This window comes from Kocuria sp. CPCC 205297, from assembly GCF_040981035.1.
In the GTDB taxonomy this organism is placed as follows: Bacteria; Actinomycetota; Actinomycetes; order Actinomycetales; family Micrococcaceae; genus Kocuria; species Kocuria marina.
Map to the genome: position 1 here is coordinate 57,672 of NZ_JAVKPY010000005.1, position 112,868 is coordinate 170,539.

Consider the following 112,868-nt stretch of genomic DNA (forward strand, 5'->3'; position numbering starts at 1 on the left):
CGAGGAGATGTCGATGGGCGCGGTGTCCACGGGGGCGACGAGCACGTTGCCGCGGAACGGGATGATGGTTTTTCCGGCATCGAGTGCCATGAGATACCTCCAGGGGTGTGGCCCACCACGGGCCGAGAAGAATGTGTTGGGGCCCCGTGCTACGGGGTGAGGAGGACGCGGAAGGACCCGTTGTACTGGGCCACGTCCTTGGCGACCGTGGCGGTCACAGGCGCTCTGTCGGGCAGGCTGACCACGTCGGCGTACGCCACGGAGCACAGCTGCTGGGCGCCGTCACGGATCACCGGGTAGTGGTCCTGCAGGTCGGCCATGAAGTACGCCACCGAGGCGGCGATCTCCTCGGCGGCGCGGTTAGTCTTGGCGCAGACCGACACGGCCACGGCCCAGGACTCCCCCAGCGCGAGATCCGCGTTGGCGATCCGCCCGTCCGAGGTGGCCGCGAAGATCACCATGGGCAGGTGCTCGTACGCGTCCACGTCGGGCTCCGCGGTGACCGTGACCCGCGGGTCGTTGACGATCTGGGTGAGCACCGTGTGCAAGGCCCGGTGCACGGGCAGTGTTCTCGGCATGCTCACCCCCGCTGCGCTTTCCTGAACGCGAACTTCCCAGGCACCCAAGACGGCTTCTCGCCGTCCGTGAAGTGCCCGTACTCGATGGACATCGCGTTCGGGTCGTCGGAGTACACGAGACGGTCCGTGACCCCTGACGGGCCCGAGACACGCTCGACCTTGATCGACGCGAGGAACCGGCCAGTCCGCTTGGAACCGGCCGCATTCGCCCGCACCTGCGCAGCCACCTCGTCGGCGGCCGCGTCGAACACCGCATCCACAGACGCGATGCGTGCCGCGATCAGCGACGCCCTGGGATCAACCCACGCCATGCGGTCACCGCGCTTTCGCCGCGAGCGCGGTCATGACGATGCGCTGATGGCTGGTGCGGCGGGACATGGTGTGGACCATCGGTTCGCCCTCCTGCTGGAAGGTGCGGCCCTCCCAGGTGATGCGGGTGTGGTTCCCGCCGGGCCAGGGGCCGGCGCCCGGGTTGATCTGCTGCTCGTGGTCGAACACCTGGTAGGTGGTCACGGCCTGAAAACCGAGTTCGTAGCGCTCCGTGGCGGAAAGCGGGTACACGTTGCAGTGCCGGGTCACCGGTGGTTGTTCGACGTCCTCGTAGCCGCCCATGCCGTCCGGGACGCGCTGGACGGTGGTGACGGTGACGGTGTGGCGAGGTGCGGAGCGCAGGCTCATGGGAGAGCCCACCCGCGGCGCATGCCAACCCGAGCTGTCCTCGGTCCAGCCTCCTCGCCCTTGGTGCAGCCCAGGCGGGCAAGCCACCTGTCCGTGTACCAGATGTCCGGGGACGCGGCGAGCGCGCGCTTGCTGTAGCTGTAGCCGCCCTCGGACTCGGACTGGATGGTGGGGTCGTCGTCGCGCAGCACGCGCAGGACGGCATCGACGACGGCGTCCTGCGCGAGCTCTGGGTCGGTGGCCCCGGACTTCACTCTGGCGAGGAGCCCGGGGCAGTCCGCGAGGAGGACGCGCACGCCCTTGTCCACCAGGGCCTGGACGTAGTCCTCCTCGGTGTCCGGGATGACCCCGTCGTACTCGAGCTTGACCTGGTCCAGACCGATTTCGAGCGCGTTGGCCATGACGTCCTCCTCTGGTGCTGCAGGTCAGCCGAGCAGACGGTCGATGAGCTCGGCCTTCTTACCGCCGGTGGGCAGGCCCTGTTCGTGGGCGAGGTCGCGGAGCTGGTCCACGGTCTTGTCCTCGAGCGCGGTGCGCAGCTCAGCGTCCTCGTCGGGCGCAGGGGCCGACGCCTGATCGGTCTTCGGCGGGGCGGGCTCGCCGTCCTGCTCGACCGTGGCGGTCTGGGGCAGGACGGCGGGGTTGGTGATGACGCCCTGGGCCCACTCAGGGGCCTCGGTCCCGGCCGCCAGGAAGACCTTCTCGCCGGTGGGCGAGGTCGCGAAGGTGCTGGCGAGGAGTCGCATCACAGGACCTTCGCGGCCAGGGACAAGTTGGCGTTGGCCAGCACGGGCAGCGCGATCGCGTCCGCGATGACCTCAGCGATCATCGGGGGCTTCGGGTTGCGCCACACGCCGGTGACCAGGCCGGGCTGCTCCACGTCCTCGATGGCCCACTCGGGGGCCGTGGCGGTGAGCGTCTGGCCCCAGATCGTGGAGCCCAGCGGGGAGCCGGACTCGTTGGTCGTGGGCCCGGCCGCGGGGAGCATCAGCACCGTGTTCTCGGGGAGCACGCGCTTGGTGACCCCGTCCACGGACACGCGGCGGTCGTAGGTAACGATCTGTGCCATGCCCTCGGAGTCCAGCAGCGCCTGGATCTCCGCGCGGGTGCCGAGGCGAGCGCCGCCACCGTTGAGCACGGTGCGGAACTCGTTGCCGCCGGCCATCGCGCGGAACGCCTTCTGCGACATGACGATCGCGCCGGGCTCCTCGCCAGTGGCGTCCACGTAGGTGTCGTGCCAGGCCTGCAGGTCGGCCATGCGGGACACCTCGGGGGTGTTCCACAGGGCCTCAGCGGTGACGGTGTTCTCCGGGCGGCGCCCGAAGTCGTCGTCGGTACGGAAGTTGTCCTGGTCGATGGTGGCCTTGCCGGTGGCCAGGACGATGCCGCGCATCCGCTCGATGCTGTCGGCGACCGCGCGCACCACCGTGTCGGTGGTGACCTGGATCGCGTTGAGCACAGCGGCGTCGGAGGAGTTCCGGGTGCGCAGCTGCTGGTACTCGCTGACCGGAATGTTCTGGCCCAGGGCGGGCAGCTCCAGGGTCACGCGACGGCCAGCGCGGCGGCGGCCGATCTCGGGCTCCGCGTCGTAGGCGCGGAACTTCGCCACGTCCACGAGACCGGCGTCGCCCTGCATGAGGCGCACGACGGTGTCGGTGACGGTGCGGTTGGGAAGCCACTGGGCGAGGGTGCCCTTCTTGGCCTCGTACTCGGCCAGGGAGGCGCGGGCGTAGCCGGTCAGAGTGGCCGGGTCGATGACGTCAGTCCAGATTGCCATGGTGTCGTCCCCCTTCCTTAGATGTAGACGATCGTGGTGTGCGGTTGGGCGGTGGGCGCGGTGAAGTCGCCCGGCACACGGGCGGTCTTCACAGTGCCGTGGTAGAACACGGGCACCGGCAGGTCCGCGGCACCGGCCACGGTCTGGTCCGTGTACACGTGGCCCGCGAAGTCGCCGGCGTTGTCACCGGTCAGCGGCACGAGCACGCCGCCGGTCTTGCACACCGGGGTGCCGGAAGGGATGTACCCGTCCGGGTAGTGGGTGGCCTTGGTGAAGGCCGAGATGTCGAGCGTTTCCGTCCGGCAGTTCGCGATGCTGTGGCTGGAGCCCAGCCACGACTGATCGCCACCGCCAAACGCCTCCGAGGTGAGTCGGGGCATGATCCCTCCTTAGGGCTTGGGTTCTGCGCCGTGGCGGGCCTCAAACATGGCCCGCCCGGCTTCAACAGATGAGCTCCCCTGGAACCGCCGGAAGCCCTGGGCGTTCGGCGGTGCGGGGATGGTGTGGCCCGCCTTGGGTAGGCCGTTGACGCGGTCGGTGATCCTGGCGGTGTCGACCGACATGTCCTCCCCGATGTACCGGGAGAAGTTCAGGTCCTCAAGGAATCCCTCGAGCACCTTCGGGTCCACGTCGCGTGCCGCGGCGCGAAACTCTGCTGCCACCAATCTCTCGGCGGACTCCTGACGAGCCTCACGCAGCGCCTCGTCGCGCGCCTGGGCCCGGGCTTCTTCCAGCGCACGCTCGGTGTCGCTCATGCCGGCGCGCTGGGCTTCCTCCCACTTCGAGGCCTTCTCCGCAAGCTGCTCGTAGTCGGCGCGCTCGTTCGCGCGGCGCTCATGCTTGCGGGACTGGTGCTTCCAGTACGCGACCTGCTGCTCCGTGGTCATCTCCGCCAGCGGCGTGTTCTCCGGGTACCCCCGGTCACGCTGCTGCTCCTGAGACCCCGGAACACCCTGCTGCTGGGGATCTTCGCCGCCGGACTCGCCCGTGCTCTGGTCGAGCTCGTGGGCGTTCTGGCCCTGGACTTCCTTGGGCGTGGGGTAGGTGGGCTGGGACATGGTGTGAGCCTCCTTGTCAGGTGTTCCGTCTCGATCCGGGTGGATCGTGGTCTCCCCGTCCCGGGGCTGGTAGGTCTTCCACCAGTCCTCGATGGGGGCGTGTGCCTCGTCCGTGCCGTCACGGGCGGACACACGGTCCTTGGCGAGCGCGGCTGGGGTGGCCAGTACCTGCACGTCCTCGGCGCCCAGACGGGCCGCAGCGTCGGCGCGTTGGGCGGGGTCCGCGAGGGTGCGGATCACCCACACGTCCGAGTCCTTGTGCTCGGCGGCGGCGCGCTCGGCGGCCATGCGCCACATTGACGCCTGGCCCTCCCCGACCGTGCGGCGAATGTCGTCCAGGTCGATGACGACGTCGTCGGGGCCGGCGTGCCGGGCCACGTGGGTGGTCTTGCCGGCGCCGGGCGGGCCGCATACCAGGTGCACCGTCACTTTCCGTGCCTCATCTGCGCGATCTCCTGCTTGAGTCGGGCGATCCGCTCGGTCTGCCAGCTGATCGCCTCGGCCAGGTCTTCCTTGCCCTTGCGCTGCCTAATCTTCAGGTTCTCCAGGGAGTCCGTCAGGGCCTCGGCCTGGGCTTCCCGCTTGGCGATCTGCTTCTCCCGGTCAGCGGCGGAGCCGCCGGACTTGGGCGCCTCGCGCCGGGTCTTGGACGCTTGCTTGCGCGGGGGCTTCTTGCGGTCGGGGCGCGCGGATCCCGCGGGGATGGCCAGACCCGCGTCCGTGAGGACGGGACCGAGTTCGCCGTGCTCGCCCGTGCTGATCCTGACCCGCTTGAGGTCCTGCGCCAGCGTGGAGCCCGCGGCCTCGTACAACCGGTTGAGGTCCGCACGGTTGATCGCCCCGCCCGGGTCCGCGTCCTCGGTGATCGGCATCGTCTGGCACTTGCACCGGTCGTGGATCGGCATGAGCTCGTCGAGCTTGTACCGCTGGTGCGAGGCCACCGCACACAGCCCGCACGTGCCCGTCTTAGACAGCTCCGGGCGAATCACGCGCCGGTATCCAGTCACCACCGGCGTGGCCCGGTAAATCTTCTGCGCCCGCGAGCGCGAGGCGTCAGCGATGTCCGTCTGGGCGATCACCGAAGCCCGGTCCACGGCCGCGGCGAGTGCTTCCTCGTCCGACTTGCCAATGGAGGTCTGGTAGCGGCGCTGCTCGGCGGGACGTTCTGCAACCTCGTCCAGGAGCATGTCCGCGCGTTCCTCGCGTTCGTACTCCCACGTGTCGATCTCGGGGACGTCGGGCCACTCGATGTCGAGGTCCTTGAGGACCTCTTCGATGTAGGCGTCAGCCTCGGTGCGGGACTCGTGGATCGCGGTCTGCATGATCGTGGCCGCCTGTGCGCCGGCGGCGCGCACGAGATCCCCGTCGTACCAGGCGCCGCCCTCGGGCTTCATCCGGTCGAAGGTGATCCACAGCGCGGCCAGCTGGCGCACGGCCATCTCCGCCAGGGAGATCGTGGCCTTGGTGTGCGCGGTGAGCAGCACGTCCAGGTACCGGAGGTCACTCATCGGTGCCCCCGGCGCTGGATGCGGCCGCGGTCATGGTGGGTGCGAGCACGGCCTGCTCGAGCAGCTCGGTCTTGCGCTGCCGCTTGGCCTCGGCCACCTCGGCCGGGGTGAGCTCCGCGAACTTCTCCATGCGCAGCTCGAACGGCACACCGGCTTCCTTCGCACCGCGGGCGGACTCGGCTCGCTCGGTGAGCGAGGACCGGCGGGGGTTCGCCCACACGATCTTCAGCTTCTCCACTCCAGCACGCTCGGCGTGACCGCTCAGGCGCAGGGCCGCGGAGGTCGCCCGGCGGATCGCTGTGTCCGCGCGCCGAGAGGTTGACTCGATCTTGAAGATCACGGCCTCACGCTGGGTGGCCGCGCCCTCCGCGGAGCCCTCGGACGCCGCCGGGTGGATCATGTGCAGCGGCGTCATGGATGCCGCCGCGAGCGCGATCATGTCGTCCTTGATGGAGGACAGCACCGGGGTGAAGTCAGCTTGGCCGGACTCCCACATCTCCACGGCCGCAGGCAGCACCCACATGGACCCGGGGTCAGCCTCGAAGATCTCGTCGTAGTCGATCTCCTGCCCGTCCTTGTCGTGGCGTGGGGCGCCCTTGAGCGCGCGCTGGCGGAAGGCCTGCATGGCGATGAGCACCATGCGCTGGAGCACCGTGTGGTTGATGCGCTCCAGCGTGGGCAGGTGCCGCTCGAACTCCCCCAGCCCGCGGCGGTTCTCCATCTCGTAGACCGGCACCTCGCCCAGCGTGTTCTCGTAGGCCTCGTCCTCGAGCTCCCAGACGGTGGGGAGGATGCGCCAGGCAGGGGCATTGCGCTTCGGGAGCATCGTGGGGCCCTGGTGGTACGCGACCCTGATGCGGTCCGGGCGGTACAGCACGGCCACGTCACGATCGTTGGGGTCGTCGCGGTAGATCTTGAGAGCAGCGAGCGCGAGGCCCGGGTTCGCGGGGTCCGGCTCCCATGCGTACTGGGACGGGTGCTCAGCGGTAATACGCACCGGCGAGTTGGGATCGGACGGGTCCGCACGTCCGACCATGAGCGCGCCGCGGCGGGCCACGAGCATCCACTCCATGGCCTGGGCGAACGCGTCCTGGGCGGAGGAGTTCTCCCACACGTCGCGCACGACGTCGTCGCCGTCCGAGTCCTGGTCCACAGAGGTGCGGCAGGCCAGGGGCTGCATGCGGTGGAGCATGGCCGCCACGATCAGCTCGGCGAGGTTGAGACGCGCGAGCTGCTGCAGGCGGTGGAAAGCGGGGGTGAGCTTGTCCGGGTAGGGCAGCGGCGGCTTGCCGTCCATCCAGTCGTCCAGGAGGGACACCGTGCGCAGGTCGTCGCCGATCTTCTTGGACAGGCGCGCCATCCACCACTCGTCAGAGCCGGGGATCTTCGCTGCCGCAGACTCGAACCGCATCCGGCCCCCCTCTCTCCTGGTTACTGCATGGACGCCAGCCGCTGCCGCAGAGCAGCACGGCGGGCAAGTCGGCCACGTTCTCCGGCCGCCGGCGGCGACGGGCGCGCCCCCACCTTGAACGGCACGAAGTCGTCCTCGGGGGCTTCCCCGCCCGCGAGCACGCGAGCGCGGGCCTCGAACGCCAGAGTGGCCGCCATCGCGGCGTCCATCTTCCTGACGCTGTTCTTGCCCTCTTTGCCGATCACCACGCCTCCACGGCGCGGCCAGCGGCGGGCGTTGGTCATGTGCCGCACGAACACCGGGTTCGCGGACATGCGCACCACTGGCGCCCCGTTCTCGGTGGCCGTGAGGTTCAGGTGGAACCGCTCGAGCGCGAGCGCCATCGGGGCGTCGCGCTTGGTCCACCAGCGGATCGCGTCGTGGCCGGCCTTCACAGCCAGCCGCTCTCCGTACTCAAGCTCCCAGGCGTCGATGCGGTCCTGCCAGTGCGGCGGGTCCGCGAAGAACGCTTCGACCTTGTACTCGGAGAACGCGTGGGCCACGGCTGCGTCGACCGCAACCTCGTCCACGCGCCAGTCCTCTGCCTCGGGTCCGTCCGGTTTCTCGATGATCAACAGCGGGTCCACCGTGCCGTCCTCGATGCGGCAGGCCACGAGCGCGGTCGCGTCGTTGGTCTGGGCGCCGTCGAATCCGAGCGCGATGCGGTCACCCTTGCGGAGGCAGCCGCCCATCTTGACCGGCATGCCGTCACTCACGCGCGCGATCTCCGCGGGAGTGAGCCAGGCGTTCGATGCCTCCGTGAGGGCGTTGAGGTAGTAGCGACGGGACTCAGACGGGGTCGTGCGCGGGTCGAAGATCTTGTCCACGACGCCCTCGAGCGAGTTCCAGTCCATGGCCTCGCCGTAGGCTTCCTCGACGGCCTCCGCAAGCTTCTGCTCGTCGGAGAGGTCCACGAGGTCCGACCACCTGTGGTCGAACAGCATGCGGATGCGGCCGCGCAGCTTCGGCTTCTTGCCGTTGGCCACGGCCTGCATGGACTCCTCGACCAGCTGCATGTACTTGTACGTGGCCTCGGCCACCGACTCCTCGCCGGGCAGGTACATCGTTGTGGTCTCGAGGTACCACGTGCCCGCGGACTTCTTGCGCTTCACCAGGTTGCGGGTGACCGTGGAGTGCATCTCCCGCAGCGCCTTGGTGTTGTACAGGTGCGACTCGTCTGCGACGACGAAGGTCTCCTTGCCACCGTCCTTGGACGACGCTCCGGCCGTGGACGGGGTGATCTCCCCGCCGTAGGGCAGAGCCACGCGGGTCAGCCCGCAGTCCAGCCCGTAGGCCTTCAGCTCGGCCAGGGGCCCGTCCGTGAGGTTGAAGTAGATCGTGTCGTAGACGTTGCCGGTCTGGCCTTCTTCGGTGGCGAGGATCCGCACGTACGGGGTACTCACGGGCTTGCCCATGGGCTCGCCCTTCTCGTACGTGTACGTCTGCCCGAGGAACTTGTACGTTTCCCCGCCCTGCGCCCAGCCAGCGAACCGGCACGGGCCCAGCGCCTCGAACAGCACCAGACGCGACCCGAGTCCGGACTTGTCGCAGCCCTTGGGCCGGGAGAAGAACGCCGAGTCGACCAGGCGGCCACCGTCCGCGTCGAGCGCGTAGCAGTCCACCACGAAGGTGGAGTACTCGTCCCCGTGCCGCACCGGCTCTCCCTGCACGTCACCGGGGCCGTGCACCACGAACGTCTCGATCCACCACAGCGCCAACCACCCGAGGGTGCGCGAACGCGTCGAACCAGGAGGGCGCACGATCTTGTGCGGCACCGCGGCTCAGTCCTTGATCCGCGAGCGCCGCGAGTCGAGGGAGGTGACGGACGCTCCGGGGGCATCCCCAGCTGACATGGCGTCGGGTACGACGATGTCCTGCCGCAGACGCATCCGGTCTTCCGGGGTCGCACCGAACTTGGCGACGCGGATTCGGACCTCGGAGGCGAACTCCCACCGGCCCTTGGTCCACATGACGTGGTGTAGGAGCGCGGTGTCCATGAGGAAGTCCCAGTCTGGCTGGGAGAGCATGCGGCAGGCCTGCGGCGAACGCCGCCAGTGGTCCCACCACTGCTGGGTCATGGGGTGCCAGTCCTGGGCTTCCGGGAGTACCCAGGAGCCCTTGGGCAGTTCCGGGCCGAGGGCCTCGTCGCCGATGACCAGATCGGTGGCGACGTTCGGTGCCTGCAGCGAGGTCTTCTCGGGGCCCTTGTTGCGGCGAGCCGCGTTGTCTTTCGGGGCCGGTCCGACTCCTGCCATGCGTGCACCTCCCATGCCGGAGCATCGCCCCTTGTCAGGGGGTTAGCGCGGTTCGTGGCCGGTCAGGCGACGAGCGCGCCGAGCCGGTCGGTTGCCTCCTCGATCTGCCGATTGAGCATCTCCAGGCGTCCCTCGTCCCACGGGGACTGGCGGGCGCGGACTTCGGCGGCCATGGATTCGAGGCCTTCCAGGCGCCGCTGCAGGCGCCTGACCTCGTACTCCGTGAGCCGCTTGCAGCGGGACGAGCAGTAGGCCCGCGGGCGACCGGGGGCCATGCGTTGGTCCAGGTCAGCGCCGCACTGGCGGCAGTAAGCCCGAGGCATTCGCCACCGCCTTTCGCCACTCGGTTACGCCACCCCCACGCCATGCCCCAGACCCGTACAGACCGCGAGAAGCAGGACGCTGCGGCCAGCCGGGGAGGGCCGGGGAGGGCCCCCTCCCCCCTGGGTCAGCGGCGCGGGCCGCGGCGGGAACTGCCGGCGGCGCGGGCGACCTTGCGGGGGACGCTCGAGGGTGGGGAGAGGGTCGTCTGTCGCCCGGGGCCGGTCAGTCGACCAGCCCCGGGTGTAGTTCTTGCGGACGGGCTGCGCGGGCCCTGCGTGGCGATGTCGCGCCTTGACGGCCCGTGCGCTTTGCGTGATGCCACGAGCACAATGATCGAAGGTTCTCGTGGTCCTCAGCAGCCTCGGCGTGATCCACATCGGTCGCGGGTGCGGTGCAGCGTTGCCCGGTGTCGGGCGAGACGTACCGGCAGCGGTACCCGTCGGCCTCGAGCTGCGCCTTGCGCAGTCGCTGCCAGTCGGGCGGCAGCGGCGCGGTGCGTCCGCTCTGCGATCCCCACGGCATCAGCCCGGGCCCATCGGGTTGTCCCCGCCGTGATGGCCAGGCCACAAGCCAGTGGACTCATGATGCCACTGGGCACAGATGCGCTTGGCGCGGGCAAGTCCCACGTGCTTGGCGAGATGGCGGGTACAGCGAGTGAAGTCGCCGGAGGTCCCCCACCGTATCTTCGCGGCACCTACGCCGTGCTTCCAGTACCTCTCGAGCTCATTCATCCAGGTCGTCACCCCAATCGATGAACGTCATGTGCCCGGGGTCCGCCTGCGCCTGGCAGGCGATGCAGAACGCGCCGTAGATCGCCTCCGCCTCGCAGGTCTCACTCGCGCACTTCCGCCAGGACCGCGCCATCGCCGGGCCTCCCTAAGTCGTGCGGGCTGTTGTTCGACCGGTAGCCCGCGAGCCGGTGCACCCCACGGCGGTGGTAATTGGGCCGGTAGCGCGGGCCCGTGGTGCCGGGGGAATCTAGTGGCTCACACGCAGGACCGTTCATCGGCGGTGAGAAGTACCCGCCTCGCGAACCTTCGATCCGGGATCCGCGGGTCATGAACACGTGACACCCCGCGGCGGTGACGTTGACGCCTGAGCCAGGTATGACGAAGGCCCCGACGTGATTGCCGGGGCCTTCTAAGTCCGTCAGCCCCTTTCGAGACTGATTCCATTTGAGTACACAGTAGCGTGACAGGGCCGCAGAAGTCCATACCACGGCCTCGCGACACGCTAGGCCGGTGCGTCGGCCACGGGCCGCTCCTGATCCGTCTCGCGCCCGTGCAGCCGCCCCCAGGTCTGCACCGCATCCGTGGCACGGAACATCATGGGCTCTACGCTCACCGGCAGCAGCTGCCTGCGTTCCACCCACTTCCGCACGGTGGCCGTGGTGATCCGCCTCTTGAGCACCGTGCGGAACAGCACCACGAGGTCCGCGGTGCAGACCGTGAGTCCCAGCAGCATCTCGTTGCGTGCCTCCTCGCGCTCTGCCACGTCCCACAGCACGCCGCACGACGGGCACCGCACCTCCCCCGCGGTGCGGGCCGTGGCCAGCACTCCCCCGCAGTCGCAGGACCCGACCACCCGCCGCTCGGGTGCACGGTCCACCGACCTCCACCCCTGATCCAGGGCGGCGCGCAGATCGGCGTACGCGTCCGCGATCTCCGGGCGGCGCGCCGCGTGCACCAGATGCCGCGCCGCCCACGGCGCCAGTTCACGGGCGGCCACGGGGATCCGCTCCCCCTCGGCCGCACCGAGATGCGCGATCGTGCGCAGGGACACCCGCACCTCCTCCGCGGCCGCCGACGCCGCCAGGTTCAGCACCAGAGGACGTTCACTCGACGCCCCGCCGGCACCGGAGGACTGCCGTGCCTGCTTGGTGATCGTCACGTCCAGCTCGTGCAGCAGACGCGGGACCTCCAGCACCTTGGCGTGGAGGGTGGCCACGCACGCCGAGCACAGGTTCCCCATCGTGGCCGGCACCCCGTCCACCACGCACAGCGCGCTCATGGCCTACCCCCCATCGATCCGGTTCCGTACTCGGTGCCGGCGGACAGCTCACGGTGCACACGCTGGGACACGACGTCGCTCGGGCGCCACACCCCCGCGTCCACCCCGGCATCGTGGAGGTTCTCAAGCCACTGCTCTTGCTTCGGACGGAACCGGCCCTTCTCGGTCTTGAGCTCACGCATCAGGCAGATCCGCTTGCGCGGGTGCACGAGCACGAGGTCCGGGAAGCCACCCGGTGACCGCCGGCTGTCGTGGGTGTGGAAGTAGTCCCACCCCAGGGCCGTAGCCATCTGGATGATGTGGTTCTGCAGCTGGGCTTCTTTCCAGGACAGGATCATCTGGTCTTGATAGTCCGTAGCTTTCACTTCTTTCCCCTTCTTCCCCTGCGTCGTGATCTTGATCCGCGCTTCTTTGGTGGGTGGTCATGGTGGTCTGGCGTGTTCTGTCTCTGAGGTGGTCGTGCTGGGTCCCCGTTCCCTCCCGTGCCGGCCCGTCCCGACCCGTCCCGTCCCGGGCTGTCAGGATCCGTAGGAAGGCTCCCTGCGGATTCCTGCCGAGACCTGCCTGTCTCTGCAGAGGACCGTGGTGGTCGCTCCTCTGGGGTGCCTGGTCGCGCCTCGTCCACGGGTGTGGGGGCTGCGGTGTCAGGCTCCTGGGCGGGTGAGTCGCTGCTGCCCGTGGGCGCGCTGTTCTCTCCCGCGGCGGGAGTACCGGGCTCGGGTTTGGCGTGGCCCGCCGGCACGTGTCCGGGCTGGACCTTCGTCTTGGGCGCGGGTGGTGGCTCGATGCCGTTGCTCCTGGCCCAGTCGGAGTTCTTGATGAACTCGACCGTGTCCAGGGAGTAGTACGGCCGCTCCGGGACTGGGAGCAGCGGGTACTCGCGCTCCGCGTGCGGGTTGTTCTTGCGCCCCGAGTTGCACCGGGTGCAGGCCACCACGAGGTCGTCCGGGGTCTCGGCGCCGCGGCCGGGGCTGCGGTGATCGTAGGTCCCGGCCAGACGCCCAGTGCGGGCCCGGAACTTCACGACCTGCCCGCAGTACCGGCAGGCGTCGCCGTCACGCAGACGCACGGGGATCGTGAGGGCAGGGTTGGAGTTGTCGCGCTTGCGACGCCGCTCCCACTCCACCTCCTCCTGGGTGCGCATGTGGATGAACTCGGGGTCCTCCACGATCCGCCAGCGGGCCCGCTCCTGCCCGCGCACCAGCTCGGTGACGGGCTCCAGGTAGCCGGCGAACACGGCCTGCTCGAGCAGCAGGTCTGCGCGCTCCATCGAACCAGCGACGTCGGCCGCGGTGGCCCGCGAGATGACGTAATCGGTGAGGTGCTGCGCCCCGACCGTCGCGCACAGCGTGACGAAACCGAAGACCTCAATCTTCGAGCGGTCGTCCGCGTCTGGATGCTCACGCACCTCTGCAACGATCGGGTTAGTTGCTGCTGAGTCCCCTACTCGTAGCCACGGCATCAGACGCGCTCCTGCCCATGACCCGCGCTTCCAAGACGTCCTGCTGCGGTGTCCCAGCCCGTCGGCAAGGGTCGCGCGGGTCGTCCGGCGTGCTGCGGGAAGCCGTCGCGCTTCCAGCCCAGGGTGGCGCGGTGTCCCCGCAAGGCGGGGGTCGCGCGGATAGGGCGGTGTGCTGCGGTGCGGCCGGCAGTGTGCTGCGTACGTGGTGGCACAGGGAATCTCCCATCTGGTGGATCATGTGGTCGGGATACGCCGTCCTGCGGCGCTGAGGCTCACGATCGCGGCTCCTCGGGTGGCCTCGGGACGACCTCGAGTAGCTGCCCACGGAACCCGACCCGGGCGCGCACGGTGCTGCGGGGATCCACGTCGAGGTCTTGGAGGGTTCTGGTCCACAGGATGAGATCCGCGACGGTGAGGCCGGCCTTCTTGTCCCCGGCATGCACCGGCAGGCTGGTGTGTGCGGTCATGAGTTGCCCTTTCGCTGTGTCGTGCGGTGCACGAGCACCGGTGTGGTGCACTCCACCCGCACGGGGGCCTGTCGACCGTCACGTAGCTGCAGGTCCAGGCGCACCTGGTCACCGTCGGCGGCCACGGCGCAGAGGATGCCGCGTGAGCTGCGATCCGTGGTCCCCACAGACACCAGGTGACCCACGTGATCGGACGTGACCTGCCCGGCGAGATGGAATGTCTTGTGGTGGTCGCGGCGCTTCCCCGGCACGAACCGGCTCACAGCTCAGCCCTCCGGGTCAGCTCGGCACACTCGCGCGGGAACGCCTCGATGGTCGCCGGGTCCTGGCGGAGCCGATTGACCTCCATCCAGAACACCGTGTCAAGGGTGGGTCCGTCCTGACTGAACCCATGGCGGGCCATGAAGTCGTGGACGTCGCGGTCACGAATCCCGCGGTACTTGTACCGGGCGATCGCGAGCGTGAGTGCCCCGGCGGTGAACGCCTTGGGGGTGGCGGTGTTAGTGGTCATGGTGGTCCCCGTCGATCTCTGCCTGTAGTGCGGCGACGGCGGCCTCCATCGCATGAGTCTGCGAGGTGTGCGGGCCTATGGGGGCGTCACACTCCCCACAGTGACCCAGGGGACCATCGGGACCGTCACCATCCGCAGGTGCCACGAGCCGGTGCTCCTCGTACGTGTCGAGCACGATTTGGATCATGCGCGGGGTGATCGTGGGGGTGTTTCCCTTGAGGTCGGCTTGTATCTCGCGGGTGTGCTGGTTCTCAAGGGGGCGGCCAATACAGAACCACGCGGTGTTGAGCACTTGCCCTTGGAACCCGCGGTTGACTTGTAGCTCCCAGTACGCCTGGCACTCGGGGCATTTCCATGTGGCGCCCTCGAGCTCGTCGAAGGCCATGGCGGTGACCTCGGGGTCCTCGTCGGGCCTGCACTGGTGGCGGGTGTAGATGATCGACATGGGTCAGTCCTCCTCGGGTGGCACGGTGGTCGTGTAGATCCCCGACGTGGGGAGATCGTCGGGGTCCAGCCCGTAGGTCTGGCAGGGGCAGGTGTCGCCGTCCCACATCGGGCACAACTCGGCGTTGCATCTGGCCATGGGTCAGTCCTCCTTGAGTTCGCCGGTGTCTGGGTCGATGACACTGGAGAGCAAGTTCTTGAGCTCGTCCTCGACCTCGATGGGCAGCTCAACCATGCCGGTGCGGCGCTCGATCGCACGGCGCACGAGCTGGTCCGCGGTCGTGAGATCAGCGCCGGTGACGACCTCGATACGGTGAATCGCTGCGGTCGCCTCTGCCTCGCCCGTGTCCACATCGGTGGTGATCTTCGAGGGGCGGATAATGCCGACCACCAGGTACGTGCGCTGCGGGTCGGCGACCATCAGGCTGTTGATCTGGGTGAGGCCGTTCTCCTTGGGGAGCGAGCCGGATAGCTTCGTCATCGGATGGTTGCTCCTTGGGTGCGGGGCCGGGGCGAGCCAGTGGCCTTGATGGTGATGGTCCCGCCCGGGTCGGTCGGGTGCCCCGTTTCGGGGTCCTGGCAGATGCGGAGCTTGGCGTCCTCCGCGAGGGAACACTCCGCGGCCTGGACGAACTTCTTGAGCTCCCCGACGGGGATGGGGTTTCGGTAGGTGGCCTCCACGGTCACCTGGGGATCAGCGAGCATGACTACTTCCTTTCGAGGACGTCGAGCAGGGTCACTCGCTCGGCCGGCTCTACGGGCGGGAGCACGGCGAGCGCGGTGAGGGTGAGGAGCAGCACCACCGTGGTGGCGGCGAGGATCGGGGCTGCAGCAGCGGCCAGGAGGGCCCAGTTGAGGACGGTCACGACGACGCGTCTGGGTTCAGTGCGCCGGTGAGGGCGGCGGTCAGCGCGGCGACGGTGCGGTAGTGGGTGTCGAACAGGCGTCGGCGAGGTGTCCAGGAGTGCCAGGTGTATTGGTAGGCGGACAGGGCCCGGTCAACCATGTCCGGGGTCACGGTCCGTGCGGCCAGGAGTGCCTTGTTCAGCCGCTCGATCTCGTCCAGCATGTCCGGGATGTCGGTGCGGGCATGGACGATGAACGCGCGGTCCTCGGGTGTGTAGGTCTCAGCCACAGGATTGTTGACGTCCGGCCCCTCGACCCAGGTGTCCCCGCCAGGGATCACTCCGGCCGCGACGCCGACCATGAGACGACCCTGCATGTGTCGCTGACCGTCCTGGTCCAGCCAGGGTGCCCATGGTCCTTCGGTCGACCAGGTGACTCGTGCCCGCACCTGTGCGTGGCGTTCCGGTGTCCAGGTCATGAGGGGTCCTCCTGCTGTTCTTCTCGGATCGCGGCGAGCGCGGCTTGTGCTTCGTAGGGTGTGGCGCCGTAGCGGGTGCGGCAGAGGTCGAGCATGCCGGGGTCGTCGGTGGTTTCGAGGACGCGGCGGAGTGCTGCGAGGTAGTCGGCCCATTGGGAGGCGGGCATGAGGGGGACGGTCAGAATTTGCATCGGGTTACCTCGGTCCATTCGATGTGCCAGTGGTCGTGGCGGCGGGGCTCCCCGAGGAGGTCGCGCGCCCACTTGGTGGCCTGGTCGTGGTTGGGTGCGGTGACGCTGATTGAGTGCACCCGGGCCCACGGGTAGAAACCCGGGGTCTGGCCGGTCTTGTACTCGACGGCGCGGCCGGTGAACCTGAACCAGGGGTCGGGCTCCACGTACGGGTGGGCGGCCGGGTCCGCGAGGATCTGCGCGGTCGTCGGGGCGGGGGCGCTCATGACACAGCCCTGATACCGGGGGCCGGCTGACGCGTTGCAGGACGGCCGTCCTCCGGGACACCGCGAGCGCGGCGGCGTGCGATGTACGGGTCGACGTCGGCGAGGTCCTGTTCGGGCCAGCGGGCGTAAACGTCGTACGTGTTGGTCTTGCGGTGGCGGACGCTCCTGGCCTCGCAGCCGCGTTTGCGCATCGACGTGGCCGCCGAGGAGGACTTCTGGTCCTCGAGGATCAGCGCCCACTTGCCGGGATGCTCTTTGAGCTGCGCGACGAGCTGGTCGCGTTCGCGGGACGTCTGCCGTCCCCGGCCGGTGGCGGACTCTGGGGGGTCCTGCCACTTGATCTGCATGCTCATGGCTGCTCCTTGTTGGTGGTTGGTGTTGTGCTGGTCTGCTTCCAGGTGCCGCCGCCGTAGAACCCGTCGTTGATCCGCATGAACCCCGCGAACGGGTCCACACGTTCTTGGACGAGGGCGAGGTCCTGGCCACGCATGCCCGGAACCTCTTCGATCAGTCGGGCGCCTATGGCCTCGTGGAGGGCTGGCATGACGTCGTCCGGGTCACCGGCCGAGGGGTCGATCTTGATGACGACGTCGAACGCGACGTTGCGAGTGCGGCCGGCGCGTGGGAAGTGGACTGCGAACGTGGCTGTGAAGGGCTGCTGTGGTGTGCTCATCAGAACGGGGGCTCCTGCTCGATATCGGCGGGCGGCATGCCGTCGAACGCGTCCTGCGCGGACGGGGCGCCCGCGTCCCACGTGTCACGCCGCGGCGCGGGGCCCGGATCGTTGGTGCGGGGTGCGTAGCCGTGGCCGCCATTCGGGCCCGGGCCGAAGCCCTGCGAGGAGTTCCCGGTGCCGCGCTGGTTGCGCGTCACCTTGGCGGTCGCGTACTTCAGCGACGGGCCGATCTCGTCCACCTCGAGTTCCGTGGTGTACCGGCGGTCGCCTTCCTTCGTCTCGTATGACCGGGCCTTGAGCCGGCCCTGGACGATCACCCGTGTGCCCTTCGACAGGGACTCCGCGACTGACTCAGCCATGTCTCGCCAGACCGAGCAGCGCAAGAACAGGGTTTCCTGGTCCCGCCATTCGTTGGCCTGCTTGTCGAACGCGCGCGGGGTGGACGCAACGGTGAAGTTAGCCACGGCGGCTCCGGACGGGGTGAAGCGCAACTCCGGATCAGAAGTCAGATTCCCGATCACCGTGACAACGGTCTCGCCAGCCATCAGAGCACCGCCTCGAGCTGGTCGACGTCGGCCTCAACCTCGTCGGACACGAGGTGATGCCCACATACGGGCCACAACGCCCCGCACCACGAGCACAGCGGGCCCGCTCCGCCAGCACTGATCGGGAACACGCCCGCCGCGTGGGCGGCTCCGAATCCCTCGAGGTAGTTCGCGAACCAATCCGCGAACGCCTCCGGCGACTCGTGGTCACGCTGCGCGTCCTCGATGACGCGGATCAGCTTTCTCGTGGCCGTCACCCTCGGCGGACGGGAGAACGCGGGCTGCTCCTCCGCAGGGACCTGCAAGATCTCGGTGTAGTCGTACGGTGCGGGCATCACGATGCCTTTCTGTTCGGTTCGGTCTTGCCCTCGATCTGGTGGGCACGGCGACGGATCTCCCACATCTGGGGCAGCGCCGCGGTGAGCGTGGTGTGCGCCTGGTCCATGGCCACCTGCATTCCCATTGCCAGTGCCACCGCCTCGTCGCGCTCCTCGACCGCGTCATCACGGACCTGCTGGCTGTCCGCGAGGGCACCCTCGAGGTCGGTGATGCGGCGTTCGAGCGGGACGACGCTCGGGGCCGGCGGTGTGGTCGCCAGTTCGGCCCGGGCCTGGGTGAGCTCAGCGCGGGTGATCTGGTGGGCGCACTGCTCCTCGGCGAGCTCGGCGCGGACAGTGTCCGTGCGCTGCTCGGAGCGGGACAGGGCCGCCTCCGCATGGGTACGGCGGGACTGCTCCGCGGCAAGCCGCTGCGACGTCGTGTCAATTCGCTGTTCGCGCTCGGCACGCAGGGCGGCGAGGAGCGCGCGCACGCGGGCGGTGTTGGCCTTCGCTCGAATGCGGTGGCGACGGTTGTAGGCCTGAAGGAAGCCCTGCTTTTCGGCGGCTGATGTCACCGCCCGTTCGAGGAGCTTCACGCGCGCGGCCAGCTGGTCGCGCTGCTGCTCGACCTTGGCCAGACGCTGCGAGTCCGCCGTCGCGGCGGTCTGGGCGGCGCCGCGGGCGGGATCACGGTAGACGTACCCGCTCACGCGACCCACACCCTCGGGCCGGCCTCGTGCGCCTCACGCAGAGCGATCGCGCGCCCACACACCAGCGCGGCGGGCACTGACGCCGCCAGCCATGTGGCGACGGTGGTGACGATGCAGAGGGTCAGCAAGGGACCTCACCCCAGCTCACATAGTCAGCCGCGTCGTCGTCGACGGTGCTCAGCACATGTTTCCGCTCGGCGTATTGATGGGCGACGAGCATGGCCTCGTCCCAGGTATCGCAAACTCCGACGTATGTGCCCGTGAAGCTCCCGCACCATGGCTCCCGCTCAAGTGCCCAGACGTACCAGAAGTCCTGAGACAACCGGCTACCAGCAAGGAGCAGGTTTCGAGGATCGGCGTTGGGGAGCCTGCTGAACAGGCCGACCTCGCCCTTGTGAACGGACATGCGCGGGCGGTCCAGATCACGACGTCGCGCTCGGGACTGCGCCAGGCGCTGCTGCTCCTCGTGGGTTTCCAACAGCTCGCGGGCACCGATCATGGCCTTCGTGACCGCGGCGGCGAACGCGGCGAGGCGCTGGGAGATCAGCGGCTCAGCCACGACGATCACCCACCCCGCCATGGGCCAAGGTGTACAGGCCAAGGCCGATCAGGCCGGCCATGAGGACGGTCATGTTCCCACCGCCGGCCAACCAGGCCTCGAGCGGGTCCGGGATCAGCGCGCAGACCGCGTTGAGAATCGTGTTCATTGGTCTTGTCCTGTCGTGTCCTGGGCGGGTGCCCGATCGAAAGAGGCCGGGGAGAACTCGAGGTCCGCGGCACATGTGTCCCCCAAGAACACTTGTGCGGGGGCGGTCCCCGAGTTCCCCCACGAGATCTCGAACGGCGCAGAGTTCCGCACGGCCCGAGACAGGCAGTGGTGGACGAACCTCGCCACTGCGATCCGGCGGGAGCGGGCGTCCGTATGACGGACAATGCCCACGACCTCCCAGTCGGTGTCCGAACGCAGGTCCGTGAACGTGACCTGCTCGTAGGTGGTGGCCTCCCCCGCGCTCATGACGCCGCCCGCTCGTTGTGCGCAGCCCGCGAGCGCGCGGTGGTGCGGAACGGTGAGACCGTGGGCGGGGTGAGCTCCGCCGCCGGCTCCGGGCCCTGGTCTGATGCACGCCCGGGCTTTTTCCTGTCGGACGGGCGGACGGCGGTGTGGCGCAGGAGCGCGCGCACGTCCTCCGGGAAGAACAGGATCTTGCCGCGGCCACCGCGGTGGTGGGCGATCTCTCCGCGGGAGGCCATGCGCTTGAGCTCCGACTCGGAGTACAACAGCGTGGTCTGCGCGACCTCGGCCGGGGTCATGGGCGTGAAGTCCGTGGGGGTGCTCATCGGTCTGCCTCCGAGAGGAAGTCGCGGATGGAGTCGAGGCCTTTGGAGGTGATGCGCACCTGGGGGGCGGCGTGGACGCGCTCCCCCGTCTTCTGGTCCTCGTACGTGCGGGCGCGCTCTGCCAGGCGGCCCCGGTCGATCTGGACCTGGTAGGCCCGCGGGTTGCGCTTGGCGTCGCGGTAGATCCACCGCTTCGACTCGAGCAGCCGGCGCAGCTTGTGCTCACCGATCACCCGGCCGGAGTTCCGGGACAGCGCCTTGGCCGCCTCGTTGACCGAGACGTCACCGGTGGAGGCGAGGAACTGCGACCAGGCGTTGGCCTTCGGCTCGAGCTCAGCGATCTTCGCGGTGGACTCCTCCACACGGGCCGTGAGAATCTGCATCGCCTCGAGCACCAGTTGATCCGCGGACTTCGGAAGCGCGTGGGCCTCAGCCACCTCTGCCTCGCGGGTGCGGACCGCGAAGTACGACTGGGCCGCGGCGATCTCCGGTTTGCGCGGGTCACCGTTCATGGCCACGAGATACGCGGCGTAGCGGCTCAGCTGGTAGTCCTTCCGGGGACGACCACCAGAGTTTTCGGTGACGCCAACGAAAAGTGTCTCGACGCTCAGGCCCTGGTTCGCGGCCGCGACCATGCTGCGATCCACTGCCGCCACGAAGTTGCGCCAGTCAGCCCCGTACCCGAGCAGCGGCATGAGGTCCCGCGCCGACCACCACTCGCGAGCGCCGTCGGTCTGCTTGATGTCGTCGAACGGGGAGCCGCCGAGCTGGTCTCCGAACAGGTTCAGATCCTGGCTCATGCCGCACCACCCTCGGTACGCTCGGAACCCCGAGCAGAGGAGACACCACCATGGCCACCCAGATCTACCTGTCCAGGCCGACCGCCGTGATTCCCGTCGCGAACGTGTTCGTCGCTGGTCTTCTGCAGCGCGCGGTTCAGGCGCGCTTCGAGGGCGGCGCCGAGACGGTGGCCCTTGTCTACGACTACCGCGGCGAGCCGCAGTCCGTGGAAGTAACCCCGCAGACCGATTGGGAGATCACGACGACCGACGCCGCGTGCCTCCTCGACGACGAGGAGCTGGCGACGTTCAACAACCGCGGGTTTGTCGGCCAGGTTGAGCCGTTGACCGGCCCCATCGATGTGGCGGTCGCGGAAGAATTCATCAGGGAGACCACTCCGGAGGTTTGAGGTCGCGGCCCGCACCTGATTCTGGAACCACTCGAGCGTCTCGGGCCGATAGAACGGGCGAGCGGGCACGGGCCGCAGGCCCTGCACGGGCCGGTCAAGATCAGCCTTCGTCCGTGGCGCGTGCTGGCGCGAGCACTTCAAGCACGCCACCACCACCTCACCGCTGTAGATGAAGCCCCCGGCCTGCGGCCCACGCCGCTGCCGGAAGTCCACCAGCTGCCCGCACACACGGCACTGGTCACCGTCACGGCGGCGAGCGCGAACCTGGGCTTCCCGGCTCCTGGTGCGTTCGCGGTCCGCGCGCTCAACCTCCGCCGACGCGCGCATCTCCCGGCGTGCTTTCACGAAGAACGCCTCCTCCTCCGTGAACTCCAACTGCGTGCTCATGCTGCACCTCTCTGGTTTGCGACAACCTGGTCACTTGCCACTTTGGGCATGGGCTTCAAGGTCTCCTCCTCGAAGAGGTCCTCCCAAGGGACATCCAGGCGGGCCGCGATGGCTACCGCGAGATCCTCGGACAGGGTCGGCATCTTGCCGGACTCGATCAGATAGATCGTGTTCTGCGAGCGCCGGACAAGGAATGCCAGGTCACGTTGCGAGTAGAAGCGCTGCTTGCGCCACCGCCGGATCCTCGCCGGATCTTTGACACGCATCCACGTCTCCTTCCGTTTTCCGCGGTTGTACTTGAACCGCTCGATCGTGATGACTGACATCATGCCTCCTCGTGAATCGTTTTGACAAGTGAAACCTATGCCACCTGTCACTCACTTGTCAACATGACCTATTGCTCTTGCCGCTATTTATGCCACCGTGACTGCCATACTGGGGTTGTCACTTGTCACGAAACTTCCCCGCCCACTTCCTCAACATCTGCTCCGAAAGGCACAGTTCCCATCGTGAACCAGCCGCGATCCCTGCAAGACCTAGCCCAGATGGCCGCAGAGCGACACCAGCTCTCCGGACGACAGCTAGCGCTCAAGGCGCAGGGCGCCGGCTATCCGCTCACCCACACTGTGGTCAACCAGATCCTCGCCGGGCGCTACACCTCCCAGCTGCGATCCGATCGACTGCGCGGCCTAGCCTGGCTAGCCGGTGTGAGCGAGCGGACCGCGTTCGCAGCGGCAGGCCTCCCCGCACCCGGCCAGCCGCTTGCCGATGAACTGCCCGACGGCGTGGACAACCTCTCCCCCCGCGCACGCAAGGCAGTCCTCGAGCTGATTAGGGTGCTCGTCGAAGCAGAGAGAAGTGACCACCATGAATACGACACCGAGGACCACGAGCAGGAACCGCGGGCGGAAGCGGGCGGCGCGCAGCCGACGCAACCGTCCCCCATGAACCACGCCGGGGTGAGCCCGGCGCAAGACGGCCTCGCGGCCAGGCGTCGCACGCGGCCGGCTCCGGTAGATCGTGAGCTCGCGGTGGCGGCGGATGACTCGCCGAGCGTGGGCCGATCGATGCGTGAGGCGCAGGATGATGCCGCCGAGGCACCAGACGCTGGCGGTGAGTGGGACGACGGGGCCTGATCCCACGACACGTTGTGACGGATGGCAACGGCGGGCCCGTGTCCCGGTAGGTTTATGCGCACGCACTCGTTTGCTTTCGCATGAGAGATCCACCGCGCACGTCACACCAGGGAGAACCACATGAGCACCCCCGTCAACGGCCCGGGCCCCGAGGGTCAACCCGAGAACCACCGCCCGCAGGATGGTGGACAGCAGGGCTACCAGCAGGGCTACTACCAGGAGCCGCCGAAGAAGAAGCGGAAGAAATGGCCGTGGATCGTGGGCGCCATCGTCCTCCTGCTGATCCTGCTCTTCGCCGGTTGCGCCGCGCTGATCGGTGGGGCGGCGAAGTCAGTGAACGACTCCATCCAGTCCAGCGCGCCGAGCGAGTCAGCCGAGGGCGGGAGCAGCGACGGGGCCGCGAGCGGGAAGGACCAGCTGCAGGTCGACGCCACAGCATCGGAGTCGGCCACCGCCTCCTACGGTGCCGGCGGATCCATGAGCACCGCCGAGATGGGCACGACCTGGACCGAGACCGTGACCGCCAAGACCACGGACTTCTTCACCGTCACCGTGCAGGACAAGTCCGGCGCCTCCGACGCCAAGGTGACCTGCAAGCTCACGCGCGATGGCAAGACAGTCCAGGAGAAGTCCGCGACGGGTGCCTACTCCATCGCCACCTGCACGGACACGCCGTAACCAGAACGCACCACCAGCACTACACACGAGGCGGGGCCCGGGGTCACCCCGGGTTCCGCCTTATGTGTGTCCCCGCCCGCAACTACATTCGAACGCATGTTCGACCCTTGGGCAATCACACACGAGCGCGGTATCGAGGTCATCCGCCTCCCCCTGCGGCACCTCAGCGGCTACACGGATGGCCGGCGCATCTGGTTGGACCAGCACCTCACAGCCACAGAGGCCCGGTGCACCCTCACCCACGAGCTCATCCACCTCGCCCGTGGCCACGACCAGCACCAGCCGCCTGCCGTCGAGGACCGCGTACGCGCGGACACCGCGCGCCTGCTTGTCCCCTGGGCGGCCATCACCGCGCATGCCGGGTCCCAGCTGAGCCCCTGGCACCTCGCCCACGAGCTCGGCGTGACGGAGCGTGTGCTCGCCGACCGCCTGCAGCACGCGAGCGCCGCGGAGATCGCAGAGCTGCGACGCGTGGGTAGCTAGATCCCCACTACGGGTAGGACACGACGAGTGTAGCGGCCGCCGTATCGCACCGTTTCGGGCCGTTCTGCCGTGTACCGTAAGCCACATTGTGAGCGACACCCCCCCCGCAGTGAAGACGAGAGATCCCCGCAGACGATGAACACCCCCACCGAGGTTGAGAACGAGCCGATCAGGTCCGTCAAACTCCTGGCGCAACCGTCCCCCGTCTGCTCCGGGAGCGCTGAGCTCCAGTGACCGGGCCCCGGAAGTACACCAAGACGAAGACGGTCTCCTTCTACACCCTTACCTACATGGAGGGACGGAAACGGCACTACATTGATGAAGGGGCAATCGATTGGGCCGCGCTGTTCGAGTCGTGGAAAGACCGGCCCCGCTCCGACTTCACCCTCGAGGGCATCGAGTACGAACCCCGCGTCCAAGACGGGAACGCCGTACTCATCATGCACAAGCCGCTCTCCTCGGACTTCCTCACCAAGGGCGGTGAGACCGGCCCTCGAGTCGATGCAGAGCCCGCCGATGAGGAGGCCCTCCGCAGGTTCGCCAAAGCGACAGCCGTGGTCTTCATCGGAAACGGAGACATCATCGGTGTCGGCAAGGGTGGCGATGCTTCGAGCCCCGGCCTCACGTACCTGCGGCAATTCCTCGACGAGTACGTGCCCATGCACGGTTCGGCAAGCTGGAGGACCGACCCGTTCCTTGCAGAGTCCGACCTGCGCCGGCTTAAGACCGAGGCCGAGGCCGTTCGCCAGTTCTCCTTCAAGTACCACACGCAGAAGGACCTCTTCGATGCGGAAGCGGCCACGTCCACGAGCTTCAACTCTTCGATGCACCGACTCGCGGACTCCGTGGAAACGGACATCGTTGTCAGCATCGATGTGGCCCTGCCTCCCAGCGCCTCCAGGCAACAACGGCAGAACATGCGGAATTTCATTCGCGCGGAAGCCGCAGACCTGGTCCGACACTCTGCTGCGAAACCACCCGCCGTCACCGCGGAGATCGATGGGGTCGAGGAGGAGCTCTTCCTTACCAAACACCGCCTCACCCGCACCGCCGAGATCACCAAGGAGAGCGCGATTTCCGGGTCCTTCAACGCGCTCGTGAACGAGGTGATCAGGGTCTCAGTTGAGGTCGATGAAGACCTCTTCGAGTAGCCTGGGATGACTGGGCGCAAGGGGAGGTGACGAACGATGAAAACCTGGCTGATCCATCACCCATGGTTCGACTTCGTCATCGCAGGCAGCATGGCTCTGCTGGCCCTTCTCGTCGGCAAGGCGGTAGACATGGGCATTGCCACGACGACCCGGACTGCGGTGGCCGGCGCGGTGTCAGCCTTCGCAGGCATAGCTGTTGCGGCGGAGATCTTCGCGTTCAGCCACCTGTATGCCTCCACGAGCGAGCGGCTGCAGCGAATCTTAGCGGCTGGTGATAACGCCAAGGTCATGGCCAGCAACTGGATCAGCTCATTAGTGGGAACCGTGGGATCTGCGGTCGCCGCCATCCTGGTCCTCATCGTCAGCGATGCTCTTCCTACCCTGGCTCTCTCCACACTGCTCGGCGCGACAGGCCTCACGGCTCTTGGCTTGTGCCGAGCCATCTACTGGCTGGACTTCACTCTCCTCCAGCACCGCGTCGAGCAGCAGGTCTCCGTTGATCCCCGTCCCCCGGGGGTCCCGACGAAGTCGCGGAGAACCCCCAGACAACCAGAGAAGATCTGAGGCCCGCTCGCGTCACCGGCTACTTCGTTCCGCGGGTGGAGACCGAGCGGTTGCTCGTACCCTGGGCGGCGATCACCGCGCACACCGGCTCGCAGCTGGGCACCTGGCACCTTGCTCCGGAGCTCGACGTCACCGAGCGCCTGCAGTACGCGAGCTCGGAGGAACTGCAGGTGCTGCGCGGGGCGGGTAGCTAGTCGAGGGCTGCGGCGGCGGCGACGTCGGCGTCTGCTGCGAGGTGGCCGTAGGTGTCGGAGGTCGTCTTGATGGACTCGTGGCCCAGGCGGCGCTGGATGACTGTGAGCGGGACTCCTGCGGCGATCAGGCGCGAGGCGTGGGTGTGGCGCAGGTCGTGGACACGGGGGCGTGCACGGAGCTGGCCATCGAGCGCGCGCATGGCGGGTTCCCAGACGAGGCGGTGGAAGACGACGTTGTGCAGGGGGCCTTCACGGGAGGGGAACACGAGGTCGGCGGGGGTCTTGTCGGCGATGTGTTCGCGCAGCTGGGCGGTGAGGGCTTTGGGGAGAACGACGCTGCGGCGGCCTCTGGCGGTCTTGGGTGCCCCGGTGACCCATTCCCCGCCCGCGCGCTTCCAAGCCCGGGAGACGGCCACCACGCCATGCTCCTGGGCTAGATCCAGGTCTGCCACCTGCAGGGCGGTGGCCTCGGACCAGCGCAGGCCCGTGCCGGCGAGGAACTGCACGAGCAGCTTATGTCGGGCCTCGGGGATCGTGGCCACGATCAGGTCCAGCTCCTCGGCGGTGAGGAACACGGGCTCGCGGCGGGCTTCACCCGTGGGGAGTTTCACGCCCTTGGCGACGTTGGCGTCCACCAGCCCGCGGGCGGTGGCATCAGTGAGCGCGGCCGAGAGCAGGGAGTGGACGTTCTTCTTCGTCTTCGCGGCCACGGTCATTCCGTTGACCCACCTGTTGACGTCCGTGCGGGTGAGCGTGTCCACCGGGATGGCGCCGAGGGTGGGGGTGATGTGGCGGGCCGCGATCCTGCGGTACTTCTCCCGGGTGCCGGCCGAGACACCGGTGAGGCCCTCGATGTGCTCGGCGACGACGGTGGCCACGGACGGTGCGGTGGAGCGCATCTTGGAGGCCGCCTGGGCCGCGAGCGCGAAGGACTGGCCGTTGGCGTTGAGGAAGTCCGTGAGGGACTGGGCGTCGGCGCGGGTGGCCAGTGTGCGGGAGGTCTGCTTGCCGGTGTCGGCGTCGCGCCACAGGACCGCCCAGGAGGTGGTGCCGTCCTTGCGGGTGCGCTCTCGGATGCTGGCCATGCCCTGAATCGTAGGGTCTGTGTCAACGAGAAAGGCCCCGGTGTCAACACCGGGGCCTTTCTCCTGCCCCTGACTAGGGGCCTTACTGTGCGCGAGGGGGGACTTGAACCCCCACCCTCTAATACGAGGACTAGCACCTCAAGCTAGCGCGTCTGCCTATTCCGCCACCCGCGCAGGTGTCCGAACCGCGGCGTTTCCGATCTCCCGAAAACCTTCTCGGCCCGTGGCAACGACAAGAAACGTACCACAGTTGCGCGGTCCGTTCGAACTCGACCAGGGCCGGACCGTGCACTCCTCGGGAGCACGGCCCGGTGCGGGTGCTACCGACCTGCCTGCGCCAGGAAGTCCTCCGCGCCACCCACGAGTTCCACGTGACCGGTGGGAACGTCCGCAGTGACCATCGCGGCGATCTCCTGGGCGAACTCATGGACGGTGTAGAGCTTCCCGGCGGCCTCGCGGCGCTCATCCAGTGCTCCCGGGCGGGCCCGGTTGAGCAGCGTGGCCGTGACGGTGCCCTCGATCATGTCCGCGGAGACCACCACGAAGCCGATGCCCTTGTCCTGCAGCTCGGGCACGCGAGCCGTAAGGGTGTCTTCCCCGGCGCGCTTGGACTTGGCCACGGCCTCGTACTCGGGCATCGTCTCCACGTCGTTGATGAAGTGTGCCTGGTGGCTCGTGACGAACACCACGCGGCCACCCTGGGGAAGCGTCCGCAGGGCCTCGGTCAGGGTGTCGTTCTGGGCGTCACGGTTCAACCGCAGGGCGTAGTCCTCACCCATCTCGGTCTCCATGCCCCCGGAGGCGTTGAGGATCAACACGTCCACGCCACCGAACTCGTCCACGGCGGCACGGAACAGACCCGCGCGAGACTCGGCGTCTGTGATGTCCGCCTGCACGGCGATCGCGTGGCCGCCGGCCTCCGTGATCTCCTTGACCACCTTGTTGGCCCGGGGGGCCTTCTGGCGGTAGTTGACCACCACGTTGGCGCCCTCACCGGCGAGGATCTTGGCGGTGTCCGCGCCCACGCCTCGCGAGGATCCGGTGATGACCACGGTCTTGCCTGCCACTGAACTCATGCGGTTTCTCCTTCGAGGGGTGCGGGAATCGGCGGTGTCAGTGCCCCAGGCCCAACCCGCCGTCTACGGGGATGATAGCGCCGGAGACGTAGGCCGCGGCGTCGGAGGCAAGGTATTCCACCGCTCCGGCGACCTCTTCCACGTGCCCGAAACGCTGGGCCGGGATCATGGAGAGGTAGTTGTCTTTGACCTCGTCGGAGAGCTCATGGGTCATGGCGGTGTCGATGTAGCCGGGGGCCACCACGTTGGCGGTGATCCCGCGGGAACCGAGTTCGCGGGTGATGGCGCGGGCCATGCCGACCAGTCCGGCCTTGGAGGACGCGTAGTTCACCTGACCCGGCGCGCCCGTGTACCCCACCACGGACGAGATGAAGATGATCCGGCCGTGCTTCAGTCGCATGAACCCCTTGGTCGCGCGCTGCACCACCCGGAACGCGCCGGTGAGGTTGGTGTCGATCACGTCCTGGAAATCGGCGTCCTTCATGCGCACCAACAGGGTGTCCTTGGTGACCCCGGCGTTCGCCACGAGTACCTCCACGGGACCGAACTTCCCCTCGATCTCCCGGAAGGCCGCGTTCACGGAGGCGGTGTCGGTGACGTCCGCCTGCACGGTGTACGCGCCGTCGGGCCCGTCCCTACCGGAGCGCGAGGTGACCACCACGTTGTCCCCGGCGGCGATGAACCGTTCCGCGATCGCGAGGCCGATACCTCGATTGCCTCCGGTGACGAGCACGGTGCGAGCGGCGGAGGACTGGTCAGACATGATGGAACCTTCCGTGGAGGGGCGGGCGCGGCGGGCAAGCCCACCCTCGTATCAAGACCTCACAGCATCCTAACCGGCCTCTGACCGGCGGACATCCCCCGCTTGGGCGCCACACACAACGGTGAGATAATGCTCAGAACGCTCACAGTCAGCCGTGGCAGTGTCGCCCCGCGGGTACACCCCCAGATCGTTCGCCGAAGGACCGGTTCCCATCTCACCTTCCCAGCCGCAGTCGCATGGTTCCACCGAGGTTCATTCGATCACCTCGGCGGCGGATCCGCACACCACCGACATAGCACACCGCATGAAGGTCTATTCCTTCCAGATGGCGCTGCGCGTGGTGTGCATCATCGGAGTGGTGCTGATCGACAACCTGATCGCGCGGATCCTGCTCGTGCTGGGCGCTGCGATCCTGCCGTGGCTCGCGGTCATGATGGCCAACCGCGGCGCGGACCGCTCCGAACGCTCGGGTTCCGCGTACCGCCCACCCACGCGCACCGAGTTGCCCACGAGCGCCGAGTCGCAGGAGCGGGCACCGGATCCGGAGACCGTGGTCGTGGACGGGGAGTACACCGCCCCGCCCCCGCAGCGCGAACTGCCCCCGCCCCGCGCGGTCACGCGCCGCAACTGAAGCGGGCCCGCCCCCGCGCCCACCGCACCGCACGATTTCTGGGAGGATTTCTTCACCGTGGGATTCGATCTGCTCGGCTCTCTGGACCCGCAACGCCCCGCGCCCGACGACGCCGCACCCCGCCCCCGCGCGGCGGCACCCGAGGCCGTGTGCTCTCGCCGGGGCTGTTCGCGTCCCGCGCAGTGGACCCTGCTGTGGAACAACCCCCGCGTGCACACCCCCGAGCGCCGCAAGGCGTGGCTCGCGTGCGACGAGCACCGGGAGCACCTGGCCGACTTCCTGGGCCAGCGTGGCTTCCTCAAGACCATCACACCGTTCGAGGCCCCCGAGGACGCGACGCCCGACGCCGCTGCGAGCCAGGACATCCCGCACGAGCCCGGCGCGGGTGACGGCCGCGCCGAGGTCGGGGACGGCGGCGTCGTCCGACCCGAGGAATCGGGGCGCACGCCTTGATGCGCAAGTACAAGTTCCTGGGCACCCCCACGTGGCTCGGCTGGTTCGCGCTGTGCTGCGTAGCTGCGGCGCTGTGCCTCTACCTGGCCCACTGGCAGATGTCCCGCAACGACCACCTGGTCGCGGAGAACGCCAAGATCAGCAAGAACTACGACGCCCCGGCCTATGACTCCGCCCGCGGCATCCCCCTGTTCCAGGACTACGACGACTCGCAGACCTGGCACCCCGTGGAACTGCGCGGCACGTACGTGCCCGAGGAGACCGTGCTGATCCGCAACCGTCCGCACGACGGGCGCGTGGGGTACGACGTCCTGGTCCCGTTCCGCACCGTGGAGGGACCCGTGATCGCGATCGACCGCGGCTGGATCCCCACGGACGACTCCGCGAACGGGATGCCGTCCGCGGTGCCCCCTCCCCGGTCCGGGACCGTGACCGTGACCGCCCGGCTGCGCCCCACCGAGGGCACCCTGGACCGCGGGGCACCCGAGGGTCAGTCCGCCTCGATCGACCTGCCCGCGTTCGCCGAACGCTGGGGTGGCGCGCTGGCCACGGGCGGGTACGGAGAACTGGTCTCCGAGGACCCGCCCTCGAGCGTGACCCCGCAGGCCGGTGAACGACCGGCCATCGAGTACGGTCCGCACCTGTCCTACTCGCTGCAGTGGTACGCGTTCGCGGTGCTGGTGTTCGTGGCCTACGGGTACTCGGCCCGCCAGCACGTGAAGAACCTCGAGTGGGATCGCGCGTACGCCGCGGAGGTGGAACGCCGGTTGGCGCAGTACTACGACGCCGAGGGCAACTACATCGGGGAGATGGACGAGTCGCTGATCATCCGTCAGTTGCAGATGGCCGACGACATGCCCGCGCATCTGAAGTCGCTGTACCGACCCAAGCGCCGTCGGGCCTCCACCGGCGTGAGCAACGAAGACGAGGAGGACGCTCTACTGGACGCCCTTGAGGCCGACAGGCGACACTGAGACGCAGACCCGCGCCCGCTTACGGCAGCCGAGGGAGCCGTCCCGGCGGGCGGTCCGCCCGAGCGGACGTTGCCTTGTCGGACGGGTCACCCATGATGAAGGAGTCGCTGTGAAGATCACCGCCGCCGTGCTCGAGGAGATCGGGCTGCCGCGCCCGTACGCCGAGTCCCATCCGCTGCGCCTCCAGGAGGTGGAGCTCGCGGACCCCGGTCCGGGCGAGCTGTTGATCCAGGTCCGGGCGGCGGGACTGTGTCACTCGGACCTGTCCGTGGTGGACGGCAACCGGGTGCGTCCCACGCCCATGGTGCTGGGACACGAGGCCTCCGGGATCGTGGAGGCGGTGGGTGAGAGTGTCACGGACATCGCCGTGGGTGACCAGGTCACGACCGTGTTCCTGCCCCGTTGCGAGGAGTGCGACCAATGCGCCACGGACGGGAAGCTGCCGTGCGGTCCCGGTTCCCGCAGTAACGACGCCGGGCTGTTGCCCGGTGGTGAGCGCCGATTGCACCGCGGTGAGGAGGAGCTGTTCCACCACCTGGGGGTTTCGGGTTTCGCGACCCACGCGGTGGTCAACCGCCAATCGGTGGTGCCCGTGGACAAGGACGTGCCCCCGGAGATCGCCGCCGTGGTGGGCTGCGCGGTGCTCACGGGTGGCGGCGCCGTGATCAATGCGGGCCGTCCCAACGATGGTGACACGGTGCTCATCGTGGGTCTGGGCGGCGTGGGCATGGCTGCGCTGCTGACCGCGGTCTCGCTCGAGAAGGGCCCGGTGATCGGGGTGGACGCGAACCCGGAGAAGCTCGCGCGCGCCGTCGAACTCGGAGCAAGCGCGGTGTACTCCCCCGAGGAGCTCGCCGAGCAGGGGGTGACGGCGGCCGTGGTGATCGAGGCCGCGGGCCACCCCCGCGCGTTCGAGACGGCGGTCGCGGCGACCTCGCCCGGGGGCATCATGGTGACGGTGGGGTTGCCCTCGCCGGACGCCCGGTCCACGATCTCCCCGCTGGGGCTCACCGCGCAGGCGCGCACGATCGTGGGTTCCTACCTGGGTTCGGCGGTCCCCGCGCGGGATATCCCCGTGTACCTGGGACTGTGGCGGGAGGGGAAGCTACCCATCGAGGAGCTGATCTCCCAGCGGATCGGTTTCGAGCAGATCAACGAGGGTCTCGATGCCCTCGCGGAGGGCCGGGCAGTGCGCCAGGTCGTACTGTTCGAGAACTGAGCCCCGCCGCGCCGGGTGCGGGAGCGGCGTACGTCCCCGCACCGTACGCGCCGCGAAGAGTCCCGCGGCGCGCCAGGCCCGTTGGTCCTCCAGCGGCCGCGGCAGGACGCCCGTGCTACGCGAGGGTGATGAGGTCCTGGTAGTCCTGGCTCCAGAGGTCCTCCACGCCGTCCGGGAGCATGACCACGCGCTCGGGTTCGAGCGCCTCCACGGCGCCCTCGTCGTGGGAGACCAAGACCACGGCGCCCTCGTAACTGTGCAGCGCGTTGAGGATCTCCCGCCGGGACGCGGGGTCCAGGTTGTTGGTGGGCTCGTCCAGCAGCAGCACGTTCGCCGACGACGCTACGAGCGTCGCGAGTGCGAGTCGCGTCTTCTCGCCGCCGGAGAGCACCCCGGCGGGCTTGTCCACGTCGTCGCCCTGGAACAGGAACGAGCCGAGGATCGTGCGCACCTGGGTGTCCTGCAGGTCCGGTGCGGCGCTCTTCATGTTCTCGAGGACGGTGCGCTCGGTGTCCAGGGTGTCGTGTTCCTGCGCGAAGTAGCCGAGTTTCAGGCCGTGACCCGCGACCACCTCGCCGGTGTCCGGGTCCGCCTGGCCCGCGAGCATGCGCAGCAGCGTGGTCTTGCCCGCGCCGTTGAGCCCGAGCACGACCACGCGGGAACCGCGGTCGATCGCGAGGTCCACATCGGTGAAAATCTCGAGTGAGCCGTAGGACTTGGACAGGCCCTTGGCCATGAGCGGGGTCTTGCCGCAATCGGCGGGCTTGGGGAAGCGGATGGCCGCGACCTTGTCCTGCACGCGTTCACCCTCGATCCCGGCCATGAGCCGTTCGGCTCGGCGGATCATCTGCTGGGCGGCCACGGCCTTGGTGGCCTTGGCGCGCATCTTGTTGGCCTGGTCCATGAGCACCCCGGCCTTCTTCTCCGCGTTGGCGCGTTCACGCTTGCGGCGGGCCTGATCCTGGTCGCGCTGCTGGAGGTAGTTCTTCCACGTCATGTTGTACACATCCACCACGCAGCGGTTGGCGTCCAGGTACAACACCTTGTTCACGACCATTTCCATGAGGTCCACGTCGTGGGAGATCATGAGGACCCCGCCCTGGTAGGAACGCAGGAACTCGCGCAGCCACACGATCGAGTCGTGGTCCAGGTGGTTGGTGGGCTCGTCGAGGAGCATGGTGTCCGCGTCCGAGAACAGGATCCGGGCGAGCTCCACACGGCGACGCTGCCCACCGGAGAGCGTGTGCAGGGGCTGGTCAAGCACGCGCTGGGGCAGGTTGAGGTTGCTCGTGATGGTCGCGGCCTCGGACTCCGCGGCGTAGCCGCCGCCGGCCAGGAACTCCGACTCAAGGCGGTCGTAGCGGCGCATGGCCTTGGCCCGCACGGCGTCGTCCTCGGAGGCCATCTCCTCCTCCGCGCGGCGCAGCTTGGTGATCACACCGGCGAGGTTACGCGCGGACAGGATGCGGTCCCGGGCCAGCTGGTCCATGTCATCGACCTTGGGGTCCTGCGGCAGGTACCCGATCGATCCCGACCGCGTGACCTCACCCGCGGCGGGGAGCGTGAGCCCCGCGAGCACCTTGGTCATGGTGGTCTTGCCAGCCCCGTTGCGCCCGACCAGGCCCACCTTGTCGCCCTTGTCCACCCGGAAGTTCACCTCGTCCATGAGCAATCGCGCGCCGGCGCGCAGTTCGAGGTTCGTGACGGTGATCAACGGTGCAGGGCCTTTCGTGGGGCGGTCGAGCGAGTGCTCCCGGGACGACGCCGCACACCGTGCTCGGCGTGCGGCGCTTCGTGGATCGCGCTGGATGGAGGCGCCCGGGACAGACAGAAACCCCGTGGCTGCGGGGTCCTGCACCAGTCTACTCGCGGTCGCAAATCCACTCGACGAGCGGGCGCGGCCGGCGCGCGGGGCACCCGCGACCCATGCAGCGTCGTCCCGTGAGGTGCCGGCGCGGTGCACGGGCCGTGTGACCCGCCGGATGAGCAGGAGCGGTCGGGCGAGCGAGGGTGGGCGGGTGCCGAGGGCCCACACCACCGGGCTCCACTAGACTGCGGACCATGACAGCACCCGCGCGCGACACCCGCACCGTGACCTCATTCGACCTGGCCAACATCGCCGTGTTCGCCGCGCTGACGTGCGTGCTCGCGCTCGCTCCCGCCATCCCCGTGGGTGCGCTCGGGGTGCCCATCACACTGCAGACCCTCGGGGTGTACCTGACCGGCATGATCCTCGGGAGCCGCCGCGGTTTCGCCGCCCTGGCGCTGTACGTGATCGTGGGTCTGCTCGGCGTCCCGGTGTTCGCCGGCTTCGTGGGCGGACCGGCCGTCCTGGGCGGGCCCAGCGTGGGCTATCTGCTCTCCTTCCCGTTCGCCGCCGCCCTCGTGGGTGCACTCGCCCACCGCAGCGTGCGCGCCGAACGCGTACGACGCCGCGCGGGCTCCACCTCCGCGGCCCCCGAACGCCGTGGCGGGCTGGTGATCACACTCTTCGGTGCGGCGCTCGCTGGCCTCGTGCTCTCCCACGTCATGGGCATCGTGGGCATGATGCTCACCGCGGGACTGTCCCTTCGGGCGGCACTGCTCACCGATCTCGCGTTCGTCCCCGGTGACCTGGCTAAGGCACTCGTGGCGGCCCTGATCGCGGTGGCCGTGCACCGTGCCTTCCCCCGGATGGCCGGGGCGGTCCTCTGAGTGCAGCCTGCACTACGACCGGGCTCCTCCGAGCCCCTGTACTGCGCGGACGTCACCGTCACGGCGGAGGGACCCGCGGGTCCCGTGACCGTCCTGGACCGGGTCACGTGTGAGTTCACCGCGCCGCGCACCGCGGTGGTCGGGCTCAACGGCTCCGGCAAGTCCACGCTGCTGCGGCTGTTCAACGGGCTCGTGACACCAACCTCGGGTGTGGTGCGCACGGGCAGGGTGGACCCCGTGGCCTTCCCCCGGGAAGCTCGCTCGCTCGTGGGGTTCGTGTTCACCGATCCGGCCTCCCAGATCCTGATGCCCACACCGCTCGAGGACATCGAACTGTCCCTGCGGCGTCGCGTCCCGGACCGGGTGCAACGCGCTGAGCAGGCCCTGTCTTGGCTGCGCCGCATGGGGCTTGAGCACCGCGCACACCACAGCGTGTTCGACCTCTCCGGCGGGGAACGCCAGCTCGTGGCGCTGGCCGCCGTGCTCGCCGTGGAACCCCGGGTGCTCATCCTGGACGAACCCACCACGCTGCTGGACCTGCGCAATCGCCTCAAGCTGCGAGAGCTGCTGGACGGATTACCCCAGCAGCAACTTGTGAGCACTCACGACCTCGACCTCGCCGAGAGCGCCGAGCACGTGGTCGTGGTCCACGAGGCACGGATCCTCGATCAGGGTCCGCCCGAGCTCGTGCTCCCCCGGTACCGCGCGTGGTGCGCGCACGGTTTCCCCGGGGAGACTGCGTGAGGAGGTCGCGCGCCGACGACCTGCTGGGCACGTACGTCCCCGGGACCTCGATCCTGCATCGCAGTCCCCTGTGGCTCAAGACCGTGGTGCTGCTCGGCGCGTGCGTGGCGATCATGGCCGTGCGCGCGTGGCCGGTGTCCCTCGCGGCATTCGCGCTCAGCGCGGTGGTGTCCGCGGTCTGTGGTTTGGGGTTACGGCGGTGGGCCCGCTCCCTGCGCCCACTCCTGCTCCTCGTGGGCGTGCTGAGTCTCTACCACCTCGTGGCCAACGGTCCGGCCCGCGCGGCGGACGTCGTGCTCTCCCTGCTGGCCGTCGTGGGGATCACCCGGTTGCTCATCACCACCACACCGCTGCCCCGACTCATCGACGGCCTGGTCACCCTGTGCGCACCGCTGCGCCGGCTGGGTGTGGACCCCGAGCGGGTGGGGCTCGCGGTCTCACTCATGATCCGTTCGGTGCCCTGGTTGTTCGGCGTGCTCTCCGGGCTGCGCGACGCCGCCGCGGCACGCACCGTGCGCCCATCCCCCGTGCAGCTCGTGACACCGGCCGTGATCGCGACCGTGGACTACGCGCACCGCACCGGGGAGGCGCTCGCCGCGCGCGGACTCGAGTGAGCCCCCGCGCACGCGACGCGGAGGCCGTCCGACGCGCCACGACGCGGCGCCACGGCCCCGTACCATGCGGTTGCCCCGGTGGGGCCCTATGCTTCCCCCATGAGTTTCAATGACAACTCCCAGCTCAACGGCGGCCGCGTGGGTTCGGGCGGCGGTGGCCGCGGGATCGCCGTGGGAGGCGGGCTGGGCGGCGCCGTCCTGCTGCTGCTCGCGGGACTGTTCTTCGGCCAGGACGGCATCGATGCGCTCACTGGCGGAAATCAGGACGACACCCAGAGCACGCAACAGGTGGACTCCGGGCTCGCGGACCGCTGCCGAACGGGCGAGGACGCCAACCGGGACACCGAGTGCCGCATGGTGGCCACGGTCCAGTCCCTGGACCAGTTCTGGGGAGGGTACTTCCCCGAGGCCGCGGGCAAGAAGTACACGCTGCCGCAGGTGGAACTGTTCCGCGGGACCGATTCCACGTCCTGCGGCCAGGCGTCCTCCGCGACCGGCCCGTTCTACTGCCCGCCGGATTCCACGGTCTACCTGGACACCGGCTTCTTCGACCAGATGCGCAGCCAGTTCGGCGCGGACGCCGACGCCCTGGCCCAGGAGTACGTCATGGCGCACGAGGTGGGGCACCACGTGCAGAACCTGCAGGGCACCCTGGGCCGGGCGCAGCAGGACCCGCACGGCGCGACGTCGGCCGCCGTGCGCACCGAGCTGCAGGCCGACTGCTATGCGGGGATGTGGGCGCATCACGCGACCGAGCCCGGCGGGGCCGTCCAATTGGAACCGATCACGCGCACGCAGCTCGCCGACGCGATCGAGGCGGCCGGGGCGATCGGCGACGACCGGATCCAGGAGACCACCCAGGGTCGCGCGAACCCGGAGTCCTTCACCCACGGCACCTCGGCGCAGCGCCAGGCGTGGTTCCTCACCGGCTATCAGACCGGGGACATCCGCGCGTGCAACACGTTCACCGCCTCGGACCTGAACCGTCCTGCGGCCCTGAAGTAACCGTTCACACATCGTCATCCGGTGCGGCACGCCCCGGACGAGCCGCACCGGGGCAACACAGGTGACCGGCGCCCCGGTGTCGGGTCCGGGCGGCGCGTCCGGGCCCACTTCGTCGCGTACCTCGGCCAGCGCGGTCAGGGACACCGGGGCCCGTCCCAGTTGCCGGCCGCCGTGGTTCGAGACCCGGTGCTCAGGTCCGCGTGCTCGGTCCCGTGCAGGACGCGCGGGAGCAGTTCCACGGATTCGAAGGCCTCGCGGCTGCGCCGGTGGGTCAGTTCCTGCCCCGCGGCGCCGTCCACGTAGTCGAATGCGGGTTTCGGGGTACGACGCCGCGCGATCCGCCGCAGCGCCTCGATGTCCGAGGCCTGGGAGACCGCGCCGCCCGGCGATCCGGGTTGAAGGAGCCGAGGCGCATGAGGGGTTTCAGTTCGGACAGCTGGGGTAGTTGGCGTTGCAGGGAGTATCTCCCGATCCGGACGTGGGCCGCGGGCCCGACATGGGCATCGGATCCGAACGTAGCACCGCCCGCGCCATGGAACCCTCGGATGGGGCCGAGCACATGGCTGCCGGGGGCTCTGCGCATCCGAGTCATGCGGGAGGGGTCCGGGTACGCGTGAGGGCGCGGGGTGGTTCACCCCGCGCCCTCACGACACGCATCGACTCAGATGTTGAAGCCCAGGGCCCGCATCTGATCGCGTCCGTCCTCCGTGATCCGCTCGGGACCCCACGGGGGCATCCAGATCCAGTTCACGTGCCACTCGTCCACGGTGGGGGCCAGGTTCTGAGCGACCTGTTCCTCGATCACGTCCTGCAGCGGGCACGCGGCCGTGGTGAGCGTCATGTCCAGACGCAGGGAATCGTCATCCTGGTAGGCCAGCCCGTAGAGCAGCCCCAGGTCCACGATGTTGACACCCAGCTCGGGGTCGATCACGTTCTTCAACAGATCCGTGATCTCGGCAAGCGACGCCTGGCCATTGGGACCGGGGGTCTCCGCCGTGACGGTCTCGGTGGAATCGCTCATCGCGACCTCCTCTGAAGTGGTGTGCGGGGACTTACTTGGCGGGGGCCCGCACGTAGCGGTCGTAGCCCTCGTTCTCGAGCTGGTCGGCGAGCTCGGGACCACCCTGGTCCACCACGCGCCCGTCCGAGAACACGTGCACGAACTGCGGCTTGATGTAGCGCAGGATCCGCGTGTAGTGGGTGATGAGCATGATGCCCGTGTTGTCCTCCTGCAGGGCGCGGTTGACACCCTCGGAGACGATCTTCAGGGCGTCCACGTCCAGACCGGAGTCGGTCTCGTCCAGCAGCGCGATCTTGGGCTTGAGGATCTCGAGTTGCAGGATCTCGTGACGCTTCTTCTCGCCACCGGAGAAGCCCTCGTTCACGTTGCGCTGCAACATGTCGCTGTCGATCTTCAGCTTGTCCATGGCGGTGCGCACGTCCTTGGTCCACGTGCGCAGGGACGGGGCCTCGCCCTCGATCGCCGTCTTGGCCGAACGCAGGAAGTTGGAGGTGGTCACACCCGGGATCTCCACGGGGTACTGCATGGCCAGGAAGAGCCCGGCGCGGGCGCGCTCGTCCACGGACATCTCCAGCACGTCCTGACCGTCCAGGGTCACGGAACCGGAGTCCACCTGGTACTTGGGGTGACCGGCGATCGTGGAGGCGAGCGTGGACTTCCCGGAACCGTTGGGGCCCATGATCGCGTGCACCTCACCGGAATTGATGGTCAGGTTCACGCCCTTGAGGATGGGCTTGGTGGTCTCGTCGTCCAGGATGACGGACGCGTGGAGGTCCTTGATCTCCAGAGTTGACATGAAGCAATTCTCCTAGTGTTCGTGCGCACCCGATCGGTTCGCGAGCCGGATGCGGGAAGGTCGTGGATGGGAACTGCCGCGGCGCGTGGGCCGGGCGCTCAGTTCTCGGTGCGGGCCAGCTCGTCCTCGAGGGACGCGCGCAGCTGTTCCTCGAGGGACTCGACGCCCACCTGTTGGATGATCTCGAACAGGAACCCGCGCACCACGAGGCGCCGCGCGTCCTGCTCGGGGATCCCGCGGGACATCAGGTAGTACAGGTGCTCGTCGTCCAGCTGACCCGTGGTCGAGGCGTGACCGGCGCCGGCGATCAGGCCGGTCTCGATCTCGAGGTTCGGCACGGAGTCCATGCGGGGGCCGTCGTTGAGGATCAGGTTGCGGTTGAGCTCGTAGGTGTCCGTGCCCTCCGCTTCCGCGCGGATCAGCACGTCGCCGATCCACACGCCGTGGGCGTTCTCGCCCTGCAGCGCGGACTTGTAGGTCACGCGGGAACGGCACCGGGGCACGGAGTGGTCCACGAACAACCGGGATTCCAGGTGCTGGCCGTCGTCCACGAACGTGAGACCGTACATCTCCACGTCACCACCGGGAGCGGTGAAGCGCGTGGACGGGGTGACCCGCACGAGGTCCCCACCGAGGCTCACGAGCACGTGCTTGAAGGTCGCGTCGCGGCCCAGGCTCGCTTGCTGCGAAGAGGCGTGCACGGAGTCGTCGTCCCATTCCTGGAGCGAGACGACCGTGAGGTTGGCACCGTCCGCGACCGAGAACTCCACGTTCTGGGACAGCACGGCGGAGCCCACGTGTCGCAGCACCACGAGCGCGCGGGAGTTCGTCCCGGCCTCGATCACGATGTGCTGGGCTGCGGGCTCGGCCGACTCACCCGTGATCGTGACGATGACCGGCTCGGTGACCTGCGCGTCGCGCGGGACGCTGAGCACGGTGGCTTCGCGGAAGTTGGACCACGCGTTGGCGGAGACCCGGTCCTCGGGGATGCCCACCGAGCCGATGCGGGAGTCCTCGCGGGAGACCGTGGTGAGCTCCACACCATCGCCGCCGGAGACCGACACGGCCGGGGCGGGCCCGTCCAGGGCGGAGTCGTCGAGTCCGCGCAGGCGCTTGATCGGGGTGAATCGCCAGTCCTCGAGCTTAGTGCTCAGCGGCGGGAAGTCCGCGACGTCGTAGGAGGTGAAACGACCCGCGCGCGAGGAATCCGGGACACCGGAGATGTCACCGTGCTCCGTGTGCCTAATCTCGGGCTCACCGGCCTGGTTACGACCCTCCTGGAGGGTCTCGCCCTCCTGGCTCATCCCGGGAATCGCCACGCGGTCCTCACCGGTGGGGACCCCGTTCACCTGTTCGGTGGTGTCCTGGGCGGTCTGATCAGTGGTGGACATATCAGCCAACGGATCCTTCCATTTGCAGTTCGATGAGACGGTTCAGCTCGAGCGCGTACTCCATGGGCAGCTCGCGGGCGATCGGCTCCACGAAGCCGCGCACGATCATGGCCATGGCCTCGTCCTCGGGCAGACCGCGCTGCATGAGGTAGAACAGCTGCTCCTCGGAGACCCGGGAGACCGTGGCCTCGTGACCCATGGTGACGTCGTCCTCGCGGATGTCCACGTACGGGTAGGTGTCCGAGCGGGAGATCGTGTCCACGAGCAGGGCGTCGCACACCACGTTGGACTTGGAGTGCTTGGCGCCCTCGCGCACCTGCACCAGACCGCGATACGCGGAACGACCGCCGTTACGGGCCACGGACTTGGACACGATCGACGAGGACGTGTTCGGGGCGATGTGCACCATCTTGGAGCCGGTGTCCTGATGCTGGCCCTCACCCGCGAACGCGATCGACAGCGTCTCACCGCGGGCGTGCTCACCGGTCATGTAGACCGCGGGGTACTTCTGGGTGACCTTGGAGCCGATGTTGCCGTCCACCCATTCCATGGTGGCACCCTCGTGGGCGATCGCGCGCTTGGTCACCAGGTTGTACACGTTGTTCGACCAGTTCTGGATGGTCGTGTAGCGCACCCGGGCGTTCTTCTTGCAGATGATCTCCACCACGGCGGAGTGCAGCGAGTCCGTCTTGTAGATCGGCGCGGTGCAACCCTCGATGTAGTGGACGTAGGAGTCCTCGTCCGCGATGATCAGCGTGCGCTCGAACTGGCCCATGTTCTCCGTGTTGATGCGGAAGTAGGCCTGCAGCGGGATGTCCACGTGCACGCCCTTGGGCACGTACACGAACGACCCGCCGGACCACACGGCCGTGTTCAGTGCGGCGAACTTGTTGTCGCCCACCGGGATCACGGTGCCAAAGTACTCCTCGAAGAACTCGGGGTGCTCCTTCAGCGCGGTGTCCGTGTCCATGAAGATCACGCCCTGGCGCTCCAGGTCCTCGCGGATCTGGTGGTACACGACCTCGGACTCGTACTGCGCGGCCACACCGGCCACCAGCCGGTTGCGCTCCGCCTCGGGGATGCCGAGCCTTTCGTACGTGTTGCGGATGTCATCGGGCAGTTCCTCCCAGGAGCCGGCCTGCTGCTCGGTGGAGCGCACGAAGTACTTGATGTTGTCGAAGTCGATCCCGGACAGGTCCGCACCCCACGTGGGCATGGGCTTGCGGTCGAAGAACTTCAGACCCTTGAGCCGCAGCTGGGTCATCCAGTCCGGTTCGCTCTTCTTGGCCGAGATGTCCCGGACCACTTCTTCGTTGACGCCGCGGCGCGCGGAGGCACCGGCGTCGTTCTTGTCGGCCCAGCCGTACTGGTACTGACCGATCCCCTCGAGCTCCGGGTTCATCTCCAGGATCTCGGAAATCGTGGTGTCACCTGACGTGTTGCCCGCGGTCTCCGCGGGCACAATGCGCTCGGTCATGACAACCCTCCCTGTCGTGCGGTTGTGTGGTTGGTGGAATTCGAGTGACCCGCAGTGCGCAGTTGCAGCGGGACGTGTGTGGTGCAGACGTGGGCGCCGGCCGCCATGGTGGACAGCCTGCGGACGTCCACGTCCAACAGTTCGGAGATCAGTGCAGTTTCCTGTTCGCAGAACTCGGGGTACTCGCTCGCGATGTCCTGGATGGGGCAGTGGCCCTGGCACAGTTGCGCCGAGCGCAGCGTAACGCCCTTGGGTCCCCGCGGGATCACGGTGGTGTGCGAGGCCACGAAGCCGTCGCGGCTCATGGCCGCGGTCAGGGCGTTGAGGCGATCGTCGACGTCGGGCCCGGCCGCCTCGACCTGCGGGCGGTAGCGTTCGCGCATGCGCTCGATCTGCTCGGCGACAAATGCTTGCACGAGCTTCTCACCGCCCACGCGCTGCATGGTCTCCAGCGCATGGTGTGCGAGTCCGAGGTAGTCGTGGCCGAGCTGTTCGTGGCCCCCGGGGGCGACGACGTAGCGCCGGGCCGGGCGCCCCGCGCCCGATTGCGCGCTGCGCAGGGCGGAGACCTCGATGAACTGTTCGGCCTCGAGCGCGTCCAGATGGCGCCGGACGGCGGCGGGGGTCAACCCCAGGTCCTTGGCGATCTGGGCGGCGGAGATGGGACCGTGGGCGAGCACCAACGAGAGCACCCGGGAACGGGTGGTGTCATCCTGGTCCGTGCGGACCGCACCGCGGTCCGTGGCAGGTGAACTCATGCTCGGTGCAACATCCTTCGAGTGATGACGGTTGGCTCGGGGCGCGGCGTCCGCGTCGATCCCACCGGGTGAGCGCCATGCAGCGTAAAAACCCTCGTGGTGGGACACGCAATACATAACGAGGGTATGTCCTAATCCATTCCCGGCCAAACGGCTCCGATAGGAGAACCGGGGCCCAAGACCCTTCGGCGAACCCTCCAGCCAGTACCGGGACGGACGTTCTAGACTGTCCGGGTGCAGATCCACCCCGACCCCGCTCCCACGTCCCCGGCGACCGCGACCGACACCGGTCCCGCCCTGCACATCGAGAACCTCGTGAAGACCTTCGAGGGCCGGGGTGAGCCCGTCCGGGCCGTGTGCGGGCTGAGCCTGGCCGCGGAGCACGGGAAAATCACCGCCCTGCTCGGGGCCAACGGGGCCGGCAAGACCACCACACTGCAGTGCGCCCAGGGGCTGCAGCGCCCCACCTCCGGCAGCGTCCGGTTGCTCGGGGAGGACCCGTGGCACGCCTCCCCCGCATTGCGGGCGCGCGTGGGCGTGATGCTCCAGGACGGGGGTCTACCGCCGTCAGTGCGCCCCGGGGAACTGTTGCGCCACGTCAGCCGGCTCTACGCGGACCCCGTGCCCGTGGTCGAACTCGTGGAGCTGCTGGGCATCGAATCGTTCCTGACCACGGGGATCCGGCGCCTGTCCGGCGGGCAGAAGCAACGCGTGGCCCTGGCCGCGGCCCTCGTGGGCCGCCCGGACGTGCTGTTCCTGGACGAACCTTCGGCGGGGTTGGACCCCCGCTCGCGCCACATCGTCTTCGACCTGATCCGGCGCCTGCGGGACAGCGGGGTGTGCATCATCCTGACCACGCACCTCATGGACGACGCCGCTCGCCTGGCCGACTACGTCTACATCGTGGACCGGGGCACGATCGCCGCGCAGGGAACCGTTGCCGAACTGGTCAGCGCCGAACGCCACGCACCGCTCGTGATGAGCATCACGCTCGCCAAGGAGCACGCCGGCCTGCTGCGCGCGGACCCGCCGTGGCGCACCCCGCGGTTCGACGACGTCGAATGGAGCGTCCAGGACCGCACCGTGACGCTGACGGGCCCGCTGGACGCACCACGGATCCGCGAACTGACCGCGTGGGCCACACAGAACGACACCTTGCCGGAGGCGCTGAGCGTGCAACCCCGATCCCTTGAGGACGTCTTCCTGGAAGTCTCCGGGGGGAATGCCTCGTGAGCACCTCGACCCACGAGTCCTCGGTGACCGCAGCGCCGTCGTCCCCCGCCGGGGCCGCGTCCCTGCCCCGGCGCGTGCTCGCTCAGGCGCGCTTCGAGACCATGACCATGATCCGCAACGGCGAACAGTTGCTGCTCCTGCTGATCCTGCCCGTCATGGCACTCGTGGCCCTGACCGTGACCGACCTGTTGGACCGCTACCGCGTGGGGGACGCATCCCGCGTGGACGTGGCCGTGCCCGGGATCCTGGTGCTGTGCGTGATCTCGAGCGCGTTCTCCGGACAGGGGATCCAGACCGGTTTCGACCGTCGCTACGGGGTGCTGCGCTACCTCTCGACCACTCCCCTGGGTCGCGCCGGGCTGATCGCGGGCAAGCTACTGGCCATCCTGGCCGTGCTCGCGGTGCAGTACGCGGTGATTGCGGCCGTGGCCGTGCCCCTGGGCTGGCGGCCGTCCTGGGAGGCCGTGCTGGGGTCCGTTCCCCTCCTGATCCTCGTGGCACTCGCATTCACCGGGCTCGGCATGCTGATTGCGGGGACCCTGCGCGCCGAGGCGACCCTGGCCGTGCTCAACGTCGTATGGGTCGCGCTCGCGGCCGCCGGCGGCGTCCTCTTCCCGGTGAGCGTGCTGCCCGGGTGGCTCTCGTGGCTCGTGGCGTGGCTGCCGTCCTCCGCGGCCGGTGAGGCGCTGCGGGAATGCTTCCTGACGGGTAGTGTCTCCCCCGTGCCGCTGCTCGTGCTCGCCGCGTGGGCCGTGCTCAGCTGGGCGGCCACGGTCGCCTGGTTCAAGTGGGTGTGAGCTCACCCGCGTGAGCCCGCTGCGCCCAGGGGTTTCCCACGCTGTTCTCGCTACACTGGAGGGGTCCCATCCCCTCTGCCCTTGGATGCTCCGTCATGTCTGATGTCGCCCGCCGCACCGCCACCGATTCGTTCTGGTGGCCCGCCACCGTGACCCCGTGGGTGCGGGGACTCGCGGTCGCATCCCTGCTGACCAACTCGCTGTTAATCCTCACGGGCGGGCTCGTGCGCCTGACGGGTTCCGGGTTGGGCTGCCCCACGTGGCCGCGCTGCACCGCCGACTCGTGGACCAGCACCCAGGAGATGGGCGTGCACGGGCTGATCGAGTTCGGCAACCGCCTGCTGACGTTCGTGCTCACCGTGGTCGCGGTGCTCACGTTCCTCTCGGTGCTCAAACTGCGTCACAAGCACCCCAAGCTCTTCCGCCTGGCGCTGTTCCTGCTGATCGGCATTCCCCTGCAGGCCGCGATCGGCGGCATCACCGTCCACGCGGACCTGCACCCGCTCGTGGTGGGGGTGCACTACCTGATCTCGGCCATCATGATCAGCCTGGCCACTCTGCTCGTGCTCAACACCCGCCGGGACGGGCTGTCGGTGGTCGCATACGAGCAGCGACCGGGGCAGTTGCACGGCTCCCGCTCCGCCGCACGCGTGCTGGGGGCGCTGACCGGTGTGCTCACCGCCGTGATCCTCTATCTCGGGACGCTCGTCACGGGCACGGGCCCCCACGCCGGGGACGAGGACAGTGCGCGGCTCGCGTTCGACTCCGTGATGATCGCCCGGGCGCACGCCATCCCCGTCTACCTCCTGACGTTCACGGTGATCGCGGGCATCGCCCTCACCGTCGTGAAGTCCCTGCCGCGGATCCTGCGCAACGCGTACCTCATCATGGCGGTCGTCATCGTGGCCCAGGCGCTGCTGGGGTACTACCAGTACTTCAACGGGGTCCCGGTTCCCGCCGTGGCCCTGCACATGGTGCTCTCGGCCGTGCTGATCTGGGCGGCCACGCGGGTGGTCTCGTTCAGCGTCTACCTCGCGCAGGACACCCACGAGTACGCGGCACCCATCGACGAGCCCGCCGACGACGCCGCTCGCGCCACACCCGCGCACACCGTGCGCTGATCGCGAGGCACCGAGCTTATTCTGCGACGAAGGTCGCCGAGGGTGCGAACGAGCGCAGCCGCTCCACGGCGTCCGAGAGCAGCCGCTTGCTGTGGGACGGGATGGGCAGCAGGGGACGGCGGGGAGCGCTCGTTCGCACGCCGCACACCTCCGCCAACGCGTAGAGCACCGACAGGGGCCGTTCCTGACTCATGAGGTGCATGAGGGGATGCAGCGCGGCGCTCCAGGCGGCGGCGTCGTCCGCGCGGCCCTCCGCGACGGCGCGGTGGAAGGCCACGAACTCGGGCGCGAGCAACGCCGCCATGCCGCTGTGCCACGCCGCGCTCGGGTACTCGTCCACGATGAGTTGATCGCGGCTCACACCGTGTACGGTGCCCGGTTCGGCCTGCTGCGCGAAGAGCAGCTGGCGGGAGTGGAAGAGCCGACCGGACGCCGCGGTGTCCTTGAACGCGACCACGTTGTCCAGCCACGACAGCTCCGAGGCCAGTTCCACGGGGTACGTGAACCCGGTGGTGGTCGGGTTGTTGTACAGGCACAACGGCAGGGACATAGCGGAGGCGACCGTTTCCACCTGGTCCGCGATCTCCTGGGATACCAGCGGGATGTAACTCACGGGGCTCAACACCAGGCCGTCGGCACCGTTGTTCTCGGCGGAGTACGCGAACTGCATGACCTCCCGCGTGGTGATAGCGGAGATCCCCACGCCCACGGGCGTCCCCGAGCCCGACGCCGCGTCCACGGCCGTGCGGACCACCTGCGCCCGTTCCTGGGGGTCCAGGTAGGCGAACAGACCGGAGGTCCCGAGTACCACGATCCCGGACACCCCGCTGCGCGCGAGCTGCGCGACACTGCGTTCGAGGGAATCCAGGTCCAGCCCGCCACCGGGGAGCAAGGGGGTCACGGGGTAGGCGATCACACCGGAGAAGGTCATCGAGAACATGGACCCATTTTAGGTGACCCTAACCAGCTTTCCAGGACACCCAGCCCGTGCGTGACGTCGAGAACGAAGGGCGGACGGCGTCGTCGTCCGTGGTAACGCCCGGACGGGATCCCGCACGCTGGAGCGGGCCGGGCGAGACGCAAGCCCGAAGGGCTCCGACGGGAACGGCCCGGGTCAGAAAATGGGCCCGCCCAAGAACGGGTCCAGGGCCACGCCCACGAACACGAAGGTGATGTAGGCGATCGAGCCGTGGAACACGTACATGGCCTGCTTGAGCGTGGGCTTGCCGACGCGGGCCAGTCCGTAGAGCTTGTGGCAGTGGTACGTGAACCAGCCGCCGGAGATCAGGGCGATCACACCGTAGACCCACCCGGCGTCACCCACGGGGATCAACAGCAGCGAGCAGATCACGGTGGCCCACGCGTAGAGCACCACCTGGGCGCCCACGGTGCGCGCGGTGTCCACCGCACCGAGCATGGGCACGCCGGCGCGGGAGTAGTCCTCCGCGTACTTCATGGACAGCGGCCAGTAGTGCGGCGGGGTCCACAGGAAGATGAACGCGAAGAGCACGAATGCGGGCCACTCAAGGGTCCCGCGCACCGCGGCCCAGCCGATCAAGACGGGCATGCACCCGGCGATCCCGCCCCACACGATGTTCTGCGCGGTGCGGCGCTTGAGCACGATCGAGTAGAACACCGCGTACAGGGCGATGGCCACCACGCCGAGCACACCGCACAAGACGCTGACCCCCAGGGTCAGCCACGCGACGGACACGACCGAGAGCACCCACGCGAAGATCAGGGCCTCACGCTCCCCCACCTCACCGGTCACGAGTGGGCGCTTGGCGGTGCGCCGCATGAGCCGGTCCTCGTTGCGGTCGATGTAACAGTTGAACGCACCCGCCGCACCGGCCGCGAGCGCGCCGCCGATCAGGGTGTTGAGCACGAGCAAGAAATCGGGGACGCCCTGCTGCGCGAAGAACATGGTGGGCACGGTGGCCACGAGGAGCAGTTCGATGATCCGGGGCTTCGTGAGCGCCACGTACGCTTTGAGCTTACGACCCAAGGTCATCCGGCCCTGATACCCCACGGGCTCCACGGTCCCGATGCGGGACCCGGTCACTCCGTGTCCGTGCGGCGCGTGGGATCCGTGGGATTCCGGGTGCGTCGCGGTGTCAAGGTGATTCACGGAATCAATGCTCCAAAGAACGTGGGTGGCCCGGCCGTGCGCCGGGAGTGCCTGGGGCGGGCGCGCCGCACGCGCACCGATACCCGGTCATCAGTATAGCCGCCGGTCCCGGCCCACGCCGGGGTGATGTCCGGCACGCGCTTGTGCCCGTGGCGCGGGCCGCGGTCGTCCCTGCCACGTGGCGTCCCACCGGACTAAGGTTGATCCCGGAACATGCGTTCCGGGCCGATCGTCGCGGCCGAGTCCGCGGCGGAGTGTTCCGGATCGTGACCGCACAACCCGTCTAGGAAAGGGGCGCGTCACCGTGCCGAACCTCGATCAACCGTTGAGCTGGACCGAGAAGGACGCCCGTGCGGTGGACACCGCGCGTGTGCTCGCCGCGGACGCCGTGCAGAAGGTGGGCAACGGCCACCCCGGCACCGCCATGTCCCTGGCCCCGGTCGCGTACCTGTTGTTCCAGAAGATCATGCGGCACGACCCCTCCGACGACCGCTGGACCGGGCGTGACCGGTTCATCCTCTCCCCCGGTCACACGTCCCTGACCCTGTACCTGCAGCTGTACTTCTCCGGCTACGGCCTGGAGATGGAGGATCTCGAGTCCCTGCGCACGTGGGGTTCCAAGGTCCCGGGTCACCCCGAGTACCGCCACACCACGGGTGTCGAGATCACCACGGGTCCGCTGGGCCAGGGGCTCGCGTCCTCCGTGGGTTTCGCGTACGCGCAGCGTTACACGCGCGGTCTGTTCGACGCCGACGCCGCTCAGGGCACCTCCCCGTTCGACCACACCGTGTTCGTGATCGCCTCCGACGGTGACCTGCAGGAGGGCATCACCTCCGAGGCGTCGTCGCTGGCGGGCACCCAGGAGCTCGGCAACCTCGTGGTGATCTACGACGACAACAAGATCTCCATCGAGGACGACACCAACGTGGCGTTCAACGAGGACGTCCTCAAGCGCTACGAGGCCTACGGCTGGGACACCACGCGCGTGGACTGGCGCAACGGCGGCGAGTACCAGGAGGACGTGCAGGGGCTGTACGACGCGATCGTCGCGGCCACCAAGGTCACGGACAAGCCCTCGATCATCGCTCTGAACACCATCATCGGCTGGCCCGCCCCCACCAAGCAGAACACCGGTGGCGTGCACGGTTCCGCGCTGGGCGAGGACGAGGTCGCCGCGACCAAGAAGATCCTGGGCTTCGACCCGGAGAAGTCCTTCCAGATCGAGCCCGAGATCTTCGAGCACGTGCGCGCGGTCGGCGAACGTGGCAAGCAGGAGCGCGCACAGTGGGAGAAGTCCTTCGCCGAATGGCGTGAGGCCCACCCGGACAAGGCCGCGCTGTACGACCGGATCAAGAACGAGGAACTGCCCGAGAACTACGAGGATGCGTTCCCCACGTTCCCGGCGGGCAAGGCCGTGGCCTCCCGCAAGGCCTCCGGTCAGGTCATCAACGCCATCGCGGACACCTTCCCCGAGCTGTGGGGCGGTTCGGCGGACCTCGCGGGGTCGAACAACACCACGATCGACGACGCCAAGTCCTTCATCCCCGAGGCCCGCTCCACGGCCCAGTGGTCCGGTTCCCCGTACGGCCGGGTGCTGCACTTCGGCATCCGTGAGCACGCTGCCGCAGCGATCGTCAATGGCATCGTGATGAGCAGCCAGACGCGCGCCTACTCCGGCACGTTCCTGATCTTCTCGGACTACCAGCGTCCCGCCGTGCGCCTGGGTGCGCTCATGCGCGTGCCCTCGATTTACGTGTGGACGCACGACTCGATCGGCCTGGGTGAGGACGGTCCCACGCACCAGCCCGTGGAGCAGCTGTCCGCGCTGCGCGCGATCCCGGGGCTCGACGTCGTGCGCCCCGCGGACGCCAACGAGACCTCCGTGGCGTGGCGAACGATCCTCGAGCACCACGAGCACCCGGCCGGGATCGCCCTCACACGCCAGGACCTGCCCACGTTCGCGCGGGAGGACCTTCACCCGGAACACGACGGCGAGAAGTTCGCCTCCGCCGAAGGCGTGGCCCGCGGCGGGTACGTCCTCGCGGACACCGAGGGCGCCCCGGACGTAGTGCTCATCGGCACCGGTTCCGAGGTCCAGCTCGCCGTCGAGGCCCGTGAACAGCTCAAGGCCAAGGGCGTGGCCGCCCGCGTGGTGTCCATGCCGTGCCGCGAGTGGTTCGACGCCCAGGACGAGGACTACCGCAACTCCGTGATCCCGTCCGACGTCAAGGCCCGCGTGAGCGTGGAGGCCGGGATCCGAATGTCCTGGAACGACCTGCTGGGCGATGCCGGACGCGCCGTGTCCCTCGAGCACTTCGGCGAGTCCGCCGACTACCAGACCCTGTACCGCGAGTTCGGCATCACCGCCGAAGCCGTGGCCCAGGCCGCCGAGGAGTCCATCGCCGCCGCTCGCTGAACCCCGTCCCACGTCGCAGGCGGCCCGCTCGGGCCGCCTGCGACGCCCCAGAACCCTTCGACGTGAAGTGAGGACATCATGACGACTCCCACCCAGAAACTCTCCGACGCCGGCGTCTCCATCTGGCTCGACGACCTCTCCCGCCAGCGCCTGACGAGCGGGAACCTCCAGGAACTGATCGACACCAAGAACGTGGTGGGCGTGACCACCAACCCCACGATCTTCGCCGCGGCACTCGCGGACGGTGAGTCCTACCGCGAACAGGTCGCGGAGCTCGCCAAGGCCGGCGCCTCCGTGGACGACGCCGTGTTCCGGATCACCACCGACGACGTGCGCGATGCGTGCGACCTGTTCACCCCCATCGCCCAGGCCACCCAGGGCGTGGACGGCCGCGTGTCCATCGAGGTGGACCCTCGACTGGCCCAGGACGCCGACGCCACGTCCGCAATGGCCCAGAAGCTCTCGCAGACCATCGACCGGCCCAACGCGCTGATCAAGATCCCCGCCACCGAGAAGGGCCTGCCCTCGATCGCGGCCACGATCGCGGAGGGCATCTCAGTGAACGTGACCCTGATCTTTTCGCTGGACCGCTACCGCGGTGTCATCAACGCGTACATGCAGGGCCTCGAGGAAGCGCTCGAGAACGGCAAGGACCTCTCCACGATCCACTCCGTCGCGTCCTTCTTCGTCTCCCGCGTGGACACCGAGATCGACAAGCGTCTGGACGCCGTGGGCACGGACGAGGCCAAGGCCCTGAAGGGTAAGGCGGGTCTCGCCAACGCGCGCCTGGCCTACCAGGTCTACGAGGAGCAGCTCGAGACCGAGCGTTGGAAGCGCCTGGCCGCGGCCGGAGCCAACCCGCAGCGTCCCCTGTGGGCGTCCACGGGTGTCAAGGACCCGTCGCTGCCGGACACGCTGTACGTGAGCGAACTCGTGGCCCCGAATACCGTGAACACCATGCCGGAGAAGACCCTGGACGCGACCTACGACCACGCCGAGATCACCGGTGACACCGTGACGGGGACCTACCAACAGGCCACGGACGTGCTCAATGCCGTGGCCGAGCAGGGGATTTCCTACGAGGAGGTCGTGGACCAGCTCGAGACCGAGGGGCTGAAGAAGTTCGACAAGTCCTGGGACGAGCTGCTCGCCACGGTGCGCACTGCCCTCGACGAGGCCCGCTGAGCCGAACCCAGCCACTGCGTCGCGGCTGCGATCCCGCGCCGGGGACCCGCCCGGTGAGCATAGGGTCGAAGCCGCGCCGCGGCGTCGTTGTCCGAAAACCACGTTCCGAGGAGGCTCCCCGTGAGCTCATTGTCATTGCAGGCGGCCGGCGCCGCGCGTGAGGCGATCGACACGCACGTCCCGCGTCTGGTCGCCGAGAACTTCGCGTCCAAACTCTTCGACCAGGACCCCGCGCTGTGGGGCTCCGCCGCGCAGGAGGAAGCCGCGATACGGCTCGGGTGGACCGACGCCGTGCGCGTCTCGCGCCCCCTGGTGCCCGAGATCGAACAATTGCGCCACGACTTCGCCCGGGAGGGCGTGACCCGTTTCGTGCTCGCGGGCATGGGCGGCTCGTCGCTGGCCCCCGAGGTGATCACGCGCAGCGCGGGGGTGGACCTGTTCGTGCTGGACTCCACCGACCCGGAGATGGTCACCAAGGCACTCGAGGACCTCGAGCACACCGCGCTCGTGGTCTCCTCCAAGTCCGGGTCCACCGTCGAGACGGACTCCGCCCGGCGCGTGTTCGTGAACGCGTTCGAGCGCGCGGGCATCGATGCACCGTCGCGCGTGGTGGTCGTGACGGATCCGGGCTCCCCCATGGACTCCGCGTCCCGTGAGGCCGGCTACCGCAAGGTCTTCACCGCGGACCCGAACGTGGGCGGTCGCTTCTCGGCGCTCACCGCGTTCGGCCTCGTGCCGTCCGGGCTCGCCGGCGTGGACGTCGCGGCGCTGCTCGACGACGCCGAAGAGGCCACCGAGATGCTGCGCGAGGATGACGAGAACAACATCGGTCTGCAGCTCGGCGTCGCCCTGGGCGGGACGTCCCCGCTGCGCGACAAGATCGTGCTCGTGAACCAGGGCGCACCGTTCGTGGGCTTCGCGGACTGGGCCGAGCAGCTGATCGCCGAGTCCACGGGCAAGTCCGGAACCGGTGTGCTGCCCGTGGTCGTGAACGACGCCGCTCCCGAAGTGACGTCGGGCGCTCCCGACGTCATGGTGGTCTCGCTCGTGGACGACGAGGCCGTCACGGAGGAGCAGGGCGAGGGCGTGCGCGTGGCCGGTTCGCTGGCCGGGCTCATGATGGCGTTCGAGGTCGCGATCGCTGTGGTGGGACAGTTGCTGCGCATCGACCCGTTCAACCAGCCGGACGTGGAATCCGCCAAGGCGGCCACTCGCGAGCTGCTGGCCGGCAAGCCCGAGCCCTCCCCCGCCGCCGCCACGGACGGCGCGATCGAGATCCGTGGCAGTGAACAGCTGCTCGACGGCGCCACGACCGTGCCCGAGGCGCTCGCCGCACTGCTCGCCCAGCTGCCCGAGAACGGCTACGTGAGCGTGCAGGCGTACTTCGACCGTCTCGAGTGGGCGCAGCTCGAGTCGATCCGCGATCTGCTCGCACGGCACACGGGCCGTCCCGTGACCTTCGGCTGGGGACCCCGGTTCCTGCACTCCACGGGTCAGTACCACAAGGGCGGCCCCGAGCAGGGTGTCTACCTGCAGATCACTGCGGCCACGGGCACTGACGTGGACATCCCCGGGATCCCGTTCACGTTCGGTGAGCTCATCGGCGCGCAGGCCGACGGCGACGCTGGCGTGCTGAGCGATCACCACCGTCCCGTCGTGCGGCTGCGGCTCACGGACCGGGCCGAGGGTGTCGCGCAGCTGCTCAGGGTGGCATCGGAGCTGTGACCCGCCACCAACCGCTAACGAACAGGAACACGCGTGCCTGACAACAAGAACTGCAACCCGCTACGCGATCCCCGCGACCGGCGCCTGACCCGGGTCGCCGCGCCGTCGGCTCTGGTGTTGTTCGGCGTCACGGGTGACCTCGCCAAGAAGAAGCTGCTGCCAGCCATGTACGACCTGGCCAACCGTAGCCTGCTCCCGCCGGCCTTCTCCCTCGTGGGGTTCGGCCGGCGGGACTGGGACGACGCCCAGTTCGCCGAGTACGTCAAGGAACACGTCGCCGAGCACGCGCGCACGCCCTACAACGAGGACCTCTGGAACCAGTTCGCCTCGGGTCTGCGTTTCGTCCACGGCGAGTTCGACGACGACGACGCGTACCACCGGCTCGCGCAGACCCTCGACGAGCTCGACCGGGACCGGGGCACCCGCGGCAACCACGCGTTCTACCTCTCGATTCCGCCCAAGGCGTTCGAGGTGGTGTGCCAACAGCTCGCGGACCACGACCTCGCCGACAGCGAGGACAGCACGGGCTGGCGACGCGTGGTCATCGAGAAGCCCTTCGGGCACGACCTCGAATCCGCGCGGGAGCTCAACGCGATCGTGGAACGCGTGTTCCGCGCGGACAGCGTGTTCCGCATCGACCACTACCTGGGCAAGGAGACGGTGCAGAACATCCTGGCGCTGCGCTTCGCGAATCAGATGTTCGAGCCCTTGTGGGACGCCCGCTACGTGGACCACGTGCAGATCACCATGGCCGAGGAGATCGGGATCGGTTCGCGCGCCGGCTACTACGACGGCGTGGGCGCGGCCCGGGACGTGATCCAGAACCACTTGCTGCAGTTGCTCGCGTTCACCGCCATGGAGGAACCCGCGTCCTTCACGGCGCACAACCTGCGCCGCGAGAAGGCCAAGGTACTCGAATCCGTGGTGCTGCCCGAGGACCTCGGGAAGCATTCCGCGCTGGGCCAGTACACGTCAGGGCTGCAGGGCGGGGACTACGTCAAGGGCTTCCACGAGGAGAAGGACATCCCCGCGGATTCCCGCACGGAGACCTTCGCCGCACTGCGCGTGGACATCAACAACCGCCGCTGGGCGGGCGTGCCGTTCTACCTGCGCGCGGGGAAGCGACTGGGCCGGCGGGTCACCGAGATCGCGGTGGCGTTCAAGAAGTCGCCCAACCTGCTGTTCCGGGACATGGACAACGACGAGTTCGGTCAGAACGCGATCGTGATCCGGATCCAACCGGACGAGGGCGTGACCATCCGCTTCGGCTCCAAGGTCCCGGGCACCCAGTCCGAGATCCGGGACGTGACCATGGACTTCGGTTACGGCCACGCGTTCACAGAGTCGAGCCCCGAGGCCTACGAGCGGTTGATCTTCGACGTCCTGCTGGGTGAGCCCCCGCTGTTCCCGGACCACTCCGAGGTGGAGCTGTCCTGGAAGATCCTGGACCCGTTCGAGGAGCACTGGGCCGAGCAGCGCGTCATGCCCGAGCCGTACGCACCGGGTTCGTGGGGACCGGACTCGGCGCACGAGTTGATGGCCCGTGACGGGCGAGTTTGGAGGCGACCGTGATCGTTCAGATGGAGAACACCACCGCGACGAAGATTGAGAAGAAACTCAATCAGTTGCGGGACGAGAACGGCGTGGTGACGCTGGGCCGCGTGTTGACGCTCGTGGTCCTGGCGCAGGCCGGTCACTCGGAGGTCGCGGTCGAGGCCGCGAACTACGCGAGTCACGAGCACCCGTGCCGAATCATCGTGCACGTAGCGCACTCCCGCACCGACGAGACCCGCTTGGACGCGCAATTACGCGTGGGCGGGGACGCCGGCGCGTCCGAGGTGATCCTGCTGCACGGCTACGGCGAGCTCGCCGAACCCACTGAGACCCTGGTCTCCGCGCTGTTGCTGCCGGACGCACCCATCGTGGCGTGGTGGCCGCACGACTTCCCCGAGAATCCCAGCACGAGCTCGGTCGGGTGCATCGCCCACCGCAGGATCACCGACTCCTCGCGTGCGCCCGCACCCTTCGAGTCCCTGGCACAACTGTCCCAGCAGTACCGCCCCGGGGACACGGACCTGTCCTGGACGCGGATCACCAACTGGCGCATCCAGCTCGCTGCGGTCCTGGACCAGGTGGGGCCCGTGAAGGTGCGCGAGATCGTGCTCGAGGGCTCCACGGTGGCCTCGTCCATGGTGCTTTTGGGGGTGTGGCTGTCCAGCAAGCTCGATGCCCCGGCGACCATCATCACCGACGACACCCGGCGGGGTCTCGACCGCGTGTGCCTGGTCACCGACGACGGATCGGTGCAGCTGCACCGCCCCGGCCGCACCGTGGCCGTGCTCTCCCAGCCGGGTCAGCCGGATCAGCAGATCGCCATGCCCGTGCGAGATCTCAACGCGTGCCTCGCGGAGGAACTGCGACGGTTGGATGCGGACGAGGTCTACGGCGAGGTCATCACCTCGGGGCTCGCGAGTGCCCGGATCACGACCCGCGCCGTCGGTGAGGAGGCCGCGGAGCCTTCCGAGAACACCACGGTGCAGGGCCACGATGCCTCGGCTTCCGCATCGGCCGAGGGAGCCGGCGATGAGTGAGCCGTCCCGCCCGGAACCGCGACTCGTCCCGCACGAGGGTGACGAACGCCTTGCCTGGGACACCGCCGGGCGCGTCCTCCAGGTGCTCGAGCACGCCCAGGACGAACGCGGGGAGGCCACCCTCGTGCTGACCGGCGGGAGCATGGGGACCCGCGTGATCGGTGAGCTGGCCGGCCACCCGGACGCCGCCGTGATCGACTGGTCGCGCGTGAACGTGTGGTGGTCGGACGAGCGGTTCCTTCCCGGTGCGGACGGCGAACGCAACGGTGTCCAGGCCGCGGACGCGTGGGACGAGACCCACGAGCTGACGTGGGACCGCGTGCACCCCGTGGCGGGCTCGGACGAGATCGCGTCGGCCGATGCCGCGGCCGAGGACTACGCCGAGGAACTCGCCGCGGCGGCCGAGAACGAGGGATCCGACACGGGCCTGCCGGTCTTCGATCTGGCCCTGCTGAGCCTGGGCCCGGACACCCACGTGGCATCCCTGTTCCCGGGCCGCGAGGACGTCCTGCGCACGGACGCTCCGGTGTTCGCGGTCGAGGACTCCCCCAAACCGCCGCCCACCCGCATCACCATGTCCCTACCAGCGATCAATTCCGCGCAGCGGGTCTGGCTGCTGGTCGCCGGTGCCGCGAAGGCCGAGGCCCTCGCCACGATCCGACGGCCGGAGATCACCGCGACCGAGGCCCCGGCCAGCGCGGTACGCGGGACCCGGGAGACCCTGTGGCTCGTCACGGAGGACGCCCTCCCGGGCATGCCCGAGGACCCCGACCCGGCCCCGGGCGGGACCGCGGGCTGAGCCCATGATCCCGCCCCCGGGCCCGGCCCGTCACCCGGCACGTACGGGACGACACCGCGCCCCGGATACGACGAGGTCGGCCCGGACCTTCACGGTCCGGGCCGACGTCGTCTGCTCTACTGAGTTCTTCTGCTGTGCCGAGTTCTCGTGCTGTGCCGAGTCGTGGCGACCGGATCAGCCGGTGCGCGTGCGGCGGGTCTCAGACCCCCGGGCCGCTGAAGCGCATCAGCAGGCCGTAGCTCACGATGGCCAGGACCCACACGATCGCCAGAACGGTGGTGATCCGCACCACGTTCTTCTGCGCGGCGCCGGAGGTGTTCAGCGACTGGGTCATCCCGCCACCGAACATGTCCGACAGACCGCCGCCCTTGCCCTTGTTGAGCAGGACGAACATGATGCACAGGATGCCGGTGACCACGATGATCACCTGGAGGGCGATCTGGAGGATCTCCACGAATAGCCTCGATTCACGAATCTCGGGGGCGGGTCAACCGTCAGCGATCGGAGGGGATCACTGGTCGGTGACCAGGTGCTGCTCGAACCGGGTAATCTTAGCAAATTCCTCCGCGTCCAGACTGGCACCGCCCACCAAGGCGCCGTCCACGTCCGCTCCCCCGAGGATGTTCGCGACGTTCGAGGACTTCACCGAACCGCCGTAGAGCACCCGCGTGGCCTTCGCGAAGTCCTCGCCGTACAGCGACTCGAGTTCCGCGCGGATCGCGTGCGCCATCTCCTGGGCGTCCTCGGGTCCGGCCACCTCCCCCGTGCCGATGGCCCACACCGGTTCGTAGGCCACCACGAGGCCCTCGAGCTCGCCGGCGTTGAGCTCCGCGAGGCTCCCGCGCAACTGCTCGAGCGTGTACTGCACGTGCTCACCGGCCTGGCGCTGCTCGAGACCCTCGCCGATGCACAGCATGGGGGTCAGGCCGTGACGGATCGCGGCGCGGACCTTGTCGCGGCACTGCTCATCGGATTCGGCGTGGATGCTCCGCCGTTCGGAGTGCCCCACGAGCGCGTAACGGCAGCCAAGCTTGGCCAGGAACTGGCCCGAGATGTCTCCCGTGTACGCCCCGGAGTCCTGGTCGGAGAGGTCCTGGGCGCCGTAGGCGATCTGCAGTCCGTCGCCGTCCACCAGGGACTGCACGGAGCGCAGGTCGGTGAACGGGGGGAACACCGCGACCTCCACGCGGGAGAAGTCGTGCTTGGCGTCCTTGAGCGTCCACGCGAGCTTCTGCAGCAGGGCGATGCCCTGCGTGTGGTCCATGTTCATCTTCCAGTTGCCCGCGATCAGGGGCGTGCGGTCGAAGACACCGTTGGTCTGGGTGGTCATGGCTGGATCTCCTTCGGTCGTGCGGCGTGGCTGTGGACGGGGGCGGGCGCGTGGGGCCCGCGGCGGCGGGCCCCGCGCATCACGGTGTGTGGCGGCTCAGGCGCCCAGTGCCACGAGGCCCGGCAGTTCCTTACCCTCGATGTACTCGAGCGACGCGCCACCCCCCGTGGAGATGTGGCCGAACTGGTCGTCCCGGTATCCCAGGTTGCGCACGGCGGAGGCGGAGTCGCCGCCGCCGATCACGCTCATGGCGTCGGAGTCCACGAGGGCCTGCGCCACGGTCTTGGTGCCGTTGGCGAACGCCGGCATCTCGAACACGCCCACGGGGCCGTTCCAGAACACGGTCTTCGCCTCGGCGATCGTGCGCGCGAACAGTTCGGCGGACTCGGGGCCGATGTCCAGACCCAGGCCGGAGTCACCGATCTTCCCACCCTCGATGTCCGAGACCGGGCGGACCTCGTGCTCGGCGTCCTTGGAGAACTCGGAGGCGTACACAACGTCCACGGGCAGCACGATCTCGGTGCCCGCCTCGGCGGCGCGGTCCAGGTAACCCTTGACGGTGTCGATCTGGTCCTTCTCGAGCAGGGACGAACCCACCGCGTGACCCTGGGCCGCGAGGAACGTGAAGACCATGCCGCCGCCGATGAGCAGCGAGTCCGCCTTACCGATCAGGTTGTCGATCACGGCCAGCTTGTCGGAGACCTTGGACCCACCCATGACCACCACGAACGGGCGCTCGGGATCGGAGATAACCTTGCGCAGGACGTCCACCTCGGTCTTGACCAGGTCACCCAGGTAACCGGGCAGCGCGCGCGCGATGTCGTACACGGAGGCGTGCTTGCGGTGCACGGCCCCGAAGGCGTCATCCACGTACGCACCGTTCTCCCCCGTCAGGGACGCGAGCTCGGCCGCGAACTCCTCCCGCTCGGCGTCGTCCTTGGACGTCTCGCGCGGGTCGAAGCGCACGTTCTCGAGCACGAGGATCTGTCCGTCCTGCAAGGCCTCGGCCTTCTCGCGGGCGTCCTGACCCACCACGTCCGAGGCGACGACGACGTCCGCGTCCGCGAGCTCGGCCAGGCGCGCGGCGGCCGGCTCGATCGAGTACTTGGAATCCACGGTGCCCTTGGGGCGCCCGAGGTGCGCCATGACGATCAGGCGTGCGCCGGCGTCGGCGAGCTTGGTGAGCACCGGTAAGGACGCGCGCACGCGACCGTCGTCGGTCACGGTGGAACCGTCAAGCGGAACGTTGAGGTCCGAGCGCACGAGCACGCGGCGACCCGCGACCCCCTCCGCCATGAGATCGTCCAGTGACTTGGCCATATCCGTCATCCCTTCCTGTGGTGATGCCGTACTGATGACAATGGCGCCGGTACCCGCGGGCACCGGCGCCACTGAGCGGTCTGACTCAGAGCTTATCCGCTACGTAGGAGACGAAGTCCACGAGACGCAGGGTGTAGCCCCACTCGTTGTCGTACCACGCGATGACCTTGACCTGGTTGTCGATGACCTTGGTCAGGGGCGCGTCGAACACGGTGGAGACGTCGTAGCCCTCGATGTCCTTGGAGACGAGCGCTTCCTCGGAGTACTCGATGATGCCCTTGAAGGGGCCCTCGGCGGCCTGCTTGATCGCGGCGTTCACGGACTCGACCGTGACGTCCTTCTCCACGTCCACGGTGAGGTCCACGAGCGAGCCGGTGGGAACCGGGACGCGCACGGCGAAGCCGTCCAGCTTGCCCTTGAGCTCGGGCAGCACGAGGCCCACGGCGGCGGCGGCACCGGTGGTCGTGGGGATCATGCTCAGCGCGGCGGCGCGGGCGCGGCGCAGGTCCTTGTGCGGGGCGTCGTGCAGGCGCTGGTCACCCGTGTAGGCGTGGATCGTGGTCATGAGACCGCGCTCGATGCCGAACTCGTCGTTGATGACCTTGGCCAGCGGCGCGAGGCAGTTGGTGGTGCAGGACGCGGCGGAGACCAGGTTCATGCTGGCCGAGTCGTAGGATTCGTGATTCACGCCGTAGACGAACGTGCCGTCCACTTCCTTGCCCGGTGCGGAGAGCACGACCTTCTTGGCACCGGCGTCCAGGTGCGCCTGCATCTTGGGGCCGGTCGTGAACCTGCCCGTGCACTCGATCACAATGTCCACGCCGAGCTCGCCCCAGGGCAGCTTGGAGGGATCGGCCTCGGCCAGGAACTTCACCTGGTGGCCGTTCACGGTCATCATGTCACCGTCCAGGGTGACGTCCGCACCGAGCCGGCCCATGACGGAGTCGAACTCGAACAGGTGCTTCAAGGTCTCCGGATCCGTGAGGTCGTTCACCGCGACCAACTCGATGTCGTGGCCGTGCTCGGTGTACAGGGCCCGCGCGAAGCAGCGTCCGATCCGTCCGAAACCGTTGATGCCAACCTTGACTGTCACTGCGATCTCCTCTGTCTGTCGGGGGTTGGCGGGTGCTGGTCCGTCGACATGTGGGATCCAAACCAAACGGTAGAAATCCCACACTCTGTTCTCGACCTCGTCCGAGGCCCGCCGGGTCTTCCGGTCCTATTCTACCGAGAATTCACGCGGTTCGACAGGGGCTCGACGCAGATTCAGGCGACTCTCCCGTAAACCCCACACAAACCCACAGCACCGGCGTGTTGCCCGCGGGTGCTACTATGCGCGGCGCTGTTCCGACCCAGCGTGCGCGGCGAACTCGGCGGTCGTGGCCACCCCCAGTTCCTCGGCACGGCGGTCCGCCATGGCGAGCAGTCGGCGGATCCGCCCGGCGATCGCGTCCTTGGTCAGGGGCGGGTCCGACAACCGGCCCAGCTCGTCCAGGCTCGCCTGCTTGTTGGCGACCCGGAGCCGGCCGGCGGCCCGCAGATGCTCCGGGGCGTCGTCCCCGAGCAGGTCCAGGGCACGCTCGACCTTGGCCCCCGCCGTGACCGCGGCCTGCGCGGAGCGGCGCAGGTTGGCGTCGTCGAAGTTCGCGAGCCGGTTGGCCGTGGCGCGCACCTCCTTGCGCATCCGGCGGTCCTCCCACTGCAGCAGCGCGCGGTGCGCGCCCAGGCGCGTGAGCAGCGTGGCGATCGTGTCCCCGTCGCGCACGACGACGCGGTCCGCCCCGCGTACCTGCCGCGCTTTGGCGAGCACGTCCAGCCGACGCGCGGAACCCACGAGCGCGAGCGCCGCCTCGGGACCGGGGCACGTGAATTCCATCGCCGCGGCCCGCCCCGGTTCGGTGAGCGAACCGTGGGCCAGGAAGGCACCTCGGATCACGGCGGCGGACTCCTCGACGCTGCCGTTGACTACGGTGGGCGGCAGACCGCGCACGGGACGACCGTGGGCGTCCAGCAACCCGGTGCGCCGGGCCAGCGCCTCACCGTCGCGGGCAACCCGCACGACCCACGTACGGTCCCGGCGCAGACCACCGCCGCTGATCACCCCGAGCTCGCACTCGTGGCCGAAGACCTCCCCCACGGCGCGTGCCGCGCGGCGCGCGACCGATTCGGTGTCCAGCTCCGCCTGCACCACGATCCGCCCGCCCACGATGTGCAGCCCGCCCGCGAAGCGCAACAGCGCCGAGAGCTCCGCCGCGCGCACCGCGGACTTGCGCACCTGCAGGTGCGAGAGTTCTTCCTTGACCGAAGCGGTCAATGCCATGGTTGTCGATCTCCTTGCCGAGTACGTGTGCTGCGCGGCGGGGGCTCCCGCTCAGCGCTGCGCGTTCATGATCTGTTGGTAGGCCGCGGCCAGTTTGAAGGGGTTGTGCACCGAACTGCCGCTCGTGTCCCGCAGCGAGTCCCAGTGCACGACGGCGCCGAGCTGGGCGGCCGCCGCCTCGACGTCCTTGGGGGACTCCGCGGCGGACGGGTCCGCGAGCACCACGTCCAGGCGCAGGTCCGGGGCGTAGCGCTTGAGCACGCGCAGCTGGTCCCCCGATCCCATGCTGAGGGTCTCGGAATCCCGGGAGAGGTTCAGCGTGACGAGACGCTTGGCCGGGGACCGGCAGATCGCGTCCCGCAGTTCGGACAGCAACAGGTGCGGCAGTACGGAGGTGTGCCACGACCCGGGACCGAGCACGACCCACGCGGCCTCCTCGATCGCGGTGACGGCTTCCGGGCACGCGGGGGCGTCCGCCGGGGACAGGCGCACGTTGCACACGTCCGCCTCCTTGGCGAGCCGTGACTGGCCCGTGACGGTGCGCGTAATCTTCTCCGGGGGGCACTCCTGCGTGGGATTGCTCCCGGGCGAGACATCCCCCTCGATCACGAGCGGGAGGCAACTCATGGGCAGCACCTGGCCGCGCGCACCCAGCAGCGCACCGGCCCAGCGCAGTCCCTCCACGGGGTCGCCGAGCAGCTCCCACAACGTCACGATCAGCAGGTTCCCCAGGGCGTGGTTGTCCAGACCCTCGTCCGGGTGGGTCTTGATGCTGAACCGGTGCTGCATCACGTCGCTCCACGTGCGACCCCATTGGGAGTCGTCGCACAGCGCTGCCAGCGCCATCCGCAGATCGCCGGGCGGCAGGACGCCCAGGTCGTTGCGCAGTCGACCGGACGATCCGCCGTCGTCCGCGACCGTGACCACGGCCGTGAGGGCCGGCGCTAACAGACGCAGGGCGGACAGGCTCGCGGACAACCCGTGACCGCCACCCAGGGCGACCACGGAATCGGCATCCGTCAGGGACGCGCGCGCGGAGGCGTCCAACGAGTGGTAGGGGTCCACGTCGCGTCGGCTGCTCAGCGGCAACCGGGGCAACGCACCCGTCGTAGGAAAGTTAGTCATGGAATCCGTAATTTCTGGGGGGCGGGACTACTCTCGGCCCAGGTCCCGGTGCTGGATGTTGACGGTCACGCGGGGGGACTTGCTGAGCCGCCGCGCGACCTCCTCGGTGATCGACACGGAACGGTGCTTGCCTCCCGTGCACCCGATGGCGATGCTCGCGTAGTGCTTGTTCTCGGTGCGGTAGCCGGCGAACACCGGTTCGAGCATGGCCACGAAGCGGTCCACGAAGGTCGGCGTGCCGGGGTGGCCGAAGACGTAGTCCCGCACCTCGGGGTCCTTGCCCGTGCGCGGGCGCAACGCGGGGACCCAGTGGGGATTGGGGATGAAACGCACGTCCGCGAGGAAGTTCGCGTCCGCGGGCACGCCGTACTTGAACCCGAAGCTCATGACCGTGAGCCGCAGCACCACCGGACCGCTCGTGGAGAACATGTCCGCGACGGCCTTGGTCAGCGCGTGCACGTTGAAGGACGAGGTGTCCAGCACGGAGTCGGCGGTCTCGCGCAGATCGCGCAACAGCTCGCGCTCGGCGCGGATCCCGTCCAGGATCCGGCCGCCCGCCTGCAGGGGGTGGGGGCGGCGCTGGAGCTCGTAGCGCGAGACGAGCACCTCGTCCGAGGCCTCGAGGAACAGCACCGAGAACTCCACGCCCGAGCGTTCGAGCGCGGCGAGGGTCTCACGCATGTCGTTGAACAGTGCCTTGCCACGCACGTCGATCACCACGGCGAGCTTGGGCAGGGTCTGCGGGGTCCGCGACACGAGGTCCGCCAGCGTCCCGAGCATCTGCGGGGGCAGGTTGTCCACGACGTACCACCCGAGGTCCTCGAGCGCGTTGGCCGCCGTGGAGCGACCCGCCCCGGACATCCCGGTCACGATCAGCAACTCCGCCGTGGGGGGCTTCACCGGTTCCAGGGTGGAGGGCGTGGCTTCCGGGGGTGGGCTGCTCATGTGGTCACGGACCGCCTGATCTTCCGACTGCAGGGTTCGTTTCCAGGGTAGACCAGTTTCAGTCGAGCAGTTCGCCCGTCTCGATGTCCACAGCGGGCTCCCGGGCCTCGGTGCCGCCCCCGAGGGTCTGCGCGACCTTGGTGGCCAACGCGGGCCCGAAGCCCTTGACCTCGAGGATCTCCTCCGCGGTGGCGGCGCGCAGTTTCTTGACCGAGCCGAAGTGCTTGAGCAGGGCCTTCTGCTTGGCCGGGCCCAGCCCAGGCACGTCGTCGAGCGCGGAGACCGTCATGGCTTTGGAACGCTTCTGCCGGTGGAACGTGATCGCGAAACGATGGGCCTCGTCGCGCACGCGCTGCATGAGGAATAACCCTTCCGAGGCGCGGGGCAGGATGACCGGGAACTCGTCGTCGGGCACCCACACCTCCTCGAGCCGCTTGGCCAGACCCACCACGTGGACGTCGTCCACTCCGAGGTCTTCCAGGGCGCGCTGGGCCGCCGCGACCTGGGGCGGGCCGCCGTCCACGATCACGAGATTGGGGGGATACGCGAAGGCGCGCGCGGGCGCGTCGTCGGCGTCCGGGGCCACCTCCCCGCTGTGCACGCCCTTCTCCGCGGCGCGGCGCTGCTGTTCGAGGTGGCGGGAGAACCGGCGGTGGATGACGTCGTACATGGACGCGGTGTCGTCCCGTGCGGCATCGCCAGTGATCGAGAACTTGCGGTACTCCGACTTGCGCGGCAGACCGTCCTCGAACACGACCAAGGACGCGACCACGTTGGTGCCCTGGACGTGGGAGATGTCGTAGCACTCGATGCGCATGAGGGCATCCGGGAGGTCCAGGGCCTCCTGCAACTGCTGCAGGGACGCCGAGCGCGTGGTCAGGTCCCCCGCGCGGCGGGACTTGTGCAGGGCCAGCGCCTGGCGCGCGTTCTCCGCGACGGTCTCGAGCAGCTGCGCCTTGTCACCGCGCTGGGGCCGTTGGATGGCCACCTGGGAACCGCGCAGCTCACTGAGCCAGTTGCGCAGCTCGTCCGCCTCGTCCGGTTCCGCGGACACGTACACCGTGCGCGGGATCGTGTCCTGGCGGTACGCGAGCTCGGACGTGCGGCGGTGCTTGGCGACCACGTCCGTGCTCCCGCCTGCGGTCTGTTTCCTGCGGGCCGACGGCGCGGGGGCCAGTTCCGATTGCGCCTCGCCGTAGACCTGTTGCAACAGGTGGGTCATGAGCTGGGCGGTCGTGACGTCCTCGACCTTCTCGGTGATCCACCCGCGCTGACCCCGGATCCGGCCACCACGCACGTAGAACACCTGGACCGCGGCCTCGAGCTCGTCCTCGGCGATCGCGAAGAAGTCCGCGTCCGTGGTGTCCGCGAGCACCACCGTGTTGCGCTCGAAAGCCCGTTCGAGCGCGCCGACGTCGTCGCGGCGTGCCGCAGCGGTCTCGAAGTCCATACGCTCGGCGGCCTCGTTCATTTGCCGCGTGAGTTCCCGGATGTACGGCTTGGCGTGCCCGGCCATGAAGCGGCACAGGTCGTCGGCGAGCCGGCGGTGGTCCTCGCGGGAGATCTCCCCCACGCACGGCGCCGAGCACTTGTCGATGTAACCCAGCAGGCACGGCCGGCCACTGCGCTCGGCGCGCTGGAACACACCCTTGGTGCACGTGCGCACGGGGAAGACCCGCAACAGGGCGTCCAGGGTGTCCCGGATGGCCCACGCCTGGGAATAGGGGCCGAAGTAGCGGTTGCCCGGTTTCTTCTCCCCGCGTGTGACCATGGCCCGCGGGACGTCCTCGGACATCGTGACCGCCAGGTACGGATAGGACTTGTCGTCCCGGTAGGCGATGTTGAACCGGGGCGCGAACTCTTTGATCCACGTGTACTCGAGCTGCAGGGACTCGAACTCCGAGCCCACCACGGTCCACTGCACCGCCGCGGCCGTGGTGACCATGGTGCGGGTCTTGGGCGCGAGCTGGTGCAGGGGCGCGAAGTAGGACGAGAGCCGGTTGCGCAGGTTCTTGGCCTTGCCCACGTAGATCACACGGCCGTGTTCGTCCCGGAACCGGTAGACCCCCGGATTGGTCGGGATGTCCTGTCGGGCCGGTCTGTAGCTCGCCGGGTCAGCCACGCCCGGCGTCCCTCTGCACGGACGGGGACACGTTGTACACGTCCTTGCGCGGTTGCCCGGATAGTCCCGCGATCGTGGTCATGATCTGCTCCACGTGGGTCTTGCGCAGCTTGCCCGTCTGATGCCCGTGGGACTCCGGTGTGGGGATGGGCTCTCCCACGTGCATCTCGAACTTGGCGGGGCGGATCATGGTAGCCCCGGGCGGTTGCAACCGCTGGGTGCCGATCAGCCCCACGGGCACCACCGGGGCGCCCGTGACGTAGGCCAGGTAGGCCACGCCGGAGTGCCCGCGGTACAGGTAACCGTCCCGGGAGCGCGTGCCCTCCGGGTAGATCCCGAACACGTTGCCCTGCTTGAGGTGTTCCACGGCAGGATCCAGGGCCGCCACGGACTCGCTCTGCTGACCGCGGGTCACGGGGATGATGTCGATGAACTCGAAGGCCTCGCGCATGAGCTTGCCCTTGATCCCGGGGCTGTTGACGTACTCCGCCTTGGCGATGAACTTGACCCGGCGGGGCATGAACGCGGAGATGATGACCGAGTCCAGGAAGGACAGGTGGTTGGACGCGATGATCACGGGGCCGTCCTGCGGGAGGTTCTCCAGACCCGTGATCACGGGACGACACAGCAGCCTCAGGGCGCGCGCCACCGAGGCCTTGGTCAGGTCGTATTTCGTGATCACTGCTCGCTCCCCTACCGGTCCGTGTATTGCTGGAGCAAGTGTGCCAAATCCCCGGGCTCACGAGCGACAGCGGCACACACGTCCCGCAGTTCCCCGAGTTGCGCGAAGCCCCATCCTGCGCCCAGGCAGTCGATGCCGTGGCTGCGGGCACCGTCGGCGTCGTAGCTGCGGTCCCCGATCATCACGGTGCGTGCGGGGTCCGGGGGCAGCGCACCCATGCGCCGCAGCGCCTCCCCGATGATCGCGGGCTTGTCGTGCAGCCGCCCGGACCCGCTCGGTTGCGCGAGATCGTCCGCGGCGCCGCTCACGGTCTCGAAGTACTCGTCCAGCCCGAAACGCGACACGACCTCCACGGCGATGTGTTCGGGCTTCTGGGTGGCCACGGTCTGACGCACGCCGCGCTCGCGCAGCGACCCCAGCACCTCGCGGACACCCGGATAGACGCGCGAGCGGTCCAGGCCCTCCGCGAGGTACCCGGCGCGGTACACCGCGGCGACCTCCGCGATCCGGTCCTCGGGGACGTCCGTGAACCGGCGCAGGGACTCCCCGATCGGTGGTCCCACGAAGCGCCCGAGGTTCTCGGGCACGGCGAAACCGCACGAGCGCAGGGCGCCGGCGATCCCGTCCGTGATGGCCCCGGCGGGATCCAGGACCGTGCCGTCCAGGTCCCACAGGACGATGGGGCTCTGGACGCTCATGCCCGGTCCCCCACCGCGGACTCGGCGCGCTGCCGGTTCTCCTGCGTCCCGCCGGCCGGTTCCGCGTCTTCCTGGGCATCCGCGCCGTCCGCGTCGCTGCGGTGGGCGGCCTCCCGGGCGGCGGAGTGCTCGAGCACCTCGCGTACGAACTGCCCCGTGAAGCTGTCCTTGTTGCGAGCGACCTGCTCCGGGGTGCCCTGTGCCACGACCGTGCCACCGCCGGATCCCCCGTTGGGGCCCAGGTCCACGATCCAGTCCGCCGACTTCACGACGTCCAGGTTGTGCTCGATGGTCATGACGCTGTTGCCCTTGTCGACCAGGCTCTGCAGCACCATGAGCAGCTTGCGGATGTCCTCGAAGTGCAGACCCGTGGTGGGCTCGTCCAGGACGTAGATCGTGCGCCCGTTGGAACGCTTCTGCAGTTCCGCGGCGAGCTTGACGCGCTGAGCCTCACCGCCGGAGAGCGTGGTGGCGGGCTGACCCAGCCGCACGTACCCGAGGCCCACCTCCACGAGCGTGGTGAGGTAGCGCGCGATCGCGGTGAACGGCGCGAAGAACTCCGCCGCCTCCTCGATGGGCATGTCCAGGACCTCCGCGATGTTCTTGCCCTTGTAGTGCACCTCGAGGGTCTCGCGGTTGTAGCGCGCGCCCTTGCACACCTCGCACGGGACGTAGACGTCCGGCAGGAAGTTCATCTCGATCTTCAGCGTCCCGTCACCCGAGCATGCCTCGCAGCGCCCGCCCTTGACGTTGAACGAGAACCGGCCTTGCTGGTAGCCGCGGACCTTGGCCTCTTGGGTCTCCGCAAACAGCTTGCGGATCCGGTCGAACACGCCCGTGTACGTGGCCGGGTTGGAGCGCGGGGTGCGCCCGATGGGGCTCTGGTCCACGTGCACGACCTTGTCCAGGTGCTCCAGACCGTCGATGCGCCTGTGCCGACCGGGCACCTGCTTGGCGCCGTTGAGCTGATTGGCCAGGCTCGTGTAGAGGATGTCGTTGACGAGCGTGGACTTCCCCGAACCGGAGACGCCCGTGACGGCCACGAAGACCCCGAGCGGGAAGTCCACCGTGAGGTTCTGCAGGTTGTTCTCCCGCGCACCCACGACCGTGAGCTGCCGCTTCTTGTCCACGGGACGCCGCGTCGTGGGGACTTCGATCAGCTTGCGGCCGGTGAGGTAGTCGGCCGTGATGGACCGGCGGTTCTCGAGCAGCTGGTCGTAGGTCCCGGAGTGGACCACGTCCCCACCGTGCACGCCCGCGCCCGGGCCCACGTCCACGATCCAGTCGGCCTCGCGCATGGTGTCCTCGTCGTGCTCGACCACGATGAGGGTGTTGCCCATGTCCCGCAAGCGCAGCAGGGTGTCGATGAGCCGGCGGTTGTCGCGCTGGTGCAGCCCGATGGACGGCTCGTCCAGGACGTAGAGCACGCCCACGAGCCCCGCACCGATCTGGGTGGCGAGCCGAATGCGTTGTGCCTCCCCGCCGGACAGCGTGGCTGCGGCCCGCTCCAGGTTGAGGTAGTCCAGCCCGACGTCGATCAAGAACGTCAGGCGCGCGATGATCTCCTTGAGCACCTGGTCACCGATCCTGGCCTCGCGGGTGTCAAGGTCCAGCTGCTGGAAGAACGCGAGGGAATCGCGCATGGGCAGGCGGGTGGCCTCGGCGATGTTCTTCCCGCCCACGGTGACCCCCAGGATCGTGGGGTTCAGCCGCGCTCCCCCGCACTCGGGGCACGCCACCTGGCGCATGTACTGCTCGTAGCGGTCCTTGGCGTGATCGGACTCGGTCTCCTCGTGCTTGCGCTTGATATAGCCGAACACGCCCTCGAAGCCCTGCGTGTACCGGCGCTCGCGGCCCCACCGGTTGCGGTAGGCCACGGTGACCTTGTAGTCCTTGCCGTGCAGGATGGCCTTGCGTGCCTTGGCCGGCAGGTCCTTCCACGGGGTCACGAGGTCGAATCCGGCCTCCTCCCCGAGTCCGGCGAGCAAGCGGTTCCAGTAGTCACTCGTGGCTTTGCCCAGGGACCACGGCGCGATGGCGCCCTCCACGAGGGACAGGTCCGGATTGGGAACCACGAGGTCCTCGTCCACCTCGAGGCGCGAACCGATGCCGTCGCACTCGGGGCACGCGCCGAACGGGGCGTTGAACGAGAACGAGCGCGGCTCGATCTCGTCCGTCTGCAGCTCGTGCTCGTTGGGGCACGCGAGGTTCTCGGAAAACGTGCGGCGAGTCTCGTGCCACGGGGACTGCTCGCCCTCACGGGTCACGAGCTCGATGACCACGCGTCCGTCCGCGAGGTTCAGGGCGGTCTCGACCGAGTCGGTGAGCCGCTGCCGGGCGTCCGGCTTGGCCATGAGGCGGTCCACGACCACGTCGATCGTGTGCTTGTACTGCTTCTTGAGCTTGGGCGCGTTCTCGAGCTGAACGGTCTCGCCGTCCACGACGGCGCGCGCGTATCCCTGGGTGCTCAGCTGCTGGAACAGGTCCTGGAACTCGCCCTTGCGGCCCTTGACCACGGGGGCGAGGACCATGAACCTGGTCCGCTCGGGCAGCTCGAGCAGCTGGTCCACGATCTGCTGGGGCGTCTGCTTGGTGATGGGCTCACCGCACACCGGGCAGTGCGGGTGGCCGATCCGCGCCCACAGCAGACGCATGTAGTCGTAGATCTCGGTGATCGTGCCCACCGTGGAGCGCGGGTTGCGCGAGGTGGACTTCTGGTCGATGGACACCGCCGGGGACAGCCCCTCGATGAAGTCCACGTCCGGCTTGTCCACGCGGCCCAGGAACATCCGGGCGTAGGAGGACAGCGACTCCACGTAGCGGCGCTGACCCTCGGCGAAGATGGTGTCGAAGGCCAGGGAGGACTTCCCGGACCCGGACAACCCCGTGAACACGACCATGGAATCGCGGGGGATGGTCAGATCCACGTTCTTGAGGTTGTGCTCGCGGGCACCCTGCACCACGATCTCGGTCAGGTCCGAGACACCGGAGGCGCGGGTGCGCGGGGCACGGTCGTGGGCCACTCGTTCCGCGAGCACGGAGCTCGACGAACGGTCACTGGGGGTTCGGCGGGTTTGCTCAGACACGGCAGTCACTCTATTACCAGCCACCGACACGACGAGCGGGTCCAGGGACGAATCAGCGCAGCGCGCAATGCGACCTCCCGGCCGGATCGCGCGCTGCGCCGTCGTCCGTCGTGTCCCCTGCGAGTGGACAACTCACTCGGCAGCGGGGCACCCTACTCGGCCCGGTGCCGAGGGTGGGGATGCGGGTGCGCGGTCCCCGCGGAGTCGGGCTCGACCGGCGCGGCGTGGGCCCCGCGGGCCGAACGCGCCGTCTCCTCGGCGCGCTCGCCGTGGGAGCGCCGCAGCCCGGAGGCCTTGGGATCGACCACGGGCAGCTCACCGGTCTCCGCGTGCTGCATGCGCAGCCCGGCCGCTTCCACGGGGTTGACGCGCTTGGTCACCAGGGTGATCTCACCCGTCTCCGGGTCCACCTCCGCGACGTCCACCGTGGTGCGCAGCGGCACCTCCTTCATGAGCAGCACGCACACCAGGGTCACCAGCGATGCGATCCCGGCCACGAGGAAGAGCAACCCGGTCCCGGTGCCGTACGCCTCACGAATGGCCTCCAGCACTGCCGGGGGCAGCCCCGCGAGGTCGATCGACGCGGCGTCGGGCGTTTGGTGGGCATCCAGACCGTGGTCCGCGGCAAACTGGGACATCTCGCTCGAGAGGTGACGCGTGAGCAGCGCCCCGAACAGAGACACCGCCACGGCGCCACCCACGGTGCGGAAGAATGCGACCGCGGAGGACGCGGAGCCCATGTCCTTCAGGCCCACGGTGTTCTGCACGGCGAGCACGAGGTTCTGGTTCAGCGTGCCCACGCCCAGACCCACGAGGCAGATGAAGATGCCCACGAGCCACGCGGGCGTCGCGTGGGTCAGCTGGGACGCCAGGAACAGACCGATCACGAGGATTACCGCGCCCGCGATCAACACCCGCTTCCACCGGCCGAAACGCGTGATGAGCTGGCCTGCGACCATGGAGCCCAGGAACGATCCCACGACCTGCGGGAGCATGAGCAGCCCGGATTCGGTGGGTGTGTAGCCCTGGCCCAGCTGGAAGTACTGACCCAGGTACGTCGTGGACGCGAACATGGCGCCACCCGTGGCGATCGCCGCGATGATCGCGAGCACGGTGGTGCGCTCGGTGACCACGTGCAGGGGCATGGTCGGTTCGCTCGCGCGCCGCTCCACCAGGATGAACGCCAAGGTGCTGAGCACGCCCACCACGATCAGCAGGATGGACTCCCACGAACCCCAGTCGAAGAGCTTGCCCGCGAAGGACACCCACAACAGCAGGGAGGACGTGGCCACCGCGAGCAGGGCCATACCCAGGAAGTCCACTGTGGGCGCCGTCTCACGCGTGGTCTCGGGCAGGTGCAGCGTGCGCACGATCAGCACGGCCGCGAGGATCGACAGCGGCACGGGGATCAGGAAGCACCAGCGCCACCCGAACGCGTCCACGATGAGCCCGCCCAGGAGCGGGCCCACCGACGTGGCCACGGCCATGACCGCGCCCATGTACCCGGCGTACCGGCCGCGCTCGCGCGGCGGGATGATCGTGCCCAGGATCGTCTGGGCCAGCGCCATCAGGCCGCCCATGCCCACGCCCTGGATCACGCGCGCCACCACGAGCATGGTGATGGATCCCGCGAGACCCGCGGCGGCGGAACCGATCACGAAGATCGCGATGGCCATGAGCAGCAGCTTTTTCTTGTCGAAAAGGTCCGCGAGCTTGCCCCACATGGGGGTCGTGACGGCGTTGGCCAACAGGGTGCCCGTGACCGTCCAGGACAGTGCCGTCTGGTCTCCGCCCAGGTCCGCCATGATGACGGGCAGTGCCGTGCCGATGATGGTCAGGGTGACCATGGCCATGAAGAACGCGGCCAGGATGCCGGTCAACGCCCGCAGGACGTCCCGATGCTCCTGGTCGCTCGTTCGCGTAGTACGCGCCTTACCGCGTGTGTCCTGGGCTGCCGTCACGGGCTGTTCTCCTTTCCGCGACCGGGGTCACCGGACGCCGTGGGGTGCGGGGATCCGGGCTGCGCCCCGGGCTCCGGCACGATCGTGGCCGCCGTGACCCGGGACATGCCCAGTGATGTCAGGAAGAGTTCGGTGAGCCGGTTGAGGTCCACGCGTGTGCGTTCTGCCTCGTCCTCGCCCAGGTCGCCCAGACGGGCGACGAGGGTCTCGGCGTCCGCGCGCAGGTTCGCCTCGAGGGCCTTGCGACCCTCGGCGGTGATCTCCACGATCTGCGCGCGTCCGTCCTCGAGATCACGTGTGCGGGTCACGTACCCGAGGTGTTCGAGGGCGCTCAGGTGTCGGCTCATCCCTGAAGCCCCGAGGCCGGACTCGGCCACGATGTCCTTTGCCCGGCGTCCGGGCACGCACGCGAGATAGCTCAGGATGTTGGTGTGCACCATGGACAGTTCCCGGTGCAGCGCCGCTGCCTTGAGCACCTTGCGGGTCACGCGTTGCAGCTCGAACAAGTCGCGCACGAGCTCCTCGGCGGTCGCGTGTGACACGCCCATCCACTCCCCCGTTCCTCGGGTGCCGGGCCCGTAGCGCGCGGTCCGCACCCGGTGCGGGCGGTCATGAGTTCATTGCTGCCCACCCGGGCGATCCGCTGGGTTCGCAGGACTCGGCGGCCGACGCCGCTCGGTCGGGCGAGCACGCGGCGCTCGGATGCCGCCAGCTTATTTATTTGCTTCGCGCAACTATATATCTTGACGCTCCGGTAGTCCATCACCGGGCGGGTCGTCTGCGTTACACGCACCTCCCCGCGCGCGGCCGCGTATTAGCCCGGCGTGACTCGGCGGCCTAGAATCGGGGGCATGATCGCTACCCAGACCGAGATCACGGAACTCGCCGACATCACCATCCGCCGCATTTCGGTGAGCGAGATGGACAACAACGTGTACCTCCTCACCTCCAAGGAGCACGGCACGCAGGTGCTCATCGACGCCGCGGACGACGCCCGCGCCATCGCCGGTCTCGTGGCCGCCGGGTCCGGGGACTGCTCCGACTGGGGGAACCTGCAGTTGATCATCACGACCCACTCGCACTGGGACCACGTGCGCGCGCTGGAGTCCGTGGCCTCGCACTCGGAGGCCATGACGGCGTGCGGTGCCGCGGACGAGAACGACATCTCGGTGCCCATGGACCTCACGTTCGAGAACGGGGACACCGCCGAGCTCGACGGTTTCGAGCTGGACGTCATCGAGCTGCGCGGGCACACCCCAGGCTCCATCGCGGTGGTGTACCGGGACCCGTCCGGGCCCGCCCACATCTTCTCGGGTGACTCCCTCTTCCCCGGCGGTCTCGGCAAGACGAACTCCCCCGAGGACTTCCAGCAGCTCTACCAGGACGTCACCGAGCGGATCTTCGACGAGTTCCCGGACGACACCGTGATCCACCCGGGCCACGGCGACCCCACGACCCTGGGCGCCGAACGCCCGCACCTGCAGGAGTGGAAAGAACGCGGCTGGTGAGCGTCGCCTCGTCCGGGGCCGCGGCCCCGGCGCGTAACACGGCGGACCGGGCCGCGTACGTCGCCGTCTTGGCCTTCCCCCTGTTGGTGCTCGCGGGCGGGGTGGTCGGATACGCGTTCGCCCCCACGGTGCACCAGGCCGCGGGCTGGACGAATCCCCTGCTGGGTCTGGTGATGTTCGGGATGGGACTCACTCTGCGTCCCGTGGACTTCGCGCTCGTGGCCAAGCGCCCGGTCCCGATCGTCGTGGGTGTGTTGGCCCAGTACGTCCTCATGCCGACCATCGCGCTGCTCGTGACCTGGCTGCTGCGACTGCCCCCGGAGATCGCGGCCGGCGTGATCCTCGTGGGCTGCGCCCCGGGTGGCACGTCCTCCAACGTGGTGTCCTACCTGGCCCGCGGTGACGTGGCCGTGTCCGTGACCATGACGTCCATCTCCACGCTGCTCGCCCCGCTGCTCACCCCGTTCCTCACGCTGTGGCTCGCGGGCGCGTATATGCCGCTCGACGGCGCCGCCATGGCCAAGTCGATCGCCCTGATCGTCCTACTGCCCGTGCTCGCGGGACTTATGGTGCGCCTCACGCTACCCCGCGTGGTCGAGCGTTTGCTACCCGTGCTGCCGTGGGTGTCGGTACTCGGCATCGCCGTGATCGTGGCGGTCGTGGTCTCTGGCTCGGCGGACAAGATCATCCAGGCGGGACTGCTCGTGCTCGCCGCCGTCGCGATCCACAACGTGCTCGGGTATTTGCTGGGTTACGCGGTCGGCCGAGTAACCGGACAGCCGGCCCCCGTGCGCCGGACCACCGCGGTGGAGGTCGGCATGCAGAACTCCGGACTCGCCGCGGGTCTCGCGGCGCAGTACATGTCCCCGCTCGCAGCCCTGCCCGGCGCGGTGTTCTCGGTGTGGCACAACCTCTCCGGCGCGGTCTTCGCGCTGCTGTGCCGCCGGGCGGATTCGGCCGCGGCGCGGCGCGCGAACATCTGACGACGTCGCGACGTCGTTCCCGTGCACCTCCACAGGACACGCCCGTATGCGTGTCCGCGGGGGCCGATAGGCTGACGGGGATGAAACTCCTCGATTCCCTGGCCCCCGATCTCTCCGCCCCCGGGCACCGGTACCTGCGCGGTGATTTCGCGTCCAACCCCCTGAGCGAGGACGAGATCTACGAGGGGTTCCTCGGCTGGATCGCCTCACGGGACATGGAGCTGTACCCCGCCCAGGACGAAGCCGTGCTGGAGGTCGCCAACGGGTCCAACGTGATCCTCGCGACCCCCACGGGATCGGGTAAGTCCACCGTGGCCGTGGCCGCGCACTTCGCGGGGCTCGCTCGCGGGGCTCGCTCGTACTACACCGCGCCCATCAAGGCCCTGGTGTCCGAGAAGTTCTTCGACCTGTGCGAGATCTTCGGCGCCGAGAACGTCGGCATGGTCACGGGTGATTCCGCGGTCAACCAGAACGCCCCGATCGTGTGCTGCACCGCGGAGATCCTCGCGAACGTGGCCCTGCGTGAGGGTGCGGAAGCGGACCTCGGCGTGGTGATCATGGACGAGTTCCACTTCTACTCCGATCCCCAGCGCGGCTGGGCGTGGCAGGTGCCGCTCATCGAACTGCCCCAGGCGCAGTTCCTGCTCATGAGCGCGACCCTCGGGGACGTCACCCGCATCGAGAACCGCCTGAACGAGACCACGGGCCGTTCCACCGCGCTCGTCTCCTCTGCGGAACGCCCCATCCCCCTGCACCACTACTACTCCGAGCGCCCCGTCCACGAGGAGCTCGAGGACCTGCTCAGCACCCACCAGGCCCCGGTGTACGTGGTGCACTTCTCGCAGCTGCAGGCCGCGGAACAGGCCCAGAACCTGATGTCCGTGGACGTCCTCAGCAAGGACGAGAAGCAGCGCGTGGCGGAGCTGATCAAGGACTTCCGCTTCTCCGCGGGCTTCGGCAAGACGCTCAACCGGCTCGTGCGGCACGGGATCGGGGTGCACCACGCGGGCATGCTGCCCAAGTACCGCCGCCTCGTGGAACAGCTCGCCCAGACCGGGCTGCTCAAGGTGATCTGCGGGACGGACACCCTAGGCGTGGGGATCAACGTGCCCATCCGCACCGTGCTGATCACGGCGCTGTCCAAGTTCGACGGTCGCCGCACCCGCCGGCTCAGCGCCCGCGAGTTCCACCAGATCGCGGGCCGCGCGGGCCGCGCCGGCTACGACACCGCGGGGACCGTGGTGGTCCAGGCCCCCGAGCACGTCATCGAGAACGAACGCGCCATGGCCAAGGCCCGGGCCAAGCACGGGGACGATCAGAAGAAACTGCGTCAGGTGCCCAAGAAGAAGCCGCCGGAGGGCTTCGTGTCCTGGAGCCGCAAGACGTTCGAGTCGCTCGTGGCCGCCCAGCCCGAACAGCTCACGTCCTCCTTCGCGATCACCCACTCCATGGTCCTGAACATGCTGCAGCGGCCCGGGGACAACATCGGCGCCGGGTACCGCTTGCTCACGAGCGTGGACGAACCACGGCCGCGCCAACGCCTGCTGCTGCGCCAGGCGCTCGCGATCCTCAAAGAACTGCTGCGCGCGGGCGTCGTCGTACGCCTGCCTGAGCCGGACGAGACCGGGCGCCGCTACCGGCTCACGGTCGAGCTGCAGGAGAACTTCGCGCTGAACCAGCCGCTGTCCCCATTCGCGCTGGCCGCGCTCACCCTGCTGGACCCGGAGTCGGAGACGTACGCGCTCGACGTCGTCTCGGTCATCGAGGCCACGCTGGAGAAACCGCGCCAGGTGCTGAACCTGCAGGAGAAGAAGGTCAAGGGCGAGGCGCTCGCGACCATGAAGGCCGACGGCCTCGAGTACATGGAACGCATGCGTGAGTTGGACGAGATCACGTACCCCCAGCCGTTGCGGGAACTGCTCGAGCAGTCGTTCGAGACCTACCGAACTTCCGCCCCGTGGGTCGCACAGTTCGAGCTTTCCCCCAAGTCCGTGGCGCGGGACATGTACGAGCGCGCCATGACGTTCGGGGACTACGTACAGTTCTACGGTCTCGCCCGCTCCGAGGGCATCCTGCTGCGCTACCTCTCGGACGCGTACAAGGCCCTGCGCCAGACGGTCCCGGTGGACGCCACGACCGAGTCGCTCACCGACCTGGTGGAATGGCTCGGGGAGAGCATCCGCCAGACCGACAACTCCCTGCTGGACGAATGGGAGAAGCTGGCCTCCGGGGAGGAATCCCCCATGGGCACGGGCGCGGACTCCCTCAAGGAACTTGTGGCCGAACAGCCGGAGGGCGTCACCGCGAACCCCCGTGCGTTCCGCGTGATGGTGCGCAATGCCCTGTTCCAGCGCGTGGAACTGTTCGCGCAGGAGAAGGACAAGGTGCTCGGGGCCCTGGACGAGAGGACCGGGTGGGACCGCGACCGTTGGGCGGACGCGATGGACACGTACTTCGACGAGTACGAGGACATCTACACGGACGCCCAGTCCCGCGGGCCGTCCCTGATCCGCATCACCGAGGACCCCGAGGGAATGACCGGGTTCTGGACCGTCACGCAGGTCTTCGACGATCCGGACGGGCACCACGACTGGGGTATCAACGCGCGCGTCGACCTCGCGGCGTCGGACGAGGACGGCTTCCCCGTGGTCCTCGTGGACAACGTGGGTCCCATCACCGACACGAGACGCTGAGCACCGGTCATCCCGAAAGTCATGCATGTGGAGACGCATCATCGGATAATATGCACTTTAGGATGCATAGGGTGAGGAGGAGTTCGTGTTCGCCCTGACGATCGACCGCCGCGATTCCCGCGGCCGCGCCGCCGAGCTGCACATGGGACGGCAGCGCACGGCTCTGCAGGAGGAACTCCCCCGCCCGGTCCTCGATTGGGAGATCAGCGCGGGCGATGAGCTGCAGGCGCTCTACGACGACGCCGCCGCGATCGTCCGCGCGGTCCTCGCGCTCGCCGACGCCGGGCACTGGCACGTGGGCGTGGGCATCGGCGCGGTGGACGACCCCCTGCCGTCGTCCGTGCGCGAAGCTACGGGCGAGGCCTTCGTGGCCGCGCGGGATGCCGTGAACGCCGCGAAGGAGCGCGGCCGTCCGGTCGTGGCCGGCAACGAGTGGGCGCGGCGCGCGGGCAGCGTGGTGGATCTGGTGTGCGCCGTGCGGGCCCGGCGTTCCGAGGCCGGGGCACAGGCCACGGAACTCGCCGACCGGGGGCTCACGCAACAGGAGATCGCCGAGGGGCTCGGGATCACCCAGTCCTCGGTGTCCAGGCGGCTCAGCGCAGCGCTGTGGCACGAGGAACACACGGTCCACGAGACCCTCGAGGCGTTGTTCCGACTCGCGGACGAGCACTCCCCCTCTGGCCACGCTCCGGACGCCGCGGCCCCCTCAGCGCAGGACGCCACCTCCTCGAAGGACGCCCACCCATTGAAGGACGTCTCCTCGCCGGAGGATGTCGCCTCGAACGGCGACACCACCTCGGGCGGTGACGCGTGAGCTTCCTGCGCCCGCTCACCACCGCGGTCCTCCCCGCAGCCCTGGTGCTGACCACCGCGATCTGGACCGTGCTCGCGGGGACCGTGCCCCGGGAATGGGCCTATCCCGCGCTGCTGATCGCCGGGGCCCTGTCCGGCGACCCTGTGGTGCGCGGGGTCTTCCGCTTCGCGGACGTCTCCCACGAACGCCCGCGTCCGACGAAGAGCCCGTGGGACGACTCCGAGGCCACGGCGGAACCCGTGGACCCGCCGCTGCGCGGAGGTCTCGTCATCGGTGCGCTGGAACGCGCCGGCGCCATCGTCTCGCTGCTCACGGGCATGGTCGCCGGGATCGGCGTGGTCGTGGCGATCAAGGGCCTGGCCCGCTACGGCGAGTTCACCAACGCCCAGCAGCGCGAACAGTTCATCATCGGCACCCTCGTGTCCCTGCTATGGGCCGCGTTGTTCGCCGGTGCTGCGCTGTGGTGCACGACGCCGCGGGGCCCGTTCCCAGGATAGGGAACGGGCCCCGCGGACCGGTTCGAGCGGCGTCGTCGTACGCCCCGGGCAGCCGGGTGGCTACCGCGCCGCGGTCGAGCCCCCGCCCGAGGAGTCGCCGCGGGTGGTCCCCGCACCCGGCGTGGCGTCCCCGGCCGTTTCACCCGCCGGAGCGGCCTTGCCCGTGTTGGCCCCCGGGGCGGCCGGGGAGGCGGTGTCGTCGCGGTGGCTCTCCTCGGCGAAGTCCGGGGAGGGGGTCTGCACCCGGCCGGTCTCTTCGAACTCGCGGTGCTGACCCCGGGCGGTCTCGAGCATCTTACGGAACCGAGCGCGGGAATCGATCAGCTCGTTCTTGTGCTTCTCCGAGATCCGCGGGAAACGCTTTTGCAGCCGCGCGAGCTCCCCGGCGATCTTGTGACGCTCCTCGGCGTCCGCGTCCTGCGGGAGAGCCAGGTACTTCTCGGTGAGGTCCTGCGTCTTCTGGATGGTGCGCAGCGCGCGGCCCTTGGGGCTGTACAGCGAGACGAGGACGGTGAGCGCGAGCACGGAGAGGATCACCGTGAGGGACGTGCCGATCCCAATCTCGGCGACGGCCACGTGCTCGCCGCCGTTGATGAACGGCAGGGTGTTCTCGTGCAGCGCGTGCAGGATGAGCTTCACACCGATGAACGCGAGGATGATGGACAGGCCCCACGAGAGGTAGATCAACCGGTCCAGCAGACCGTCGATCAGGAAGTACAACTGGCGCAGACCCATGAGCGAGAACGCGGTGGCCGTGAACACGATGTACGGCTCCTGCGTGAGGCCGAAGATCGCGGGGATCGAGTCCAGGGCAAAGAGGATGTCCGTGCCACCGATCGCGACCATCACGAGCAGCATGGGGGTCAGCGCGCGCTTGCCGTTGTGCCTCGTGAAAAGCTTGTCGCCGTCGTAGTAGTCCGTGGTGTGGAAGACCTTCTTGGCCAGGCGCACCACGATGTTGTTGGCCTCGTCCGACTTGTCGTCCGTGACCTCGCCCTTGATCAGGTTGCCCGCGGTGAAGATCAGGATCAGGCCGAAGAGGTAGAAGACCCACGCGAAGGTGTTGATCGCGGCCGCGCCGATGAAGATGAACACCGTGCGGGCGATCAACGCGAAGATGATGCCGAACAGCAGCACCTTCTGCTGGTCCGCCCGGGGCACCGCGAACGAGCCGATGATGATCAGGAACACGAACAGGTTGTCCACCGACAACGCCTTCTCCGTGACGTAGCCGCCGTAGTACTCGGCCATGAGCGTGGGGCCGTCCAGCCACAGGATCACGAAGCCGAACAGCAACGCGATGCCCACGTACGCCGCGGACCAGATGGCCGCTTCCTTGATCGACGGTTCGTGCGACTTACGCACGTGGAAGATGAAGTCGTAGGCCAGCAGGGCCACGATCAGGGCGATCGTGATGCCCCATTGGAAGGATGTGATCTCCACGGAGGGTCTCCTTGTGGGTGAGGTGTACCGCACAAGTCTCTCCCCCACGCGCCGGCCCTCACGCGGAGGACGGGGTGCGGCGTGGTCCGTGCCCGGCCCGGCGACGGCGCCCGACGTACTGACGTGCACGGAAGTGATGGGATACTCCCTTGATCAGGCAAGAGTGTACCGGGTTCCCGGCGTGGAGGCACGCGGTGACGGGAGAGGCCCCGCCGGTGCATCGGCGGGGCCTCGTGGCGGATCCGTGAGCGGGCCACGGTGGCGGGCCCTGGACGGGCCCTCGGGCGAGACGCGAGCTCAGCGGTTCTCGGTCCGGGCGAGCCGGTGCTGACGCAATCCGTGGGCCCGTTCGAGCAGGTCGTGGTAGCGGGCCTCGGACTCGATGAGCTCGTCCCGGTACTTCTCCTTCACAGTGGGCAGCAGTTCCCGGTACTTGGTCATCTTCTCCGCGGCCTTGACCCGCTCGTCCCGGGGCGCGTCCTCGGGCAGGTCCAGGTAGCGTTCGGCCCAGTCGCGCGCGCCGTTGACGATGCGCACCGCGCGGCCCTTGGGGCTGAACAGCGACGCGAGCACGGTCACGATCAACACCCCCAGGATCACGGCCAGTGAGAACCCGGTGGTCACCTCGACCACGTGCACGGGCTCGCCGTCGTTGATGAACGGCAGGGTGTTCTCGTGCAGGGCGTGCAGGATGAGCTTCACGCCGATGAAGCCCAGGATGATCGCGAGACCCCACGAGAGGTAGATCAACCGGTCCAGCAGACCGTCGATCAGGAAGTACAGCTGACGCAGACCCATGAGGGAGAACGCGGTGGCCGTGAACACGATGTAGGTCTCCTGGGTGAGACCGAAGATCGCGGGGATCGAGTCCAGGGCGAACATGATGTCCGTGAGCCCGATGGCCACCATGACCAGCAGCATGGGGGTCATCACGCGCTTGCCGTCGACCTCGGTGAACAGCTTGTCGCCGTCGTACTCGTCCGTGGTCTTGAGGAAGCGCTTGGCCAGACGAACCATCACGTTGTTGGCCTCGTCTCCCTCGTCCTTGTCCGTGACCTCACCCTTGACCAGGTTGCCCGCGGTGTAGAGCAGGAACAGACCGAACACGTAGAACAGCGCGGACCACCGGTTGATCGCGGCCGCACCGATGAAGATGAACACCGTGCGGGCGATCAGAGCCACCACGATGCCGAACAGGAGCACCTTTTGCTGGTCCGCCCGGGGCACCTTGAAGGACGCCATGATGATCAGGAACACGAACAGGTTGTCCATGGACAGGGCCTGCTCGGTCACGAAGCCCGCGTAGTACTGCGCGGCGAAGCCCGGGCCGTCCCAGAACAGGATCAGCAGACCGAAGATCAGGGCCAGGGACACATACAGGCTGGTCCACAGCGCCGCTTCCTTGATGCTGGGTTCGTGCGGTTTGCGCGCGTGGAAGATGAAGTCGTACGCGAGCAACCCCACGATCACCGCGATGGTGACCCCCCATTGCAGACCGGAAACCTCCACGAGCACCCCTTAGGCGAGAACGACGTATGCAGCAGCCCGGGAACGGGCTGGGTAACTCGGGAAGTTTACCTGACTAACAACTCGCCGTGAGGGGTGCGATCGGCTCACGCGTGGCCGGCGTCCTTCATGCGCCGCAGTTCCTTCTTGAGGTCCGCGATCTCGTCCCGCAGCCGCCCGGCCAGCTCGAACTTCAGCTCGGCGGCGGCGTTGCGCATCTGCTCACTGAGGTCCTCGATCAGATCCACGAGGTCCTCGGCGGGCGCGGCCGCGACACCGTCGCGCAGCAGTTTGGACTCCGCGGCGGCCGCGGCCTGACTCTTGCCCGTGGCCTTGCCTGTGGCCTTGCCCTTACCGCCCTTGACGGGAGCGGTGTGATTGTTGGCGGCGGCGCGCTGGGCCAGCAGGGTGCGAGTGTCCTCGTCCTCGCGTGCCAACTGATCGGTGATGTCCGCGATCCGCTTGCGCAGCGGTTGCGGATCGATCCCGTGTTCCTCGTTGTACGCGACCTGAATCTCCCGGCGGCGGTTGGTCTCCTCGATCGCAACGTTCATGGAATTGGTGATCTTGTCCGCGTACATGTGGACCTCACCCGAGACGTTACGGGCGGCGCGACCGATCGTCTGGATCAGGGACGTGGTGGAACGCAGGAAGCCTTCCTTGTCCGCGTCCAGGATGGCCACGAGGGAGACCTCGGGCAGGTCCAGGCCCTCGCGCAACAGGTTGATGCCCACGAGGACGTCGAACGTGCCCATGCGCAGGTCCCGCAGCAGTTCCACGCGCTTGAGGGTGTCCACGTCCGAGTGCAGGTACTGGACCCGCACACCGTGTTCCATGAGGTACTCGGTGAGGTCCTCCGCCATGCGCTTGGTCAGCGTGGTCACCAGGACGCGTTCGTCGCGTTCCACGCGCAGCTCGATCTGTTCCAGCAGGTCGTCGATCTGGCCCTTGGTGGGTTTGACGATCACCTGGGGGTCCACGAGTCCCGTGGGGCGGATGATCTGCTCCACCACGGAGTCCACCTTGGACATCTCGTACGGCCCCGGGGTCGCGGACATGTACATGGTCTGCCCGATTCGTTCCAGGAACTCGTCCCATTTCAGGGGGCGGTTGTCCATGGCGGACGGCAACCGGAAGCCGTGTTCCACCAGCGTGCGCTTGCGGGACATGTCCCCCTCGTACATGCCACCGATCTGCGGCACGGTCACGTGGGACTCGTCGATGATGAGCAGGAAGTCGTCCGGGAAGTAGTCCAGCAGACAGTGGGGAGCGGAACCGCGCGGGCGGCCGTCGATGTGCAGCGAGTAGTTCTCGATCCCGTTGCAGTAGCCCATTTGTTCCATCATCTCGAGGTCGTAGGTGGTGCGCATGCGCAACCGCTGGGCCTCCACGAGCTTGTTCTGCGACTCGAGCTCCTGCAGCCGCTCCTGCAGCTCCTTCTGGATGGACTCGATCGCCGAGGCCATCCGTTCCGCACCGGCCACGTAGTGCGAGGCGGGGAAGACGTACATCTCCTGCTCTTCGTTTACGATCTCCCCCGTGAGCGGGTGCAGCGTGTAGATCGCCTCGATCTCGTCCCCGAAGAACTCGATGCGCACCGCGAGTTCCTCGTACATGGGGATGATCTCCACGGTGTCCCCGCGCACGCGGAACGTCCCGCGGTGGAAGTCCACGTCGTTGCGCACATACTGCATGTTCACGAACTGACGCAGCAGGGTGTCCCTGTCCATCTCCTGGCCCACGGCCAGGGTGACCATTTGCTTGACGTACTCCTCCGGGGTACCCAGACCGTAGATGCAGGACACGGTGGAGACCACCACGGTGTCGCGGCGGGTCAGCAGGGCATTGGTCGCGGAGTGCCGCAACCGCTCGACCTCCTCGTTGATCGAGGAGTCCTTCTCGATGAAGGTGTCCGTCTGGGGGACGTAGGCCTCCGGCTGGTAGTAGTCGTAGTAGGAGACGAAGTACTCGACGGCGTTGTGGGGCAGCAGTTCGCGCAGCTCGTTGGCCAGCTGGGCGGCCAGGGTCTTGTTCTGCACGAGCAACAGCGTGGGCCGCTGGACGGCCTCGATGAGCCACGCGGCGGTCGCGGACTTACCCGTGCCCGTGGCGCCCATGAGTACCACGTCCTTCTCCCCGCCCTCGATCCGGCGGGACAGGTCCGCGATGGCCTTGGGCTGGTCACCGGCGGGCTGGTACTCGGACACGACCTCGAACGGGGCGACCACACGATTGATCTTCTGCGCGAGCGACATGGACCCAGCGTACGCGCCGACTCAGACACGGATCCGGGCGGCTCGCATCGCTCCGGAACTGCTCACAGGACCCGCGTGCGCCACCACTCGTCCACCTGCGCGAGCAGGTCCTTGATAGTCGTGGAATTGTCGAGGACTGCCGTGGCCACCGCCCGGCGCTGCTCGTCGGTGGCCTGGGCCGCGATCCGGCGGCGGGCGTCCTCCGGGCTCATCCCGCGGTCCTCGACCATCCGCCGCACCCGCTCGTCCTCGGGCGCCTGCACCACGAGCACCTCGTCCATCGTCCCGTACTGAGCGGTCTCCACGAGCAGCGGGATGTCGTGGACCACCACTCCCCCCGGCGGCACCTCACTCACGAGCCGCGCGGTCTCGCGCCGCACGAGCGGGTGGATGATCCCGTTGAGGGCCGCGAGCTGCTCGGGGTCGTCGAACACGATGGCCGCGACCGCCGCGCGGTCCAGTGCGCCCGAGTCCGGCTGCACGATCCGCTCACCGAAGTGGGCCACCATGGCCTCGTAGCCTGGCTCCCCCGGTTCCTGCAGGGCCCGGGCGATCGCGTCCGCGTCCACGACGAGCGCCCCGAGCTCGCTCAGCCGCCGCGAGACGGTGGACTTGCCCGAGGCGATCCCGCCCGTCAGCCCGACCCGCAGGGTCTCGGTGTGGCCGGGTCTGCGCAACAGCTCAGTCATGACGGTGTCCTTCCGTGTCCTGGTCCCGGCCCAGTGCCGGGAGCACGTGGTCGCGCCAGATCTCGCGGGAGCGCTCCCGCAGACCGTGGAGGTCACCGTCGTTGACGATCACCTCGTCCGCGACCGCCCGGATCTCCTCCGGCCCGGCGGCCACGTCCACCCGGTCCCACGCGTCCTCGGCGAGCAGGCCCTTACCCGCGCGCAACCTCCGCACCCGGTCCTCCACGGGCGCGTCGACGGCCACGACGAGGTCGAACCGGTCCCCTTGGTCCGCCTCGAGGGGGTCCCGGATCACCTGCACGACCACGCTGTCGGGTCCCGCGTCCCGGGCACGACGCCGCGCCGCCTCCCGCAGCGCCGGGAGCAACAATTCGTGGGCGCGGGCCCTGGCGGCGTCGTTGTGAGTCATCAGGTCGTCGAGCGCCTCGGCCGCAGCGGCCTTGTCCTGCGAAGAGACCCCCCGGGCGCGCAACTGCTCCCCGAAGACACGCTCGACGTCCGCGCGCGTGTCCGTGCCCGGGCTCAGGAGCTCGCCCCACAGCGCTGAGCTGTCCACGACGACGGCGCCCAGCGCCTCGAACTCGCGGGCCACGGTGTGCTTGCCCGCCGACGGCCCACCGGTGAGCGCGAGCTGGAACACCGGCCGGCCCTCCTGCTCCCGCTGCCAGTGCCACGTGCGGGGCTGATGGGTGTCGTGATCGGGTTCGGTGCCCACCTCGTACTCGGGACGGATGACGTAGTCCTCGATCGCGGCGGTGTCCTGCTGCGCCCTGCGGTGGTACTCCTCCGCGGGCAGCACCTTCTTCCACTGCCGCGTGCGCATGGGACGCGCGGTACCGGCGTCCTGGCGTAACGCCCGCAACAGCATCCCGGCCTGCAGGACCTCCAGGACCATCACGGGAGCACCGATCACGATGATGACCTCCTGCAGGGCGTTGAGCCCGTTCTCGCCGGAGGTCGTGATGATCGCGGCACACACCGCGCCCACGGCGAGCGTCCAGAAGATCCGCTGCCGGCGCGGGCCTTCGTCCTCGTGCCCATTGGCCATCGCGTCCATCACGAGCGCGCCGGAGTCGATCGAGGTGATGAAGAAGATCGTGATGACCACGAGCGCCACGAGCGCGGTGACCGCGAACCACGGCATGGACCCGAGCAACTGGAACAGCGCGGCCTCCACGTTGCCCTGCGTGACGATGGTGTCCGTGAGACTGCCCTGCGTCTCGGGGGCGCGGTCGATGCGGATCGCGCTGTAGCCGTAGATGGCCATCCACACCGCCACGAACGACGACGGGACGCCGAGCACCCCCACCACGAACTGGCGGATCGTGCGCCCGCGCGAGATCTTGGCCACGAACATCCCCACGAACGACGCCCATGTGACGGTCCAGGCCCAGTAGAACACCGTCCAGTCACCGGACCACGTGCCGCCGCCGAACGTGTCGTTGAAGAACGCGAGCGTGGGCAACTGGTTCACGTAGCCGCCCACGGACTCCACGATGCTGCGCATCGTGTCCATTGTGGCCCCGGCCATGAGCACGAACAGCAACAGGGCCACGGCCAGGACGATGTTCGCGTACGACAGTCGCTTGACGCCCTTCTCCATGCCCGCGAGCACGGACGCCAGGCCCACCGCCGTGATCAGCGCGATGATGGCCGCCTGGATCCACCCCTCCATCGGGATGCCGTAGACGTACGTGAGGCCGCTGTTGATCTGCAGCGCCCCGAGCCCCACGGACACCGCGAGCCCGAACACGGTCGCGACGATCGAGAGCACGTCGATCGCTTTTCCCCACGGGCCGTGGATCCCGTCCCCGAGCACCGGGTGGAACGCGGACGAGACGCGCGGGGGCAGTTTGCGCTTGTACGTGAAGTATCCGAACGTCAGACCGGGGACGGCGAGGATCGCCCACATGTGCACGCCGAAGTGGAAGTTGGCGATGTTCAGGGCCTCCACCGCGGCGCGGTCCGAGGCGGGTTCGGTGCCGTACATGGGTGGGTTCGCGTAGTGGTTGATGGGTTCGGCCACACCCCAGAACATCAGCACGGCGCCCACGCCCGCCGCGAAGAGCATCCCGAACCACGCGATCCCGGAGTACTCCGGGACGGAATCGTCGTCGCCGATCTTCACGCGACCGTAGCGGCTCAGTGCCAGACCGATCGCGAAGATCACGAGAGCGGTCACGCTGAAGGTGTAGAACCATCCCGTCTGGTAGCGCAACGCATGGGAGACCACGCCGAAGACCGATTGCACGGGCCCCGGGAACAGACTCATGCCAAGCGTGAAGACGACGACCAGCGCGGCCGAGGCGAAGAAGATGGACGGGGTCGTGCGCAACCCCAGTCGGTCGTGAAGACGATTGAGCACAGGTCAGCTTTCCGATGGGAGGCGGTGGTACGTGGCCGCGTCGGCGCGGCAGGTCTCACTGTAGTGGCCCTCCCGTGCTCAGCGGGCGCCCCGGGACCGTCCCGGGCCCCCCGCGCGGCCACGAGCCCCCGGATCGGCGCGTCCCTACACTGGTGGTGTGCCCGCCGAATCCCTCTCCCACGACGCCGCGGACTCGCGCGTGTCCTACACCGTCCCGCGCCGGGGCATCGTGCACAGCGTGGAGCTCGAGATCAAGAAGTCGCGGTTCCTGGCACTACTCACCCGCGTGGACACGGAAGCGGAAGCCCGCGAGTTCATCTCCCGTGTGGCCGCCGAACACCGGGACGCCCGTCACCACTGCTCGGCGTTCGTGCTCGGACCCACGCGCGCCACGACGCGCTCGTCCGACGACGGCGAACCGGCGGGTACCGCGGGCATGCCCATGCTGCAGGCGCTGACCGCGCACGTCACGACCCGGCAACGCACCGCGGACGAGGCCGGTGACCTCTCGGACGTGTGTGCCGTGGTCGTGCGGTGGTTCGGCGGGGTCAAGCTCGGGGCCGGCGGGCTCGTGCGCGCCTACTCCGGTGCCGTGACCGCCGCGCTGGACACCGCCCGGCTCGTGCGCAGGATGCGCTGCCGCGAACTGACCCTGCCGCTCCCCTACGCCGAGGCCGGCCGCGTGGAGTCCCAGATGCGCGCTCGCGGGTTCACGGTCCTGCCCACCGGTTACGGCTCCGCGGACGCGACCCTGCGCCTGCTCGTGGCGGACCTCCCCGGCGCCATCGACGACGCCCGGGCAGCCCTTGCGAGTATCACCGCGGGCCACGCGAGCGTCCACGAGGGACCCGCCCGGTGGGAGGACGTCCCGGACATGTGAAAGGTCCCGCTCCCCGTGACGGGGAGCGGGACCTCTCGGATTCACCTCACGGCGAGCTCACGGGCCGCCGCATGCGACTCAGTGACCGGTGAGCTTCTCGCGCAGAGCGGCGAGGGCCTCGTCGGACGCGAGCGTCCCGGCGTCCTCGGCCGGAGCCTCGGAAGAGTAGCTCGTGGGGCCGGAGGAGTGGCTCGGGGAGGACGAGGAGGACGAGGTGGTCGCCGCATCCTGGTCTTCCTGCAGGTGCTTGCGCACCTGCTCCTTGTGCGCCTCCCAGCGGGCCTGGGCCTGAGCGTACTGCTCCTCCCACGCGGCGCGCTGTTCCTCGTAACCCTCGATCCACTCGTTGGTCTCGGGATCGAAGCCCTCGGGGTACTTGTAGTTGCCCTGCTCGTCGTACTCGGCGGCCATGCCGTACTGGGCGGGATCGAATTCGGTGGAGTCCGGGTCCACACCCTCGTTGGCCTGCTTGAGGGACAACGAGATCCGGCGGCGGTCCAGGTCGATGTCGATGACCTTGACGAACAGCTCCTCGTTCACGGAGACGACCTGCTCGGCCATGTCCACGTGACGCTGAGCCAGCTCGGAGATGTGCACGAGGCCCTCGATGCCGTCCTCGACGCGAACGAACGCACCGAAGGGAACCAGCTTGGTGACCTTGCCGGGGACGACCTGGCCCAGGGCGTGGGTGCGGGCGAACAGCTGCCACGGATCTTCCTGGGTGGCCTTGAGCGAGAGCGACACACGCTCGCGATCCATGTCCACGTCCAGCACCTCGACGGTGACTTCCTGACCGACCTCGACGACCTCGGAGGGGTGGTCGATGTGCTTCCAGGACAGCTCGGAGACGTGCACCAGACCGTCAACACCGCCGAGGTCCACGAACGCACCGAAGTTGACGATCGAGGACACGGTGCCCGTGCGGACCTGGCCCTTCTGCAGCTGCTGCAGGAAGTTGGCGCGCACCTCGGACTGGGTCTGCTCGAGCCACGCACGGCGGGAGAGCACCACGTTGTTGCGGTTCTTGTCCAGCTCGATGATCTTGGCCTCGAGCTGCTGACCGATGTACGGAGCGAGGTCGCGGACGCGGCGCATCTCCACGAGGGAGGCGGGCAGGAAGCCACGCAGGCCGATGTCCAAAATGAGGCCGCCCTTGACGACCTCGATGACGGTGCCGGTGACGACGCCGTCCTCGTCCTTGACCTTCTCGATGTCGCCCCAGGCGCGCTCGTACTGAGCGCGCTTCTTGGAGAGGATCAGGCGACCTTCTTTGTCCTCCTTGGTGAGGACCAGAGCCTCCACCTCGTCACCCACAGCCACGACGTCATCGGGGTTGATGTCGTGCTTGATGGACAACTCACGAGAGGGGATGACACCTTCGGTCTTGTACCCGATGTCCAGGAGGACCTCGTCGCGGTCGACCTTGACGACGGTGCCTTCCACGAGGTCGCCGTCGTTGAAGTACTTGATGGTCGCGTCGACAGCGGCGAGGAAATCCTCTTCGGTTCCGATGTCGTTGACGGCGACCTGCTGGGTGGTGGTGGTCATGTAGTAGGGACTCCGATGAAATTGATGTGATGGTTTGGTGTCACCGACCCCGCCCTGTGGGGCGCACCGGATTGGCGACGTCACGCTTGATGTGGGCGTGCGAATACACGCACCGCTCCAGTCTAGGCCCGAAACCGTGCCGGTTCAAGCCTGGAGGGTGCGTCCGAGCGCTGCGCGAGCCGCGCTCAGAACGGGGAGATGCAGTACGGGTGGGTGGGCGTGGACATGAGCGCCTGGATGTCCCGCAGGGTGGCGTCGTCGCGCACGCGCAGCAGGCCCGCGTAGTGCAGCGTGGACGCCTTGACCGCCCCAAGGTACAGCGAGCCGAGCGAATCGACGTTCAGGGCGACGTCCGCGCCGTCGGGCAGTTCCACGGCGGGCATGGACTGCCCCGCGAGATCGTCCTGTGTGCGCGGGCGGTCCGCTACGCGGTCCACGCGGGGGGCATCGCCGGTGGTGTCGATCTCGTAGATCCCGTCCGCGAAGCCCATGGAGTCCACGACCGACATCCTGACCTTGCGGTGGGACGTGTAGTGCCGGGCGGACAGGGCTGCCACCGGGTCCAGGACGCGCAACCACAGTCGCTCGTAGCGCTTGCGCACGGTGTAGGCGGACATGTCCACCATGCCCCACATGAGCGGGTCTTCCATCTGGGCGCTGTTGTAGCGTACCTCCGTGACGAGGTCCAGGTTGCACAGGTACTCCCACAGGGCGATGCGCACCTGCGAGCTCGGGGACACGAGGTCCACGACCTTCAGGTACCCCTGGAACCCCTGGGTGGAGACGAACTTGTAGCTCACGTAGCCGTCCGCCTCACCCCGGGCGTCGTAGTGCACCGCGGTGCGGATCTCAGGATCCGCGCCCTCCTGGTCCCAGTTCCACCGACCGGAGATAATGTCCCACCACTTCTGAGTGCGCGTGAGGGAGCCCGCCGTCACGCGGTGGAAGCGATCGAAGATGCTCGGCGCCAGCTCGGCCACGGCGTGGTTGTCGGCCATTTCCACCGTGCCCACGGTCGGGGCCTTCAACTGCAACCGCGTGTGCGCGTCCACCGTGATCTCGGTGTTGAACGTGCCCGCACCGAAACCGAAGCGACCGTAGATCGTGGCCTCGGAGGCGGTGAGCGCCGCGATCGGGAACCCCGCCTCGTGGGCCTCGGTCAGGTCGGTGGTCATGAGCCGGCGCAACAGTCCTCGCCGGGCATGGGTTGGGCGCACCGTGACCTCAGAGACCAACCACGCGGGCACGCTGCACCCTTCCCCGAGCGTCAGCTCCGAGTCCCACGAGCAGAACGTGGCCACGGGTCGCTCGGCACCCAGCGCGGCTGTGGGCACGGGGCCCGCGGTGTATGCGGCGCGGAACCGGGTGCCAGCGGTGCGCATCGATCGCAGGTTGCGCTCGGTGGCCTCCTGCCCCGGTTCACGGCCGTGGAACCCCTGGGCGACCGCCCGGTTCCACTCCACGAACTCGGGGTTCGCGTCCGTGCCACCCTCGTTCGCGAGAAAGCGGCGCAGGACGTAGTCGTTCCCGCGGGCGCTGTACTCGCTCTCGCGGGTCTGCTCGTGCCGGGGTGTCGCGTTCATGATGCTCCTCGTCGTGACTCGGGCGGTTCGGGTGTGCCGTGGCCCGCCGCGCGGTGGCGGGTGTCGTGCTGGGTGCACGGCCTGCTGCGGCGCCGAGCGGCGGGCTGAGTGGTCCGTGCGCTCAGGCGGTCAGTGGGCGGCCTGGTGCCATGTCCGCCCCGTGCCCACGTTGACGTCCAGGGGCACGGTCAGTTCCGCGGCCCCGGCCATCTCGGTGCGCAGGATCTCCTCGACCCGCTCCGTCTCCCCCGGGGCGACCTCCACGATGAGTTCGTCGTGGACCTGCAGCAGCACCCGCGAGCGCAGGTCGTCCTCGCGCAGGGCCCGGTCCACGCCGATCATGGCCTTCTTGATGATGTCCGCGGCCGAGCCCTGGATGGGTGCGTTCAGGGCCATACGCTCGGCGGCCTGGCGGGCCTGGCGGTTGTCGCTCGTGAGGTCCGGGAGGTAGCGGCGTCGCCCGTCGATCGTTTCGGTGTAGCCCTTGGAACGGGCTTCCTCGACGACGCCGCGCAGGAAGTCCCGCACGCCGCCGAAGCGTTCGAAGTAGCCGCTCATCATGGTGCGGGCCTCGTCCACGCCGATGTTCAGCTGCTGGGACAGGCCGTAGGAGCTCAGCCCGTAGACGAGGCCGTAGCTCATGGCCTTGACCTTGGAACGCATCTGAGGGGTGACGTCCTCCGGGGCCACGTCGAACACGCGCGAGCCCACGAACCGGTGCAGGTCCTCCCCGCCACGGAACGCCTCGATCAGGCCCTCGTCCCCGGACAGGTGGGCCATGATCCGCATCTCGATCTGGGAGTAGTCCGCGGTCATGAGGCATTCGAACGGGCCCTGGGAGTCCTCCCCCACCACGAACACGTCGCGGATGCGCTGGCCCTGCTCGGTGCGCACGGGGATGTTCTGCAGGTTGGGACCCGTGGAGGACAGCCGTCCGGTGGCCGCCACGGTCTGCTGGTACGTGGTGTGGATGCGCCCGTCCTCGGCGATCGCGTCCCGCAATCCGGCCACGATCTGCTTGAGCTTGGAGTACTCGCGCCAGTTCATGAGCGCCACGAGGAACCGCGAACCCTGGGTCTCGGGGTCCACGCGTCCGAGCAGGTCCGCGACCGCCGCGGCGTCCGTGGTGTACCCGGTCTTGGTCTTCTTGGTCTTGGGCAGGCCGAGTTCCTCGAACATCACGGCCTGCAGTTGCTTGGTGGAACCCAGGTTGATCTCGTGGTCGATCTGCGCCTGCGCCTGCTCGAAGGCCTGGTCGATCGGTTGCTGGAGGTCGTCGAACAACCGGTCGATACCTGGGCGGTCCATCGCGATCCCCGTGGCCTCCATCCGGGCGAGGATCACGGCGAGGGGCATCTCCAGATCCGTGAGCAGTCCCAGTTGGCCGTCGGCCTCGAGCAGCCCGCGCAGGTGTTCGCTCAACTGCCGGCACGCGGAACCGAGCGTGGCCTGGCGACGCAGCTCGGCGTCGCTCACACCGGCCAGCTCGTCCTGCTCGTCCGACGCGTCCAGCGCGAGTTCGGTCTGTCCGTTTTTCTCCGACGCCGCGGGCTCGTCCGCGCGGGGCACCTCCACCTCCAGGTGGTGGCTCAGTTGGGCGTCCAGCTCGTAGGAACGCAGCGCGGGCCGCACGAGGTAGCCGGAGAGCTGGACGTCGTCCACGACACCAGCGAGCTCGATCCCGCGCTGGATCAGACCGTGGTACAGGTCCTTGAGGCCGTCCACGATCTTGGGCGCCGCCGGGTCTGCGAGCCATTCCTCGACGGCGATGGTCAGCTCCTGGTCCGCGGTCACGAGGTCCACGGCGGCACCGCCCTGGTTCGTGAGCATGAGGGTGGTCACCTCCGCGCCGGAGGGTGCCTTGGGGTCGTGCGCCAAGCGGCGGACGACGATGGGCACGTCCTTCTCCCCCGCGTCCAGCCAATCACTGAACTCCTGGGCGGTGCGCACCCGGGTGACGTCGATGACCTCGGGAACCGTGGCGGCGGCGTCGTCGGAAGCGTGGGAACCGAAGGCCTCGAGCAGACGCCCGCGCAACTGGGCACCGAACTCGAGCTCGTCGAAGACCACGCCGACCCGCTCGGGATCGGCCTCGGGCAGTACCGCATGATCCAGGTCCACGTCGAGGGGCAGGTCCGTGACCAGGCGGTTGAGTTTGCGGTTGCGCCGCACGAGGTCCTCGTGCTCGCGCAGGGCCTCGCCCTTCTTGCCGGTGATCCGGTCCGCGTGCTCGAGCAGCGATTCCACGGGACCGTAGGACGTGATCCACTTGGCCGCGAAGCCGGGACCCACGCCCGGTACACCCGGTAGGTTGTCCGCGGTCTCCCCCGTCAGCGCGGCGAGATCCGGGTAGTTCTGCGGGGCGACCTTGTACTTCTCGAAGACCGCCTGCGCGTCCATGCGGCGCAGGTCCGACGGCGTGCGGCCCGGGTAGACCACCGTCACGTGGTCCGTGATCATCTGGAACGCGTCCCGGTCACCCGAGAACACGAGCACCTCGAAGTCCTCGGCGGCGGCCGTGGTGGCGAGCGTGGCCAGGACATCGTCCGCCTCGTGGCCCTCGCTCGTGACGATCGGAATGCCAACAGCCTCGAGGATGCGTCGGATGTTGGGGACCTGCCCGTGGAACTCCTCCGGGGTCTCGTCCCGGCCGCCCTTGTACTCCCCGTACTCCTGGGAGCGCAGGGTAGGGCCCTCGAGGTCGAAGGAGACGACCAGGTGGGTGGGCTTCTCCTCGCGCACGAGCTTGACCATGGTGTTCACGAATCCGTAGACGCCCTCGGTGTGGACGCCGTCGGACGTCACAAAACCGGGGCCCCCACCGTACTCGGCAGCGCGGGAGAGCGCGAAGAATGCGCGGAACGCCAGGGAGTGGCCGTCGATCAGTAGCAAGCGCTTCTCGGGCCGGGACACCGGAACGGGCAGCGAGACCTCCTGCGGGTGCTCGGTCTTCTCGCCGATCACCACGGTGCGGGTCTCAGGGGCGTCCTGGCTGGCCTGCTTGCTCGTCTCAGTCACGGCTCCATCCTAGGGCCACCCCCGGACAGGCACAGGCCCCGGCGGAACACGGGCGCGGGACGCCGCACGGCCAGGGACAGCTACGGGCGCGTTCCGCGTGCGGCCCGGGACGAGCTGGGCCCCGGGGGCGTCAGGCAACCTGGCTGATGATCGCCTCGGCCACCTCGCGCATCGACAGCCTGCGATCCATGGACGTCTTCTGGATCCAACGGAACGCCTCGGGCTCGGACAGACCCATCTTGGTCTGCAGCAGCGACTTGGCGCGTTCCACGAGCTTGCGCGTGGCGAACTGTTCCTTCATGTCCGCGACCTCGCTCTCGAGGGCCGTGATCTCCTCGAAACGAGACATCGCGATCTCGATCGCGGGCACCACGTCGTCCACGGTGAACGGCTTGACCACGTACGCCATAGCGCCGGCCTCCCGCGCACGCTCCACGAGCTCGCGCTGGCTGAATGCGGTGAGCAGTACCACGGGCGCGATCCGGTCCTGCGCGATCTGCTCCGCGGCGGTGATCCCGTCCATCACGGGCATTTTCACGTCCATGAGCACGAGGTCCGGGCGGTGCTCGGAGGCCAGGGCGACGGCGCGCTCCCCGTTCTCCGCCTGCGCCACCACGCGGTACCCGGCGTCCTCGAGCATCTCGACGATGTCCATGCGGATCAGCGCCTCGTCCTCCGCGACGACGACCGTCCTGGCTTCGGAACCCTGAGCCTCGGAACGGGCGGCGTGGTCCTGGGCGGGCGCGGCGTCGACGTGGGTCGTCTCGGCGCGGGCGGTGTCGGGCTGCGCGGCGTCAGGGTCTGCGGCGCCCGACCGTTGTGCCCCGGGCGCAGTGGGCTCCGGGGTGTTCGACGAATCCGTCACGGGGACTCCTAGGTTTGGGGACAACTTGGTCGTGTCGACACGGCATCCAACCACGAGTGCCGCGAACGCGCCTCATGGGACACATCACACCCCCGGGCGCGGAAGGGGCGGACCGGTCTCCAGCCTAGACCCATCATGTATGCTGTTATCCGCACCGGCGGCGGTGGCCCGCACTACGGTCCCCTTCCCGGACATGCCCAAGTGGCGGAATTGGCAGACGCGCTGCACTCAAAATGCAGTATGGAGACATGTGTGGGTTCGAGTCCCACCTTGGGCACGACAACTCGCTCCGTCGGAGCACCTTTGGAACGGCCTCGCACCCGCGGGGCCGTTTTTTCGTGGCCGAACACAGGGCGAATGCACGGGGGGGGGTCGTTGGTCTCCCCGCATCCGTGGTCGGGCGGGTGGGTGGACCGGTCGGGAACCTGTCAGCAATGGGGAGTCCCGCCCGTGGTCGACTTCCCAGGATGAAGCCGACAGCCTGAGCACCTCCGACGCAGCTCACACCACGACGGGAGACCCCATGCCGATGCCCAAGGGGATCGGTGCCGAGGACTATTCCGCTCGACTGGAGCCCCACCAACGTCCCCACCTCGAGGCGCTTCGAGACCTCAGCCGTCGCGTGGCGCCGCACGCGCGGGAGGTCCTGAAGTGGAATCAGCCCACGTACGTGCTCGACGACAATACCACTCTGGGGATGCTGTGGAACTTCAAGCACCACTGCTCCCTGCGGTTCACCCCCGAGTTCTTCGCACCCCGCCAGTCACGGGTAGCGGCTGCGGGGGAGGGATACGGCGCCGGGTTCATCAAGCTTCCCTACGACCGGCCCCTGCCCATCACGCTGCTCGAATCCCTCATGCGGGACCGGCTCCCCGATCAAGGCGCGTAGCAAAACCTTTCGGAGACCGTAGGGCCCCAGCCGCTGTTCGCGCGATCGACCACAGCGTCCACGGTCAGCACGCAGAGTGAAGTAAAGGCAGCTCGGACGACGTCCGGACTGCCTTTACTCCACGAGAACATCGGGTCGACACCCACGCGCAGGTGCCGCGACGAGAACAGCTCGCAGCGGTCCGCCATACGGGCGACCCGCGTGGGTCAGCGACCGATCACGGCTCCCGCCACGTGGCGGAACCGGCCATGCCGCCCCACGGCCCCACGCGCTCGCGGGGTTCGCGCTGGGGTGCCTCGCCGGCGTCCTGGAGGTCGCCCACGCGGTGCACCTTCACGAGGTTGGTGGACCCGGCGCGGCCCGGGGGCGAACCGGCGCAGATGATGACCATGTCCTCGGTGTTGGCGAGATCATGCTGGAGCAGGTAGTGGTCCACCTGACGAGTCATGTCGTCGGTGTGCTCCACGCGATCCACCCGGATGGGCTGGACGCCCCACAGCAACTGCAGCCACGCCTGCACGCTCTCCTCGGGGGTGAACGCGAGGATCGGGCGTTCCGGGCGCAACCGGGACAACCGGCGGGCCGAGTCACCCGTCTGGGTGAACGTGCAGATGTAGTTCACGTCCAGCTGCCGGGCGATGGTCACCGCCGCACGGGTGATGGCGCCGCCGCGCGTGCGGGGCTCGGTGCCCAGCGGGGGCATGCGGTCCATGCCCTGCGTCTCGGTGGCCAGGATGATGTTCGACATGGTCTCGAGCGTCTTGATGGGGTACTTGCCCACCGAGGTCTCACCCGAGAGCATCACGGCGTCCGCGCCGTCGAGCACGGCGTTCGCGCAGTCCGAGGCCTCGGCGCGCGTGGGGCGCGGGTTGTCGATCATGGACTCGAGCACCTGGGTGGCCACGATCACGGGCTTCGCCCAGCGGCGGGCGAGCTCGATCGCGCGCTTCTGCACGATCGGCACGGCCTCCAGCGGCAGCTCCACACCGAGGTCCCCGCGGGCAACCATGATGCCGTCGAACGCGTCGATGATCTCGTGCAGCGCATCCACGGCCTGAGGCTTCTCGATCTTGGCGATCACGGGGATCTTGCGATCCTCCTCCGCCATGATCTCGTGCACCCGGGTGATGTCCTGGGCGTCCCGCACGAAGGACAGCGCGATGATGTCGACGCCGCGCTGCAGGGCCCAGCGCAGGTCCGCCTCGTCCTTCTCGCTCAGTGCGGGGACGTTGACGGCCACGCCGGGGAGGTTGATGCCCTTGTGGTCGGACACGGTTCCGGCGACCACGACCTCGGTGGTGACGGCGGTGTCCGACACGGCCGTGGCGCGCAGGGCGACCTTGCCGTCGTCGATCAGCAGCGGGTCCCCCACGTTGACGTCGCCGGGCAGGCCCTTGTGGGTCGTGGAGCACAGCTCCTTGGAGCCGGGGACGTCCTCGATCGTGATCGTGAAGGTGTCACCCACGTCCAGCGCATGGGGGCCGTCCGCGAAGTTGCCCAGCCGGATCTTGGGCCCCTGCAGGTCCGCGAGGATCGCGACCGTGGTGCCCAGCTCTTCGCTGGCCCGGCGCAGGTTCTCGTAGGACGTATTGTGCACGGTGTGGTCACCGTGACTCATGTTGAGGCGAGCCACGTTCATTCCGGCCTGGATCGCCTGGGTGACGTTCTCGTACGAGGAGATGGCGGGGCCGATGGTGGCCACGATCTTCGCTCGACGCATGGGTGACTCCCTTTCGAATGGCGGATGGTTGGTGCATATGACGAAGCGGCCGGGTCGAGCAGCCTGGTGCTGCGCGACCGCGGCCGCTTCGCCGATGTCCGTTCCTACCTTAGCAACGAGCCCTGGGAATTGATATGGCAGGACTCATGGCGGGTGCCGGGAGGATCACGGATGCGGGCGGGTCACAGGCTCAGGTCGATCGCCCGCTCGGACGGGGTCACGGGTTCTGGCAACCGGGTCTGGCCTGTAAGGTGGCGTTCCACGTGAGCGGCGCACGCCCGGCCCTCCGCGATGGCCCACACCACGAGGGACTGCCCACGACCTGCGTCACCGCACGAGAACACCCCGTCCACGGCGGTCATGTAGGTCTCGTCCCGCGCCACGTTGTCCCGGGAGTCCAGCGCCACGGGTAGCTGCTCGGTGAGCTCGCGGGACTCGTTGCCCGTGAATCCCAGGGCGAGCAGGACCAGGTCCGCAGGCAACACTTTCTCGGTGCCGGCCACGGGACCGCGGGAGCCGTCCTCGCGGTACTCGGTCTCCGCGACGCGCAGTCCCGTGACCCGGCCGTCCTGCCCCACGAACTCCACCGTGGAGGCCAGGTACGTGCGTTCGCCGCCCTCCTCGTGGGACGTGGAGACCTCGAAGACCCGGGGCATCATGGGCCACGGTTCCTCGTCCGCGCGGTCCACGGGAGGCTTGCGACCGATCGCGAGCGACGTCACGGACGCCGCACCTTGGCGCAGCGCGGTGCCGATGCAGTCGGAACCGGTGTCACCGCCACCCAACACGATCACGTGCTTGCCGCGCGCGTCGATGGGATCGGGGACGTGGTCCTCGGCCACCAGGTGGTTGGCCCGCACGAGGAAGTCCATGGCGTAGTGGATCCCCGCGAGCTCACGGCCGGGGATCGCAAGCTCACGGGGCCGCGTGGCACCCGTGGCCACGATCACGGCGTCGTAACGCCTGCGCAGCGCGTCCCACGTGATGTCCGTGCCGATCTCCACGCCCGGGCGGAACTTGGTGCCCTCCTGGCGCATGATCTCGAGCCGGCGTTCGAGCACGGACTTCTCGAGCTTGAAGTCGGGGATGCCGTAGCGCAGCAGACCGCCGATCCGGTCGTCCCGTTCGTACACGGCCACCGTGAACCCCGCCTGCGTGAGCTGCTGGGCCGCCGCGAGTCCGGCGGGACCGGAACCGACCACCGCGATCGTCTTGCCCACGAGCCGCTGCGGGACGTAGGGCTTGATGAGGTCGTCGTCGAACGCCTTCTCGCCGATCGCGTACTCGACCTGCTTGATGGTCACGGGCTCCTGGTTGATCCCGAGCACGCACGAGGACTCGCACGGCGCGGGGCACACGCGCCCGGTGAACTCCGGGAAGTTGTTGGTCGCGTGCATCCGCTCGGAGGCCTCGTCCCACCGGTCACGCCACACGAGGTCGTTCCACTCGGGGATGAGGTTGCCCAGGGGACACCCCTGGTGACAGAACGGCACACCGCAGTCCATGCAGCGCCCGGCCTGCTCGTGCAGCGTCCCCGCCTCCTGGCGTTGTTGCACCTCCGCCCAGTCCATGAGGCGCACCGGGACGGGGCGCTTGGGACGGTCCTCGCGTGTGCGGACCTTGAGAAAACCACGGGGATCAGCCACGGCCGGTCACCTCCAGAATCTTGTGCCAGGTGCCGTCGCCGTCCGGGTCGTCCCCGGCGGCTTCGGCCTCGTTGCGCAGTGCGAGCACCGCGGAGTAGTCCCGCGGCAGCAGTTTGGTGAAGCGCGACATCGTGCGGTCCGGGTCCGCGAGCAGTTGACGCGCGAACTCGGACCCTGTCTCCTCACCGTGGCGCTTGATGAGGTCGGCGAGCAACTCACGGTCGTTGGCGTCCGGGTGCTCGAGGTGCAGTTCACCGCTCTCGCGGGCCTGCTTGTTCACGTCCCGCTCGTCCAGGTCCAGCACGTATGCCACACCGCCGGACATCCCGGCCCCGAAGTTGCGGCCCGTCTCACCCAGCACCACGGCCACACCCCCGGTCATGTACTCGCAGCCGTGGTCACCGATGCCCTCGACCACCGCGGTGGCCCCGGAATTGCGCACCAGGAAGCGCTCCCCCACGGTGCCGTTGAAGAACATCTCGCCGCTCGTGGCGCCGTAACCGATCACGTTGCCCGCAATCACGTTCTCGTGGGCCACGAATCCGGCGTCGCGCGGGGGCCGCACGACGATCCGTCCGCCGGAAAGGCCCTTGCCCGTGTAGTCGTTCGCGTCCCCCTCGAGCCGCAGCGTGATACCGCGGGGCACGAAGGCGCCCAGCGACTGGCCGGCCTGACCGGTCAGGGTCACGTCGATCGTGTCATCCGGCAGTTCCCGGGTCCCGAGCGCGCTGGTCACGGTGTATCCGAGCATCGTGCCCACGGCGCGGTCCGTGTTGATCACGCGTTCCTGTACGCGCACGGGTTCACCGCGTTCGATCGCCGGCTGCGCGAGCGGGATGAGCTTCGTGTCGAAGTGCTTCTCGAGCTCGTGGTCCTGGACGCCGGTATTGCGCAGTCCGTCCGTGACCCCTTCCGCGCGGAACGAATCGAGCACGGGGCTCAGGTCCAGCCCCTTGGCCTTCCAGTGCGCCACGGCCTCCCGCGTGCGCAGTACCTCGGCGTGCCCCACGGCCTCCGCGATGCTGCGGAACCCGAGTTCGGCGAGGATCTCGCGCACCTCTTGAGCAATGAACTCGAAGAAGTTCACCACGTGCTCGGCCTTGCCCGTGAAGCGCTTGCGCAGTTCGGGGTTCTGCGTGGCAACTCCCACGGGGCACGTGTCCAGATGGCACTTGCGCATCATGATGCAGCCCTCCACCACGAGCGGCGCCGTGGCGAAGCCGAATTCCTCGGCGCCCAGCAACGCGGCGACGACGACGTCGCGCCCCGTTTTGAGCTGGCCGTCCGCCTGCACGACCACGCGCTCGCGCAGCCCGTTCAGCCGCAGGGTCTGCTGGGTCTCCGCGAGTCCCAGCTCCCACGGCATGCCCGCGTGCTTGAGCGAGTTCAGGGGCGCCGCGCCCGTGCCGCCGTCGTGGCCGGAGACCAGTACGACGTCGGCCTTGGCCTTGGTCACGCCCGCCGCGACCGTGCCAATCCCGCGTTCTGACACGAGCTTGACGTGCACGCGAGCGCGAGGGTTGGCGTGCTTGAGGTCGTAGATCAGCTGCGCGAGGTCCTCGATCGAGTAGATGTCGTGGTGCGGCGGCGGGGAGATCAGCGAAACCCCCGGGGTCGCGTGGCGCGTGCGCGCGATCCATGGGTAGACCTTCTGCGCCATGAGCTGCCCGCCCTCGCCGGGCTTGGCGCCCTGGGCCATCTTGATCTGCAGGTCGTCCGCGGTCGCGAGGTACAGGCTCGTGACCCCGAACCGGCCAGAGGCCACCTGCTTGATCGCGGAACGCCGCTCGGGGTCGATCAGCCGCTCGACGTCCTCACCGCCCTCGCCCGTGTTGGACTTGGCGCCCAGACGGTTCATGGCGATCGCGAGCGTCTCGTGGGCCTCCGCGGAGATCGAGCCGTAGCTCATGGCACCCGTGGAGAACCGCTTGACGATCTCACTCACGGGCTCCACCTCGTCGATGTCCACGGGCTCGCGCGTGGACGCGAAACTCATGAGTCCGCGCAGGGTCGCGAGCTCCTTGGCCTGGTCGTCCACGCGGGACGTGTAGGACTTGAAGATGTCGTAGCGGCCCGTGCGGGTCGCGTGCTGCAACCGGAAGACCGTGTGCGGGTCGAACAGGTGCCGCGGTCCCTCGCGGCGCCAGTCGTACTCGCCGCCCGTGGCGAGGTCCCGGTGCGGCTCGGTGACGCCGTCCTCCGGATAGGCCAGGCGGTGTCGGGACTGGATCTCCGCGGCGATCACGTCCAGACCCACACCCTCGATCTGGGTCCGTGTGCCCGCGAAGTAGTCGTCCACGAGCTCGCTCGACAGGCCCAGGGCCTCGAACGTCTGCGCACCGCAGTACGACTGCACGGTGGAGATGCCCATCTTGGACATGATCTTCTGCACGCCCTTGCCCAGCGCCTTGATGAGGTTCGCCACGGCCTGTTCTTCCGTGACCCCCCGGATCTCCCCGCGGCGCACGAGTTCCTCGGCGGATTCCATGGCCAGGTAGGGGTTCACGGCCGACGCCCCGTAGCCCAGCAGCAGGGCCACGTGGTGGACCTCCCGCACGTCCCCCGATTCCACGATCAGGGCCACCTTGGTGCGGGTCGCCGAGCGCAACAGGTGGTGGTGCACGGCGGAGGTCAGCAGCAGGGACGGGATGGGAGCCCACACGCCGTTGGAATCCCGGTCGGAGATGATGACGAACTGCACCCCGCGGTTCACGGCCGCGGAGACCTTCTCGCAAATCTCCGCGATCCGGGCCCGCAGCGAGTCCGCACCGTCCACGGGACGGTACAGCCCGCGCACGCGCAGGCTCAGGGGCACGCCGTCGTCGTCCAGGTGCACGAACTGGTCCAGCTGGTCGTTGTCGATCACCGGGAAGTTCAGCTGGATCTGGCGCGTCCGGGTCTGCTGCGTGGAGAGCATGTTGGCCATGGGCCCCACGGCACCGGCCATGGACGTGACGAGTTCCTCGCGGATCGCGTCGAGCGGCGGGTTGGTCACTTGCGCGAAAGACTGCACGAAATAGTCGAACAACAGCCGCGAGCGGTTGGACAGCACTGCCACGGGCGTGTCCGTGCCCATCGCGTAGATGGGCTCGGCGCCGGCCACGGCCATGGGACCGATGATCAGCTTGAGCTCTTCCTCGGTGTAGCCGAAGGTCTTCTGCCGCAACCGGATGGAGTGCGGCGGGTGGGTCATGTGCTCGCGTTCGGGCAGCTCCGTGATGGGCAGCACCGAGTCCCGCACCCAGTCCTGCCACGGCTTGGTGGCGGCGAGTTCGGCCTTGATCTCGCTGTCTTCCACGATCCGGCCCTCGTTTGTGTCCACGAGGAACATGGTCCCCGGGGACACCCGGCCCTTGCGGACGACGACGCGCTCCCCCACGTCCACGACGCCCACCTCGGACGCGAAGATCACCAGACCGTCGTCGGTCTGCCAGAACCGCCCCGGGCGCAACCCGTTACGGTCCAGGACCGAGCCCACGCGCACGCCGTCCGTGAAGGACACGCACGCGGGACCGTCCCACGGCTCCATGAGCGTGGCGTGGTACTGGTAGAAAGCCTTGAGCTGCGGATCCATGGTCTCATGGTTCTGCCACGCCTCCGGGATCAGCATGAGCATGGTCTCGGTCACGGGCCGGCCCGCGAGCTGGAGCAGCTCGGCGACCTCGTCGAGCGACTGCGAGTCGGACGCGCCCTCCGAGCAAATGGGGAAAAGGTCCTCGGGCTGGCGGCCCAGCACGGCCCCGGACAGCGAGGACTGGCGTGCGCGCATCCAGTTGCGGTTGCCCACCACGGTGTTGATTTCACCGTTGTGTGCGAGCGTTCGCATGGGCTGGGCGAGCGGCCAGGACGGGAACGTATTGGTGGAGAAGCGCGAGTGCACCACCGCGAGCTTGGTCGTGAACCGCGGATCGGACAGGTCCGGGTAGAACGGTTCGAGCTGAGCCGTGGTGAGCATGCCCTTGTACACGAGCGTGCGGGACGAGAAGGACGGGAAGTACACCCCGAACTTGTTCTGCGCGCGCTTGCGCACGCGGAACGCCTTCTGGTCCAGTTCGAGCTGGGCGGCCACGGGATCGTAGGACGTTGCGTCCTGCGCGAACAGGGACGCCGCCCGCTCGTTGTGACTGCTGTCGGAGACGAAGAACTGCACGAACGTTGGCATCACGGCGCGCGCGGACGCGCCCACGGCGTCGTCGACCACGGGGACGTCGCGCCAGCCCAGGACCGTGAGGCGTTCCATGCGGGCGAGTTCCTCAAGCGAGCGCTTGAGCTCCTCGAGGTGCTTACCGCCGGTGGGCATGAACGCCGTGCCCACCACGTAGGCCCCCTGGGGCGGCAGCGGGAAGTCCACCACCTCGCGCAGGAACTCGTCCGGGATCTGGGTCAGCAGACCGGCGCCGTCCCCGGTGCCCTCGTCCCCACCCACCGCACCGCGGTGCTCGAGGTTGCGCAGGGCCGTAAGCGCGGCGTCCACGATGTCGTGGGAGGCCACGCCGTCCAGGGTGGCCACGACGGCCAGACCGCACGCGTCCTTCTCGTCCTCCGAGCGGTACAGGCCCTGATCCTCGGGCACCGCCGAGAAACGCTCGAACGGGGACACCGGTTCGGCGGCGTCGCGTGGTTCGGGTGCGTCCCGGCGGACGGGATCCGTGGTGCTCACGCGATGCTGCTCGCGGGAGTTCGGGGCTGCTATCTGGTCACTGCTCATGGCGGTACTCCTCACCAAGGGCTGGCAGGTCGAATGCGTCGAACGAGGCCCGGGGAGCACTCGGTGGGTGCGCAGCGGGCGACGCGGGATCCAGGTGACGCGCGTGTCCGCCCCGTTGCGGAAGGAAGCGGCCCGTGGGCCGTGGATCGAACCGGCGGGTCCCACGGATGAGCGGGACAGGCACGGTGCTCGGGTAATTTACCACGTAGGCCATGTCACACGAACATGCGTGACGGATCGCACGGACGACGACGCGGGCCCCGCGGAGTCGTGAAGAGCTCTGCGGGGTCCGCGTGCGGCGTCGTGGTCGGAGACCCGGAGGACGCGTCAGGAACGCACGGCCCGGGCAGGCTCGGCCGCTGCCCCGGCACGAGAGCGGGCACGCCTACCCAGGACCGCGAAGAGGAGGATGCCCGCGATGACGATCAGCAGCGAGGTCCACACGTGCACGCGCACACCGGCGATCATCAGGGCCGGGTCCACGCGCAGGAACAGCTCGATGAGCAGTCGCCCGATCCCGTAGTAGATCATGTACAGCGCGAAGATCCGCCCGTGCGGGTCCCGCATGCGGCGGTCGATTGCGAGCAGCAGCACCACACCCAGCAGGTTCCACAGGCTCTCATACAGGAACGTGGGGTGGAACAGCGTGTCCGCGGGCAGCCCCGCGGGGAAGTTCGGGGACGCCGGGGAGATCTCGAGCCCCCACGGCAGTGTGGTGGGTCTGCCGAACAGTTCCTGGTTGAACCAGTTGCCCCACCGTCCCACGGCCTGGGCAAGCAGGAGTCCGGGGGCCACGCAGTCCGCGAACACGGCGAGCGACAACCCGTTCTTGCGCGAGACGAACCACGCGGCCACGGCGCCGAACAGCACGGCACCCATGATGCCGAGTCCGCCCTCCCAGATGCGGAAGACGGCCAGGGGGTCCGCGCCGGGCCCGAAGTACCCGGCGGGGTCCGTGATCAGCACGTGGTAGGCGCGCGCCCCCACGATCCCGGCGAGCACCGCCCAGAACACGATGTCCCACAGTACGTCCGGGTCCTGACCGCACTGCTTCCAGCGCCGCATGGTGAGCCAGATGGCCAGGGCCATGCCGAGCAGGATGCACAGCGCGTAGAAGTGCACCGTGAGCGGCCCCAGGTGGATGCTGCTGATGCTCGGGGACGGGATGGAGGCGGGCAGCACCGGCGGCATCAGTCGCGTCCCGCGAGGTGCGCGGCGAGCTCACCCACGGCCTGCGGCCCGCCCTCACCGAGCGCGCGCACGAGAGCCGTGCCCACGATCACGCCGTCCGCGTACGCCCCGATCTCCAGCACGTGCTCGCGGCTGGACACCCCCAGGCCCACGCACACCCGCTCCGCACCGGCCCCGCGTGCGCGGGCGACGACGTCCTCGGCGGCCGAGGACACCTGGTCCCGGGCCCCGGTCACGCCCATCACGGACACCGCGTACACGAAGCCGGAGGCCGCGCTCACAGTCATGTCCATGCGCTCACGGGTCGTGGACGGGGCCACCAGGAAGATCCGGTCCAGACCGTGCTCCTCGGAGGCCGCGAACCATTCCGTGGCCTCGTCCGGGATCAGGTCCGGGGTGATGATCCCGGCTCCCCCGGCGTCCTTGAGCCGGCGCGCGAACTCGTCCACGCCCGCCTGCAGCACGGGGTTCCAGTACGTCATCACCACGGGGACCGCGTCCGTCTGCTCGGCGACGGCGCGCACCACGGTGAACGCGTCCTCGACCCGGAAACCGTTGGCGAGCGCCTGGGTGGTCGCCGCCTGGATGACCGGTCCGTCCATCACGGGGTCCGAGTAGGGAATGCCGATCTCGATGATGTCCGCGCCGTTGCGACCCAGGGCCACGGCGGCGGCGGCGGACTCCTCGACGGTGGGGTACCCGGCGGGCAGATAGCCCACGAGGGCCGGGCGGCCCTCGGCCTTGCACTGTTCGATCCGCCGCGACAGCGCGGAGTCCGCGCTGCGCGTGAGGTCACGCGGGACGATGCGTTCGGTCAAGCCCGCAGGGGTGTGCTCGGTGGTGCTCACAGTTGTTCGCCTTTCTGCGCCACGCGTTCCTCGTGGCTGTCCTGCGGGAGGAGGTCGAACCATTCCCCCGCGGTGGCCACGTCCTTGTCGCCGCGCCCGGAGAGCGAGACCACGATGATCTTCTGCGCCGCTTCCTCGGGCCCGAGTTCCGCGACCCAGCGGGCAGCGACCTCGCGGGCGCCGGCGAGCGCGTGGGAGGACTCGATGGCCGGGAGGATGCCCTCGGTGCGGCACAGCAGCCGGAAGGCGTCCATGGCCTGGACGTCCGTGACCGCTTCGTAGTTCACGCGCCCGATCGAGTGCAGGTAGGAGTGTTCCGGCCCCACGGCGGGGTAGTCCAGGCCGGCGGAGATCGAGTGGGACTCCACGGTCTGCCCGTCCGGGTCCTGCATGAGGAACGTCTTGGCGCCGTGCAGCACGCCCGGTCGGCCCAGTGTGATGGTCGCGGCGTGGCGGCCGGTCTGCACGCCGTCACCCCCGGCCTCGTTGCCGTAGAGCTGCACGGACTCATCGTCCAGGAAGCCGTGGAAGATCCCGATGGCGTTGGACCCGCCGCCCACGCACGCGGTCACGGCGTCCGGGAGGCGGCCTGCCTGCTCGAGGATCTGCGCGCGGGCCTCCTCACCGATCTGTTCGTGGAAGTAGCGGACCATAGCCGGGAACGGGTGCGGTCCGGCGGCGGTGCCGAGCAGGTAGTGAGTGGTCTCCACGGACGCGACCCAGTCCCGCAGGGCCTCGTTGATCGCGTCCTTGAGGGTGCGGGAACCGTTCTTCACGGCCACGACCTCCGCTCCCAGCAGCCGCATGCGCGCGACATTGAGCGCTTGGCGGCGCGTGTCCTCCTCGCCCATGTACACGCAGCACTCCATACCGAACAGAGCTGCTGCGGTGGCCGTGGCCACACCGTGCTGGCCCGCGCCTGTCTCGGCGATCAGCCGTGTCTTGCCCATGCGCCGGGCCAACAGGGCCTGCCCCAGCACGTTGTTGATTTTGTGGGAACCGGTGTGGTTGAGGTCCTCACGCTTGAGGAACACGCGCACCCCGAGTTCCGCGCCGAAGCGCTCGGCCTCGGTGAGCAGGGAGGGCCGGCCGGAGTACTCGCGGGAGAGCCGCTGGAACTCGTCCTGGAAGGTCTCATCCGTACGAGCCTTGTCGAACGTCTCGGTCAGCTCGTCCAGGGCCGCCACGAGGGACTCGGGCATCCACCGGCCACCGAAGTCCCCGAAGTAAGGGCCCGGGGCGTGCCGGAGGGACTCGGCGTCCCGTGCGGAAGCCTCCCCCGAGACCTGGGCCGCGGCGAGTTCCTCCTGCGCGGCGGTCGGGGTGGCCCCAGCCAAGTACTCGGCCCGGGACATTGCGCCGACCTCCCGGAAGCGACCGATGGTCTGCGCGGGGTCCTCGGCGCGCACGAGCACCTCACCGGTCAGCACCGCGTTGGCGCCGTGGCCCGCGTACAACCGGATCTGCTCCTCCCCCAGGACACCGGACTCCGCCACGATCACGGCCTCGCGTGGCAACCGCTCGGCGAGCCGACCGAACGTGTCCACGTCCACGTCCAGGGTCTTGAGGTTGCGGGTGTTCACCCCGATGATCCGCGCACCCACGGCGACGGCGCGATCGATCTCCTCCTCGGTGTGCGTCTCCACGAGCGCATGCATGCCGAGGTGGTGGGTCAGTTCGAGCAGCTCCCGCAGGGTGGCGTCGTCGAGGGCCGCCACGATGAGCAGCACGATGTCCGCACCGTGCGCGCGGGCCTCCCACACCTGGTACTCCTCGACCACGAAGTCCTTGCGCAGCACGGGGATGCCCACGGCGCGGCGCACGGCGTCGAGGTCCGCGAGCGAGCCCCCGAAGCGGCGCTGCTCGGTGAGCACCGAGATCACGGAGGCCCCACCGCGCTCGTACGCGGCGGCCAGCTGCGCCGGGTCCTCGATCGCTGCGAGCGCACCCTTGGACGGGCTCGAGCGCTTGACCTCGGCGATCACCTGCACGGACGCGGGATCCGAACCGCGCAGCGCGGACTCGGCGTCCAGCGCGGGAGTCTGTTCCGCGGCGGCATGGCGCACGTCCAGCAGGGACACCGATGCCTTCCGGGTCTCGAGGTCCTCGCGCACCCCCTCGATGATCCGGTCCAGCACCGTACCGGTGTGCTGCTGCGTCATGCGATTCCTCACTTAGTTCTCGGTGCACGCCGGCGTGCGGTGCTCCCGGCGCGCGGACGACGATGACCAGTTCCCCGACAGCGCGGAACTGGTCATCGACGGATGAATGCGGTACCGATCCCCTGCGGCGATCAGTGGGACTTGGTCTTGGACCCGCCCTTGCCGTACCCCATGGACTTGAGCACGCCGCCCACGATCACGCCCACGATGATCAGACCGATGCCCACGACCGTCACAGGGACCGAAGCCATCACGAAACCCACGCAGCCCACGATGACACCCACGGTCATCACGCCCACACAGGCCCACGCGGCCACGGTGTTGCCGTGGCCCACCGCGGCGGTGTGGTCCAGGATGATCTGATCGGTGTTCGACATGCGTGTCCACTCTCCCGTGCCGGTTGAGCCGCTCGGCTCTTGGATTGCCGGTCCCGCGTGAGCCGTGGGACCGAGGATTCTCTGACCCCATTGTGCCACTTCCCGGCGCGTGCGCGCCGCAGCCCACGCGGTTCAGTCGGTTTGTGTAGGGTCCTCGCCGCGGGTCAGCGCGTCCCACGCGTCGATGTCGTCCACGTGCTCCGCGGCCTGGGTCTCCCCTGCCGAGGCCTCGCCACCCCGCGGGTGCATCGCGGCCGTCATCGCGGCGGTCCCCACGCTGCCGGCGACCGCAGCGCGATCGTAGCGTTGCGCATTGCGCCGTCGCGCGTGCCGGGCGACCACCGCGAGCCACACGCCGCACAGTGCGAGCAGCACCGCGGCGGTCACGGCGGCCCACGGCCACCCGGTAAGGGCGTAGTCCCCGCCGTCGTTGATCACACCCGTCTGCGCGCCGACCGTGGGTTGCGCGGCCGCGCGCGGGTCCCCCGTGACGGCCAGCACCGCGAGCATCGCGCCCACGCCCGCTAGCGCGACGACGGCGCCCACGATCGTGCGCAGTACCCGGCCTCCCAGCGCGGAGGCCACCGCCGCGACGGCGGCGACAAGACCCAGGGCGGTGACGGCCGGAGCGGCGTCGGCCCCGGGGACGTCGACCGTGACCGACTGCAGGGACGTGGGGACGTCCGCGTGGATCCAGGTGGCGGTGGTCGTGGCGAACAACGCCAGGGCACACAACAGCGTGACCAGGACGGCGGGTGCGGTGCGGCGCAGCAACGTCAGCTCCTCGGGGGACGGGAGGCCCGGGTGTCCGTGCCCGGCTCGCGCAGGGTCTGGGCGATCAGCGCGGCGCGCAACGGCGCGGTGGCCTTGTTGAGGGATTCCTGGGCCTCGGACTCGGGATCCGAATCAGCCACGATACCGCCGCCCGCCTGGACGTACGCCGTACCCTCGAGCAGCAGCGCCGTGCGGATCGCGATCGCCATGTCCATGTTCCCCGCGAAGTCCATGTAGCCCACGACGCCGCCGTAGACCGCCCGGCGCAGCGGTTCGTACTCGTCGAGCAGGCGCAACGCGCGAGGCTTGGGCGCGCCCGAGAGCGTGCCCGCGGGGAACGTGGCGGCGAGGACGTCGTAGGCGGTGACGTCCTCGCGCATGCGCGCGACCACCGTGGAGCACAGGTGCATGATGTGGCTGAAACGCTCGATCTCCATGAACTCGCTCACGTCCACGCTGCCGGGCTCGGCGACCTTGGAGAGATCGTTGCGGGCCAGGTCCACGAGCATGAGGTGTTCCGCGCGTTCCTTCTCGTCCGCGAGCAGGTCCTGGCCCAGGGCCACGTCCTCGTCCACCGTGGCACCGCGCGGGCGGGAGCCCGCGATCGGGTGGGTCATGGCCTGGCGGCCCGTGACCGTCACGAGCGCCTCGGGTGAAGAACCCACGATCGAGTACGGCCGACCTTGGGCGTCCTCAAACGAGTACAGGTACATGTACGGGCTCGGGTTGATCCGGCGCAGCGTGCGGTAGACGTCCAGCGAGCTCGCGTGGCACTCAGCCTCGAAGCGGCGCGAGACCACCACCTGGAAGATGTCGCCGTCCACGATCGCCTGCTTGCCGCGGTCGATCGCGGACATGAACAGCTCCCGGTCCCACGACTGGCGCGCGACGGACTCCACGTCCGTGAGCTCCGGTGCTCCCTGCTCCGCGATGGACACCGTAGTGCGCTCGAGCGGGGTGGCCAGGCGAGTCACCATGGAGCGCAACCGGGACACGGCGTCGTGGTAGGCGGCATCCACGTTCTCGTCCGTGCCGTTGACGTTCACGGCATTGGCCACGAGCAGCACGGAGCCGTCCTTGCTGTCGTGCACGGCCATGTCCGCGACCAGGTTCATGGCCAGCTCGGGCATGTGCAGGTCATCCTCGGGCGGGTTGGGCAGGGTCTCCCAGCGGCGCACGGCCTCCCAGCCCACGAAACCCACCATCCCGCTCGTGAGCGGTGGGACGCCCTCGAAGGGTGCGGTGTGCAGCAACTGCATGGTCGCGCGCAGTGCGTCGAGGGGATCGCCGTCCACCGGTGCCCCGGCCGGTGCGTCACCGATCCAGTGCGCCTGCCCATCCCGGGAGGTCAGCGTGGCCACGGAACCGGCACCCACGAACGAGTAGCGGGACCACACCCCGCCCTCCGCGGCGGACTCGAGCAGGAACGTGCCCGGGCGGGGTTCGCCCTCGCGGGTCACGAGCGCGCGGTACAGACCCACGGGGGTCAGTGAGTCGGCGAGCACCGTGGTGCGCACCGGGATCACGCGGCGGGTCGCGGCATACTGCCGGAACTCCTCAAGGGTGGGGGTGATGCTGCCGAGTTCGTGCATTTAAACCGCCTGTTCCGCGTAGAGGTCTCGATCGTCGAAACACGTGCGCGAGCCCGTGTGGCATGCCGCGCCGTGCTGGTCCACCTGCACGAGCAGGGCGTCCCCGTCACAGTCCAGGCTCACGGAGTGCACGCTCTGGTAGTGCCCGGAGGTGTCCCCCTTGCGCCAGTACTCCTGGCGGGACCGCGACCAGAAGGTCACGCGGCCCTCGGTCAGGGTGCGGTGCAGGGCCTCGTCGTTCATCCAGCCCAGCATGAGCACCTCCTTGGTGTCGTACTGCTGGATGATCGCCGCCACGAGTCCCGCCTCGTTGTGCGAGAGCTGCTCGGCGATGCGGGGGTCCAGGTTGTGGGTCGTGAACGCGTCCGTGGCGGTACTCATCCGCGTCTCCTGGTTCTGGGACATCAGCGCACCTCGTAACCTGCGGCACGCAGGGCGTTCTTGACGTCCGCGATCGCGTCGTCCGGGCCGAAGTGGAACACCGAGGCCGCCAGCACCGCGTCCGCGCCGGCGGCGACCGCGGGCGGGAAGTGCTCGGGTGCCCCGGCCCCGCCCGACGCGATGAGCGGAACGTTTACCCGATCCCGCACGGCGGAGATCATCTCCAGGTCGAAGCCCTCGCGGGTCCCGTCCGCGTCCATCGAGTTGAGCAGGATCTCCCCGACCCCGCGTTCCTCGGCCTCCCGGGCCCACTCGAGCGCGTCCAGGCCCGTGAGCGTGCGCCCACCGCGCGTGGTGACCTCGAAACCGGACGGGGTGTTGCCCGTGCGTTTCGCGTCCAGGGACAGCACGAGCACCTGGTTGCCGAAACGGTTCGTGATCTCGTCGATGACCTCCGGGCGCGTGACCGCCGCGGTGTTGATCGAGGCCTTGTCCGCGCCGCAGCGCAGCAACCGGTCCACGTCCTGTGCCGTGCGCACGCCGCCGCCCACGGTCAGGGGGATGAACACCTTCTCGGCGGTGCGGGCCACGACGTCGAACATGGTGTCCCGCTCGCTCGAGGACGCGGTCACGTCCAGGAACGTGAGCTCGTCCGCGCCGGCCAGGTTGTAGCGCGCCGCGAGTTCCACAGGATCCCCCGCGTCCCGCAGGTTCTCGAAGTTCACGCCCTTGACCACGCGCCCGGCATCGACGTCCAGACACGGAATGACTCGTACGGCCACACCCATTACGCCACCGTCCTCACTGCTCTCGACTTCTCTTCGCCCGCGCCCGCGTCAGATCCGCGCGGCCTGGATGGGTGAGACCAGGATGGCCCGGGCCCCCACCTCGTAGAGCGCGTCCATGACCTTGTTGGTGTCGCTCTTGCGCACCATCGCGCGAACGGCCACCGCGCCGTCGTGACCGAGCGGGGAGATCGTGGGGCCCTGCATACCCGGGGTGATCTCGGTGGCGGCGGGCAGCAGGTCCTCGGTGATGTCGTAGTCCATCATCACGTACTGCCGCGCGACCAGCACACCCTGCAGACGACGTCGCAGCACGCGCAGTCCTTCGGGTTCCGGTTCGTCGCCGCGGCGGATGAGCAGCGCCTCGGAGGTCATGATCGGTTCGTCGAAGATCTCGAGGCCCGCCGCGCGCAGGGTGTTGCCGGTCTCCACGACGTCCGCGATCGCGTCCGCGACACCCAACCGGATGGAGGATTCTACGGCGCCGTCCAGGCGCACGACCTCGGCATCCACGCCGCGGTCCGCGAGGTAACGCTCCAGCAGCAACTGGTAGCTCGTGGCGATCCGCTTGCCCTCGAGTTCCTGCACGGACTCGAACTGGCCGCGCGGGCCGGCCAACCGGAAGGTGGAACGGGCGAAGTCCAGGCCCAGCTCCTCCTCGGCCTCCGCGCCGGAATCGAGCAGCAGGTCCCGTCCGGTGATCCCCAGGTCCAGGGTGCCGCCACCCACGTAGATCGCGATGTCCCGCGGGCGCAGGTAGAAGAACTCCACGTGGTTGTCGTTGTCCACCAGCACGAGTTCCCGGGTGCTGCGCCGCTGCCGGTAACCGGCCTCGGTGAGCATGGTGATGGCGGCTTCAGACAGCGCGCCCTTATTGGGCACGGCTACTCGCAGCATGGGATTCCTTTCCGCGGGGCGCAGATGACGGGGATCGGGGCGGTGCCCGGAGCGGGTGACGCGCGGGGCTCAGAGGTACTTGTAGACGTCCTCGAGGCTCATACCCTTGGCGATCATCATGACCTGCACGTGGTAGAGCAACTGGGAGATCTCCTCCGCGGCCTCGGCGTCGGACTCGTACTCGCACGCCATCCAGACCTCGGCGGCCTCCTCGACGACCTTCTTCCCGATGCCGTGGATCCCGGAGTCCAGTTCCGTGACGGTCCTGGATCCCTCGGGGCGTTGCTCGGCC

118 protein-coding genes and 2 tRNA genes (2 of these 120 cut by a window edge) are annotated in these 112,868 nt (G+C 68.7%); 32 read left to right on the plus strand and 88 right to left on the minus strand.

The annotated features are described in order from the left end of the window. From RF650_RS05660 to RF650_RS05850, 39 genes are all read right to left on the minus strand, one after another. On the minus strand, positions 1-90 hold the 5' portion of the coding sequence (locus RF650_RS05660; protein ID WP_368814364.1) for a hypothetical protein. The gene continues 486 nt to the left of window position 1, outside the view; the window shows 90 of its 576 coding nt (coding positions 1-90); its start codon is at positions 88-90; its stop codon lies off the left edge, out of view. Between the two features lie 59 nt (positions 91-149). Continuing rightward, complete coding sequence (locus RF650_RS05665) at positions 150-578, minus strand: hypothetical protein (RefSeq protein WP_368814365.1); 429 nt, start codon at positions 576-578, stop codon at positions 150-152. A 2-nt stretch (positions 579-580) separates the two neighbouring features. Further along, positions 581-889: a DUF5403 family protein gene (locus RF650_RS05670; protein WP_368814366.1), complete on the minus strand. Its 309-nt coding sequence runs from the start codon at positions 887-889 to the stop codon at positions 581-583. A gap of 4 nt (positions 890-893) precedes the next feature. Next, positions 894-1,256, minus strand: coding sequence for a hypothetical protein (locus tag RF650_RS05675; protein WP_368814367.1), 363 nt, complete (start codon positions 1,254-1,256; stop codon positions 894-896). After that, complete coding sequence (locus RF650_RS05680) at positions 1,253-1,657, minus strand: Gp19/Gp15/Gp42 family protein (RefSeq protein WP_368814368.1); 405 nt, start codon at positions 1,655-1,657, stop codon at positions 1,253-1,255. Before RF650_RS05680 ends, RF650_RS05675 begins: the two co-directional genes overlap by 4 nt. Before the next feature lie 24 nt (positions 1,658-1,681). Continuing rightward, complete coding sequence (locus RF650_RS05685; protein WP_368814369.1) at positions 1,682-2,002, minus strand: SAP domain-containing protein; 321 nt, start codon at positions 2,000-2,002, stop codon at positions 1,682-1,684. Next, positions 2,002-3,033 (minus strand): major capsid protein, encoded by a 1,032-nt coding sequence (locus tag RF650_RS05690; RefSeq protein ID WP_368814370.1) that lies wholly within the window; start codon positions 3,031-3,033, stop codon positions 2,002-2,004. Before RF650_RS05690 ends, RF650_RS05685 begins: the two co-directional genes overlap by 1 nt. Before the next feature lie 17 nt (positions 3,034-3,050). Beyond that, on the minus strand, positions 3,051-3,413 hold the full coding sequence (locus RF650_RS05695; RefSeq protein ID WP_312964338.1) for a hypothetical protein: 363 nt from the start codon (positions 3,411-3,413) through the stop codon (positions 3,051-3,053). Between the two features lie 9 nt (positions 3,414-3,422). Next, positions 3,423-4,520, minus strand: coding sequence for an AAA family ATPase (locus RF650_RS05700; protein ID WP_368814371.1), 1,098 nt, complete (start codon positions 4,518-4,520; stop codon positions 3,423-3,425). After that, positions 4,517-5,599, minus strand: a complete 1,083-nt coding sequence (locus RF650_RS05705; RefSeq protein WP_368814372.1) for a hypothetical protein — start codon at positions 5,597-5,599, stop codon at positions 4,517-4,519. The genes RF650_RS05700 and RF650_RS05705 overlap by 4 nt, the downstream gene beginning before the upstream one ends. Next, complete coding sequence (locus tag RF650_RS05710; protein ID WP_368814373.1) at positions 5,592-7,010, minus strand: phage portal protein; 1,419 nt, start codon at positions 7,008-7,010, stop codon at positions 5,592-5,594. The genes RF650_RS05705 and RF650_RS05710 overlap by 8 nt, the downstream gene beginning before the upstream one ends. 20 nt (positions 7,011-7,030) lie before the next feature. Then, entirely contained in the window at positions 7,031-8,824 is a 1,794-nt protein-coding gene (locus RF650_RS05715) for a hypothetical protein (protein ID WP_368814374.1), read from the minus strand. 6 nt (positions 8,825-8,830) lie between these two features. After that, positions 8,831-9,304, minus strand: a complete 474-nt coding sequence (locus RF650_RS05720) for a hypothetical protein (RefSeq protein ID WP_222126522.1) — start codon at positions 9,302-9,304, stop codon at positions 8,831-8,833. 62 nt (positions 9,305-9,366) lie between these two features. After that, on the minus strand, positions 9,367-9,627 hold the full coding sequence (locus RF650_RS05725; protein WP_368814375.1) for a hypothetical protein: 261 nt from the start codon (positions 9,625-9,627) through the stop codon (positions 9,367-9,369). 724 nt (positions 9,628-10,351) lie between these two features. Beyond that, the gene (locus RF650_RS05730; RefSeq protein WP_368814376.1) at positions 10,352-10,492 is read right to left on the minus strand and encodes a hypothetical protein; all 141 of its coding nucleotides are present in this window, start codon (positions 10,490-10,492) and stop codon (positions 10,352-10,354) included. 369 nt (positions 10,493-10,861) lie between these two features. After that, positions 10,862-11,638, minus strand: a complete 777-nt coding sequence (locus tag RF650_RS05735) for a hypothetical protein (protein WP_368814377.1) — start codon at positions 11,636-11,638, stop codon at positions 10,862-10,864. Then, positions 11,635-12,003: a VRR-NUC domain-containing protein gene (locus tag RF650_RS05740; protein ID WP_368814378.1), complete on the minus strand. Its 369-nt coding sequence runs from the start codon at positions 12,001-12,003 to the stop codon at positions 11,635-11,637. Before RF650_RS05740 ends, RF650_RS05735 begins: the two co-directional genes overlap by 4 nt. Beyond that, complete coding sequence (locus RF650_RS05745; protein ID WP_368814379.1) at positions 12,000-13,046, minus strand: hypothetical protein; 1,047 nt, start codon at positions 13,044-13,046, stop codon at positions 12,000-12,002. The genes RF650_RS05740 and RF650_RS05745 overlap by 4 nt, the downstream gene beginning before the upstream one ends. 326 nt (positions 13,047-13,372) lie before the next feature. Next, the gene (locus RF650_RS05750) at positions 13,373-13,567 is read right to left on the minus strand and encodes a hypothetical protein (protein WP_368814380.1); all 195 of its coding nucleotides are present in this window, start codon (positions 13,565-13,567) and stop codon (positions 13,373-13,375) included. Beyond that, entirely contained in the window at positions 13,564-13,830 is a 267-nt protein-coding gene (locus RF650_RS05755) for a hypothetical protein (RefSeq protein WP_368814381.1), read from the minus strand. Before RF650_RS05755 ends, RF650_RS05750 begins: the two co-directional genes overlap by 4 nt. Continuing rightward, positions 13,827-14,078, minus strand: coding sequence for a hypothetical protein (locus RF650_RS05760; RefSeq protein WP_368814382.1), 252 nt, complete (start codon positions 14,076-14,078; stop codon positions 13,827-13,829). Before RF650_RS05760 ends, RF650_RS05755 begins: the two co-directional genes overlap by 4 nt. Beyond that, positions 14,068-14,523 carry a hypothetical protein gene (locus RF650_RS05765; RefSeq protein ID WP_368814383.1) on the minus strand — a complete coding sequence of 152 codons (456 nt, stop codon included), beginning with the start codon at positions 14,521-14,523 and terminating at the stop codon, positions 14,068-14,070. The genes RF650_RS05760 and RF650_RS05765 overlap by 11 nt, the downstream gene beginning before the upstream one ends. Positions 14,524-14,526: 3 nt before the next feature. Then, a complete protein-coding gene (locus RF650_RS05770; protein WP_368814384.1) occupies positions 14,527-14,661 on the minus strand; it encodes a hypothetical protein in 135 nt (44 codons plus the stop codon). Between the two features lie 3 nt (positions 14,662-14,664). Continuing rightward, on the minus strand, positions 14,665-15,003 hold the full coding sequence (locus RF650_RS05775; protein ID WP_368814385.1) for a hypothetical protein: 339 nt from the start codon (positions 15,001-15,003) through the stop codon (positions 14,665-14,667). Further along, positions 15,000-15,227, minus strand: a complete 228-nt coding sequence (locus tag RF650_RS05780) for a hypothetical protein (RefSeq protein ID WP_368814386.1) — start codon at positions 15,225-15,227, stop codon at positions 15,000-15,002. The genes RF650_RS05775 and RF650_RS05780 overlap by 4 nt, the downstream gene beginning before the upstream one ends. A 2-nt stretch (positions 15,228-15,229) precedes the next feature. Then, positions 15,230-15,388 (minus strand): hypothetical protein, encoded by a 159-nt coding sequence (locus tag RF650_RS05785; protein WP_368814387.1) that lies wholly within the window; start codon positions 15,386-15,388, stop codon positions 15,230-15,232. After that, positions 15,385-15,729: a hypothetical protein gene (locus tag RF650_RS05790; RefSeq protein ID WP_368814388.1), complete on the minus strand. Its 345-nt coding sequence runs from the start codon at positions 15,727-15,729 to the stop codon at positions 15,385-15,387. The genes RF650_RS05785 and RF650_RS05790 overlap by 4 nt, the downstream gene beginning before the upstream one ends. 113 nt (positions 15,730-15,842) lie before the next feature. Continuing rightward, positions 15,843-16,037, minus strand: coding sequence for a hypothetical protein (locus tag RF650_RS05795; RefSeq protein ID WP_368814389.1), 195 nt, complete (start codon positions 16,035-16,037; stop codon positions 15,843-15,845). Next, positions 16,025-16,303 carry a hypothetical protein gene (locus RF650_RS05800; protein WP_368814390.1) on the minus strand — a complete coding sequence of 93 codons (279 nt, stop codon included), beginning with the start codon at positions 16,301-16,303 and terminating at the stop codon, positions 16,025-16,027. Before RF650_RS05800 ends, RF650_RS05795 begins: the two co-directional genes overlap by 13 nt. Beyond that, positions 16,300-16,656 carry a hypothetical protein gene (locus RF650_RS05805; RefSeq protein WP_368814391.1) on the minus strand — a complete coding sequence of 119 codons (357 nt, stop codon included), beginning with the start codon at positions 16,654-16,656 and terminating at the stop codon, positions 16,300-16,302. The genes RF650_RS05800 and RF650_RS05805 overlap by 4 nt, the downstream gene beginning before the upstream one ends. Further along, positions 16,653-16,976: a hypothetical protein gene (locus tag RF650_RS05810; protein WP_368814392.1), complete on the minus strand. Its 324-nt coding sequence runs from the start codon at positions 16,974-16,976 to the stop codon at positions 16,653-16,655. The genes RF650_RS05805 and RF650_RS05810 overlap by 4 nt, the downstream gene beginning before the upstream one ends. Beyond that, entirely contained in the window at positions 16,976-17,524 is a 549-nt protein-coding gene (locus RF650_RS05815; RefSeq protein WP_368814393.1) for a single-stranded DNA-binding protein, read from the minus strand. Before RF650_RS05815 ends, RF650_RS05810 begins: the two co-directional genes overlap by 1 nt. Further along, positions 17,524-17,862 carry a hypothetical protein gene (locus tag RF650_RS05820; RefSeq protein WP_368814394.1) on the minus strand — a complete coding sequence of 113 codons (339 nt, stop codon included), beginning with the start codon at positions 17,860-17,862 and terminating at the stop codon, positions 17,524-17,526. Before RF650_RS05820 ends, RF650_RS05815 begins: the two co-directional genes overlap by 1 nt. After that, positions 17,859-18,554, minus strand: coding sequence for a hypothetical protein (locus RF650_RS05825; RefSeq protein WP_368814395.1), 696 nt, complete (start codon positions 18,552-18,554; stop codon positions 17,859-17,861). Before RF650_RS05825 ends, RF650_RS05820 begins: the two co-directional genes overlap by 4 nt. Before the next feature lie 121 nt (positions 18,555-18,675). Then, the gene (locus tag RF650_RS05830) at positions 18,676-19,134 is read right to left on the minus strand and encodes a hypothetical protein (protein WP_368814396.1); all 459 of its coding nucleotides are present in this window, start codon (positions 19,132-19,134) and stop codon (positions 18,676-18,678) included. Next, complete coding sequence (locus RF650_RS05835) at positions 19,106-19,261, minus strand: hypothetical protein (RefSeq protein ID WP_368814397.1); 156 nt, start codon at positions 19,259-19,261, stop codon at positions 19,106-19,108. The genes RF650_RS05830 and RF650_RS05835 overlap by 29 nt, the downstream gene beginning before the upstream one ends. Continuing rightward, complete coding sequence (locus tag RF650_RS05840) at positions 19,258-19,569, minus strand: hypothetical protein (RefSeq protein WP_368814398.1); 312 nt, start codon at positions 19,567-19,569, stop codon at positions 19,258-19,260. Before RF650_RS05840 ends, RF650_RS05835 begins: the two co-directional genes overlap by 4 nt. Then, the gene (locus RF650_RS05845; protein WP_368814399.1) at positions 19,566-19,892 is read right to left on the minus strand and encodes a hypothetical protein; all 327 of its coding nucleotides are present in this window, start codon (positions 19,890-19,892) and stop codon (positions 19,566-19,568) included. Before RF650_RS05845 ends, RF650_RS05840 begins: the two co-directional genes overlap by 4 nt. Then, positions 19,889-20,692, minus strand: a complete 804-nt coding sequence (locus RF650_RS05850) for a phage antirepressor KilAC domain-containing protein (RefSeq protein WP_368814400.1) — start codon at positions 20,690-20,692, stop codon at positions 19,889-19,891. Before RF650_RS05850 ends, RF650_RS05845 begins: the two co-directional genes overlap by 4 nt. Positions 20,693-20,742: 50 nt before the next feature. Between RF650_RS05850 and RF650_RS05855 the strand changes: the two genes are divergently transcribed. Next, positions 20,743-21,081 (plus strand): hypothetical protein, encoded by a 339-nt coding sequence (locus RF650_RS05855; RefSeq protein WP_368814401.1) that lies wholly within the window; start codon positions 20,743-20,745, stop codon positions 21,079-21,081. Between the two features lie 383 nt (positions 21,082-21,464). Here the strand turns inward: RF650_RS05855 and RF650_RS05860 are convergent, their stop codons facing one another. Then, positions 21,465-21,797 (minus strand): helix-turn-helix transcriptional regulator, encoded by a 333-nt coding sequence (locus RF650_RS05860; RefSeq protein ID WP_368814402.1) that lies wholly within the window; start codon positions 21,795-21,797, stop codon positions 21,465-21,467. Between the two features lie 180 nt (positions 21,798-21,977). On the opposite strand from RF650_RS05860, the gene RF650_RS05865 reads away from it, so the two are divergent. The 6 genes from RF650_RS05865 (at position 21,978) to RF650_RS05890 (ending at position 25,674) form a co-directional block, all read left to right on the plus strand. Next, the gene (locus RF650_RS05865; protein ID WP_368814403.1) at positions 21,978-22,604 is read left to right on the plus strand and encodes a hypothetical protein; all 627 of its coding nucleotides are present in this window, start codon (positions 21,978-21,980) and stop codon (positions 22,602-22,604) included. Between the two features lie 120 nt (positions 22,605-22,724). Next, a complete protein-coding gene (locus RF650_RS05870) occupies positions 22,725-23,282 on the plus strand; it encodes a hypothetical protein (protein WP_368814404.1) in 558 nt (185 codons plus the stop codon). Positions 23,283-23,378: 96 nt separating this feature from the next. Then, positions 23,379-23,765 (plus strand): ImmA/IrrE family metallo-endopeptidase, encoded by a 387-nt coding sequence (locus RF650_RS05875; RefSeq protein ID WP_368814405.1) that lies wholly within the window; start codon positions 23,379-23,381, stop codon positions 23,763-23,765. Positions 23,766-23,995: 230 nt separating this feature from the next. Beyond that, a complete protein-coding gene (locus RF650_RS05880) occupies positions 23,996-24,916 on the plus strand; it encodes a hypothetical protein (RefSeq protein WP_368814406.1) in 921 nt (306 codons plus the stop codon). Positions 24,917-24,952: 36 nt separating this feature from the next. Continuing rightward, a complete protein-coding gene (locus RF650_RS05885) occupies positions 24,953-25,480 on the plus strand; it encodes a hypothetical protein (RefSeq protein ID WP_368814407.1) in 528 nt (175 codons plus the stop codon). 50 nt (positions 25,481-25,530) lie between these two features. Then, positions 25,531-25,674 (plus strand): hypothetical protein, encoded by a 144-nt coding sequence (locus RF650_RS05890; protein ID WP_368814408.1) that lies wholly within the window; start codon positions 25,531-25,533, stop codon positions 25,672-25,674. Here the strand turns inward: RF650_RS05890 and RF650_RS05895 are convergent. From RF650_RS05895 to fabG, 4 genes are all read right to left on the minus strand, one after another. Further along, a complete protein-coding gene (locus RF650_RS05895; protein ID WP_368814409.1) occupies positions 25,671-26,759 on the minus strand; it encodes a tyrosine-type recombinase/integrase in 1,089 nt (362 codons plus the stop codon). The two genes, RF650_RS05890 and RF650_RS05895, sit on opposite strands and share 4 nt — an antisense overlap. An 88-nt stretch (positions 26,760-26,847) precedes the next feature. After that, positions 26,848-26,933 (minus strand) — tRNA-Leu (locus RF650_RS05900). Positions 26,934-27,079: 146 nt separating this feature from the next. Next, positions 27,080-27,835 carry an SDR family oxidoreductase gene (locus RF650_RS05905; protein ID WP_098053397.1) on the minus strand — a complete coding sequence of 252 codons (756 nt, stop codon included), beginning with the start codon at positions 27,833-27,835 and terminating at the stop codon, positions 27,080-27,082. A gap of 37 nt (positions 27,836-27,872) precedes the next feature. Then, positions 27,873-28,598, minus strand: a complete 726-nt coding sequence (fabG, locus tag RF650_RS05910) for a 3-oxoacyl-ACP reductase FabG (RefSeq protein WP_131332908.1) — start codon at positions 28,596-28,598, stop codon at positions 27,873-27,875. Between the two features lie 259 nt (positions 28,599-28,857). On the opposite strand from fabG, the gene RF650_RS05915 reads away from it, so the two are divergent. From RF650_RS05915 to RF650_RS05930, 4 genes are all read left to right on the plus strand, one after another. Further along, positions 28,858-29,229, plus strand: a complete 372-nt coding sequence (locus tag RF650_RS05915) for a DUF3099 domain-containing protein (protein ID WP_368814454.1) — start codon at positions 28,858-28,860, stop codon at positions 29,227-29,229. A 57-nt stretch (positions 29,230-29,286) separates the two neighbouring features. Next, positions 29,287-29,682 (plus strand): hypothetical protein, encoded by a 396-nt coding sequence (locus tag RF650_RS05920; protein WP_239318668.1) that lies wholly within the window; start codon positions 29,287-29,289, stop codon positions 29,680-29,682. Next, complete coding sequence (locus RF650_RS05925; RefSeq protein WP_131333924.1) at positions 29,682-30,656, plus strand: SURF1 family protein; 975 nt, start codon at positions 29,682-29,684, stop codon at positions 30,654-30,656. Before RF650_RS05920 ends, RF650_RS05925 begins: the two co-directional genes overlap by 1 nt. Positions 30,657-30,765: 109 nt before the next feature. Then, positions 30,766-31,875: an alcohol dehydrogenase catalytic domain-containing protein gene (locus tag RF650_RS05930; RefSeq protein WP_131332906.1), complete on the plus strand. Its 1,110-nt coding sequence runs from the start codon at positions 30,766-30,768 to the stop codon at positions 31,873-31,875. A gap of 115 nt (positions 31,876-31,990) precedes the next feature. On the opposite strand, the gene RF650_RS05935 is transcribed toward RF650_RS05930, so the two are convergent. Further along, a complete protein-coding gene (locus tag RF650_RS05935) occupies positions 31,991-33,589 on the minus strand; it encodes an ABC-F family ATP-binding cassette domain-containing protein (protein WP_098053392.1) in 1,599 nt (532 codons plus the stop codon). Between the two features lie 347 nt (positions 33,590-33,936). Here RF650_RS05935 and RF650_RS05940 point away from each other — a divergent pair, with 347 nt between their 5' ends. From RF650_RS05940 to RF650_RS05955, 4 genes are all read left to right on the plus strand, one after another. Further along, positions 33,937-34,569, plus strand: coding sequence for a biotin transporter BioY (locus tag RF650_RS05940; RefSeq protein WP_131332904.1), 633 nt, complete (start codon positions 33,937-33,939; stop codon positions 34,567-34,569). Continuing rightward, positions 34,570-35,313 carry an energy-coupling factor ABC transporter ATP-binding protein gene (locus RF650_RS05945; RefSeq protein WP_242670410.1) on the plus strand — a complete coding sequence of 248 codons (744 nt, stop codon included), beginning with the start codon at positions 34,570-34,572 and terminating at the stop codon, positions 35,311-35,313. After that, positions 35,310-35,927: an energy-coupling factor transporter transmembrane protein EcfT gene (locus RF650_RS05950; RefSeq protein ID WP_035962028.1), complete on the plus strand. Its 618-nt coding sequence runs from the start codon at positions 35,310-35,312 to the stop codon at positions 35,925-35,927. The genes RF650_RS05945 and RF650_RS05950 overlap by 4 nt, the downstream gene beginning before the upstream one ends. A gap of 99 nt (positions 35,928-36,026) precedes the next feature. Continuing rightward, positions 36,027-36,932 carry a neutral zinc metallopeptidase gene (locus tag RF650_RS05955; protein WP_368814410.1) on the plus strand — a complete coding sequence of 302 codons (906 nt, stop codon included), beginning with the start codon at positions 36,027-36,029 and terminating at the stop codon, positions 36,930-36,932. 134 nt (positions 36,933-37,066) lie between these two features. Here the strand turns inward: RF650_RS05955 and RF650_RS05960 are convergent, their stop codons facing one another. The 6 genes from RF650_RS05960 to RF650_RS05985 form a co-directional block, all read right to left on the minus strand. Next, entirely contained in the window at positions 37,067-37,231 is a 165-nt protein-coding gene (locus tag RF650_RS05960; protein ID WP_368814411.1) for an alpha-hydroxy-acid oxidizing protein, read from the minus strand. A gap of 362 nt (positions 37,232-37,593) precedes the next feature. Continuing rightward, entirely contained in the window at positions 37,594-37,953 is a 360-nt protein-coding gene (locus tag RF650_RS05965; RefSeq protein WP_035962032.1) for a metal-sulfur cluster assembly factor, read from the minus strand. 31 nt (positions 37,954-37,984) lie between these two features. Further along, positions 37,985-38,749: a Fe-S cluster assembly ATPase SufC gene (gene sufC / locus RF650_RS05970; RefSeq protein WP_206399204.1), complete on the minus strand. Its 765-nt coding sequence runs from the start codon at positions 38,747-38,749 to the stop codon at positions 37,985-37,987. Between the two features lie 98 nt (positions 38,750-38,847). Then, on the minus strand, positions 38,848-40,140 hold the full coding sequence (sufD, locus tag RF650_RS05975; protein WP_064845265.1) for a Fe-S cluster assembly protein SufD: 1,293 nt from the start codon (positions 40,138-40,140) through the stop codon (positions 38,848-38,850). A gap of 1 nt (position 40,141) precedes the next feature. Then, positions 40,142-41,617 carry a Fe-S cluster assembly protein SufB gene (gene sufB / locus RF650_RS05980; RefSeq protein ID WP_064845266.1) on the minus strand — a complete coding sequence of 492 codons (1,476 nt, stop codon included), beginning with the start codon at positions 41,615-41,617 and terminating at the stop codon, positions 40,142-40,144. Continuing rightward, the gene (locus tag RF650_RS05985) at positions 41,614-42,375 is read right to left on the minus strand and encodes a helix-turn-helix transcriptional regulator (protein ID WP_368814412.1); all 762 of its coding nucleotides are present in this window, start codon (positions 42,373-42,375) and stop codon (positions 41,614-41,616) included. Before RF650_RS05985 ends, sufB begins: the two co-directional genes overlap by 4 nt. Before the next feature lie 297 nt (positions 42,376-42,672). On the opposite strand from RF650_RS05985, the gene RF650_RS05990 reads away from it, so the two are divergent. From RF650_RS05990 to RF650_RS06000, 3 genes are all read left to right on the plus strand, one after another. Further along, positions 42,673-43,608 carry an ABC transporter ATP-binding protein gene (locus RF650_RS05990; protein ID WP_368814455.1) on the plus strand — a complete coding sequence of 312 codons (936 nt, stop codon included), beginning with the start codon at positions 42,673-42,675 and terminating at the stop codon, positions 43,606-43,608. Next, complete coding sequence (locus RF650_RS05995) at positions 43,605-44,405, plus strand: ABC transporter permease (RefSeq protein WP_312917985.1); 801 nt, start codon at positions 43,605-43,607, stop codon at positions 44,403-44,405. The genes RF650_RS05990 and RF650_RS05995 overlap by 4 nt, the downstream gene beginning before the upstream one ends. 95 nt (positions 44,406-44,500) lie before the next feature. Beyond that, positions 44,501-45,526 (plus strand): heme A synthase, encoded by a 1,026-nt coding sequence (locus RF650_RS06000; protein ID WP_239318509.1) that lies wholly within the window; start codon positions 44,501-44,503, stop codon positions 45,524-45,526. A 16-nt stretch (positions 45,527-45,542) separates the two neighbouring features. On the opposite strand, the gene RF650_RS06005 is transcribed toward RF650_RS06000, so the two are convergent. Both RF650_RS06005 and RF650_RS06010 read right to left on the minus strand, forming a co-directional pair. Continuing rightward, a complete protein-coding gene (locus RF650_RS06005; RefSeq protein ID WP_131332900.1) occupies positions 45,543-46,466 on the minus strand; it encodes a dihydrodipicolinate synthase family protein in 924 nt (307 codons plus the stop codon). A gap of 174 nt (positions 46,467-46,640) precedes the next feature. Then, entirely contained in the window at positions 46,641-47,588 is a 948-nt protein-coding gene (locus tag RF650_RS06010; protein WP_368814413.1) for a heme o synthase, read from the minus strand. 370 nt (positions 47,589-47,958) lie between these two features. Here RF650_RS06010 and tkt point away from each other — a divergent pair, with 370 nt between their 5' ends. From tkt to pgl, 6 genes are all read left to right on the plus strand, one after another. Then, positions 47,959-50,070: a transketolase gene (gene tkt, locus RF650_RS06015; protein ID WP_368814414.1), complete on the plus strand. Its 2,112-nt coding sequence runs from the start codon at positions 47,959-47,961 to the stop codon at positions 50,068-50,070. A gap of 78 nt (positions 50,071-50,148) precedes the next feature. Beyond that, positions 50,149-51,255 carry a transaldolase gene (tal, locus tag RF650_RS06020; protein ID WP_131332898.1) on the plus strand — a complete coding sequence of 369 codons (1,107 nt, stop codon included), beginning with the start codon at positions 50,149-50,151 and terminating at the stop codon, positions 51,253-51,255. Positions 51,256-51,375: 120 nt separating this feature from the next. Next, positions 51,376-52,980, plus strand: coding sequence for a glucose-6-phosphate isomerase (locus tag RF650_RS06025; RefSeq protein WP_368814415.1), 1,605 nt, complete (start codon positions 51,376-51,378; stop codon positions 52,978-52,980). Positions 52,981-53,013: 33 nt separating this feature from the next. Next, positions 53,014-54,552, plus strand: a complete 1,539-nt coding sequence (zwf, locus tag RF650_RS06030; RefSeq protein ID WP_239318515.1) for a glucose-6-phosphate dehydrogenase — start codon at positions 53,014-53,016, stop codon at positions 54,550-54,552. Then, positions 54,549-55,571: a glucose-6-phosphate dehydrogenase assembly protein OpcA gene (locus RF650_RS06035; protein ID WP_368814416.1), complete on the plus strand. Its 1,023-nt coding sequence runs from the start codon at positions 54,549-54,551 to the stop codon at positions 55,569-55,571. Before zwf ends, RF650_RS06035 begins: the two co-directional genes overlap by 4 nt. Continuing rightward, on the plus strand, positions 55,564-56,370 hold the full coding sequence (gene pgl, locus RF650_RS06040; protein WP_131332894.1) for a 6-phosphogluconolactonase: 807 nt from the start codon (positions 55,564-55,566) through the stop codon (positions 56,368-56,370). The genes RF650_RS06035 and pgl overlap by 8 nt, the downstream gene beginning before the upstream one ends. Before the next feature lie 199 nt (positions 56,371-56,569). On the opposite strand, the gene secG is transcribed toward pgl, so the two are convergent. The 13 genes from secG to RF650_RS06105 all read right to left on the minus strand — a co-directional run bounded on the left by secG (position 56,570) and on the right by RF650_RS06105 (position 72,507). Next, positions 56,570-56,824, minus strand: coding sequence for a preprotein translocase subunit SecG (gene secG, locus RF650_RS06045; protein WP_035962057.1), 255 nt, complete (start codon positions 56,822-56,824; stop codon positions 56,570-56,572). Positions 56,825-56,881: 57 nt separating this feature from the next. Then, positions 56,882-57,700, minus strand: coding sequence for a triose-phosphate isomerase (tpiA, locus tag RF650_RS06050; RefSeq protein WP_098054498.1), 819 nt, complete (start codon positions 57,698-57,700; stop codon positions 56,882-56,884). Positions 57,701-57,796: 96 nt separating this feature from the next. Then, a complete protein-coding gene (gene pgk, locus RF650_RS06055; protein ID WP_368814417.1) occupies positions 57,797-59,020 on the minus strand; it encodes a phosphoglycerate kinase in 1,224 nt (407 codons plus the stop codon). Positions 59,021-59,105: 85 nt separating this feature from the next. After that, the gene (gap, locus tag RF650_RS06060) at positions 59,106-60,113 is read right to left on the minus strand and encodes a type I glyceraldehyde-3-phosphate dehydrogenase (RefSeq protein WP_064846590.1); all 1,008 of its coding nucleotides are present in this window, start codon (positions 60,111-60,113) and stop codon (positions 59,106-59,108) included. 237 nt (positions 60,114-60,350) lie between these two features. Then, positions 60,351-61,340: a DNA-binding protein WhiA gene (gene whiA, locus RF650_RS06065; protein WP_035962064.1), complete on the minus strand. Its 990-nt coding sequence runs from the start codon at positions 61,338-61,340 to the stop codon at positions 60,351-60,353. 51 nt (positions 61,341-61,391) lie between these two features. Next, positions 61,392-62,465, minus strand: a complete 1,074-nt coding sequence (gene yvcK, locus RF650_RS06070) for a uridine diphosphate-N-acetylglucosamine-binding protein YvcK (protein ID WP_094067113.1) — start codon at positions 62,463-62,465, stop codon at positions 61,392-61,394. A 27-nt stretch (positions 62,466-62,492) separates the two neighbouring features. Further along, complete coding sequence (gene rapZ / locus RF650_RS06075) at positions 62,493-63,410, minus strand: RNase adapter RapZ (RefSeq protein WP_368814418.1); 918 nt, start codon at positions 63,408-63,410, stop codon at positions 62,493-62,495. Positions 63,411-63,468: 58 nt separating this feature from the next. Then, the gene (uvrC, locus tag RF650_RS06080) at positions 63,469-65,532 is read right to left on the minus strand and encodes an excinuclease ABC subunit UvrC (RefSeq protein WP_368814419.1); all 2,064 of its coding nucleotides are present in this window, start codon (positions 65,530-65,532) and stop codon (positions 63,469-63,471) included. Beyond that, the gene (locus tag RF650_RS06085; RefSeq protein WP_082943338.1) at positions 65,525-66,214 is read right to left on the minus strand and encodes a 1-acyl-sn-glycerol-3-phosphate acyltransferase; all 690 of its coding nucleotides are present in this window, start codon (positions 66,212-66,214) and stop codon (positions 65,525-65,527) included. Before RF650_RS06085 ends, uvrC begins: the two co-directional genes overlap by 8 nt. 11 nt (positions 66,215-66,225) lie before the next feature. Next, the gene (locus RF650_RS06090) at positions 66,226-66,912 is read right to left on the minus strand and encodes an HAD family hydrolase (protein ID WP_131332891.1); all 687 of its coding nucleotides are present in this window, start codon (positions 66,910-66,912) and stop codon (positions 66,226-66,228) included. Next, positions 66,909-69,935, minus strand: coding sequence for an excinuclease ABC subunit UvrA (gene uvrA, locus RF650_RS06095; protein WP_368814456.1), 3,027 nt, complete (start codon positions 69,933-69,935; stop codon positions 66,909-66,911). The genes RF650_RS06090 and uvrA overlap by 4 nt, the downstream gene beginning before the upstream one ends. Positions 69,936-70,150: 215 nt before the next feature. Continuing rightward, positions 70,151-71,959 (minus strand): MDR family MFS transporter, encoded by a 1,809-nt coding sequence (locus RF650_RS06100; protein WP_131332890.1) that lies wholly within the window; start codon positions 71,957-71,959, stop codon positions 70,151-70,153. After that, positions 71,956-72,507, minus strand: coding sequence for a MarR family winged helix-turn-helix transcriptional regulator (locus RF650_RS06105; RefSeq protein ID WP_131332889.1), 552 nt, complete (start codon positions 72,505-72,507; stop codon positions 71,956-71,958). Before RF650_RS06105 ends, RF650_RS06100 begins: the two co-directional genes overlap by 4 nt. A 303-nt stretch (positions 72,508-72,810) precedes the next feature. On the opposite strand from RF650_RS06105, the gene RF650_RS06110 reads away from it, so the two are divergent. From RF650_RS06110 to RF650_RS06130, 5 genes are all read left to right on the plus strand, one after another. After that, the gene (locus tag RF650_RS06110; RefSeq protein WP_131332888.1) at positions 72,811-73,467 is read left to right on the plus strand and encodes an MBL fold metallo-hydrolase; all 657 of its coding nucleotides are present in this window, start codon (positions 72,811-72,813) and stop codon (positions 73,465-73,467) included. After that, positions 73,464-74,450: a bile acid:sodium symporter family protein gene (locus tag RF650_RS06115; RefSeq protein WP_242670679.1), complete on the plus strand. Its 987-nt coding sequence runs from the start codon at positions 73,464-73,466 to the stop codon at positions 74,448-74,450. The genes RF650_RS06110 and RF650_RS06115 overlap by 4 nt, the downstream gene beginning before the upstream one ends. Positions 74,451-74,530: 80 nt before the next feature. Then, positions 74,531-77,143, plus strand: coding sequence for an RNA helicase (locus tag RF650_RS06120; protein ID WP_131332886.1), 2,613 nt, complete (start codon positions 74,531-74,533; stop codon positions 77,141-77,143). Positions 77,144-77,228: 85 nt separating this feature from the next. Then, a complete protein-coding gene (locus RF650_RS06125) occupies positions 77,229-77,957 on the plus strand; it encodes a sigma factor-like helix-turn-helix DNA-binding protein (protein ID WP_207387891.1) in 729 nt (242 codons plus the stop codon). Beyond that, entirely contained in the window at positions 77,954-78,454 is a 501-nt protein-coding gene (locus RF650_RS06130) for a hypothetical protein (protein ID WP_131332885.1), read from the plus strand. The genes RF650_RS06125 and RF650_RS06130 overlap by 4 nt, the downstream gene beginning before the upstream one ends. A gap of 60 nt (positions 78,455-78,514) precedes the next feature. Here the strand turns inward: RF650_RS06130 and RF650_RS06135 are convergent, their stop codons facing one another. From RF650_RS06135 to RF650_RS06155, 5 genes are all read right to left on the minus strand, one after another. Then, complete coding sequence (locus RF650_RS06135; RefSeq protein WP_368814420.1) at positions 78,515-79,897, minus strand: TerC family protein; 1,383 nt, start codon at positions 79,895-79,897, stop codon at positions 78,515-78,517. Between the two features lie 297 nt (positions 79,898-80,194). Further along, the gene (locus tag RF650_RS06140; protein ID WP_131332883.1) at positions 80,195-81,406 is read right to left on the minus strand and encodes a TerC family protein; all 1,212 of its coding nucleotides are present in this window, start codon (positions 81,404-81,406) and stop codon (positions 80,195-80,197) included. A 104-nt stretch (positions 81,407-81,510) separates the two neighbouring features. Continuing rightward, a complete protein-coding gene (gene uvrB / locus RF650_RS06145; RefSeq protein WP_368814421.1) occupies positions 81,511-83,658 on the minus strand; it encodes an excinuclease ABC subunit UvrB in 2,148 nt (715 codons plus the stop codon). Between the two features lie 62 nt (positions 83,659-83,720). Continuing rightward, positions 83,721-84,347, minus strand: coding sequence for a dephospho-CoA kinase (gene coaE / locus RF650_RS06150; RefSeq protein WP_131332881.1), 627 nt, complete (start codon positions 84,345-84,347; stop codon positions 83,721-83,723). Continuing rightward, a complete protein-coding gene (locus RF650_RS06155; protein WP_368814422.1) occupies positions 84,340-86,712 on the minus strand; it encodes a dephospho-CoA kinase in 2,373 nt (790 codons plus the stop codon). Before RF650_RS06155 ends, coaE begins: the two co-directional genes overlap by 8 nt. A 157-nt stretch (positions 86,713-86,869) precedes the next feature. Between RF650_RS06155 and RF650_RS06160 the strand changes: the two genes are divergently transcribed. Further along, positions 86,870-87,592 carry a YigZ family protein gene (locus RF650_RS06160; protein ID WP_131332879.1) on the plus strand — a complete coding sequence of 241 codons (723 nt, stop codon included), beginning with the start codon at positions 86,870-86,872 and terminating at the stop codon, positions 87,590-87,592. A gap of 78 nt (positions 87,593-87,670) precedes the next feature. Here RF650_RS06160 and rpsA read toward each other — a convergent pair whose 3' ends face one another. The 4 genes from rpsA to RF650_RS06180 all read right to left on the minus strand — a co-directional run bounded on the left by rpsA (position 87,671) and on the right by RF650_RS06180 (position 94,606). Next, entirely contained in the window at positions 87,671-89,140 is a 1,470-nt protein-coding gene (rpsA, locus tag RF650_RS06165; RefSeq protein WP_035962088.1) for a 30S ribosomal protein S1, read from the minus strand. 185 nt (positions 89,141-89,325) lie between these two features. Continuing rightward, entirely contained in the window at positions 89,326-90,723 is a 1,398-nt protein-coding gene (locus RF650_RS06170) for a GNAT family N-acetyltransferase (RefSeq protein WP_368814423.1), read from the minus strand. Between the two features lie 129 nt (positions 90,724-90,852). Then, positions 90,853-93,741: a DNA polymerase I gene (gene polA / locus RF650_RS06175; RefSeq protein WP_368814424.1), complete on the minus strand. Its 2,889-nt coding sequence runs from the start codon at positions 93,739-93,741 to the stop codon at positions 90,853-90,855. Positions 93,742-93,871: 130 nt separating this feature from the next. Further along, complete coding sequence (locus tag RF650_RS06180) at positions 93,872-94,606, minus strand: ANTAR domain-containing response regulator (RefSeq protein ID WP_276401459.1); 735 nt, start codon at positions 94,604-94,606, stop codon at positions 93,872-93,874. Positions 94,607-94,801: 195 nt separating this feature from the next. On the opposite strand from RF650_RS06180, the gene RF650_RS06185 reads away from it, so the two are divergent. Beyond that, a tRNA-Leu gene (locus tag RF650_RS06185) sits at positions 94,802-94,883 on the plus strand. Between the two features lie 246 nt (positions 94,884-95,129). Further along, positions 95,130-95,495, plus strand: a complete 366-nt coding sequence (locus RF650_RS06190) for an iron chaperone (RefSeq protein ID WP_131332876.1) — start codon at positions 95,130-95,132, stop codon at positions 95,493-95,495. Between the two features lie 217 nt (positions 95,496-95,712). Here the strand turns inward: RF650_RS06190 and pyk are convergent, their stop codons facing one another. The 13 genes from pyk to RF650_RS06255 all read right to left on the minus strand — a co-directional run. Continuing rightward, on the minus strand, positions 95,713-97,215 hold the full coding sequence (gene pyk, locus RF650_RS06195) for a pyruvate kinase (protein ID WP_239318572.1): 1,503 nt from the start codon (positions 97,213-97,215) through the stop codon (positions 95,713-95,715). Positions 97,216-97,397: 182 nt separating this feature from the next. Beyond that, entirely contained in the window at positions 97,398-98,861 is a 1,464-nt protein-coding gene (locus tag RF650_RS06200; protein WP_131332874.1) for a glutamate synthase subunit beta, read from the minus strand. Beyond that, positions 98,854-103,569 carry a glutamate synthase large subunit gene (gene gltB / locus RF650_RS06205; RefSeq protein WP_368814425.1) on the minus strand — a complete coding sequence of 1,572 codons (4,716 nt, stop codon included), beginning with the start codon at positions 103,567-103,569 and terminating at the stop codon, positions 98,854-98,856. Before gltB ends, RF650_RS06200 begins: the two co-directional genes overlap by 8 nt. Positions 103,570-103,896: 327 nt before the next feature. Next, complete coding sequence (gene lgt / locus RF650_RS06210) at positions 103,897-104,760, minus strand: prolipoprotein diacylglyceryl transferase (RefSeq protein ID WP_312797214.1); 864 nt, start codon at positions 104,758-104,760, stop codon at positions 103,897-103,899. Further along, positions 104,760-105,566: a tryptophan synthase subunit alpha gene (gene trpA / locus RF650_RS06215; protein ID WP_312797240.1), complete on the minus strand. Its 807-nt coding sequence runs from the start codon at positions 105,564-105,566 to the stop codon at positions 104,760-104,762. Before trpA ends, lgt begins: the two co-directional genes overlap by 1 nt. 38 nt (positions 105,567-105,604) lie before the next feature. Beyond that, the gene (locus tag RF650_RS06220) at positions 105,605-107,770 is read right to left on the minus strand and encodes a bifunctional phosphoribosylanthranilate isomerase/tryptophan synthase subunit beta (RefSeq protein WP_368814426.1); all 2,166 of its coding nucleotides are present in this window, start codon (positions 107,768-107,770) and stop codon (positions 105,605-105,607) included. Between the two features lie 131 nt (positions 107,771-107,901). Further along, on the minus strand, positions 107,902-108,147 hold the full coding sequence (locus RF650_RS06225) for an HGxxPAAW family protein (protein WP_098054460.1): 246 nt from the start codon (positions 108,145-108,147) through the stop codon (positions 107,902-107,904). Between the two features lie 132 nt (positions 108,148-108,279). Continuing rightward, complete coding sequence (locus RF650_RS06230; protein ID WP_368814427.1) at positions 108,280-108,921, minus strand: Trp biosynthesis-associated membrane protein; 642 nt, start codon at positions 108,919-108,921, stop codon at positions 108,280-108,282. A gap of 2 nt (positions 108,922-108,923) precedes the next feature. Further along, the gene (locus RF650_RS06235; RefSeq protein ID WP_064846824.1) at positions 108,924-110,513 is read right to left on the minus strand and encodes an anthranilate synthase component I; all 1,590 of its coding nucleotides are present in this window, start codon (positions 110,511-110,513) and stop codon (positions 108,924-108,926) included. Further along, on the minus strand, positions 110,514-110,918 hold the full coding sequence (hisI, locus tag RF650_RS06240) for a phosphoribosyl-AMP cyclohydrolase (protein WP_368814428.1): 405 nt from the start codon (positions 110,916-110,918) through the stop codon (positions 110,514-110,516). Beyond that, positions 110,918-111,682, minus strand: coding sequence for an imidazole glycerol phosphate synthase subunit HisF (gene hisF / locus RF650_RS06245; RefSeq protein ID WP_064846823.1), 765 nt, complete (start codon positions 111,680-111,682; stop codon positions 110,918-110,920). Before hisF ends, hisI begins: the two co-directional genes overlap by 1 nt. Positions 111,683-111,730: 48 nt before the next feature. After that, complete coding sequence (gene hisG / locus RF650_RS06250; RefSeq protein WP_131332867.1) at positions 111,731-112,576, minus strand: ATP phosphoribosyltransferase; 846 nt, start codon at positions 112,574-112,576, stop codon at positions 111,731-111,733. 69 nt (positions 112,577-112,645) lie between these two features. After that, positions 112,646-112,868: the 3' portion of a phosphoribosyl-ATP diphosphatase gene (locus tag RF650_RS06255; RefSeq protein ID WP_035962118.1), read on the minus strand. It continues 41 nt past the right edge of the window; the window shows 223 of its 264 coding nt (coding positions 42-264); the start codon falls outside the window, past its right edge — the gene reads right to left on this strand; its stop codon occupies positions 112,646-112,648.

Excerpts from the sequence above, each read along its gene's own strand:
- hisI (WP_368814428.1), bottom strand. The coding sequence starts at position 110,918 with ATGTCCCAGAACCAGGAGACGCGGATGAGTACCGCCACGGACGCGTTC.
- pgk (WP_368814417.1), bottom strand. The coding sequence starts at position 59,020 with ATGGCCAAGTCACTGGACGATCTCATGGCGGAGGGGGTCGCGGGTCGC.
- rapZ (WP_368814418.1), bottom strand. The coding sequence starts at position 63,410 with ATGAGCAGCCCACCCCCGGAAGCCACGCCCTCCACCCTGGAACCGGTG.
- RF650_RS05985 (WP_368814412.1), bottom strand. The coding sequence starts at position 42,375 with ATGAGTTCACCTGCCACGGACCGCGGTGCGGTCCGCACGGACCAGGAT.
- RF650_RS05810 (WP_368814392.1), bottom strand. The coding sequence starts at position 16,976 with ATGAGCACACCACAGCAGCCCTTCACAGCCACGTTCGCAGTCCACTTC.
- RF650_RS05720 (WP_222126522.1), bottom strand. The coding sequence starts at position 9,304 with ATGGCAGGAGTCGGACCGGCCCCGAAAGACAACGCGGCTCGCCGCAAC.
- RF650_RS05670 (WP_368814366.1), bottom strand. The coding sequence starts at position 889 with ATGGCGTGGGTTGATCCCAGGGCGTCGCTGATCGCGGCACGCATCGCG.
- RF650_RS06220 (WP_368814426.1), bottom strand. The coding sequence starts at position 107,770 with ATGACGCAGCAGCACACCGGTACGGTGCTGGACCGGATCATCGAGGGG.
- RF650_RS05725 (WP_368814375.1), bottom strand. The coding sequence starts at position 9,627 with ATGCCTCGGGCTTACTGCCGCCAGTGCGGCGCTGACCTGGACCAACGC.
- hisF (WP_064846823.1), bottom strand. The coding sequence starts at position 111,682 with ATGGGTGTGGCCGTACGAGTCATTCCGTGTCTGGACGTCGATGCCGGG.
- RF650_RS05680 (WP_368814368.1), bottom strand. The coding sequence starts at position 1,657 with ATGGCCAACGCGCTCGAAATCGGTCTGGACCAGGTCAAGCTCGAGTAC.
- RF650_RS05955 (WP_368814410.1), top strand. The coding sequence starts at position 36,027 with ATGAGTTTCAATGACAACTCCCAGCTCAACGGCGGCCGCGTGGGTTCG.
- RF650_RS05870 (WP_368814404.1), top strand. The coding sequence starts at position 22,725 with ATGAGCACCCCCGTCAACGGCCCGGGCCCCGAGGGTCAACCCGAGAAC.
- RF650_RS05925 (WP_131333924.1), top strand. The coding sequence starts at position 29,682 with ATGCGCAAGTACAAGTTCCTGGGCACCCCCACGTGGCTCGGCTGGTTC.
- RF650_RS05690 (WP_368814370.1), bottom strand. The coding sequence starts at position 3,033 with ATGGCAATCTGGACTGACGTCATCGACCCGGCCACTCTGACCGGCTAC.
- RF650_RS05775 (WP_368814385.1), bottom strand. The coding sequence starts at position 15,003 with ATGACGAAGCTATCCGGCTCGCTCCCCAAGGAGAACGGCCTCACCCAG.
- RF650_RS05840 (WP_368814398.1), bottom strand. The coding sequence starts at position 19,569 with ATGAGCGCGGGGGAGGCCACCACCTACGAGCAGGTCACGTTCACGGAC.
- yvcK (WP_094067113.1), bottom strand. The coding sequence starts at position 62,465 with ATGACTAACTTTCCTACGACGGGTGCGTTGCCCCGGTTGCCGCTGAGC.
- RF650_RS05895 (WP_368814409.1), bottom strand. The coding sequence starts at position 26,759 with ATGGCCAGCATCCGAGAGCGCACCCGCAAGGACGGCACCACCTCCTGG.
- RF650_RS05815 (WP_368814393.1), bottom strand. The coding sequence starts at position 17,524 with ATGGCTGGCGAGACCGTTGTCACGGTGATCGGGAATCTGACTTCTGAT.
- RF650_RS06090 (WP_131332891.1), bottom strand. The coding sequence starts at position 66,912 with ATGAGCGTCCAGAGCCCCATCGTCCTGTGGGACCTGGACGGCACGGTC.
- RF650_RS06170 (WP_368814423.1), bottom strand. The coding sequence starts at position 90,723 with ATGAACGCGACACCCCGGCACGAGCAGACCCGCGAGAGCGAGTACAGC.
- RF650_RS05795 (WP_368814389.1), bottom strand. The coding sequence starts at position 16,037 with ATGCAAATTCTGACCGTCCCCCTCATGCCCGCCTCCCAATGGGCCGAC.
- RF650_RS06120 (WP_131332886.1), top strand. The coding sequence starts at position 74,531 with ATGAAACTCCTCGATTCCCTGGCCCCCGATCTCTCCGCCCCCGGGCAC.
- RF650_RS05695 (WP_312964338.1), bottom strand. The coding sequence starts at position 3,413 with ATGCCCCGACTCACCTCGGAGGCGTTTGGCGGTGGCGATCAGTCGTGG.
- RF650_RS05850 (WP_368814400.1), bottom strand. The coding sequence starts at position 20,692 with ATGAGCCAGGATCTGAACCTGTTCGGAGACCAGCTCGGCGGCTCCCCG.
- RF650_RS05760 (WP_368814382.1), bottom strand. The coding sequence starts at position 14,078 with ATGACCACTAACACCGCCACCCCCAAGGCGTTCACCGCCGGGGCACTC.
- RF650_RS05800 (WP_368814390.1), bottom strand. The coding sequence starts at position 16,303 with ATGAGCGCCCCCGCCCCGACGACCGCGCAGATCCTCGCGGACCCGGCC.
- RF650_RS05940 (WP_131332904.1), top strand. The coding sequence starts at position 33,937 with ATGACAGCACCCGCGCGCGACACCCGCACCGTGACCTCATTCGACCTG.
- RF650_RS06000 (WP_239318509.1), top strand. The coding sequence starts at position 44,501 with ATGTCTGATGTCGCCCGCCGCACCGCCACCGATTCGTTCTGGTGGCCC.
- pyk (WP_239318572.1), bottom strand. The coding sequence starts at position 97,215 with ATGCGTCGAGCGAAGATCGTGGCCACCATCGGCCCCGCCATCTCCTCG.
- whiA (WP_035962064.1), bottom strand. The coding sequence starts at position 61,340 with ATGGCATTGACCGCTTCGGTCAAGGAAGAACTCTCGCACCTGCAGGTG.
- RF650_RS05735 (WP_368814377.1), bottom strand. The coding sequence starts at position 11,638 with ATGAGCGCGCTGTGCGTGGTGGACGGGGTGCCGGCCACGATGGGGAAC.
- uvrB (WP_368814421.1), bottom strand. The coding sequence starts at position 83,658 with ATGTCGCTCGCGCAGAAGATCAATCGTGTGGTCGCCCCGTTCGAGGTC.
- RF650_RS05835 (WP_368814397.1), bottom strand. The coding sequence starts at position 19,261 with ATGAACACGATTCTCAACGCGGTCTGCGCGCTGATCCCGGACCCGCTC.
- RF650_RS05730 (WP_368814376.1), bottom strand. The coding sequence starts at position 10,492 with ATGGCGCGGTCCTGGCGGAAGTGCGCGAGTGAGACCTGCGAGGCGGAG.
- RF650_RS05875 (WP_368814405.1), top strand. The coding sequence starts at position 23,379 with ATGTTCGACCCTTGGGCAATCACACACGAGCGCGGTATCGAGGTCATC.
- RF650_RS05860 (WP_368814402.1), bottom strand. The coding sequence starts at position 21,797 with ATGATGTCAGTCATCACGATCGAGCGGTTCAAGTACAACCGCGGAAAA.
- rpsA (WP_035962088.1), bottom strand. The coding sequence starts at position 89,140 with ATGACCACCACCACCCAGCAGGTCGCCGTCAACGACATCGGAACCGAA.
- RF650_RS06225 (WP_098054460.1), bottom strand. The coding sequence starts at position 108,147 with ATGTCGAACACCGATCAGATCATCCTGGACCACACCGCCGCGGTGGGC.
- gltB (WP_368814425.1), bottom strand. The coding sequence starts at position 103,569 with ATGAGCAGTGACCAGATAGCAGCCCCGAACTCCCGCGAGCAGCATCGC.
- sufC (WP_206399204.1), bottom strand. The coding sequence starts at position 38,749 with ATGTCAACTCTGGAGATCAAGGACCTCCACGCGTCCGTCATCCTGGAC.
- RF650_RS05905 (WP_098053397.1), bottom strand. The coding sequence starts at position 27,835 with ATGAGTTCAGTGGCAGGCAAGACCGTGGTCATCACCGGATCCTCGCGA.
- RF650_RS05665 (WP_368814365.1), bottom strand. The coding sequence starts at position 578 with ATGCCGAGAACACTGCCCGTGCACCGGGCCTTGCACACGGTGCTCACC.
- RF650_RS05750 (WP_368814380.1), bottom strand. The coding sequence starts at position 13,567 with ATGACCGCACACACCAGCCTGCCGGTGCATGCCGGGGACAAGAAGGCC.
- RF650_RS05965 (WP_035962032.1), bottom strand. The coding sequence starts at position 37,953 with ATGAGCGATTCCACCGAGACCGTCACGGCGGAGACCCCCGGTCCCAAT.
- RF650_RS06190 (WP_131332876.1), top strand. The coding sequence starts at position 95,130 with ATGCCGATGCCCAAGGGGATCGGTGCCGAGGACTATTCCGCTCGACTG.
- lgt (WP_312797214.1), bottom strand. The coding sequence starts at position 104,760 with ATGCCGCCGGTGCTGCCCGCCTCCATCCCGTCCCCGAGCATCAGCAGC.
- RF650_RS06110 (WP_131332888.1), top strand. The coding sequence starts at position 72,811 with ATGATCGCTACCCAGACCGAGATCACGGAACTCGCCGACATCACCATC.
- RF650_RS06105 (WP_131332889.1), bottom strand. The coding sequence starts at position 72,507 with ATGGGCGTGTCACACGCGACCGCCGAGGAGCTCGTGCGCGACTTGTTC.
- RF650_RS05805 (WP_368814391.1), bottom strand. The coding sequence starts at position 16,656 with ATGAGCATGCAGATCAAGTGGCAGGACCCCCCAGAGTCCGCCACCGGC.
- sufB (WP_064845266.1), bottom strand. The coding sequence starts at position 41,617 with ATGACCGAGCGCATTGTGCCCGCGGAGACCGCGGGCAACACGTCAGGT.
- RF650_RS05790 (WP_368814388.1), bottom strand. The coding sequence starts at position 15,729 with ATGGTCGGCGTCGCGGCCGGAGTGATCCCTGGCGGGGACACCTGGGTC.
- sufD (WP_064845265.1), bottom strand. The coding sequence starts at position 40,140 with ATGTCCACCACTGATCAGACCGCCCAGGACACCACCGAACAGGTGAAC.
- RF650_RS05685 (WP_368814369.1), bottom strand. The coding sequence starts at position 2,002 with ATGCGACTCCTCGCCAGCACCTTCGCGACCTCGCCCACCGGCGAGAAG.
- RF650_RS05845 (WP_368814399.1), bottom strand. The coding sequence starts at position 19,892 with ATGAGCACCCCCACGGACTTCACGCCCATGACCCCGGCCGAGGTCGCG.
- tal (WP_131332898.1), top strand. The coding sequence starts at position 50,149 with ATGACGACTCCCACCCAGAAACTCTCCGACGCCGGCGTCTCCATCTGG.
- RF650_RS05675 (WP_368814367.1), bottom strand. The coding sequence starts at position 1,256 with ATGAGCCTGCGCTCCGCACCTCGCCACACCGTCACCGTCACCACCGTC.
- RF650_RS05830 (WP_368814396.1), bottom strand. The coding sequence starts at position 19,134 with ATGGCGGGGTGGGTGATCGTCGTGGCTGAGCCGCTGATCTCCCAGCGC.
- RF650_RS05770 (WP_368814384.1), bottom strand. The coding sequence starts at position 14,661 with ATGGCCAGATGCAACGCCGAGTTGTGCCCGATGTGGGACGGCGACACC.
- fabG (WP_131332908.1), bottom strand. The coding sequence starts at position 28,598 with ATGTCTGACCAGTCCTCCGCCGCTCGCACCGTGCTCGTCACCGGAGGC.
- RF650_RS05855 (WP_368814401.1), top strand. The coding sequence starts at position 20,743 with ATGGCCACCCAGATCTACCTGTCCAGGCCGACCGCCGTGATTCCCGTC.
- RF650_RS06235 (WP_064846824.1), bottom strand. The coding sequence starts at position 110,513 with ATGCACGAACTCGGCAGCATCACCCCCACCCTTGAGGAGTTCCGGCAG.
- RF650_RS05765 (WP_368814383.1), bottom strand. The coding sequence starts at position 14,523 with ATGTCGATCATCTACACCCGCCACCAGTGCAGGCCCGACGAGGACCCC.
- coaE (WP_131332881.1), bottom strand. The coding sequence starts at position 84,347 with ATGACTGAGCTGTTGCGCAGACCCGGCCACACCGAGACCCTGCGGGTC.
- tpiA (WP_098054498.1), bottom strand. The coding sequence starts at position 57,700 with ATGACCACCCAGACCAACGGTGTCTTCGACCGCACGCCCCTGATCGCG.
- pgl (WP_131332894.1), top strand. The coding sequence starts at position 55,564 with ATGAGTGAGCCGTCCCGCCCGGAACCGCGACTCGTCCCGCACGAGGGT.
- RF650_RS05705 (WP_368814372.1), bottom strand. The coding sequence starts at position 5,599 with ATGAGTGACCTCCGGTACCTGGACGTGCTGCTCACCGCGCACACCAAG.
- RF650_RS05780 (WP_368814386.1), bottom strand. The coding sequence starts at position 15,227 with ATGCTCGCTGATCCCCAGGTGACCGTGGAGGCCACCTACCGAAACCCC.
- RF650_RS05710 (WP_368814373.1), bottom strand. The coding sequence starts at position 7,010 with ATGCGGTTCGAGTCTGCGGCAGCGAAGATCCCCGGCTCTGACGAGTGG.
- RF650_RS06005 (WP_131332900.1), bottom strand. The coding sequence starts at position 46,466 with ATGTTCTCGATGACCTTCTCCGGTGTGATCGCCTACCCCGTGACCCCC.
- RF650_RS05885 (WP_368814407.1), top strand. The coding sequence starts at position 24,953 with ATGAAAACCTGGCTGATCCATCACCCATGGTTCGACTTCGTCATCGCA.
- hisG (WP_131332867.1), bottom strand. The coding sequence starts at position 112,576 with ATGCTGCGAGTAGCCGTGCCCAATAAGGGCGCGCTGTCTGAAGCCGCC.